General features: G+C 42.3%; 105 protein-coding genes, 6 tRNA genes, 1 other RNA gene and 2 pseudogenes (1 of these 114 only partly in view). 55 read left to right on the forward strand and 59 right to left on the reverse strand.

Going from position 1 to position 115,343, the window contains the following annotated elements; genetic code table 11:
- Both FTU92_RS06400 and FTU92_RS06405 read right to left on the reverse strand, forming a co-directional pair.
- Positions 1-649 carry the 5' portion of a tRNA-dihydrouridine synthase gene (locus FTU92_RS06400; RefSeq protein ID WP_179989204.1) on the reverse strand. It extends 287 nt beyond the left edge of the window, so the window shows 649 of its 936 coding nt (coding positions 1-649); it begins with the start codon at positions 647-649; its stop codon lies beyond the left edge, outside the window.
- A gap of 316 nt (positions 650-965) precedes the next feature.
- Positions 966-1,775: an inner membrane protein YpjD gene (locus FTU92_RS06405; protein WP_004972376.1), complete on the reverse strand. Its 810-nt coding sequence runs from the start codon at positions 1,773-1,775 to the stop codon at positions 966-968.
- A gap of 139 nt (positions 1,776-1,914) precedes the next feature.
- On the opposite strand from FTU92_RS06405, the gene ffh reads away from it, so the two are divergent.
- Positions 1,915-3,324, forward strand: a complete 1,410-nt coding sequence (gene ffh / locus FTU92_RS06410; RefSeq protein WP_096902093.1) for a signal recognition particle protein — start codon at positions 1,915-1,917, stop codon at positions 3,322-3,324.
- A 136-nt stretch (positions 3,325-3,460) separates the two neighbouring features.
- On the opposite strand, the gene FTU92_RS06415 is transcribed toward ffh, so the two are convergent.
- Positions 3,461-4,201: a type III pantothenate kinase gene (locus FTU92_RS06415; RefSeq protein ID WP_004972372.1), complete on the reverse strand. Its 741-nt coding sequence runs from the start codon at positions 4,199-4,201 to the stop codon at positions 3,461-3,463.
- Entirely contained in the window at positions 4,198-4,965 is a 768-nt protein-coding gene (locus FTU92_RS06420) for a biotin--[acetyl-CoA-carboxylase] ligase (protein ID WP_004972369.1), read from the reverse strand. The genes FTU92_RS06415 and FTU92_RS06420 overlap by 4 nt, the downstream gene beginning before the upstream one ends.
- 28 nt (positions 4,966-4,993) lie before the next feature.
- Here FTU92_RS06420 and FTU92_RS06425 point away from each other — a divergent pair, with 28 nt between their 5' ends.
- From FTU92_RS06425 to ligA, 5 genes are all read left to right on the forward strand, one after another.
- Positions 4,994-5,803: a sulfite exporter TauE/SafE family protein gene (locus FTU92_RS06425; protein WP_004972366.1), complete on the forward strand. Its 810-nt coding sequence runs from the start codon at positions 4,994-4,996 to the stop codon at positions 5,801-5,803.
- 219 nt (positions 5,804-6,022) lie between these two features.
- A complete protein-coding gene (locus FTU92_RS06430; RefSeq protein WP_180061016.1) occupies positions 6,023-6,718 on the forward strand; it encodes a GntR family transcriptional regulator in 696 nt (231 codons plus the stop codon).
- A gap of 10 nt (positions 6,719-6,728) precedes the next feature.
- Positions 6,729-10,193 (forward strand): chromosome segregation protein SMC, encoded by a 3,465-nt coding sequence (gene smc, locus FTU92_RS06435; RefSeq protein WP_180095932.1) that lies wholly within the window; start codon positions 6,729-6,731, stop codon positions 10,191-10,193.
- A gap of 1 nt (position 10,194) precedes the next feature.
- Positions 10,195-11,244: a cell division protein ZipA C-terminal FtsZ-binding domain-containing protein gene (locus FTU92_RS06440; protein ID WP_179988528.1), complete on the forward strand. Its 1,050-nt coding sequence runs from the start codon at positions 10,195-10,197 to the stop codon at positions 11,242-11,244.
- Between the two features lie 184 nt (positions 11,245-11,428).
- A complete protein-coding gene (gene ligA, locus FTU92_RS06445) occupies positions 11,429-13,465 on the forward strand; it encodes an NAD-dependent DNA ligase LigA (protein WP_180095935.1) in 2,037 nt (678 codons plus the stop codon).
- Between the two features lie 86 nt (positions 13,466-13,551).
- Here the strand turns inward: ligA and FTU92_RS06450 are convergent, their stop codons facing one another.
- Positions 13,552-14,613, reverse strand: coding sequence for an aldehyde reductase (locus FTU92_RS06450; RefSeq protein ID WP_180095937.1), 1,062 nt, complete (start codon positions 14,611-14,613; stop codon positions 13,552-13,554).
- Between the two features lie 324 nt (positions 14,614-14,937).
- Here FTU92_RS06450 and bfr point away from each other — a divergent pair, with 324 nt between their 5' ends.
- The 6 genes from bfr to bioD all read left to right on the forward strand — a co-directional run bounded on the left by bfr (position 14,938) and on the right by bioD (position 20,324).
- Complete coding sequence (gene bfr / locus FTU92_RS06455) at positions 14,938-15,402, forward strand: bacterioferritin (protein ID WP_004972356.1); 465 nt, start codon at positions 14,938-14,940, stop codon at positions 15,400-15,402.
- Between the two features lie 188 nt (positions 15,403-15,590).
- Positions 15,591-16,322, forward strand: a complete 732-nt coding sequence (locus FTU92_RS06460; protein WP_096902085.1) for an alpha/beta fold hydrolase — start codon at positions 15,591-15,593, stop codon at positions 16,320-16,322.
- A 99-nt stretch (positions 16,323-16,421) separates the two neighbouring features.
- On the forward strand, positions 16,422-17,705 hold the full coding sequence (bioA, locus tag FTU92_RS06465; RefSeq protein ID WP_179990564.1) for an adenosylmethionine--8-amino-7-oxononanoate transaminase: 1,284 nt from the start codon (positions 16,422-16,424) through the stop codon (positions 17,703-17,705).
- The gene (locus tag FTU92_RS06470; protein ID WP_180095939.1) at positions 17,702-18,859 is read left to right on the forward strand and encodes an 8-amino-7-oxononanoate synthase; all 1,158 of its coding nucleotides are present in this window, start codon (positions 17,702-17,704) and stop codon (positions 18,857-18,859) included. Before bioA ends, FTU92_RS06470 begins: the two co-directional genes overlap by 4 nt.
- Positions 18,860-18,867: 8 nt before the next feature.
- Complete coding sequence (gene bioC, locus FTU92_RS06475; RefSeq protein WP_180095941.1) at positions 18,868-19,677, forward strand: malonyl-ACP O-methyltransferase BioC; 810 nt, start codon at positions 18,868-18,870, stop codon at positions 19,675-19,677.
- Positions 19,674-20,324 (forward strand): dethiobiotin synthase, encoded by a 651-nt coding sequence (gene bioD / locus FTU92_RS06480; protein WP_096902081.1) that lies wholly within the window; start codon positions 19,674-19,676, stop codon positions 20,322-20,324. Before bioC ends, bioD begins: the two co-directional genes overlap by 4 nt.
- A 404-nt stretch (positions 20,325-20,728) precedes the next feature.
- Here bioD and rluB read toward each other — a convergent pair.
- The 6 genes and pseudogenes from rluB to FTU92_RS06510 form a co-directional block, all read right to left on the reverse strand.
- A pseudogene (gene rluB, locus FTU92_RS06485) lies at positions 20,729-21,649 on the reverse strand (23S rRNA pseudouridine(2605) synthase RluB); the annotation flags it as partial.
- A gap of 41 nt (positions 21,650-21,690) precedes the next feature.
- Positions 21,691-22,284: an SMC-Scp complex subunit ScpB gene (gene scpB, locus FTU92_RS06490; RefSeq protein ID WP_004972340.1), complete on the reverse strand. Its 594-nt coding sequence runs from the start codon at positions 22,282-22,284 to the stop codon at positions 21,691-21,693.
- A complete protein-coding gene (locus FTU92_RS06495) occupies positions 22,281-23,075 on the reverse strand; it encodes a ScpA family protein (protein WP_096902076.1) in 795 nt (264 codons plus the stop codon). The genes scpB and FTU92_RS06495 overlap by 4 nt, the downstream gene beginning before the upstream one ends.
- A gap of 219 nt (positions 23,076-23,294) precedes the next feature.
- Positions 23,295-23,576 (reverse strand): hypothetical protein, encoded by a 282-nt coding sequence (locus FTU92_RS06500; RefSeq protein WP_131260707.1) that lies wholly within the window; start codon positions 23,574-23,576, stop codon positions 23,295-23,297.
- Between the two features lie 68 nt (positions 23,577-23,644).
- A complete protein-coding gene (locus FTU92_RS06505; RefSeq protein ID WP_004972336.1) occupies positions 23,645-24,262 on the reverse strand; it encodes an L-threonylcarbamoyladenylate synthase in 618 nt (205 codons plus the stop codon).
- A gap of 91 nt (positions 24,263-24,353) precedes the next feature.
- Positions 24,354-25,016 (reverse strand): elongation factor P hydroxylase, encoded by a 663-nt coding sequence (locus FTU92_RS06510; protein WP_096902070.1) that lies wholly within the window; start codon positions 25,014-25,016, stop codon positions 24,354-24,356.
- A gap of 98 nt (positions 25,017-25,114) precedes the next feature.
- On the opposite strand from FTU92_RS06510, the gene FTU92_RS06515 reads away from it, so the two are divergent.
- The 6 genes from FTU92_RS06515 to lysM all read left to right on the forward strand — a co-directional run bounded on the left by FTU92_RS06515 (position 25,115) and on the right by lysM (position 28,898).
- Positions 25,115-25,672: a DUF177 domain-containing protein gene (locus tag FTU92_RS06515; protein ID WP_131260705.1), complete on the forward strand. Its 558-nt coding sequence runs from the start codon at positions 25,115-25,117 to the stop codon at positions 25,670-25,672.
- Between the two features lie 76 nt (positions 25,673-25,748).
- Positions 25,749-25,931: a 50S ribosomal protein L32 gene (gene rpmF / locus FTU92_RS06520; RefSeq protein WP_004972331.1), complete on the forward strand. Its 183-nt coding sequence runs from the start codon at positions 25,749-25,751 to the stop codon at positions 25,929-25,931.
- A gap of 204 nt (positions 25,932-26,135) precedes the next feature.
- The gene (fabD, locus tag FTU92_RS06525; RefSeq protein WP_096902067.1) at positions 26,136-27,122 is read left to right on the forward strand and encodes an ACP S-malonyltransferase; all 987 of its coding nucleotides are present in this window, start codon (positions 26,136-26,138) and stop codon (positions 27,120-27,122) included.
- The gene (fabG, locus tag FTU92_RS06530) at positions 27,119-27,853 is read left to right on the forward strand and encodes a 3-oxoacyl-ACP reductase FabG (RefSeq protein ID WP_004972328.1); all 735 of its coding nucleotides are present in this window, start codon (positions 27,119-27,121) and stop codon (positions 27,851-27,853) included. The genes fabD and fabG overlap by 4 nt, the downstream gene beginning before the upstream one ends.
- A gap of 83 nt (positions 27,854-27,936) precedes the next feature.
- Entirely contained in the window at positions 27,937-28,173 is a 237-nt protein-coding gene (gene acpP / locus FTU92_RS06535; RefSeq protein ID WP_001279871.1) for an acyl carrier protein, read from the forward strand.
- Positions 28,174-28,424: 251 nt separating this feature from the next.
- Positions 28,425-28,898, forward strand: coding sequence for a peptidoglycan-binding protein LysM (gene lysM / locus FTU92_RS06540; protein ID WP_004972325.1), 474 nt, complete (start codon positions 28,425-28,427; stop codon positions 28,896-28,898).
- Positions 28,899-29,224: 326 nt separating this feature from the next.
- On the opposite strand, the gene FTU92_RS06545 is transcribed toward lysM, so the two are convergent.
- The 4 genes from FTU92_RS06545 to FTU92_RS06555 all read right to left on the reverse strand — a co-directional run bounded on the left by FTU92_RS06545 (position 29,225) and on the right by FTU92_RS06555 (position 33,950).
- Positions 29,225-30,508: a ribonucleotide-diphosphate reductase subunit beta gene (locus FTU92_RS06545; protein WP_180051976.1), complete on the reverse strand. Its 1,284-nt coding sequence runs from the start codon at positions 30,506-30,508 to the stop codon at positions 29,225-29,227.
- A gap of 139 nt (positions 30,509-30,647) precedes the next feature.
- On the reverse strand, positions 30,648-30,782 hold the full coding sequence (locus FTU92_RS14090) for a hypothetical protein (RefSeq protein ID WP_004972322.1): 135 nt from the start codon (positions 30,780-30,782) through the stop codon (positions 30,648-30,650).
- 62 nt (positions 30,783-30,844) lie between these two features.
- Positions 30,845-31,039: a hypothetical protein gene (locus tag FTU92_RS06550; RefSeq protein ID WP_179988535.1), complete on the reverse strand. Its 195-nt coding sequence runs from the start codon at positions 31,037-31,039 to the stop codon at positions 30,845-30,847.
- Between the two features lie 88 nt (positions 31,040-31,127).
- Positions 31,128-33,950, reverse strand: coding sequence for a ribonucleoside-diphosphate reductase subunit alpha (locus FTU92_RS06555; protein ID WP_180095943.1), 2,823 nt, complete (start codon positions 33,948-33,950; stop codon positions 31,128-31,130).
- A gap of 589 nt (positions 33,951-34,539) precedes the next feature.
- Here FTU92_RS06555 and bfmR point away from each other — a divergent pair.
- Together bfmR and bfmS are read left to right on the forward strand one after the other, a co-directional pair.
- Positions 34,540-35,256: a response regulator transcription factor BfmR gene (bfmR, locus tag FTU92_RS06560; protein ID WP_096902057.1), complete on the forward strand. Its 717-nt coding sequence runs from the start codon at positions 34,540-34,542 to the stop codon at positions 35,254-35,256.
- A 62-nt stretch (positions 35,257-35,318) separates the two neighbouring features.
- Positions 35,319-36,986, forward strand: a complete 1,668-nt coding sequence (bfmS, locus tag FTU92_RS06565) for a sensor histidine kinase BfmS (protein ID WP_096902056.1) — start codon at positions 35,319-35,321, stop codon at positions 36,984-36,986.
- Positions 36,987-37,085: 99 nt separating this feature from the next.
- Here bfmS and putP read toward each other — a convergent pair whose 3' ends face one another.
- The 5 genes from putP to FTU92_RS06590 all read right to left on the reverse strand — a co-directional run bounded on the left by putP (position 37,086) and on the right by FTU92_RS06590 (position 41,906).
- Entirely contained in the window at positions 37,086-38,576 is a 1,491-nt protein-coding gene (gene putP, locus FTU92_RS06570) for a sodium/proline symporter PutP (RefSeq protein WP_154320988.1), read from the reverse strand.
- A 221-nt stretch (positions 38,577-38,797) separates the two neighbouring features.
- Complete coding sequence (locus FTU92_RS06575) at positions 38,798-39,655, reverse strand: SPFH domain-containing protein (RefSeq protein WP_004972306.1); 858 nt, start codon at positions 39,653-39,655, stop codon at positions 38,798-38,800.
- A gap of 1 nt (position 39,656) precedes the next feature.
- On the reverse strand, positions 39,657-40,142 hold the full coding sequence (locus tag FTU92_RS06580; protein ID WP_131260698.1) for an NfeD family protein: 486 nt from the start codon (positions 40,140-40,142) through the stop codon (positions 39,657-39,659).
- Positions 40,143-40,272: 130 nt separating this feature from the next.
- On the reverse strand, positions 40,273-41,190 hold the full coding sequence (locus FTU92_RS06585) for a patatin-like phospholipase family protein (RefSeq protein ID WP_096902052.1): 918 nt from the start codon (positions 41,188-41,190) through the stop codon (positions 40,273-40,275).
- Positions 41,191-41,252: 62 nt separating this feature from the next.
- The gene (locus tag FTU92_RS06590) at positions 41,253-41,906 is read right to left on the reverse strand and encodes a 1-acyl-sn-glycerol-3-phosphate acyltransferase (protein WP_004972299.1); all 654 of its coding nucleotides are present in this window, start codon (positions 41,904-41,906) and stop codon (positions 41,253-41,255) included.
- A gap of 227 nt (positions 41,907-42,133) precedes the next feature.
- Between FTU92_RS06590 and FTU92_RS06595 the strand changes: the two genes are divergently transcribed.
- Positions 42,134-43,417, forward strand: a complete 1,284-nt coding sequence (locus FTU92_RS06595) for an MFS transporter (RefSeq protein ID WP_180095945.1) — start codon at positions 42,134-42,136, stop codon at positions 43,415-43,417.
- A gap of 270 nt (positions 43,418-43,687) precedes the next feature.
- Here FTU92_RS06595 and FTU92_RS06600 read toward each other — a convergent pair whose 3' ends face one another.
- Positions 43,688-44,365 carry a YetF domain-containing protein gene (locus FTU92_RS06600; protein WP_180095947.1) on the reverse strand — a complete coding sequence of 226 codons (678 nt, stop codon included), beginning with the start codon at positions 44,363-44,365 and terminating at the stop codon, positions 43,688-43,690.
- Positions 44,366-44,514: 149 nt separating this feature from the next.
- On the opposite strand from FTU92_RS06600, the pseudogene FTU92_RS06605 reads away from it, so the two are divergent.
- Together FTU92_RS06605 and FTU92_RS14095 are read left to right on the forward strand one after the other, a co-directional pair.
- Positions 44,515-44,727: pseudogene (locus FTU92_RS06605) on the forward strand (DUF559 domain-containing protein); the annotation flags it as partial.
- Between the two features lie 211 nt (positions 44,728-44,938).
- Entirely contained in the window at positions 44,939-46,054 is a 1,116-nt protein-coding gene (locus FTU92_RS14095) for a hypothetical protein (RefSeq protein WP_257218770.1), read from the forward strand.
- Between the two features lie 48 nt (positions 46,055-46,102).
- On the opposite strand, the gene FTU92_RS06615 is transcribed toward FTU92_RS14095, so the two are convergent.
- Positions 46,103-48,997, reverse strand: a complete 2,895-nt coding sequence (locus FTU92_RS06615) for a valine--tRNA ligase (protein WP_180095950.1) — start codon at positions 48,995-48,997, stop codon at positions 46,103-46,105.
- Positions 48,998-49,248: 251 nt separating this feature from the next.
- Between FTU92_RS06615 and FTU92_RS06620 the strand changes: the two genes are divergently transcribed.
- The 3 genes from FTU92_RS06620 to FTU92_RS06630 all read left to right on the forward strand — a co-directional run bounded on the left by FTU92_RS06620 (position 49,249) and on the right by FTU92_RS06630 (position 51,615).
- Entirely contained in the window at positions 49,249-49,917 is a 669-nt protein-coding gene (locus tag FTU92_RS06620) for a hypothetical protein (RefSeq protein ID WP_004972289.1), read from the forward strand.
- A 42-nt stretch (positions 49,918-49,959) separates the two neighbouring features.
- Entirely contained in the window at positions 49,960-50,766 is an 807-nt protein-coding gene (locus FTU92_RS06625; RefSeq protein ID WP_179996902.1) for an SDR family NAD(P)-dependent oxidoreductase, read from the forward strand.
- A gap of 114 nt (positions 50,767-50,880) precedes the next feature.
- Entirely contained in the window at positions 50,881-51,615 is a 735-nt protein-coding gene (locus FTU92_RS06630; protein WP_096902728.1) for a hypothetical protein, read from the forward strand.
- Positions 51,616-51,642: 27 nt separating this feature from the next.
- Here the strand turns inward: FTU92_RS06630 and FTU92_RS06635 are convergent, their stop codons facing one another.
- From FTU92_RS06635 to sdsA, 8 genes are all read right to left on the reverse strand, one after another.
- Complete coding sequence (locus tag FTU92_RS06635; protein ID WP_131260693.1) at positions 51,643-52,104, reverse strand: YbjQ family protein; 462 nt, start codon at positions 52,102-52,104, stop codon at positions 51,643-51,645.
- 31 nt (positions 52,105-52,135) lie between these two features.
- A complete protein-coding gene (locus FTU92_RS06640; RefSeq protein WP_004972285.1) occupies positions 52,136-52,492 on the reverse strand; it encodes a YbjQ family protein in 357 nt (118 codons plus the stop codon).
- 141 nt (positions 52,493-52,633) lie between these two features.
- A complete protein-coding gene (gene adeK, locus FTU92_RS06645; RefSeq protein ID WP_180096039.1) occupies positions 52,634-54,079 on the reverse strand; it encodes a multidrug efflux RND transporter AdeIJK outer membrane channel subunit AdeK in 1,446 nt (481 codons plus the stop codon).
- Complete coding sequence (locus FTU92_RS06650; RefSeq protein ID WP_004972283.1) at positions 54,079-57,258, reverse strand: efflux RND transporter permease subunit; 3,180 nt, start codon at positions 57,256-57,258, stop codon at positions 54,079-54,081. Before FTU92_RS06650 ends, adeK begins: the two co-directional genes overlap by 1 nt.
- 13 nt (positions 57,259-57,271) lie before the next feature.
- Positions 57,272-58,534 carry an efflux RND transporter periplasmic adaptor subunit gene (locus tag FTU92_RS06655; RefSeq protein ID WP_180095952.1) on the reverse strand — a complete coding sequence of 421 codons (1,263 nt, stop codon included), beginning with the start codon at positions 58,532-58,534 and terminating at the stop codon, positions 57,272-57,274.
- Positions 58,535-58,555: 21 nt separating this feature from the next.
- Positions 58,556-59,173 (reverse strand): phosphatase PAP2 family protein, encoded by a 618-nt coding sequence (locus FTU92_RS06660; RefSeq protein ID WP_004972280.1) that lies wholly within the window; start codon positions 59,171-59,173, stop codon positions 58,556-58,558.
- A gap of 142 nt (positions 59,174-59,315) precedes the next feature.
- Positions 59,316-61,376, reverse strand: coding sequence for a site-specific recombinase (locus FTU92_RS06665; protein ID WP_004972279.1), 2,061 nt, complete (start codon positions 61,374-61,376; stop codon positions 59,316-59,318).
- Between the two features lie 12 nt (positions 61,377-61,388).
- Entirely contained in the window at positions 61,389-62,366 is a 978-nt protein-coding gene (sdsA, locus tag FTU92_RS06670; RefSeq protein WP_104853134.1) for an All-trans-nonaprenyl-diphosphate synthase, read from the reverse strand.
- A 472-nt stretch (positions 62,367-62,838) separates the two neighbouring features.
- On the opposite strand from sdsA, the gene rplU reads away from it, so the two are divergent.
- The 8 genes from rplU (at position 62,839) to FTU92_RS06710 (ending at position 69,439) form a co-directional block, all read left to right on the forward strand.
- The gene (rplU, locus tag FTU92_RS06675; RefSeq protein WP_004972275.1) at positions 62,839-63,150 is read left to right on the forward strand and encodes a 50S ribosomal protein L21; all 312 of its coding nucleotides are present in this window, start codon (positions 62,839-62,841) and stop codon (positions 63,148-63,150) included.
- A 19-nt stretch (positions 63,151-63,169) separates the two neighbouring features.
- Complete coding sequence (rpmA, locus tag FTU92_RS06680) at positions 63,170-63,424, forward strand: 50S ribosomal protein L27 (protein ID WP_004760935.1); 255 nt, start codon at positions 63,170-63,172, stop codon at positions 63,422-63,424.
- Between the two features lie 230 nt (positions 63,425-63,654).
- Positions 63,655-64,353: an outer membrane lipoprotein chaperone LolA gene (lolA, locus tag FTU92_RS06685; RefSeq protein ID WP_180095954.1), complete on the forward strand. Its 699-nt coding sequence runs from the start codon at positions 63,655-63,657 to the stop codon at positions 64,351-64,353.
- A 131-nt stretch (positions 64,354-64,484) separates the two neighbouring features.
- Positions 64,485-64,823: a hypothetical protein gene (locus FTU92_RS06690; protein WP_004972270.1), complete on the forward strand. Its 339-nt coding sequence runs from the start codon at positions 64,485-64,487 to the stop codon at positions 64,821-64,823.
- Positions 64,824-65,243: 420 nt separating this feature from the next.
- Complete coding sequence (locus FTU92_RS06695) at positions 65,244-66,041, forward strand: RsiV family protein (protein ID WP_180095956.1); 798 nt, start codon at positions 65,244-65,246, stop codon at positions 66,039-66,041.
- A gap of 120 nt (positions 66,042-66,161) precedes the next feature.
- On the forward strand, positions 66,162-67,433 hold the full coding sequence (gene serS, locus FTU92_RS06700; protein WP_104853137.1) for a serine--tRNA ligase: 1,272 nt from the start codon (positions 66,162-66,164) through the stop codon (positions 67,431-67,433).
- Between the two features lie 63 nt (positions 67,434-67,496).
- Positions 67,497-68,867 (forward strand): siroheme synthase CysG, encoded by a 1,371-nt coding sequence (gene cysG, locus FTU92_RS06705; RefSeq protein ID WP_004972262.1) that lies wholly within the window; start codon positions 67,497-67,499, stop codon positions 68,865-68,867.
- Between the two features lie 92 nt (positions 68,868-68,959).
- Positions 68,960-69,439, forward strand: a complete 480-nt coding sequence (locus FTU92_RS06710) for a tRNA (cytidine(34)-2'-O)-methyltransferase (protein ID WP_004972260.1) — start codon at positions 68,960-68,962, stop codon at positions 69,437-69,439.
- A gap of 194 nt (positions 69,440-69,633) precedes the next feature.
- On the opposite strand, the gene FTU92_RS06715 is transcribed toward FTU92_RS06710, so the two are convergent.
- From FTU92_RS06715 to rpoD, 6 genes are all read right to left on the reverse strand, one after another.
- On the reverse strand, positions 69,634-71,028 hold the full coding sequence (locus FTU92_RS06715) for an APC family permease (protein WP_178866175.1): 1,395 nt from the start codon (positions 71,026-71,028) through the stop codon (positions 69,634-69,636).
- Positions 71,029-71,295: 267 nt separating this feature from the next.
- A complete protein-coding gene (locus tag FTU92_RS06720; RefSeq protein ID WP_019837059.1) occupies positions 71,296-72,480 on the reverse strand; it encodes an iron-containing alcohol dehydrogenase in 1,185 nt (394 codons plus the stop codon).
- Between the two features lies 1 nt (position 72,481).
- A complete protein-coding gene (locus FTU92_RS06725) occupies positions 72,482-73,015 on the reverse strand; it encodes a hypothetical protein (protein WP_180095958.1) in 534 nt (177 codons plus the stop codon).
- Between the two features lie 75 nt (positions 73,016-73,090).
- The gene (lipB, locus tag FTU92_RS06730; RefSeq protein ID WP_004972253.1) at positions 73,091-73,747 is read right to left on the reverse strand and encodes a lipoyl(octanoyl) transferase LipB; all 657 of its coding nucleotides are present in this window, start codon (positions 73,745-73,747) and stop codon (positions 73,091-73,093) included.
- Between the two features lie 152 nt (positions 73,748-73,899).
- Positions 73,900-74,193 carry a YbeD family protein gene (locus FTU92_RS06735; protein ID WP_019837061.1) on the reverse strand — a complete coding sequence of 98 codons (294 nt, stop codon included), beginning with the start codon at positions 74,191-74,193 and terminating at the stop codon, positions 73,900-73,902.
- Positions 74,194-74,305: 112 nt separating this feature from the next.
- Complete coding sequence (rpoD, locus tag FTU92_RS06740; RefSeq protein WP_180095960.1) at positions 74,306-76,192, reverse strand: RNA polymerase sigma factor RpoD; 1,887 nt, start codon at positions 76,190-76,192, stop codon at positions 74,306-74,308.
- Positions 76,193-76,565: 373 nt separating this feature from the next.
- On the opposite strand from rpoD, the gene FTU92_RS06745 reads away from it, so the two are divergent.
- Positions 76,566-76,775, forward strand: coding sequence for a PA3496 family putative envelope integrity protein (locus tag FTU92_RS06745; RefSeq protein WP_004972246.1), 210 nt, complete (start codon positions 76,566-76,568; stop codon positions 76,773-76,775).
- Positions 76,776-76,843: 68 nt separating this feature from the next.
- Positions 76,844-77,368 (forward strand): YecA family protein, encoded by a 525-nt coding sequence (locus FTU92_RS06750; RefSeq protein WP_004972244.1) that lies wholly within the window; start codon positions 76,844-76,846, stop codon positions 77,366-77,368.
- A 105-nt stretch (positions 77,369-77,473) separates the two neighbouring features.
- Here FTU92_RS06750 and FTU92_RS06755 read toward each other — a convergent pair whose 3' ends face one another.
- From FTU92_RS06755 to FTU92_RS06775, 5 genes are all read right to left on the reverse strand, one after another.
- Entirely contained in the window at positions 77,474-78,016 is a 543-nt protein-coding gene (locus tag FTU92_RS06755) for a hypothetical protein (RefSeq protein WP_131260684.1), read from the reverse strand.
- Positions 78,017-78,241: 225 nt separating this feature from the next.
- Positions 78,242-78,658 (reverse strand): ABZJ_00895 family protein, encoded by a 417-nt coding sequence (locus tag FTU92_RS06760; protein WP_004972241.1) that lies wholly within the window; start codon positions 78,656-78,658, stop codon positions 78,242-78,244.
- 48 nt (positions 78,659-78,706) lie between these two features.
- Positions 78,707-79,321 carry a DedA family protein gene (locus tag FTU92_RS06765; protein ID WP_096901026.1) on the reverse strand — a complete coding sequence of 205 codons (615 nt, stop codon included), beginning with the start codon at positions 79,319-79,321 and terminating at the stop codon, positions 78,707-78,709.
- A 75-nt stretch (positions 79,322-79,396) separates the two neighbouring features.
- Positions 79,397-79,684: a hypothetical protein gene (locus FTU92_RS06770; RefSeq protein WP_096901025.1), complete on the reverse strand. Its 288-nt coding sequence runs from the start codon at positions 79,682-79,684 to the stop codon at positions 79,397-79,399.
- Between the two features lie 342 nt (positions 79,685-80,026).
- Positions 80,027-80,959, reverse strand: a complete 933-nt coding sequence (locus FTU92_RS06775) for a rhodanese-related sulfurtransferase (protein ID WP_004972236.1) — start codon at positions 80,957-80,959, stop codon at positions 80,027-80,029.
- A gap of 218 nt (positions 80,960-81,177) precedes the next feature.
- Between FTU92_RS06775 and FTU92_RS06780 the strand changes: the two genes are divergently transcribed.
- Positions 81,178-81,663 (forward strand): DUF1289 domain-containing protein, encoded by a 486-nt coding sequence (locus FTU92_RS06780; protein ID WP_180005774.1) that lies wholly within the window; start codon positions 81,178-81,180, stop codon positions 81,661-81,663.
- A gap of 96 nt (positions 81,664-81,759) precedes the next feature.
- On the opposite strand, the gene panD is transcribed toward FTU92_RS06780, so the two are convergent.
- The 11 genes from panD to FTU92_RS06835 all read right to left on the reverse strand — a co-directional run bounded on the left by panD (position 81,760) and on the right by FTU92_RS06835 (position 87,859).
- Positions 81,760-82,140, reverse strand: a complete 381-nt coding sequence (gene panD, locus FTU92_RS06785; RefSeq protein WP_004972232.1) for an aspartate 1-decarboxylase — start codon at positions 82,138-82,140, stop codon at positions 81,760-81,762.
- Between the two features lie 146 nt (positions 82,141-82,286).
- Positions 82,287-82,868, reverse strand: coding sequence for an aminoacyl-tRNA hydrolase (gene pth / locus FTU92_RS06790; protein WP_004972230.1), 582 nt, complete (start codon positions 82,866-82,868; stop codon positions 82,287-82,289).
- An 18-nt stretch (positions 82,869-82,886) separates the two neighbouring features.
- The gene (rplY, locus tag FTU92_RS06795) at positions 82,887-83,183 is read right to left on the reverse strand and encodes a 50S ribosomal protein L25 (protein ID WP_004972228.1); all 297 of its coding nucleotides are present in this window, start codon (positions 83,181-83,183) and stop codon (positions 82,887-82,889) included.
- A gap of 101 nt (positions 83,184-83,284) precedes the next feature.
- Complete coding sequence (locus FTU92_RS06800) at positions 83,285-84,238, reverse strand: ribose-phosphate pyrophosphokinase (protein ID WP_004972226.1); 954 nt, start codon at positions 84,236-84,238, stop codon at positions 83,285-83,287.
- Between the two features lie 36 nt (positions 84,239-84,274).
- Positions 84,275-84,349, reverse strand: a tRNA-Gln gene (locus FTU92_RS06805).
- A gap of 93 nt (positions 84,350-84,442) precedes the next feature.
- Positions 84,443-84,517, reverse strand: a tRNA-Gln gene (locus FTU92_RS06810).
- Between the two features lie 19 nt (positions 84,518-84,536).
- A tRNA-Gln gene (locus FTU92_RS06815) sits at positions 84,537-84,611 on the reverse strand.
- 27 nt (positions 84,612-84,638) lie between these two features.
- Positions 84,639-84,713: transfer RNA gene (locus tag FTU92_RS06820), tRNA-Gln, on the reverse strand.
- The gene (gene ispE / locus FTU92_RS06825) at positions 84,712-85,542 is read right to left on the reverse strand and encodes a 4-(cytidine 5'-diphospho)-2-C-methyl-D-erythritol kinase (RefSeq protein ID WP_131260682.1); all 831 of its coding nucleotides are present in this window, start codon (positions 85,540-85,542) and stop codon (positions 84,712-84,714) included. The genes FTU92_RS06820 and ispE overlap by 2 nt, the downstream gene beginning before the upstream one ends.
- A 19-nt stretch (positions 85,543-85,561) precedes the next feature.
- A complete protein-coding gene (gene lolB, locus FTU92_RS06830) occupies positions 85,562-86,140 on the reverse strand; it encodes a lipoprotein insertase outer membrane protein LolB (RefSeq protein WP_004972223.1) in 579 nt (192 codons plus the stop codon).
- A gap of 3 nt (positions 86,141-86,143) precedes the next feature.
- The gene (locus tag FTU92_RS06835; RefSeq protein ID WP_180059955.1) at positions 86,144-87,859 is read right to left on the reverse strand and encodes a tetratricopeptide repeat protein; all 1,716 of its coding nucleotides are present in this window, start codon (positions 87,857-87,859) and stop codon (positions 86,144-86,146) included.
- A 78-nt stretch (positions 87,860-87,937) separates the two neighbouring features.
- Between FTU92_RS06835 and hemA the strand changes: the two genes are divergently transcribed.
- Positions 87,938-89,212, forward strand: coding sequence for a glutamyl-tRNA reductase (hemA, locus tag FTU92_RS06840; protein WP_131260679.1), 1,275 nt, complete (start codon positions 87,938-87,940; stop codon positions 89,210-89,212).
- 63 nt (positions 89,213-89,275) lie between these two features.
- Here hemA and FTU92_RS06845 read toward each other — a convergent pair whose 3' ends face one another.
- Positions 89,276-91,231, reverse strand: a complete 1,956-nt coding sequence (locus tag FTU92_RS06845) for a DNA primase (RefSeq protein WP_026438292.1) — start codon at positions 91,229-91,231, stop codon at positions 89,276-89,278.
- 198 nt (positions 91,232-91,429) lie between these two features.
- Positions 91,430-92,410: an outer membrane protein assembly factor BamD gene (locus FTU92_RS06850; RefSeq protein WP_180061196.1), complete on the reverse strand. Its 981-nt coding sequence runs from the start codon at positions 92,408-92,410 to the stop codon at positions 91,430-91,432.
- Between the two features lie 71 nt (positions 92,411-92,481).
- Here FTU92_RS06850 and rluD point away from each other — a divergent pair, with 71 nt between their 5' ends.
- The 3 genes from rluD to FTU92_RS06865 all read left to right on the forward strand — a co-directional run bounded on the left by rluD (position 92,482) and on the right by FTU92_RS06865 (position 94,958).
- Complete coding sequence (gene rluD / locus FTU92_RS06855) at positions 92,482-93,534, forward strand: 23S rRNA pseudouridine(1911/1915/1917) synthase RluD (protein WP_004972212.1); 1,053 nt, start codon at positions 92,482-92,484, stop codon at positions 93,532-93,534.
- Positions 93,535-93,605: 71 nt separating this feature from the next.
- Complete coding sequence (pgeF, locus tag FTU92_RS06860) at positions 93,606-94,349, forward strand: peptidoglycan editing factor PgeF (RefSeq protein ID WP_167845845.1); 744 nt, start codon at positions 93,606-93,608, stop codon at positions 94,347-94,349.
- 39 nt (positions 94,350-94,388) lie between these two features.
- Positions 94,389-94,958: a flavodoxin family protein gene (locus FTU92_RS06865; protein ID WP_180095962.1), complete on the forward strand. Its 570-nt coding sequence runs from the start codon at positions 94,389-94,391 to the stop codon at positions 94,956-94,958.
- A 78-nt stretch (positions 94,959-95,036) separates the two neighbouring features.
- Here FTU92_RS06865 and smpB read toward each other — a convergent pair whose 3' ends face one another.
- Entirely contained in the window at positions 95,037-95,513 is a 477-nt protein-coding gene (gene smpB, locus FTU92_RS06870; protein ID WP_004972209.1) for an SsrA-binding protein SmpB, read from the reverse strand.
- Positions 95,514-95,692: 179 nt separating this feature from the next.
- Between smpB and coaD the strand changes: the two genes are divergently transcribed.
- The 4 genes from coaD to FTU92_RS06890 all read left to right on the forward strand — a co-directional run bounded on the left by coaD (position 95,693) and on the right by FTU92_RS06890 (position 97,004).
- Positions 95,693-96,184 (forward strand): pantetheine-phosphate adenylyltransferase, encoded by a 492-nt coding sequence (gene coaD / locus FTU92_RS06875; protein WP_004972207.1) that lies wholly within the window; start codon positions 95,693-95,695, stop codon positions 96,182-96,184.
- 1 nt (position 96,185) lies between these two features.
- Positions 96,186-96,449: a YfhL family 4Fe-4S dicluster ferredoxin gene (locus FTU92_RS06880; RefSeq protein WP_004972206.1), complete on the forward strand. Its 264-nt coding sequence runs from the start codon at positions 96,186-96,188 to the stop codon at positions 96,447-96,449.
- 27 nt (positions 96,450-96,476) lie between these two features.
- An RNA gene (gene rnpB / locus FTU92_RS06885) (RNase P RNA component class A) lies at positions 96,477-96,854 on the forward strand.
- 73 nt (positions 96,855-96,927) lie between these two features.
- Positions 96,928-97,004: transfer RNA gene (locus tag FTU92_RS06890), tRNA-Met, on the forward strand.
- A 38-nt stretch (positions 97,005-97,042) separates the two neighbouring features.
- On the opposite strand, the gene FTU92_RS06895 is transcribed toward FTU92_RS06890, so the two are convergent.
- A complete protein-coding gene (locus FTU92_RS06895; protein ID WP_180061193.1) occupies positions 97,043-97,456 on the reverse strand; it encodes a hypothetical protein in 414 nt (137 codons plus the stop codon).
- A 193-nt stretch (positions 97,457-97,649) separates the two neighbouring features.
- On the opposite strand from FTU92_RS06895, the gene FTU92_RS06900 reads away from it, so the two are divergent.
- Positions 97,650-97,726 (forward strand) — tRNA-Met (locus FTU92_RS06900).
- 143 nt (positions 97,727-97,869) lie between these two features.
- Here FTU92_RS06900 and FTU92_RS06905 read toward each other — a convergent pair.
- The 3 genes from FTU92_RS06905 to gltA all read right to left on the reverse strand — a co-directional run bounded on the left by FTU92_RS06905 (position 97,870) and on the right by gltA (position 101,837).
- The gene (locus tag FTU92_RS06905) at positions 97,870-99,495 is read right to left on the reverse strand and encodes an NAD+ synthase (RefSeq protein WP_004972204.1); all 1,626 of its coding nucleotides are present in this window, start codon (positions 99,493-99,495) and stop codon (positions 97,870-97,872) included.
- Positions 99,496-99,850: 355 nt separating this feature from the next.
- On the reverse strand, positions 99,851-100,366 hold the full coding sequence (locus FTU92_RS06910; protein WP_004972203.1) for a hypothetical protein: 516 nt from the start codon (positions 100,364-100,366) through the stop codon (positions 99,851-99,853).
- Positions 100,367-100,562: 196 nt separating this feature from the next.
- Entirely contained in the window at positions 100,563-101,837 is a 1,275-nt protein-coding gene (gene gltA / locus FTU92_RS06915) for a citrate synthase (protein WP_004972202.1), read from the reverse strand.
- A 1,157-nt stretch (positions 101,838-102,994) separates the two neighbouring features.
- Between gltA and sdhC the strand changes: the two genes are divergently transcribed.
- From sdhC to sucD, 9 genes are all read left to right on the forward strand, one after another.
- A complete protein-coding gene (sdhC, locus tag FTU92_RS06920; RefSeq protein WP_026438062.1) occupies positions 102,995-103,393 on the forward strand; it encodes a succinate dehydrogenase, cytochrome b556 subunit in 399 nt (132 codons plus the stop codon).
- Positions 103,393-103,758: a succinate dehydrogenase, hydrophobic membrane anchor protein gene (sdhD, locus tag FTU92_RS06925; protein ID WP_004972200.1), complete on the forward strand. Its 366-nt coding sequence runs from the start codon at positions 103,393-103,395 to the stop codon at positions 103,756-103,758. Before sdhC ends, sdhD begins: the two co-directional genes overlap by 1 nt.
- Positions 103,759-103,770: 12 nt before the next feature.
- On the forward strand, positions 103,771-105,669 hold the full coding sequence (locus tag FTU92_RS06930) for an FAD-binding protein (protein ID WP_004972199.1): 1,899 nt from the start codon (positions 103,771-103,773) through the stop codon (positions 105,667-105,669).
- Positions 105,670-105,683: 14 nt separating this feature from the next.
- A complete protein-coding gene (locus tag FTU92_RS06935; protein ID WP_004972196.1) occupies positions 105,684-106,394 on the forward strand; it encodes a succinate dehydrogenase iron-sulfur subunit in 711 nt (236 codons plus the stop codon).
- 883 nt (positions 106,395-107,277) lie between these two features.
- Entirely contained in the window at positions 107,278-110,100 is a 2,823-nt protein-coding gene (locus FTU92_RS06940; protein ID WP_180096041.1) for a 2-oxoglutarate dehydrogenase E1 component, read from the forward strand.
- A 16-nt stretch (positions 110,101-110,116) separates the two neighbouring features.
- A complete protein-coding gene (odhB, locus tag FTU92_RS06945; protein WP_180095964.1) occupies positions 110,117-111,331 on the forward strand; it encodes a 2-oxoglutarate dehydrogenase complex dihydrolipoyllysine-residue succinyltransferase in 1,215 nt (404 codons plus the stop codon).
- A 60-nt stretch (positions 111,332-111,391) separates the two neighbouring features.
- The gene (gene lpdA / locus FTU92_RS06950) at positions 111,392-112,825 is read left to right on the forward strand and encodes a dihydrolipoyl dehydrogenase (RefSeq protein ID WP_004972188.1); all 1,434 of its coding nucleotides are present in this window, start codon (positions 111,392-111,394) and stop codon (positions 112,823-112,825) included.
- Positions 112,826-112,999: 174 nt separating this feature from the next.
- Positions 113,000-114,166, forward strand: a complete 1,167-nt coding sequence (sucC, locus tag FTU92_RS06955) for an ADP-forming succinate--CoA ligase subunit beta (RefSeq protein ID WP_168418044.1) — start codon at positions 113,000-113,002, stop codon at positions 114,164-114,166.
- An 11-nt stretch (positions 114,167-114,177) separates the two neighbouring features.
- Positions 114,178-115,071 carry a succinate--CoA ligase subunit alpha gene (gene sucD / locus FTU92_RS06960; RefSeq protein ID WP_180095966.1) on the forward strand — a complete coding sequence of 298 codons (894 nt, stop codon included), beginning with the start codon at positions 114,178-114,180 and terminating at the stop codon, positions 115,069-115,071.
- Positions 115,072-115,343 lie beyond the last annotated feature (272 nt).

Below are 115,343 nucleotides of genomic sequence, written 5' to 3' on the forward strand. Positions count from 1 at the left end.
AGCCCGATTCTAACTGGCATTGTTTGGCATCGGCATTGTTCCAAATTTCACCATTGGCAATGACATTAATCTTCAATGCTTCACGAATAGGGCGTAGCTGATCCCAAAATGCAGGAGGGGTATAGCCATCGGCTTTGGTACGTGCATGCACTGTAACCCATGCTGCGCCTGCATCTTCAATGGCATGCGCATTTTCTAGCATGAAGTTCCGATCCATATAGCCTAGACGCATTTTGGCGGAAACTGGAATATGAGCAGGAACGGCATCGCGCACCGCTTTAACCAGTTCATACACCACTTCGGGTTCATCGAGTAAAACTGAACCGCCACGATGCCGATTGACTGTTTTGGCAGGACAGCCAAAGTTCATATCAATTGCAGGTACGCCCATAGCCGCAACTTTGGCTGCATTGGCGGCTAACATTTCAGGATTATTCCCCAAAAACTGAACATGCACAGGCGTACCTGCAGCAGTTTTGCCGTTGGTAAGTAGTTCAGGGCAATAAGTGTGGTAGATATGGTCTGGCAGAATGCTGTCTGTGACCCGAATAAACTCTGTCACGCACCAGTCAAAACTGCCGACAGACGTGAGTACATCACGCATGATGGGGTCGGTTAAGCCTTCCATGGGTGCAAGAATCAGTTTCACAAAATGCTGCCAGTTCAAACAAAAGTGGAGTTATACGTTTTTTTCTGTGGGTTGTCTAGGAAAAGGGTTTTGAATTGAAGTGGTTGTAGCTAAGGTTCTGGTATTTAAGCTGTTTTATTTGACACAGTGATCTGTATCTCAAGTTTTATCTAGTCCATGCAGTTGATGTGCATCCTAGACTAGATCTTTTAATTGAGTTCTTACATCGTTAGAAATCATTTAAATGATTGGCTTAATTTAAACAGCCCATTCCCCCTCGACTATGCTATTAAATAATTGATCATCCTACACTTTGAATGAGCAAAATAAAAACACCTTACTTACTCAAAATCATTTCCAACACAAATTTAGAACCAATAAAACCGAGCGCCAATAAAAAGAAGCCAATAATGGTAAAGCGAATCGCTTTTTGTCCACGCCAGCCAAACTTATAACGCCCAAGTAACAACGACCCATAGACAAACCAAGAAATAATACTAAAGGCAGTTTTATGTGCTAAATGCTGTGCAAAGAAATGTTCTACCGTAAAGAAACCAAAACCTAGTGCGACTGTGAGTAAGGCAAAACCTGCAATCAACATATCAAACAGCAAAGATTCCATATCTTGCAAAGACGGCAGCAAATTTACCCAAACCCGACGTTTTTGTTTGTTTTTCAGTTCGCGGTTTTGAAACCACATGAGCACGGCATGAATGGTCGCCATCAACAATACGGCATAAGCAGACAGCGATAAAATAATATGAATATCTAAACCAATCGAGTTTTGGTTAATAAATAAATTATGTTGGCTGAATGAAAAACCTGCAATTAAACCCACTGCTGCTACAGGAATACCAATCAAATTTAGCGCAATTACAGGTCGGTAACTGCTGAACAGCAAGCTCAATAACAACATTAAACCCGCAGTAAATGACATTAGGTTAAACACGTTGTAGTTGACACCCATCGGCGTCCACATATCGTTATACAACACGGCAGCATGCAGCAATAAGCCCAAACTGAGCAGAGAACGAATAAACCAGTGATTTGGCGCACGTTTAGACATTAAATGTGAAAATAAATACCAAAAAGAACTGGTATAAGCGATTAATGCTAAAATCGTATAAACCAAGGGGAGACTGATCATGTCAAACCTTTTTCAGGATGATGAATATTCATTTATATAAATTCGATGCGAACTACAGTATCCTATAGCATCTTGTGCATAAATTTTCTATTTTAAAGAAACATTTTTTTGCTAATGGCTATTTTAAGCGGAATTTGCAATGTTTGATACCTTAACAGAACGACTCACGCAGAGTTTAAGAAATGTTACTGGCTCAGGGCAGCTAACCGAAGACAATATTAAAGATACGTTACGTGAAGTACGTATGGCACTTCTTGAAGCCGATGTGGCGTTACCTGTAACTCGTGAATTCATCGCGAAAGTTAAGGAAGAGGCATTGGGTCAGGAAGTGATGACTCAGTTATCCCCTGGTCAGGCGTTCGTCAAAATTGTCTATGACGAACTCACAAAAATGATGGGCGAGGCCAATGAAAGCCTTGACCTTGCTGCCAAGCCACCGGTTGTGGTGTTATTGGCAGGTTTGCAGGGTGCGGGTAAAACCACCACTGCAGCAAAATTGGCACGTTTCTTACAAGAACGTCAAAAGAAAAAAGTGGCGATGGTGTCTGCCGACGTTTACCGTCCTGCGGCAATTAAACAGCTACAAACGGTTGCAGGCGAAGTTGGCGCAATTTTCTTTGACTCAAATGCCAATGAAAACCCTGTCGATATTGCCAACCGTGCCATCGAACAGGCAAAAATTCAGTTTGCTGATGTGTTAATTGTCGATACTGCAGGTCGTTTGCACGTCGATGATGACATGATGGATGAAATCAAGGCATTACATTCAGCGATTAAACCGACTGAAACCTTGTTCGTGGTTGATGCCATGACGGGTCAGGATGCGGCAAATACAGCCAAAGCCTTTAATGATGCCTTGCCATTAACAGGTGTAATCCTTACTAAAACTGATGGTGATGCGCGCGGTGGTGCAGCACTTTCAGTTCGTGCGATTACGGGTAAACCAATTAAATTCTTGGGGATGGGTGAAAAACTCGATGCCCTAGAGCCATTCCACCCAGAACGTGTTGCACAACGTATTTTGGGCATGGGTGACGTGCTGTCTTTGGTCGAAGAAGTTGAACGTAAAATCGACAAAGAAAAAGCCGAAAAAATGGCGAAAAAACTGCAAAAAGGCGGCAGCTTCAACTTTGAAGATATGCTGATGCAGTTTGAACAAATGAATAAAATGGGCGGCATGATGGGCTTCTTAGACAAGTTGCCTGGCATGAGCAACTCAGGTATTCAAGATGCAATTGCGCAAGCCAATCCTGAAAAGCAAGTGAAAAAGATGGAAGCGATTATCCAGTCGATGACCATCAAAGAGCGTCGTAACCCAGACCTGATGAATCCAAGCCGTAAAAAACGTATTGCTGCGGGTTGTGGTATGGATGTGTCAGAAGTGAATAAGTTGATCAAGCAACATGCACAAATGGCAAAAATGATGAAAAAATTTGCCAATCCATCGGGCATGGCAAAAATGATGCGTTCACTGGGCGGTTTACAAAAGCAATTCAGTGGCGGCGGTATGGGGCCATTGTTTGGTGGCAACGACCCAACCAAGAAATAATTGTTAAAAACATCTTAGAATCAAAGTGTTAAAAAAGCAGGCGCATAAAAATGCGCCTGCTTTTTTGTTGTTCTTTATTCGTAGATGACAGCTACACCGAAAGATTTATCAGCGTAGATGGAGCAATGTTTGGTTTTTAGTGCACTTCATGGGTTGCATATTGAATATAACGCTGCAAACCTTTGAGCAATAAATCTTGCTCGACTTGCGGTTGATATTGCTGCAAGAATTTGGCAAACAGCGGTGCATCGCCACCCGTTAAAATCAGTTTACGTGGTGACTGTCGAATTACATGCTCAATGGTGCTGAGCAAGCCGAGTAAAATACCATGATGAACAGCATCAATGGTGCTGCGTCCTGGGGTGAGTTCATCAAATGCAGCATCGGGAATTTTAATGCCTTTGGTGTTTTGAATCAGTGCATCACGTTGCAAATATAAGTTCGGTAAAATATAGCCGCCTAAATGCGTCAGTCCATCCGCCAAATCAATAGTCAGCGCCGTACCACAACTAATGACACAATAATTTTCTTGTGGGTCATTTGCCACGGCAAGCACTTGCAGCCAGCGATCTATCCCCAGTTGTTGAATATCATATTCACAATGCAAACCTGCATAATCTGCATGCACTTTGGCATAAATCACAGGCACATTCAGGGTTTTTAAAATCAAGTGAATGCGTTGATTATTCTTCTGATCTTGTACCGATGACACGCCTACTTTATGCACATTCAGACTTTTAAAGTGTTGAATCAAACCCAGCAACAAATCGGCAGGAGATTGCAAATGCAATTCTGCTTCATGTTCGATGATGCGGTCTTGTTCTGTGACCCAATATTTCAGGCGGGTGTTACCAATATCTAGCCATAAATTTTTCATGAAGATGACTCGGCATGATCGATAGGGCGTAAACGTCCCTGATAAAAAACTTCAAGCCCTTGTGCCGTTTCAATTTGCACTGCGCCATCATCCTGAATGCCTAAAAAAGTACCCTGACAAGTACCTTTAAAATGTTCAAATTCAACTTGTTGTTGCATAAATGCGGCATGATGATTGAAGCGAGATGCCAAATTATAGCAATCGTGATTAAACCAGTCGCAGGCTTGTTGAATGGCAAGATAAAGCTCTGCGATCAGGCGCACACGATCAATAGATACCAAACCCAGTTCGGTTAAAGATGTGGTTTTTTGATCAATAACTGCTGAGCTGACAGGTGCAAGATTAAGCCCAACCCCAACAATGACTTGCTGTGCAGAAATTGGCTCAATTAAGATGCCGCCCCATTTGCCTTGCGGGCTGTATAAGTCATTTGGCCATTTTACTTGTAGATTCAGCGCCTGTAGACTCGGCATTTGCAAGATATTTAACGCAATTTCTAAAGCCAAACGCCCATTTACAGGTGTTCGTAAATTTAGCAATGTGCTTAAATAGATGTTCCCTTCGGGTGATACCCATTGCCGTTGACGTTGTCCTCGACCATGCGTTTGTCTGGTACTGCATACCAAGACACTCTGCACACCTTTTTGTGCAATTTCCCGTACATCATCATTGGTGGAAGTGGTAATCGGCTTCAGGATGAGTACTTCTGGAAGCTGTCCTGCTTCTGTGAGTTGTTGTTGCAGTTGTCGGGTTTCTACATCCATACGAATTTACAAATAGTGGAATATATTTATGGAGTTAATCATATATTTATTGATTGGTGCAATTGCTGGATTTGCAGCAGGGCTGTTTGGCGTGGGCGGCGGCTTAATTATTGTGCCAATTTTATATATTGTGTTCACTCAACTCAATTATGACCCATCGGTGTTAATGCACATGGCGGTGGGGACATCATTGGCAACCATTATTGTAACTTCGATCAGCTCAGTTACGGCACACCATAAAAAAGGTGCGGTGATGTGGCCTGTATTTCGTAATCTTGCGCCTGGTTTAATTGTGGGTGCATTTGTTGGTGCAGGTATTGCCGATTTCCTTTCGGGGCAAGGCTTACAATTATTAATTGGCGGTTTTGCACTGTGGGTGGCTTTTAAGATGTTTAGAGGCGCAAATATTGCGGTTGATCCTTCACATCATTTGCCTTCAACTGCAAAGCAAGTCATGGCGGGCGGTGGGATTGGCATTGCCTCTGCAATTTTTGGGATTGGCGGTGGCAGTTTAACAGTGCCGTACTTAAACCGTTACGGCGTGGTCATGCAAAAAGCGGTAGCAACCTCAGCCGCTTGTGGTTTGCCAATTGCGGTGGCGGGCGCATTAGGCTTTATGTGGTTTGGTAAGCAAGCCGAAGTTGCAGTACCCAATACCATTGGTTATATCCACATTTATGCATTTATAGGCATTAGTGTGATGAGCTTTATTACTGCCAAAGTTGGTGCGAAAGTGGCACATTTGTTATCGCCAGCGATGTTGAAAAAATGTTTTGCCTGCTTGCTGACCACCGTTGGCTGTTATTTTGTATATCAGGGTATGCGAGTATTTTTCTAAGTTGAGTCGCTATTTTCTTTGTTTTAAGCCATGTAAAATTGGCTCTAGCGCCATGAAATTGTCGGACAATGTCATGGCGTTGTGATCTGTTTCGCAGTAAAAAGAAAGATGCTTGTATCGGAGCTATGCTTGCAGTCGAAGGATGATCCTGAGATGTCTTAAATGAGAGTAGCTCCGAATTTTCATCACTGCATCTTATAAAAACAAGATAGGAACAGTATGCAACAACAAGAATCAGAAAGTTTATCGGAACAAATTGCCCGACACATCGCAGAACAGATTATTAGCGGTGATTTGGTTGAAGGTGAGCGTATTCAGGAATTGCGCATCGCCAAAGAACTGGACGTGAGTCGTGGTTCGGTACGTGAAGCGCTGTTGTTATTGCAACGTACTCATCTGATTGAAATTTTTCCACGTCGTGGGGCAATGGTGACAGAAATGTCGGCACAGCAAGTCCGAGCTTTGTTTGACAGCAGCAGTTTGTTATTGGGTTATATTGTGCAGCGTATTGCGGACACGTGGCGAATGCATGAAGCCGAAGCCTTACAACAACTTTTGCTGCAACTGGCAGAGCAATGTCGCTTGGGCAATACTGAAAAGTTTTATGATTTAATTTTTCAATATCTGGCACGGCAGCCTGATATGGTGGGAAATTTATATTTAATGAAGTTCTATCAAGAGTTATTGCCATCGTTAAGACGCAGTTACTTTTTGACCTTAAATACTTCGCGTCGGGAGTTACAAGAATCTTTTGAATTATTTAAACTGGTGAGTGATGCAATTTTAAGCAGAAAATCACAACAAGCCACTTTATTTATGGAAGATTTTTGCCGACACTTGCGCAACTTGGTGTTGGAATCTCTGACCCGTATGAAACAGATCGAGCTTGCATGGGCAAGACGTTCACGCCGTTAATTGGGACATTATGCGTTTAAGCAGTTTAAAACTTTCTGGCTTCAAATCTTTTGCCGACAGTACGACCTTACATTTTAAAGCCAACCGTACCGCTGTGGTGGGGCCGAATGGTTGTGGTAAATCCAATGTGATTGACGCCATTCGCTGGGTGATGGGCGAATCTAGTGCGCGCCAGTTGCGTGGCGGCAGTATGCAGGATGTAATTTTCACAGGAACTGCCAAACGCAAACCTGTAGGTGTAGCCAGTGTTGAACTGCGTTTTGACAATACCTATGGCAAATTGGGCGGTGCTTATAACGCCTATAATGAACTGTCGGTACGTCGGCAGGTCAACCGTGATGGTAAGTCTGAATATTTTTTAAATGGAACCAAGTGTCGTCGTCGTGACATCACCGATATTTTTCTGGGTACAGGTTTAGGCCCGCGTTCTTATGCAATTATTGAACAGGGCATGATTAATCGTTTGGTTGATGCTAAACCTGAAGAAATGCGGGTGTTTATTGAAGAAGCGGCAGGCGTGTCACGTTATCAGGCGCGTCGTCGTGAAACCATGCTGCATTTGGATCACACCACGCAGAACTTGGCGCGTTTGGAAGATATTGCTTCAGAACTAAAATCGCAATTAAAAACCTTAAAACGTCAGTCAGAAACAGCAATTCAATACAAAGCGCTTGAGAGCGAAATTCGCACCATTAAAGTCGAAGTGTTGTCTTTTCAGTGTGAACAAAGTGCACGTTTACAGCAAGAATATACCCTGAGTATGAATGAGTTAGGGGAAAGTTTTAAATTGGTGCGCTCTGAGCTGACCACTTTGGAATATGACTTAACTGCGACCAGTGAGTTGTTTCAGCGTTTGATTCAGCAATCGACACCGCTACAGCAAGAATGGCAACAGGCAGAAAAGAAACTGGCTGAACTGAAAATGACTTTGGAACAAAAACAAAGTTTGTTTCAGCAAAATACCGCGACTTTATCGCAGCTTGAACAGCAAAAAGCACAAACCAAAGAGCGTTTGCAGTTGATTGAATTGCAGCTAGAGAGTTTGGTCGATCAGCAAGAAAACCAACAGGCAAATCTACAGCAGCAAGATCATTTGGCGCAGCAGCAGAGCCAGCAATTTCAGGATTTAAAAGCACAGCAACAAACCCAAGCTGCACAATATGCCCAAGTCAAAGCGCAAGTAGAACAGCAACAACAAAAGCATGTGCACATGCAGGCGCAAAGTGAGCAGTTAGCCAAAAATATCAGCCGTATTGAACAGCAAAAACAAACCCTGACACAGCAGTTTGCACAAATTCAGCCGCAAGATCAGCAAGAGGGAATGCAACAACTGCAAGACGAAAAGACCCGCTTGCAGGCTGAAATGCTAACACTAGAACAGAATATTCAAGACAGCACTCAGCAACTCGCCACGTTGCAGACCAACTATAATGAGCACAAAGCACAGTGTGCGACCTTAAAATCTGAGATTCAGATTTTGCAGTCAGAACAGAAAAACCTCAATCAATTGCTCATTAAGCAAAGTCCAAAAGCCCAAACCGATGTGGTGCAGTTGATGCAAGTATTACAACTTGCAGATGTGGCGAAACCACATGCCAATTTAATTGAAAAGTTCTTGGCTAAATGGTTATCTGCGCAGGTGGTAGAAGCAGATATTGAATTTCAGGACAGCCGCGCACGTCAGCTAAAAATTCATTTGGCTGTAGATTCAAAAACATCAAAAATACAGCTTTCGGGGTGTGAGTCGCTCAGTGACTGGATTGCTTCACCGCAAAGTAGCTTGTGGCAAAGTGTCGCAATTACAGAAAGTTTATCGCAGGCTTTGGCATTGCAAGTGCAATTACAAGCAGGGCAGTCTATCCTTAGTTTAGATGGTTATCATGTGGGAGCAGACTGGGTAATCGGGCTGTTTTATGATGAAGCGGCACAGGCAGGGCAAGGGGCATTAAGCCATCGGATTCGCTTGGATGAAATTGAACAGGCGTTGGCGTTGCAACTGCCACAATATGAGCAAGCAGAACAGCAACTGCCTGAATTGCAGCAACAGGTAAAACAGTTGCAGCAGCAATTGCAGCAACAACAGCAACAGCTCAAACAGCAACAACAAGCCTTGCAAACGCTAGATGTGCAAATGGCGAAAGCCGAAAGTGCGGCACAGGCTTTTGCAGTACAGCAACAGCAATTACAGCATCAATTGGCACAATTAGATGAGCAGCTTGAAGAAGATGCCATGCAAAAAGATGATCTGGAAATTGATTTGCATGCTTTGGCTTTTAAACTTGAGCAAGCCTTACCGCAGTATAAAATCTTGCAATTTCAGGTCGAGCAGCTGAATGAGCAGCTGGATAGTTCACAGCAACAGTTTCAGCAGCAGCAACAAGAAGTGGATCTGTTACGTCGTCAAGCGGTACAAACTCAGCAGCAAATTGAACTGTTAGAAAAAGATGCCACTTTCTTAAAAGCACAATATCAACAAATTGTGGCGCAAATGGAACAAGCCAAAAAGTTTGTCGATCCTGTTCAGTTGGACTTGCCTGACTTGGAAACTCAGTTTTCAGAGCAGCAGCAGCAGACTGAAAAGCTGCAAAAAACTTGGCAGGAATGGCAAGTGGAATTGAACAGTGTGCAGTCCAAACAGCAGCAACTGACCGAGCAACGGCAGCAGCAACAGCAGCAAGATGAACAATTACGTGCCAAACTCGAAGAAAAGCGCTTGGCATGGCAATCGGCAAAGTCGGACTATCAGCATTATTCTGAACAGTTAAAAGATTTAAACAGCGAGATCATCACAGGTTTACAGATTGATGTCACTGCGCATCAACAAAAACTGGCGAAAGCACAGCAACAGTTTGATAAATTGGGTGCGGTCAATTTGGCGGCTTCGGAAGAATATGAAGAAGTATCTGCCCGTTTTGCAGAATTAAGCCATCAAATTGAAGACTTGGAAAATACTGTTTCTCAGTTGCAGGCGGCAATGAAAAGTATTGATCAGGAAACTCGTAAACTGTTTATGAACACTTTTGATCAGGTGAATACCGAATTGCAAGAGCTGTTTCCTAAAGTCTTTAATGGCGGTGAAGCGAGTCTGAGCTTGGAAGATGACTGGCAATCTGGGGTGAAATTGATGGCGCGTCCACCGGGTAAGCGCAACAGTTCTTTGGTCTTACTTTCAGGGGGTGAAAAAGCACTGACAGCTTTGGCTTTGGTTTTTGCAATCTTCCGTTTAAACCCAGCGCCATTTTGCGTACTCGATGAAGTTGATGCACCGTTAGATGATGCTAACGTGGGGCGCTTTTGTAATTTAGTAAAAGAACTTTCTGAACAAGTGCAATTCATTTACATTACACATAATAAACTTGCTATGACGATGGCAACCGACCTCTTAGGTGTTACCATGCCTGAACCGGGAACCTCAAAATTAGTAACCGTAAATTTAGAAGAAGCCGCAGAATACGGCCTAGTCGCGGAGGCATAATATGGAAATCACCACAATCGTTGGAATTGTCATCGCTATTGTGATCATGGCGTTTGGTTTGAAAATGATTCTAAAAAAACCTGTAGATTCAGCGCCATCCTTAGATTCGGAACTGCAATTTAATGCAGAAAGCCAAAAACCGATTATTCCACGCCATGTACGTGACCAATTGCAAAGCGACGCTACGCCACCGCGTGTGGAGCCGACTTTAACGGTAGATGAAGTTACGCAAGATGCGCCTGCCAAGTCTGAACCACAGGCTTTAACGGATGATGTCGTGGCTTCTTCAAGCACAGAAACTGACAAAGTTGAACCGAGTTTGCAGGCAAATACAGAAAATTCTGAGCTTGATCCATCCACAACGATATCGAAGTCTGAAGTTGCACAAGACACGCCAAGCCCGACAGCGACAACTTCAGAATATTCATTATCGGATGAAATTCAGCAAGTGATTGTAGAAACTGAACCGAATGCGCAGACTGTCGAGCAAAACAAAGCTTCGACTGAATACAGTCTGAATCAACACATTGAAACTGCCGAAATTTCAGAATTTAATGAAGAAAGCAGCATTTTAGATTCGCATTTGCATGAACAAAAAATCATGGATGAAGAAAGTGCCTTGGCAACCGCTGAATCTTTTATCGCGCTGAATGTCTTCCCTGAACGTCGCATACTTTCGGGTGATAAAGCCTTAAAAGTCTTGATGAAATATGGTTTACGTTTCGGTGAAATGTCATGTTTCCATCGCTATAACGAAGATGGCACTAAATTATTATTTTCAGTTTTACAAATTAATGATGAAGGCGCAGATGGTTTTGATTTAGAAACTTTATCGAGCGAACAAGTTAAAGGTTTAGCGTTCTTCCTCGCTTTGCCGCACAGCGATGTGCAAAATGCCTTTGATACCATGGTCAGCATTTCAGGACTGATTGCACGTGAAATTGATGGAACGGTCTATGACCAAAACCATTTAGAGTTTACTCCACAATTACGTGAACACTGGCGTCATCAGGCGATAGATTATCGTGCTGGTCAGGCAAGTCATGTCTAGAATTGCGATCTCGTACTGGGTATAAGCTACGTCAAGTGTTTGGCAAATGAACTGAGTGCAGTAGGATAAATTGCAACTTTGCAGCCGCATTTTTATAATGTGCGCAGCAATACAAGCTGTAGCATGCGCTACATAGAAAAAATTGAAGGGCGGAACAAGACCGCCCTTTTTTATGGTGGAAAATATGTCTGTAGATTTAACCGTCGTGGCGCAAATGCGTCAATTGATTCAACTGCTTGCCAAGCACAATCATGCCTATTATGTGATGGATCAACCGACAATTGCAGACAGTGAATATGATCAGCTTTTCCATCAACTAAAAGCGTTGGAACAACAGTATCCAGATTTAGTTCAACCCGATACACCGACCAATAAAGTCGGTGGCACACCTTTGGCAAAGTTCACCACGGTTACACATGCTGTGCCAATGTTGTCTTTAGGCAATGTGTTTAATCAGGAAGAATTATTTGCCTTTGCAAGACGTGTCGAAGAGCGTTTGCCCAACCAAAATATTGAATACGATGTCGAACTCAAATTTGATGGTTTGGCGATTTCACTTTGGTATGAACATGGTGTTTTAGTGCGTGGTGTGACCCGTGGTGATGGGGAAACAGGGGAAGACATTACCCACAACGTCAAAACTATCCGCAATTTACCGAAAGTTTTGAGTGCGACAGAAACGGCTATTCCTGAATTTTTGGAAGTGCGTGGTGAAGTGTTGATGCCAAAACTTGGTTTTGAAAAACTCAATGCGGCCAATACAGCCAAAGGTGAAAAAACCTTTGCCAATCCACGCAATGCAGCAGCAGGCAGTTTGCGTCAGTTAGACCCGAATATTGCGGCTTCACGTCCTTTAGCATTCTATGCTTATGGCATTGCGCAATGTGTGCCGCCTCATGGACAAAGCACCATGTCCGACAGTTTGGCATGGTTGGGGCAGTTTGGTTTTGAAATTGGCGAACGTCATTTTGTCTGCAAGAGCATTCAAGATGTTCAGGCGGCCTATGAGCAAATTAACCTTGAGCGTCCGAATTTAAGCGTTGAAATTGATGGCATGGTGGTCAAGGTCAATGACTTGAAACAGCAACAGCAATTGGGCTTTTTAAGTCGTGAGCCGCGCTGGGCGACTGCCTATAAATTCCCTGCAGTTGCCGCTTTAACCACCATTGAAAATATTGATTGGCAAGTGGGGCGCACAGGTACGTTGACGCCTGTGGCACGTTTAAACCCCGTTGCGGTAGGTGGTGTGACGGTATCCAATGTTACTTTGCATAATATTGGTGAAATTCACCGTTTGGATGTGCGTTTAGGCGATACGGTCAGTGTTTACCGTAGTGGTGATGTGATTCCCAAAGTTGAAAAAGTCTGGCCTGAATTTCGCCTTGCCGATGCGCAAGAAGTGCATTTACCTGAAAAATGCCCTGTGTGTGATTCGCCTGTGGTGATGCCTGAAGGTGAGGCTTTGGCGCGTTGTTCAGGCGGTTTGTATTGTGCGGCACAGCGTATTGAAGCGATTCGTCATTTTGTGTCACGTAAAGCCATGGATATTGAAGGTTTGGGTGATCGTTGGGTGGAGTCATTACTGCATCTGAACTTGCTACAAAATGTGGCTGATATTTATCATTTACACGAACACCGCGACACTTTGCTCGGCATTGAAAAAATGGGTGAGAAGTCGGTTCAAAACTTGATTGACTCGATTGAAAACAGCAAAAAAACTACTTTGGCTGCGTTTATTTATGCCTTGGGAATTCGTGGTGTGGGCGAAACCACCGCGCGGATGCTTGCCAATACTTTTCAGACTTTAGAGGCTTTGCGTGAAGCTGATTTAGAAGCGTTAAAGAAAACTCCAGATGTGGGAGATATTACGGCAGAATGGATTTTGGACTTTTTCCAAGCGCCGCATAATTTAGAAGTGTTGGATCGTTTATTAGCTGCAGGCATTCATTGGGATGCTCCGATTGCACCGACACGTCAGCCTTTGAATGGTGAAAGTTGGGTGATTACAGGGACGTTGAGCCAAATGGGACGCGATGAAGCGACTCAGTTGTTGCAGGCTTTGGGTGCACGGGTGAGTGGTAGTGTTTCGGGTAAAACCAAATGTGTCGTGGCGGGTGAGAAAGCTGGCTCAAAGCTGGAAAAAGCCGAGAAGTTGGGTGTGCAGGTCATGAATGAAGCTGAGTTTATTCAGCTGATGCAGGAATATGGTGTGCTTGAATAAGCATCATCCTACATTTTATCCACTAATAGGTACAAAGGCACTTCAACGATGAAGTGCCTTGGTTTTTACTGAGAGAAGTCGAAGGTTTAACGTTTCTTCACAATGCCATCATCAATGAGTTGCTGAAAATGTTCGACTAGACTGGTTTCAATATTGCGGTAGTGCATACCCAATTCACGCTGACTTTTTTCCGCATTAAAATAAATTGGGTAGCCCATATTCAGTTCCACAAATTTACGGGAAAAACCAAGTAGAGGGCCAAAGGCTTTAAAGGCAAATTTAGGTAACTGATTGCGTGGGAAAGGGTATTTACGTCCAAAGTGCTGCACTAAAATTTTGCCCATTTCCAATAAGCTGAGTGTGCCACCGCTAATAATATAGCGACCTTCAGCAGCAGGGTTGAATGCGGCCTGAATGTGAGCATCGGCAACATCACGCACATCGACAATGCCATTCCACATAGCAGGGACACCTGCCAAGGTCATACCGTTGGCAAACTGCAATAACACTTCCACGCTGCCCGATTGGGTGTTTTTGGTCAACGATGGGCCAAGCACCAAAGCAGGGTTGATACAGACCAAATCCCAGCGGTTTTGTGCCTTTGCCATTTCCCAAGCTTTGCGTTCAGCTGCCACTTTTGAATAAGGATAAGGCTGATGCTCAGGGCTGCTGCTGGTATTCCAGTGACTTTCATCAAAGCGATTATTGGCCGTATTTAAAATATCAATCGCATCGCCATAGGTTGCAGCAATACTTGAAGTCACCACTACACGCTTTACCGATGCAGTACGATTAACGCTGTTTAATACATTTTCGGTGCCTATGACGGCAGGTTCAATAATGTCTTTAACTGCATCTTTATAATTGGTGACCACAAAAGGCGAGGCCATGTGCAGCACGATTTCACAACCTTGCATGGCGGCATCAAAAGCACCTTCTTCAAGTAAGTTGGCTTGGAATAATTGTAAGTTGCCTGTGCTTTTTGCCGCGATATCAGTCAGATGTTGAAAACTGTGGGTTTTATTCAGATCACGCACCGTCGCGTGTACGGTATGTCCTTGTTCAAGCAGGTTTTTAATGACCCAACTGGCAATATAGCCTGTTGCGCCTGTGACTAAAATGGGTGCAGATGTATTTAGATTTGTCATTATTTTAAGAAAGTGATGGAACTCGTTACTATCATAAAGCAGCTGGGTTTTAAAATCCGCTTTTTAGGCGTTTTTTACGATACTTGAGCGTCAAAGTATGGTTTCTTTCAATATTTACAAAATGATGCAAAATCATTGTATTGTCATTTTTAAAGCTAAGTTTTGCCAAGCAGTTGTTTTATATATGGGAATTTTTAAGTTATATTGCAAATGCGTATGTTTCTCATTTTAATTTTATAAAAATCATGGGTTTACAATAATTAACTTTTGCAATTTTGCCTGAATGTGTCCATAATGACTGGATTAAGAAAGGGAGTACAGCAAATGCGTGGCAATCCAGAAGTCGTAGACTATTTAAATATGTTGATTGGTGGCGAACTGGCTGCTCGCGATCAATACCTGATTCATTCGCGTATGTATGAAGATTGGGGTTTAAGCAAAATTTTTGAGCGCATTGACCATGAAATGCAGGAAGAAGCGCAGCATGCCGATGCTTTAATTCGTCGTGTATTGTTCCTTGAAGGCACTCCAAATATGCAGCGCGATGACATCGACGTGGGTGAAGATGTGGTGTCTTGCTTAAAAGCCGATTTAAAACTGGAATACGAAGTACGTGAAAAATTGGCGCAAGGCGTAAAATTGTGTGAAGAAAAAGGCGATTATGTCAGCCGTGATATGTTGCGTCAGCAAATGACCGACACAGAAGAAGATCATACGTACTGGTTGGAAAAACAATTACGTTTAATTGAATTGATTGGTTTACAAAACTACATTCAATCGCAAATGTAATCTGATCAAAGCAAAATAGACCAAAACCCGATTTATGATAAGTCGGGTTTTTTTATAGATCGGTTTTTATAGATTGGCTTTTTTATATCAATTGGTTTTTTTAAGGATGTATCTTGGTGCTTTGCAGATGTCGATTGAGCCGATTCAGTATTATACTGAGGTAATTTTCTAACTTGAGAGCAAGCCACGTGCAACAACAGATTTTATTGATTACAGGCTGGGGCGGTGGTACTGCACTCTTAAATCCGTTACAGCAAGCCTTAACTGCACAAGGTTTTCGGGTTGAGCTCATCAATATTTTTAACGCTACTGATGCTCAAGTCATGCAGCAACAGGTTGAATTTGCACGTCAGTTTGATGTAATTATGGGCTGGTCACTGGGTGGGCAATTGGCAACGCTACTGGTCGATGCGATTGCCAGCCAATATGCAGGATATAAAACCTTAATTACCATTGCATCCAATCCGTGTTTTGTTGCACAAGCCGATTGGGATACCGCTATGCCACAAGCCACGTTTGCCCAGTTTAAACAATCTTTTGCACAAGACCCAATTCTGACCCTAAAGCGTTTTGGTTTTATGGTGTGTCAGGGTGTCACTAGTAGTAAAACCGACCTATTACAATTACAAAGTTTGGTTCAGCCACAGCCGCAATCTTTGCTTCAACACGGTTTGGATTTATTGGAAAACTTAAACTTGGTGACTAAGCTTAAAAATTATACAGGTCTGCAGTATCATCTTTTTGCCGAGCAGGATGTTTTAGTTGATTGCAAAGTTGCAGCTAAACTGCAAAATTTAGCTGCAAAGTTTTTAAGCGTAGATGTTTTGCAAGGCTCGCATGGGCTGCCATTGTTCCATGCCGATGAGTTGACTAGCAAAATCTGCCAATATTTACAGAAAAACCCGCCAACAGGTCCATAAGTGACAAATCTCGCAATTTATTTTATCTGTAGACAGGTTTAAGATTTAGCACATCAAGTTTTTTACAAGATCAAGGATGATGGTGGGATGACAGAACAGATGGATTTGGCTTTTGATCGTGAACATCTTTGGCATCCTTACACCTCTATGACTCAGCCCTTAACAACCTTTAAGGTTAAGCGGGCATTTGGCAGCACCATTGAACTTGAAGATGGTCGCCAGTTGATTGACGGCATGTCATCGTGGTGGTGCGCGATTCATGGCTATAACCATCCTAAACTGAACCGTGCTGTGACCGAGCAACTCGACAGTATGGCGCATATCATGTTTGGTGGATTGACCCATCGTCCTGCCATTGAGTTAGGGCGTTTGCTGCTCGAAATTACCCCACCGAGTTTAGATAAAATTTTTTATGCAGATTCAGGTTCAGTTGCCGTTGAAGTGGCGCTGAAAATGGCGGTGCAATACTGGACAGCACAAGGCAAAACCGAGAAAACCAATTTTATTACCACCCGTTCTGGCTATCATGGCGATACATGGAATGCCATGTCGGTCTGTGATCCTGTCACAGGGATGCATCAGGTTTTTGGCTCAAGTTTGGCGCGTCGTTATTTTGTATCTGCACCGAAAACAGCCTTTGATCAAGAATGGAATCCTGCTGATATTGCAGAATTGGCGCAAAGTTTGGCAGAGCATCATCAGCAGGTTGCTGCCATGATTATTGAGCCGATTGTGCAAGGTGCAGGCGGCATGCGCTTTTATCATCCTGAATATTTGCGTCAAGCCAAATTGCTCTGTGAACAATATGATGTGTTGTTAATTTTTGATGAAATTGCCACAGGTTTTGGGCGTACAGGCAAGTTGTTTGCATGGGAACATGCACAGGTCGAACCCGATATTATGTGTATCGGCAAAGGGCTGACAGGCGGTTATATGACCTTGTCTGCCACATTGACCACGAAGCATGTTGCAGAAACGATTTCGCAAGGTGAGGCAGGTGTGTTTATGCATGGCCCGACCTTTATGGCAAATCCACTGGCCTGCGCGGTTGCAGTAAAAAGTACCCAATTATTATTAGAACAAGACTGGCAAGCCAATATTCAACGTATACAACAGCAACTTGAACAGCATTTAACACCATTGGCTAATTTGGCATGGGTGCAGGATGTGCGAGTTTTAGGTGCAATTGGTGTGGTAGAACTTAAACATGCTGTCGATATGCAAAGCCTGCAACAAGAATTTGTGCAACGTGGTATTTGGGTACGTCCTTTTGGTAAATTGGTCTATGTGATGCCGCCGTATGTGATTACAGCAGCAGAACTAAATACTTTATTGCAGCAATTGGCTGAGGTGGTGACAGGTATGCAAGGAGCGAGCGCATGAGTTTACTCGATCACTATGCAGAACAGCTTGATCAGCTTCGCCAACAGGGCAATTTTCGTCAATTTCGCAGCAATCAGCAGCAAGGTAAAACAATTGAAATTCAGCAACAGCAGATGCTGAATTTATCTTCCAATGATTATTTGGGTTTAGCCTCTGATTTGCGCTTACGTGAACAGTTTTTTGATGAAACACCGAATGCACAGCGTTTAATGAGTGCATCTTCATCACGTTTACTGACTGGAAATTTCCCTGCCTATGAACAGCTTGAAGCCACATTAACGCAATTATTTCATGGGCGAGCTGCCTTGCTGTTTAATAGCGGCTATCACATGAATATTGGTATTTTACCTGCATTGGCAGATGCGAAAACCCTAATTTTGGCCGATAAACTGGTACATGCCAGCATGATTGACGGCATTCGTTTGTCATCTGCCAAATATTTGCGTTATCGGCATAATGATTTGGCACATTTGCAGCAATTGCTGATGCAATATCATGCTGATGACAATTATGAACGCATTATTGTGGTGACTGAATCCATTTTTAGTATGGATGGTGATGAAACTGATTTAGCCGCATTGGTCGCGCTGAAACAGCATTTTGCCAAAGTCATGTTATATGTCGATGAAGCACATGCGATTGGCGTACGTGGGCAGCAAGGTTTAGGTTGTGCCGAACAATATGGCGTGATTGATGCCATTGATTTTCTGGTTGGGACGTTTGGCAAAGCCGTTGCTTCAGTTGGGGGATATTTGATCTGTGATCCGATTATCCGTGATTTCCTAATTAATCGGATGCGCCCGCTAATTTTTAGTACCGCACAGCCACCTATTTGTATGGCGTGGACGCAGTTTATGCTGAATCAGATTGTGCACATGCAGGCACAGCGTCAGCATTTGGCGGCCTTGAGCCAATCTATACAGCAGGGGATTCAGGCCAAAGGTTTTGCTTGCCCATCAACTTCGCAAATTGTACCTGTGATTATTGGCGACTCTACTACAACTGTAAGCAAAGCCCGACAGTTACAGACTGCAGGTTTTTATGTGATGCCTGTACGTCCACCGACTGTGCCGCAAGGCAGTTCAAGACTGCGGATTTGTTTAAATACGCAATTTGAAACGGCAGATTTAACACAGTTACTGGATTTGCTTTGAGTGTGCGTATGCGTATAGATAAGGCACAAGTGGCACAGCGTTTTGCCCGCGCTCATCAGAGTTATAAAACGCATGCCGTGGTACAGCAGCAAATTTGTCAGCAGTTAATGGCAAAAATGCAGCAATGTTTTGTGCAGCAAAAGTTGTCAGATCAACCTCAGCCTTGCTTTGAAAACGTCTTGGAAATTGGCTGTGGTTCAGGGAATTTAACCGACTTGCTACTGCGTGAATTTCAAATTCAACAGCTGACTTTAAATGATTTATATGCCGAAGTGTTGCATGTGTATCTGCATCATCCTCAAACAACTAGTACGCAAATTCATGGCTTAATTGGCGATATAGAACAGCTCGATTTTCCGCAGTCTTTGGATTTAATTTGTTCGAGTTCGGCTTTGCAATGGGTGGAAGATTTGGGAGCATTATTGCGCAAGGCGAATCAAGCGTTAAAGCCGCAAGGGTATTTGTGCTTTTCGACGTTTGGCCCTCAAAACTTGACTGAAATTAAGCAATTAACAGGTCAAGGCTTACATTATTTGAGTATGGATGCGTTACAACAACAGCTTAAACAGCAGGGCTTTGAAGTATTACACTGTTCAGAGCAGTTTGAATCATTAAGTTTTGAACATCCCAAACAGATTTTGCAGCATTTAAAAGCCACAGGTGTCACGGGTACAGCACAAGGGCAGCGTTGGAACAAAACGACTTTAACCGAATTTTATCGGGGCTATGAACAGTTTAGTCAGCAGCATAGCTCACAGCAAAAAAGTTATACGCTCACGTATCATCCTATTTATTGTCTTGCACGGAGAATGCCATGACAGCTCAAGTCTATTTTGTGAGTGGTATTGATACAGGGATTGGCAAAACCTATGCCACAGGTTATTTGGCCAAGACCATGAATGAACAGGGTATTCAGACCATTACCCAAAAGCTGATTCAAACGGGCAATCAAGACGTTTCAGAAGATATTGAGCAGCATCGTAAAATTATGGGCAGTGAATGGTTGCCTGAAGATGATGACAAACTCACCATGCCTGAAATTTTTAGCTATCCTGCTTCACCGCATTTGGCTACACAAATTGATGGTCGTGAAATTGACTTTGCTAAAATTGAGGCTGCGACTGCGCAACTGGCGGCAAAGTATGATGCAGTATTATTAGAAGGTGCGGGCGGGCTCATGGTGCCGCTGACCACAGACCTACTCACCATCGACTATATTGAGCAAAAACAATATCCTGTTATTTTGGTGAGTTCTGGGCGTTTGGGCAGTATTAACCACACTTTGCTCAGTTTGGAAGCTTTAAAAACACGTGGTTTGAATTTACATGCATTGGCATATAATTTGAACGATGAATCACAAGACCCTTTAATTTCGCAGGATACTGCCAAATATTTAAAAAATTATTTGTCAAAAAGCTTTCCAAAAGCACAGTGGATTGAAATTCCTGTATTGCCAAATATTTAATTTTTATTATTTTTTGTCCAACCAATTTGCCCAATAAAAAAGCCACACATGAACGTGTGGCTTTTTATCAATTTGGCGTATTTCAGCTTTTAGAATTTTTTAAAGCTTTTATTGCCAAACGGTTTGCGTGGTGCATTTTCGTCACGACGTTCACGGTTGCCGTAGCTGTTGCCATCCTGACGTGGTTCACGGTTGCTGTAGCTGTTACCATCCTGACGTGGTTCGCGGTTGCCATAGCTGTTACCGTCTTGGCGACGCTCACGGTTGCCATAGCTATTGCCGTCTTGGCGACGTTCGCGGTTGCCATAGCTGTTACCATCTTGACGACGCTCACGGTTGCCGTAACTGTTACCGTCTTGGCGTGGTTCGCGGTTGCCGTAACTGTTACCGTCTTGGCGTGGTTCGCGGTTGCCGTAACTGTTACCGTCCTGACGACGTTCACGCGGTGCAAAACCTGTGTTTTGTGCAGCTTCTTCGGTGTCACGACGTTGCTGACGCAAGAAACCACCACGACGTGCTGCCAATGGTTTTTCTTGCATACGCTCATTGCGACGTTTTGCCATGCCGTACAAACCTGTGCCTTGACGTGGTTTTAATTCAACTGCTTTGGCAAGGTTGTCGATGTCATTTTTATCCAATTCCATCCAGCGACCTGTACGCAATTCACGCGGTAAAATTACCGTGCCGTAACGGGTACGCAATAGACGGCTGACTTTCAGACCTTGTGATTCAAAAATACGACGAACTTCGCGGTTACGACCTTCTTTTACCACCACTTGATACCAGCGGTTAATACCATCACCGCCAATTTCAGAGAAAGATTCAAACTTGGCAGGGCCATCATCTAGCACTACGCCGCGCAGCATGTTGTTTTTCAGTTGTGGTGTCACTTCACCCATCACACGAACTGCATATTCACGTTCAATTTCGTTCGATGGGTGCATTAAACGGTTGGCTAATTCACCATCGTTGGTGAATAGCAATAAACCTGTCGAGTTAATGTCCAGACGACCAACCATTACCCAACGATCATTGGCAATTGCAGGCAGGTTATCAAATACAGTTGGGCGCTGTTCTGGGTCGTTGCGTGAGCAAATTTCGCCTTCTGGTTTGTAGTAAATCAGAACGCGACGACGAATTTCATCTTCAATTTGGAACTGAACTTTACGACCATCGATGCGAAGCTCATCACCTGGTTCGATACGTTCACCCACTTGGGCAACTTGGCCGTTGACACTCACACGACCAGCGGCAATGACTTCTTCCATATAACGGCGAGAACCCAAGCCTACTCGTGCGAGTACCTTTTGCAACTTTTCACTCATGACAGCATAACCTTAGAAATGATCATCAACAGTTTACCTATTCAAGACACAGACGCAGATGCATCGAGTGCCATGAAAGCTTCCTTGGCATCCTGTAGGGGAGGCAATTGACTTAAGGAATTCAAGCCAAACGCATTTAAAAATTGAGGCGTTGTAACCAACAACGCAGGTCTTCCTGGGAGTTCTCGGAAACCTGATTCTTTAATCCAGTTCCAATCAAACAATGTGCGTAAAATTTGACTATTGTTTGATACTCCGCGAATTTGTTCAATATCTGCACGGGTCACAGGTTGGTGGTAGGCAATCACCGCCAGTATTTCTAGCAGTGAGGGCGAAAGTCGGGTCGGACGTTCAGGCCACACCTGTGTAATAATTGTACGATACTTTGCCCGCACCTGAAAACGGAAACCTTGTGCGGTTTCGATCAGTTCAATCGAGCGACCATGTTGTAACATGGCCAATTGTTGTAAAAACTGGCGTAATTGCGCTTTGCTATATTTATCTTGAAAAGCTTCTTTCAGACGCGCTAAAGACACAGCACTGTCACTGGCAAAAATAATTGCTTCGAGTTGCATCAGCACTTCATGCTGTTGTTCGCCTTCAGACAAGCTCGAAATTATGGGTTCTGGATTCATGCCTGCGCCCCTTGAATGCTCAATGGTGCTTCAATCCCACTGCTGATAATGCACACTTTTTGCTGGCGAGTCAGTTCTAAAATCGCCATAAAGGTCACAACCATGCCCATGCGTCCCTGACTTGGTTTTAGCAACGCATCAAAACTCAGTACTTCACCCGATGCGAGTTTGGCTTCAATAAATGCAATCCGTTCTTCAAGTAAAACAGGTTCTTGCAAAATTTGATGGGTGACAGGTTCAGGACGATTAAAAATGCAGAACAAGGCATCACGTAATTGATCGGCTGCATAGCCGACATTATTGACTGCGGTATGCCCTAAGCTAACATTGGTAGCAAAAGTATCGCGTTCTAAAACAGGCATTTGCCCCAAGCGTTCAGCTGCTTGTTTGACTCTTAAATAGGTTTCTAAACGGTCAATCAGCTCTTGTTTTGGGTCTTTTTCAATGCTGCTGATACTGGCAGGTTTAGGCAACAATAGGCGGGATTTTAAATCGGCCAGTAATGCCGCCATCACCATATAATCGGCAGTCAGTTCAATATTTAGCGATTTCATGGCATCCATATACGACAGATATTGCGATGCAATCGGGGCAATATCTAACTGAAGTAAATCGAAGCCATTTTTTTGAATCAGGTAAATTAAAAAGTCGAGTGGTCCTTCGAAATGCTCTAACAGAATTTCAAATGCTGCAGGAGGAATATACAAATCCTCAGGAATCGACTCTTGCCACTCATCTAACACACGAATGTGTTGGGCAGGTTCCATCGCATTGTGGAGGGATTGATTCATTACAGTGTTGGGCCACGCGAATTTTCAAAAGCATGCAAATGCTATTTCCGCTTCAGATAAGAAGGAGATGGAGAAATAGCTCAGAATTAATAGCGGTTAGTCTAAAGGATATCGTGATTGAAATAAATCTGTTCTACGACCAAATATCAAAAAAAGCCTAAAATAAATCGGGATTGAGGGAGATTTAAGGCAAGTTGTAAAAATTAACTCATTCAATCTTTAAGTATTTATTTCTGTTTTATTCTGTAATGCGTATTCAATCATTGCCATGCAGCTGTCTTGTAAACACAGATTACGAGTTTGCGATTGCGCTAAAAGTGCTTTACATAGTGCTGCATCTAAAAAGTAAGTATAAGAATCGGGAGGTTCAGGTATTGTTGCTGTGAATGCAGTTTGGGAACACACGATTGCATCGGAATCTAGCGTCCACGGACGTTGCACATAAATGTGCATCTCATCCGAAAACTGCTGCAAATTTAACAATACCTGAAATAAAGTCATGGGTTTAATTCGTGCAAGTAAGGCTTTTAAACCGTAGTGCTGTCAATCGCTTTGCAGGTGGTGAATGCTTATTCAAAAGCACTCACATCTCCCACACCACGACGCACAATTTGCGGGTTGTCGCCCGATAAATCAATAATACTGGTGGTGCTAAGTGTGCCTAAGCCACCATCAATCAGTACATCAATACGTTTGTTGAGTTGTAGATCAATCTCGTATGGATCATCTAAAGGGTCTTCTTGCCCCGGTAAAATCAGGGTGCTGGTCAGTAAAGGTTCGCCTAATTCTTTAAGCAGCATGCGACAAATGGGGTTGCTTGGAATACGCAAACCAATGGTTTTTTTATTGGGATGCATCAAGCGACGCGGAACTTCACTGGTCGCAGGTAAAATAAATGTGGTGACCGCAGGCGTATTGTTTTTCAGCAGACGATACATGGCATTGTCCACTTTGGCGTAGGTGGCAATATCCGATAAATCGGCACAAATAATGGCGTATTGGTGTTTTGCGCCTAAACCACGAATTTGTGAAATGCGCTCCATCGCGTTTTTATTACCAATTTGGCAACCAATCGCATAAGCAGCATCGGTTGGATAGACCACCACATCGCCTGCGCGTATGCGTTCAACCGCTTGGCTGATTAGACGCGGCTGTGGATTTTCAGGATGTACTCTTAAATGCAACATATGAATTCCTCAGTAGCGTAAATGTGACGTTAGGCTCATTATGAAAGGGGATTGATGTCACTTGCAATCATTGCCTTGTGCTTTATTACATTTAATCCAAATTTTTTCGTTCAAACTCTGCAATTTGTAATGTTTTGCCACCTCGGGTGCAGTAACAAATACATTCAATAAAGCGTTTTGCATCGCGTGGTAATTTGGCTTCTCCGTTAAAATAACGCTGCACTTGGGCAAAGACATTGTCTTTAAATGTGCGGCCATCTCCACCTTCACCGGTCAGGTTATCTAAAGATACACGGAATTTTCGTCCAAACGCTTGAGCAAACAGCCATTCAATGGCTTGAGGTTTAATTTCAACCTGTTCAAATAAGGCTTGTTGTTCCTGAGTACGACCATCGGGAGCATACCAATAGCCTAAGTCTGGCAGTAAACGTCGTTGTTCGCCTGCGATGCTCCAATGGCTAATTTCATGTAAAGCGCTATTAAAGAAACCATGTGCAAATTGAATACGTGCAGGCTGTGTTGCCGTGGCAGGAAAGTACTCAGGTTCAAAATCACCTTTGACCAAGTTCACATTTAGGTGGGAAAACCAGTGATTAAAGTGTAAGATGAGCCAGTCCACCTGTTCCGTTTCTGTATTGAGTTTTGCCCAGTCCGAGAGTTGCACTTGGGGGTGCGAAGTGTCAGAATTGGTGGTTGGAAGTGTGCTCACAAGTGATGAAAAATTCACTTCTGTTTGCGGCTGCAACAGATGCATGACTGTGTTACCCAAAATTGGTCTGTCTAAATAAGTACAAAATTGTATCTTAATCTTTGACAGAGTACTGATGAATTTGTAGAATTGCCGCCTTAATTATGTCAGCAAATACCTTTCCGGCACAGATTGAGCCGTTTAAATGGGCTGAACAGGGCTTTACATGGTCAGGTAACCTGCCATTGTCTCGCTTTGCTCGTATCGCCCGTGAAGCTGTTGGATCAATTGATGATCAATTGGTTAACATAGACTGTAAGCTATCAATGGATGCGTATCATCGCATTGTATGGCTAGATGGTCATATTGAAACGAGAGTTCCAATGGAATGCCAACGCTGCTTGGGTTCTGTAGAAATAGACCTCGTTTCAGATTTTCATCTAGCTCTTGTGGATGATGAGTCACTGATAGAGCGCTTGGATGAGGATGCTGATTTCATTGTATTAGGTGAAAGTGAAGCCACCACCAAAGGCGATTATGATTCGCCTGCGACGGCTAATTTACTGTCACTTATAGAAGATGAATTGTTATTGTTGTTGCCTTTATCTCCTAAGCATGACGCTTGCGAGCATAAGCATCAACCTGCCATTCAGAACATTGCCGAAGAAAAACGTGATAATCCGTTTGATGTTTTGGCAAGTTTGAAAGGTAAACTTAACTGAAAATTATGTTATAATTTTTAGTTAAGACAACTCAATTTGTTCTGATCCATTTTTTCGATCTTTGTAAGGAGCCATCATGGCCGTTCAGCAAAACCGTAAAAGTCGCTCTCGCCGTGACATGCGCCGTTCACATGACGCTTTAACCGAGAATGCATTAACTGTAGACCAAGCTACTGGTGAAACTCATCGTCGTCACCACGTAACTAAAGATGGTTTCTACCGTGGTCGTCAATTATTCGCTAAAGCAGATGCTGAATAATTGGTGATGTATTAAGCGTCAAGCTTAGTAGAAAAAATGGGAGCGTAAGCTCCCTTTTTTTGTGCCCGATTTTTGTTGTATTTGGCAATTACTAAAAACAAAATTAAGTGTTAAATTTCCGCTCCATAACTGAGCTTACATGAGAAGGTGTGGGTTGTAGCTGCAAAAAACTACAATTTGTGCATCTTAATTAAAGGATTTTTTATGTCTGCTAAACGACTCGAGCAAGCAGCTCAAGCCACTAAAACTGCATTTGTCTTTCCTGGTCAAGGCTCACAAAAAGCCGGTATGTTGGCTGAGCTTGCAGAACAGTTTAGCGGTGTGCGCGAAACATTTGCAGAAGCCTCTGAAGCGATTGGCTTTGACTTATGGCACATTGCACAAAGTGGTGAAGGTTTAGACCAAACAGAATTTACTCAGCCTGTATTACTCACTGCAAGTATCGCTTTATGGCGTGTGTGGTTAGAGTTGGGTGGTGTTGCACCAAAATATTTGGCAGGACACTCATTGGGCGAATACAGCGCATTAGTAGCTGCAGGCAGCTTGAGCTTGGGCGATGCCGTTAAACTGGTAAACTTGCGCGGCAAATTAATGCAAAACGCTGTGCCACAAGGTCAGGGCGCAATGGCTGCCATTTTAGGCCTTGAAGATGCCAAAGTGCTTGAGCTATGTGAACAAGTGAATGTGCAAGGTCGTGGCTCGGTAGAAGCAGCCAACTACAATGCACAAGGGCAAGTGGTTATTGCAGGCGATAAAACTTTAGTCGAAGCAGTAATGGCATTGGCCAAAGAAAATGGCGGTAAAGCCATTGCCCTGCCTGTATCTGTACCTTCACACTGTTCATTGATGAAACCTGCTGCCGAACAGTTTGCACAAGCTTTGGAACAAACTGCCATTGAGCTACCGCGTATTCCTGTAATACAAAATGTCAACGCTGGAATCGCGGCAGATGTTGCGCAATTAGGTCAGGCACTCACTGCGCAATTGTACCAATCGGTGCAGTGGACACAAACCATGCAATACCTACAAGATCAGGGTATTGAATATATCGTGGAATGTGGCCCAGGCAACGTATTGGCGAATCTTGCGAAGCGTTTACCGAATATCGAAAAAGCATTCCCACTCGACACACAAAGTCGTATGGAAGATGCACTAAATGCCATTTTAGTGGCAGAAGGGAAAATTGCATGACACAAGAACGTAAAGTTGCATTAGTCACAGGTGCAAGCCGAGGGATTGGTGCAGCCATCGCTCAGCAACTCATTCAAGACGGTTTTTTTGTGGTAGGTACTGCCACTTCTGAAGCGGGCGCAGAAAAATTATCGGCAAGTTTTGCAGAAAACGGTGCAGGTAAAGTATTGGATGTCCGTGATGGTGCAGCCATTGATGCATTGGTTTCTGAAATTGAACAAAGCTATGGTTCAGTTTTGGTTTTAGTTAACAATGCGGGCATTACCAAAGATAATTTGTTACTGCGTATGTCAGAAGATGATTGGGATGACATTCTCAACATTCACTTAAAGGCAGTTTACCGTTTATCTAAACGTGTCTTGAAGGGCATGACCAAAGCACGTTTTGGACGCATTATTAATATTAGTTCTGTGGTAGCACATTTTGCGAACCCAGGACAAGCGAACTATTCTGCGGCAAAAGCCGGTATTGAAGCATTCAGCCGTAGCCTTGCCAAAGAAATGGGCAGTCGTCAAATTACAGTAAACTCGGTTGCTCCGGGCTTTATTGCAACTGAAATGACAGATCAGCTAAGTGAAGAAATTCGCAAAAAAATGAGTGAGCAAGTGGCATTAAACCGTTTAGGTGATCCACAAGATATCGCAAATGCAGTGAGTTTCTTGGCTTCTGACAAAGCTGGTTACATCACTGGTACAGTGTTACACGTAAATGGTGGTTTATACATGAGCTAAGCTCAAGTATAAACTTTCAAAATTTTATAGATTCAATTAAACTAACGGCATTAAAAACGCCACAAGCAATGAGGAGAATTCCTGTGAGCGATATCGAACAACGCGTTAAACAAGCGGTTGCAGAACAACTTGGTCTTAAAGCTGAAGAAATCAAAAACGAAGCATCTTTTATGGATGACTTAGGTGCTGACTCTTTAGACTTAGTAGAGCTTGTAATGTCTTTCGAAAACGATTTTGACATCACAATCCCAGACGAAGATTCTAACGAAATCACAACAGTTCAATCAGCAATCGACTACGTAACTAAAAAACTTGGTTAATTGTTGATTTCAGCTCTGCTGAAATGAAAGCCACCGCAAGGTGGCTTTTTTATGCGCTGTCGTTTTTACAATCGAATATGAAAAAGGCGCATTTTGTTAAATGTGTGATGTAGCTTACATTTTGTTACCAGGCTAGTGTCTAATCACAACCGAAGTCGCTTATTTTTTTAGTTATAAATGAATGAGAACAGAAACGTGCTTATGTAAGTGAGCGACGCTTTATAAACAGCAGAAAAAAATAGGAGTACCTCATGGGTCTTTTTGATTTTGTAAAAGGGATTGGTAAGAAAAATACAGCACCTGCAGAGCCACAAGCTGCACCAAGCACACCTGCAGAACCATCAGCACAAGAAATTGCCAATAAACTTTTGGGGCATGTGAAAAGTTTAGGCTTACCTGTGACAGGTTTATCGGTGAGTTATAACGCAACTACTGACTTAGCGACAGTGCGTGGACAGGTCAACAGTCAGGCAGACCGTGAAAAAATTATTCTTGCAGTGGGTAATATTGACCATGTTGCACAAGTAGATGATCAACTCACAGTTGCAACCCCAGAACCAGAAAGCAAGTTCTATACAGTAAAATCAGGCGATACCTTATCTAAAATTTCTAAAGAATTTTATGGGGATGCCAACCAATACAACAAAATCTTTGAAGCTAACCGTCCATTACTAAAAAATGCCGATGACATTTTCCCAGGACAGGTGTTGCGTATTCCTGCATAAATGTGAGCAGCCTGAATAAAGGCGCGTGATGCGCCTTTATTTATTTTGTTTTTTGTCGTTTTTGGGCTGTTGGATTATTGTCCTATTCTCATAATGAACAAAAGAAGTAAAAAAACGGCATTGTTGTATAAATATTTTGTAAGATAACGATTTTTAAAGGTTTATGGAAATTTTAAAAATAAATAAATTAAAAAAATCAAATTGTTAGGTATTTGCACAACCTAGCCATTAAATACTCGATCGTATCTTTAAAAAAACCGCCATGAATGGCGGTTTTCTCAATGACAACTCATGTGTCTCACAACGATATTTTATGTGTCGCGATATTACCAGCTCAATGCACCGCCAGTCTGGTAATCGGTCACACGCGTTTCAAAGAAGTTCTTCTCTTTACGCAAGTCCATCATTTCAGACATCCATTGGAACGGGTTGTTTACGCCAACAAACTGTTCAGGTAAACCGAGCTGACTTAAACGACGGTTACAGATGAATTTCAAATATTCTTCCATCATACCTGCGTTCATGCCCAATACACCACGTGGCATAGTGTCACGTGCATATTCAATTTCAAGCATCGTGCCTTCAAGAATCATTTGAATCACTTCTTGCTGGAATTCTGCAGTCCACAAGTGCGGGTTCTCAATCTTGATTTGGTTAATCATGTCGATACCAAAGTTCAAGTGCATAGATTCATCACGTAAAATGTACTGGAATTGCTCTGCAACACCGTTCATTTTGTTACGACGACCCATCGACAAGATTTGGCTGAAACCGCAGTAGAAGAAAATACCTTCAAGTACACAATAGAATGCGATTAAGTTGCGCAGCAAAATTTGGTCGTTTTCAGGTGTACCTGTTTTGAAAGTAGGATCGCTTAAAGATTGCGTGTACTTCAAGCCCCATGCTGCTTTACGCGCAACCGATGGTACCTCGCGGTACATATTGAAGACTTCACCTTCATCCATACCTAACGATTCGATGCAGTACTGGTAAGCGTGAGTGTGAATCGCTTCTTCAAAGGCTTGACGCAAAATGTACTGGCGGCATTCAGGGTTGGTAATGTGGCGATAAATAGCCAATACCAAGTTATTAGCAACCAATGAGTCTGCAGTAGAGAAGAAACCAAGTGAACGCATTACAATGGTGCGCTCATCTTCAGTTAAACCATTTTCAGACTTCCACAATGCGATGTCGTGGTTCATGTTGACTTCTTGTGGCATCCAGTGGTTTGCACAACCATCTAGATATTTTTGCCATGCCCATTCGTATTTGAACGGTACAAGCTGGTTTAAGTCTGCACGACAGTTGATCATGGCTTTATCATCAACCTGTACGCGCGATGCACCCATTTCCAGTTCTTCAAGACCAGGTGCAACGTCCAATTGATCTAGAGCGTTAGATGCTCTTGCCAACGGATCGGTTGAATCTGTTGCTCCACTTCTAGGGGCTGTAGCGGGTTGTGCAGCTGCCACAGTCTTCTGTGGTTGCTCTGCATGAGATACCATCTGCGTATCATGCGCTTTTTGCGGTTCGACGGGCGCAGACTTGTGTTCAGGAGCAGCCGGTTTTTGCGAATCATCTTCGAAATCGTCCCAACTTAGGATAGACATATCAATTCTCTCTTCGTTGCTTTATATCTTTTATGGACATCCAGCTACGCTGAGATGTCTTAATATACGCTTAATTTGTGAAAGCAAAATTAAGTTTTGCTCATCTTGGTCTGAAAAATGTACATTCCGACCAATTTGCTCACGACTTATTTTGCTTTCGTTGTTGTTTTGCCGCTTGTACCCAAAAGTAAGCAATCGGTGCGTAAAACAACACTACAAAGGAAACCAGCAAGACCGCGAGTCCTAACATATAGTTGTGGGTCATGTGTGGCATGGTGATTTCCTTGGTTATTCAACTGGATTGGTTGCCCTAAGTTTTAAGACAACCAAAAAACCTTATAAATTAAAAGTTGAACTCAATAATTTTGTTACTAACTCATTCTCTAACAGAATATTAATCGCTAGCAAAAGGCTTGATGTTGCTTCTACTAAATTTGCACAACTGTTTAAAATATCAGCTAAAGCTAGTAAAAATGTAATGATTAATAAGCTCACGATAGCTCCATTTATATTGTAAGAAGCTACTTTCATGGCGATGTGCTAGTAAAAACATCTACTAGAGTCACATTATTTGCCACGTAGGTAGCTAATAATGTTTTCTGACTTCTAGTTATTTATTTTACTGACAAGCCTCACAATCAGGATTATCAATACTACATGCCATTGGCACTGGTGCTGCTTGAGCAAAATCTTCATCAACAGCTGCAGACGCTTCTGGTGTAACGGCTGCCACAGGGGCTGCTGTTACTGTTGCAGGTTTTACTGCGTTCAATGCGCCCGTGTTAATGGTCGATTTCTCTGCAGACGTTGCACCCAATGCACGTAGGTAATAAGTCGTTTTCAGACCACGTAACCATGCCATTTTATAAGTCAGGTCAAGTTTCTTACCGTTTGCACCTGCAATATACAAGTTCAACGATTGCGCCTGATCAATCCATTTTTGACGACGTGATGCTGCATCTACAATCCAGCGTGGTTCAACTTCAAACGCAGTCGCAAAAATCGCTTTCAATTCTTCAGGAATACGTGAAATTTTTTGTACTGAACCTTCAAAGTGTTTCAGGTCATTCACCATTACAGAATCCCACAAATCACGCGCTTTCAATGCACGAACGAGGTAAGGATTGATTACTGTAAATTCACCAGACAAGTTCGACTTCACATATAAGTTTTGGAATGTCGGCTCAATAGACTGAGAAACGCCACAAATATTTGAAATGGTTGCAGTCGGTGCAATCGCCATCACGTTTGAATTACGCATACCGTCTTTTTGAACTTTGGCACGTAAGCTGTCCCAATCCAAACGCTGTGTACGGTCTACTTCAAACATACGTTCTGGACGTGATTTCGCCACAATATCTAAAGAGTCAATTGGTAAGATGCCTTGATCCCACAATGAACCTTTAAATGTTTCGTAAGTACCACGCTCAACCGCCAAGTCGCTAGACGTTTGAATCGCGTAGTAGCTGATCACTTCCATAGATTCATCGGCAAATTCAACTGCAGCGTCTGAACCATAAGCCAAGTTCATTTCATAAAGTGCATCTTGGAAGCCCATGATGCCCATACCTACAGGACGATGTTTCAAGTTTGAATTGCGTGCTTGCGGCACTGCGTAGTAGTTAATGTCGATGACGTTATCGAGCATACGCACTGCAGTTTTAATAGTACGTGCCAATTTCTCACGGTCTAACACACCACCTTGAACGTGTTGCACAAGGTTGATAGAACCCAAGTTACAAACCGCGATTTCATCTTGGTTAGTATTGAGGGTAATTTCAGTACACAAGTTAGATGAGTGCACTACGCCAACGTGTTGTTGCGGTGAACGTAGGTTACATACGTCTTTGAATGTGATCCACGGGTGACCTGTTTCAAACAACATTGACAACATTTTGCGCCATAAGTCCTTCGCACGAAGTTTTTTATGCAGCATGTTAGTTTCTTTGGCAATGCTTTCGTAGTACGCATAACGCTCGGCAAAAGCTTCGCCCGTCAAATCGTGTAAATCTGGTGTTTCAGATGGCGTGAACAGTGTCCATTCTGCATCTTCAAAGACGCGTTGCATGAACAAGTCAGGTACCCAGTTGGCTGTGTTCATATCATGGGTACGACGACGGTCATCCCCTGTGTTTTTACGCAGCTCTAGGAATTCTTCGATGTCTAAGTGCCAAGTTTCTAAGTACGCACATACCGCACCTTTACGCTTACCACCTTGGTTGACCGCAACAGCTGTATCGTTAGCAACTTTAAGGAACGGAACAACACCTTGAGATTTACCGTTTGTTCCTTTGATGTATGAGTTCAAAGCACGTACTGGCGTCCAGTCATTGCCTAAACCACCTGCCCATTTAGACAGCATTGCGTTGTCACGCATTGCACCATAAATGTTGTAAAGGTCATCGGAAATTGTAGTTAAGTAACAGCTTGATAACTGTGGACGTAGCGTACCTGAGTTAAACAGGGTAGGCGTAGAAGCCATGTAGTCGAAGCTAGACAATAAGTTATAGAACTCGATTGCACGTGCTTCACGGTCATCTTCATTAAGCGCCAGACCCATTGACACACGCATAAAGAACAATTGTGGAAGTTCAAAGCGTACGCCATCTGAGTGAATGAAATAACGGTCAAATAAAGTTTGCAGACCTAAATAGGTAAACTGGTTTGAGCGTTCAGGCTGAATCGCTGCAGCAAGTTTGGCAAGGTCAAACTCAAGTAAGTCTGCAGAAAGCAAATCAAGTTCTACACCTTTTTTCAGGAAAGTTTCTAATGCTTCGCCTTCAGGTGTATCTGTTGCCAAACCTAAAAATTCTAAGCCTGTTGCTACCAAGTCATTACGCAATAAACGCGCAGTCACATAGGTATAGTTCGGCTCTTGCTCAATACGGGTACGAGTCGCCATCATCATGGTGGTTGAGATGTCAGACTCTTTTACACCGTTGTAGAGGTTTTTCACGGTTTCATCAATGATGGCATCTACATCAATGCCTTCTAAACCTTCTGCCGCTTTATTCACGGTTGCTTTTAACGCACCTAAATCTAGTGGTTTAAGCTGACCGTTTGCATCAGTCACTTGTAAAGTTGGGTGATGGTTTTCACCTGCTTGCTTACGCGCTTCTGAGCGTTGTTCACGGTAGATGACATAAGCACGAGCAACTTTTTGCTCGCCTGTACGCATGAGCGCAAGTTCAACTTGGTCTTGAATTTCTTCAATGTGAATAGTTCCGCCAGACGGTAAACGGCGGTTGAATGTGTTCAACACCATTTCAGTCAGTTGTTCGATCCGATCATGAATGCGGCTTGAATCGGCGCTTTGTTGACCTTCTACAGCCAAAAACGCTTTGCCAATTGCAACTGCAATTTTTTCAGCATCAAAAGCGGCAACATCACCAGTGCGTTTAATCACTTGTAATTGACCAGGGGTTGAGGTGATTACGCTCATGTCAGCATAGCTCCATTGTCATCTATTGTTATGTTTATGGACCATTAAACTGGGCAAAACTTAGGCCGCAGTGATTGAGGGATAAACACAAGACTTAGTGGTTTAAAATTGAATTGAACACAAGATACGGGAAAATTGAGGGTAGATCAATATTGACTTTTTCTTTTAAATTTTGACTATTTTAGGATTCAAATTTATCTCAAAAATACCGAATTTTGTCCTTTCGGCTATAAGCCTTATCAGACAAGGGCATAGCATAGCAAAGCTCGGAAAAACTGCTTATAGATAACCTTGTGGATAACTTGAAAAGTTAGGAGATAATTTTTCCAAAGGCGGCAAAGGCTTGATCTAGTGCAAAAAATACCCATTTTGTAACTTTATGTTTCTTAAATCTGTTTAAAAATCACCAAAACTAGAAAAGTGCTATAAATTCAATGCTTAATAAAAATATAACAAAATAATACGCAGATGTATCAGTTTGGTGAACAGTATCTTGTTTACAATGTAAACGTGTGTATATTGCAAATTATATCAAGACCTATCTCTCAGATTTTAAAAGGATAGGTCGAATCCAATAAAGGGACAGGTTATGAGTCAAGAAGAAAAGTTACCAAAAATTTTAATTGTTGAAGATGATGAACGCCTTGCACGACTTACGCAGGAATACTTAATTCGCAATGGTTTGGAAGTTGGGGTAGAACCAGATGGCAACCGTGCGATTCGCCGTATTATTGCCGAGCAACCTGATCTTGTGGTGCTCGATGTGATGTTACCAGGTGCCGATGGTTTAACCATTTGTCGTGAAGTTCGTCCACATTATCATCAACCAATTTTAATGCTGACTGCGCGTACTGAAGATATGGATCAGGTGCTAGGTCTGGAAATGGGTGCAGATGACTATGTTGCAAAACCTGTGCAGCCGCGTGTGTTGTTGGCGCGTATTCGTGCTTTATTGCGCCGTACCGACAAAGTGACTGAAGATGAAGTGGCACAGCGCATTGAATTTGATGATTTAGTGATTGATAACGGTGGTCGTTCTGTAACTTTAAATGGTGAATTGGTTGATTTCACCAGCGCAGAATATGACTTGTTATGGTTATTGGCTTCAAATGCAGGGCGTATTTTATCTCGTGAAGATATTTTTGAGCGTCTACGCGGCATTGAATATGATGGTCAAGACCGTTCAATTGACGTGCGTATTTCACGTATTCGTCCAAAAATTGGCGATGATCCTGAAAATCCAAAACGTATTAAAACTGTGCGCAGTAAAGGTTATTTGTTCGTTAAAGAAACCAACGGCATGTAATACGCTTTTTTCTGAGTCAAATACTGGCTCACATATAAAATAAGTCACATAGGACGGATTTTGTGCTTAAACACAGTATATTCTTGCGCATATATGCAGGATTGGTGATCTTAGTTGCAGTAGTTGCCATTTTGGCGTACTTATTGGTGCAAATCATCAACTATCAGCGTGCGCAAGAATATCGTGAGTCTTTAACTGATGGTATGGCTTATATTATTAGTGAAGGGATTGCACGACAGCAAAACGAACAGCAAAAGAAAGACTGGATTTCTGATGCATCCGATTTGCTGGAATTGCCCATCTACTATGTGCAGGCAGACAAAGTAGATTTGTCGCGCGCAGAGCTTAGACGGATTAAAGAACGTAAAGCGGCTGTGCGCTATAATGCCGAAAATATGATTGCCTATATTATTTTGGGTATGAAAGATGATCCAAATCATTATTTATATATCAAGGCAGATAAAATTACAGAACGGCAAATGAAAGCTTTGCCGATTTTTGTTTTAGATTATTTGGTGTATTACCCGGGTCAGGAAAAAGAATATCTAGCCAAAATTCAGCAGCACTTTTCTTATCCGGTCAATATTAAAAATATTCAGGAACTGCCACTCGATTCTGAACAGATTGGGCGTTTAAGACTCGATCACAGCATTATTTTATATCGTGACAATGCCACCGTGCGTGGTACAACCATCTCGATTGTGTCACCGATGCCAAATTCACCCTCAGAAGTCTTGGTTTTAGGGCCTGTGCCGTTATTTAACTGGATGCCATTCCAGTTGGCAGCAGGCATTACCTTGCTCAGTATGTTTATGTTGAGCTTGGGGGTTTATGGTTTGATCTTGCCTATGCAACGTAAGATCCGCCAAGTGAACTATGCCTTAAACCGCACCAAATCGGGTGATTTAAACATGCGTTTGCCTGTAGATGGCACAGATGAAATGGCAAGTTTGGCATCTAGTTATAACAGCATGTCCGACCATATTCAGCGTTTGATTGAGGCGCAGCGTGAACTGATGCGCGCTGTATCGCATGAGCTGCGCACGCCTGTGGCACGTATTCGTTTTGGTATGGAAATGCTGGCAGAAGAAGATGATTACGAATATCGCTTACAGCAAGTCGAAATGATTGATAAAGATATTGAGGCTTTAAACACCTTGATTGATGAGATCATGACCTATGCCAAACTTGAACAGGGCATGCCATCTTTAGAAATTGAAAAGATCGTTTTGGTTGAAGTGCTAGAGCAGGTGGCTACGGAAACAGAAGCATTGAAAACCCAAAAAGATATTCAATTGCTTGCCCCACCTGTGACTTTGGAAGTGGAAGCTGAACGCCGTTACTTGCACCGTGTGGTACAGAACTTGGTGGGCAATGCAGTCCGTTACTGTGACCATAAAGTCTTGATCAGTGGCGGTATTAACGAACAAGGCATGGCCTATGTTTGTGTGGAAGATGATGGGCCGGGGATTCCCGAACAAGACCGAGAACGTGTATTTGAAGCCTTTGCTCGTTTAGATGACAGCCGCACCCGTGCTTCAGGTGGTTATGGTTTAGGTTTGTCTATTGTAAGCCGCATTGCTTATTGGTTTGGTGGCAAAATTGAAGTCGATCAGAGTCCGAACTTGGGTGGTGCACGTTTTATGATGGTTTGGCCTGCCAAACGGTTTAGTAAGGCAAGAAAAAAAGTCGCAGCAGAGAAAGAGAAAACTACAGATTCATTGACTTGATTTGAGTGTACTAAAACTTTTCTCAGACATAAAAACCAGTGCAGTTCAAGGCACTGGTTTTTTATCGCTTTTTTATCTCTATGCAGATCAATCTACAGCTTAGTGCGATTCTTTATATTGCTGATCGGCCTGTTCAAAACGGTCTGTCACTTCATGACTTGGCGCTTTACCCAATAAACTCACCACGACAATCGCAATCCAAGAACAGACAAAGCCCGGAATAATTTCATAAATACCCGTATCTGCCCAAAGGTTTTTCCAAAGAATGACCATAAGTGCGCCGACAACCATCCCCGCCAATGCACCATTTAAAGTCATGCGTTTCCAGAACAAAGACAAAATGATTAGTGGACCAAATGCTGCACCGAAGCCTGCCCAAGCATAAGAAACCAATCCCAAGACTTTTGATTCAGGATTACCCGCCATCCAAATAGCAAGCAGCGCAATCATGAGTACCATGCCGCGTCCGACCCACACCAATTCATTTTGTGAGGCATTTTTACGCAGGAACGATTTGTAAAAATCTTCGGTTAAAGTACTTGAACAGACCAAAAGTTGACAGCTTAGGGTACTCATCACAGCAGCTAAAATTGCAGCCAGTACCACACCTGCCACCCACGGATTAAACAGGATTTTGGTCAATTCCATAAATACTGTTTCAGGATTGGCATTGACCACACTTGCCAGTTCAGGATGTTGCTGGAAGTAGGCGATACCAAAAAAGCCCGCAGCCACAGCACCGCCTAAACATAAGGTCATCCATGTCATGCCAATACGACGTGCATTCGGAATAGACTTGACTGAATCAACTGCCATAAAACGCACTAAAATATGTGGCTGTCCAAAATAGCCTAAGCCCCATGCCATGAGGGAAATGATCGCGACCCAGCTTAAATCTCCGACTAAATTCAGCGCCTGCGGACGAGCCGCTTCTAAAGCAAGTGTGACTTGGCTTAGGTCAGAAAAGCTGAGTAGGGTAATGATAGGGGTCAGCAAGAGCGCAAAAATCATCAAGCCAGCCTGAATGGTGTCCGTCCAGCTGACTGCCAAGAAACCACCAATAAACACATAGCTGATGGTGGCAATAGCACTAATCCACAATGCAGTGCTATAAGGCAGATCAAACATACTTTCAAATAAGCGCGCACCTGCAACCATGCCCGAAGCACAATAAATCGCAAAGAAAATTAGAATTACGCAGGCAGATACAATCCTTAAAATTTTTCTTTGATCATTAAAACGGTTAGAAAAATAATCAGGCAAAGTCAGTGCATTGTGCTGTACTTCGGTGTGTACTCGTAAACGACCTGCCACCAAAAGCCAGTTTAGCCATGCGCCAATAATCAGACCAACGGCAATCCACATTTCAGACAAACCTGAAAGATAAATGGCACCGGGCAAGCCCATCAGCAACCAGCCACTCATATCGGATGCGCCTGCAGAAAGTGCAGTGACAAAACTGCCAAGACGACGACCACCTAAAATGTAGTCCGAGAAATTTCGAGTCGCGCGATAAGCCAATAAACCAATGACAATCATGGCGACAATATAAAACAGGAAAGTAATAATGGTGGGGTTGAGTGCGCTCATACAGTATCCATTTGGGTTTTGGACAGTCGACTAAAATACAGACCGCTGCTAGATGTGAGTCACTCAATTTGGTGAGTGCAGACATCTCATCTGCGGTGCTGATTTCATCAAGAAACGCGAAATTTAACCATACATTAAAAAATATTTCAGATTTTTTTCTGAATGGGCATAAAATAGGCAGCTTGAAAGCTGCCTATCATCTTGATGTTTATCTGATTTGCTTATGGATTATTGCGACCCATAACACCACGAATGGTATTCAGGACATCTGCAGGTAAGACCACAGTTTTGGCATTGTTGGATTTCGCCATATCTTGCATGGCTTTTACATATTGCTCACCCAATAAGTACGCCACAGGAATTTCTTTATCACCTACCGCAGAGCTGACCATTTCAATGGCACGTTGAGAAGATTCTGCCAATACAACTTGCGCTTCTGCATCACGACGTGAAGCTTCCAAACGACCATCGGCTTCTAAAATAGCCGCTTGTTTTTCACCATCGGCTTTGGTTACGGTAGCACGACGCTGACGTTCTGCTGCAGCTTGTTCTTCCATAGCTGCCTGCATGGTATGCGATGGTTTAATATCCTGAATTTCTACAGTTTTAAGGGTAATTCCCCAGTCTGAAATATCATCAGAAATGGCTGCTTTGAGTTTGGCTTTGATGTGATCGCGCGAAGACAAGGCATCATCCAAATCCATTTCACCCACAATAGAACGCAATGAGGTTTGAACAAGGTTTTGAATCGCCCAAGTATAGTTTTCAATGCCATACACTGCTTTTTCAGGAGTCGTGAGATTAATGTACGCTACCGCATTCATGAGCAGAACTGCGTTGTCACGGGTAATGACTTCCTGAGATGGAATATCTAATACAATATCTTTGGTGGTGACTTTATAGGCCACTTCATCGACATAAGGAATGACGAAGTTAAGTCCCGGTGCAAGTGTGGTGTGGTATTTACCCAGACGTTGCACAATCCACTTATAACCTTGCGGAACAATTCGCACGCCTTTAAAAATGGTAATTCCAACAAAGGCTAAAATCGCTAAAACAATAATAGATCCACCAGACATTTTAATTTCTCACTTTTTCGTTGTCATGTGCGCTGTGATGCGGCTGCACCACCAAATCATTACCCAAAATATCAATCACGCGAATACGATCTCCCACTTGCACAGGGCTTGCGGTGCGGCAGTTCCATTCGTCTGAACCAAGTACGGGCATCGGGAAACGGACTTTAATTTGATCATGTTCTAAGTTGGTTTGAATGACCATGCCAATTTGTCCAATAGTGGCTTCGCGTGACAAGCCTGCTTTGGTTTTATCGGTAGATAAGGGTTTGATAAATTTAAACCACGCCAAGGTACACAGTACCGACAAGATAATCCACATCACCAATTGGGTAGTGGTACCCATCATGGGGAACATCCAGTATAAAATACCGACCATGACTGCCCCAATGCCAAACCATAAAGCGGCAAACGCAGGCAAGACCAGTTCTGAAAGCATTAACAGAACGCCTAGTACAAACCAGTGCCAAGGTTCAAGAACGAATTCCATACATCTACTCGCGTATTTTTTACGATTGGTTAATTCTAATTGCTTAGAGAAACGCATCGACTTAAAAAGATGCGCTCTCATCACTTTAACAGATCAATAAGTTTATGAATATTAAAAAAATCACTGAATCCTAAAATTTCGGACGCGGTGCAGGTTTCAGCGCGGCAGGTGATTTTTTAAAGTTATTGATGGCTTGCAGAATTGCTTTGACCTGTAATTGTGCGGCTTTTTCACCTTCTAAAATGGTTTGGTTACTGGCTTTTAAATCTAGAGTACCAATATGTCCAACTTTAGGTTGAATCACAATATTGGCCTGCGCCAATTCCTGATTGATGCTTTGCTGCCCCATAATATTGAGGGTTTGATCGAGTAAGCCCCACATGCTGACAGGTTGATTGCCTGTCGGACGTGCAGAAATATCCACTGCAATGACTAAGTCGGCACCCATCGCTTTAGCCGTCTGTACGGGAATTGGGCTGACCAAGCCGCCATCCACATATTGTGTTCCGCCAATGGTGGCAGGTACAAAAACATTCGGAATACTGCAAGAGGCACGTACGGCTTGACCAGCATTGCCTTTAATAAAGTCGGCTTTACGTCCATTATCTAAACGTGTGGCAACGGCAGCAAAACGAATTGGAAATTTTTCAATCGGTTTATTGGCTACGTGTTGATTGACAAAGTCTTGTAACTTTTGACCTGCAATAAAACCCTGACGGTTTAAGGTTAAATCACGAATGTCGGATTCTTTAAAGGTTAGGGCAATATGTTGGAGCTGATAAGGACTTTTACCACTGGCGTATAAACTGCCGACAAAGCTGCCTGCACTGGTGCCTGTGACAATTTTTGGTTTAATCCCGTGAGACTCTAAAACTTTAATGACGCCAATATGTGCAAAACCTTTAGCACCACCGCCACCCAGCGCCAGTGCAATTACAGGTTCACGTGCTTGGATAGGTGTGGTGCTTGGCGGTGTTTTTGTTGTTTTGTCGCAGCCAGCCAAAGTTAGAGCTAGTACGCCCACTAAAGAATAACGAATCAGTTGCATATCAAATCTAAATTTAGATCAAAGAATATTGCGCCCATCTGAACAAAAAATAGAAACTTTGACTAGCCCTTTTTCAAAAGCTTTTGTAACGGTTTTGCCAACCAATGTGGATTTTTAGCCGAAAACTTGCCGTGATATTGCGTATAAATTGCATCTAAATCTTGAGCATAATCGCCCGTAGGATGAAACACGCCCAAAATATGAATGGTTTTGTGTGCATAATCAAAAGAGAACATCACAATTGGGATATTGGCGCCGTAGGCAATATGGTAAAAGCCACTGCGGATATTTTCGGCTTGTTTACGTGTGCCTTCGGGCGCCATACCAATCCAGATTTTTTCTTTTTTTCGTACAATCTCAATAATATCTTGGGTATGTCCTTGAGGAGAATGGCGCACCACAGGAATTACCCCAATCCAGTTTAAAAGTGGCTTGAGTGGGGTTTCAAATAAAGTGTGCTTACCAAAAATAGTAATTTGAATACCTAAACCGAGTAGGGCGGTAAAACCATGCCACGCATCAATATTTGACGTATGCGGTGAGATAATAGCAACTGCTTTGGGCAAGTTGGGAAATTCGCCCACCATTTGCCAGCCTTGCGCCAAAAAAATATTTTTAAATAAAGCACGACTGCTGGCTGTTCCACGTTGTGGAACTTGGTCGGGTAACTGTGGAAATTGCCGTGCACTGCGTGCAAAAGGATTGGTGATTTTCATGAATGCGATGTCATCCTGACGTGCGTGATTAACAACAATAAATACCCAATATCATGACGCATGAATCTAAATCTATTCAAGATATTAGACTTTCGCTTTGTCTGATTCATTGGCAAAATAGTCGAAATCTGAATGTGAAAGTGATGAAAAATAACAATCCATTATTCAAAATTTTAGTGTAGTACTGCGTTTTTTTGATCTTTTGCCCATATCTAAATTGAGATGCTATGCCCAATTTGCGCCAAACTTATTTGTTGTTATTTTCTCTGTATTGGGCGCAGGGCTTGCCTGTTGGTTTTATGACCCATGCCTTGCCTGTGATTTTACGTGCGCAAGGTGTGTCTTTGGCACATATTGGCGGTTTCGGTTTGTTAATGCTGCCATGGTCAATCAAAGTGTTTTGGGCACCTTTGGTGGATCGCTTTGGACATTCATATTTTGGGCATTATCGTAGCTGGATTTTGCCGTGCCAGTGGCTGAGTGTTTTGGTGCTGATTGGGCTGTCCTTTTTACCGATTGAGTCCTTAAATCATCCTATATATTTGTGGGTGTTTTTTGTGGCTTTGCTCGGTATGAACTTGGTCGGTGCAACCCAAGATATTGCCACCGATGGTTTGGCGGTCAATATTTTACAAGCCAAACAGCAACATTGGGGTAATACCTTTCAGGTGGTTGGTTCACGACTGGGCTTTATTGTGGGTGGTGGTGCAATTCTGTGGGCATTGGATTGGCTAGATTGGCAAAAAACTTTCTTAATTTTAGCGGGATTGGTGTTTTTAAATACCTTGCCAATTTTAATGTTTAAAGAGCCACAACATGCTGCTAAACAAGTGCTTGTTCAAGCTCAAAGTAAAATGTCATTTCACGCACGTCTTGCTGCGATTCGTGAATATCTGCGCTATTTTGTGGAAACGCCTGTACTGTACGCATGGCTATGGGTGTTACTCAGCTTTAAAATTGCCGATGGTTTGGCTGGCCCTTTATTAAAACCTTTAATGGTAGATTTAGGCTTAAGCTTTTCTCAAATTGGCATTTATGTGACCATGTTGGGAGCAATGGCCGCTTTGTTGGGTGCAGGCATCGCAGGGTTGATGCTGAAATGGTGGTCTAGAGCGCATGCCCTCATCATTTTTTCTGTGCTTAAAATTTTGAGTTTAGTGGCCTATGCTTATTTGGCTGAATTGTATGAACAGCAAGTTGATGTGGCACACTGGCTGATTTATAGCATTAATGCTGCGGAAGATTTTTGCTCTGCCATGTTACTTGTAGTGATGCTAACCTTGATTATGCAGTACAGTCGTAAACAATATGCAGGGACTGATTTTACATTTCAGGTTGCGATTATGGCGACTGTGAGCGGGGTACTTTATACCCTGAGTGGAATCTTAGGCGATGCTTTAGGCTACGCGAATTATTTACTGTTGATTTGTATTGTTGCGATTCTATGCTTTGTACTGATCTGGAAATGGGCAAAGCTTGCGAAAAGCGTTCAATCATCAGCACTTAAATAAGAAGGTAGATCATCAAGACAGGATGACAGACCTAAACCACGTTAAAAAGTCATTGCGTGGAAAAAATAAAAGCGACCCTTAAAGAGTCGCTGGAGTATAAAAGGTATCCACATTGAAGCAAATACCGATCTGGTTTTTGTATTTTTAAAAATTATTATTTGCGCTTTCAGTGCTTCACTTCGGCAGCGCAGGCAGTATAACTTTAAATTATGACAATCCTGCGACAATTTAAGTCGCATAGAGGTGTGTTGCAGCTAAAATCAACATATTCTAGCTGCGATATGCAGTATTGATTGCCAGTGTCCATTGTTGGTGATTACAACGCGGACAGGCTTCATTGGCGTGTTCAAGTAAACGGACATGCCCACAATACATGCAGGCATAATATGTGTTTGGAGTTGTGCGGTACACGGGTTGGCAAGCTTTAGGAAATAAGGGTAAACCATAGCGTGTGGCACCGTCATGAAAAAATAACATGCTGAATTTGCCATCAGTTTCTAGTAAACCGACACGTACTTGTCCCAAATGCTCCACACCTTGTTGGCGCATTTCGGCAAAGAATTCATCATGCGACATTTTACCGTACTTAATTTTTTCTAAGACCAATTCACCATCTTCTACAATATATAGCGATTTACCTTCAATCAAATCTTCAAAGGGTTGGTATTTCATCATGAGCCATGTGGTCAGGCGATACATCCCAATCACCACTGTCATCACCACCAAGGCATGTACCAAGGGTAAATCTTCAGTGAACATAGGGTCGCCCGCAATAGAACCGAGCGATAAAATAATGGCCAATTCAAAAATGGAAAGCTGGCGTACTCCGCGTTTCCCTGTAAGGCGCAAAAATATAATAATCATGCTAAACATGAGTGCTGCCCGAATCATTAATTCGGCAACAAATGCCCATGTAGTATCGTGAATAAAGATGGTGAACCAATCCATAGATTGTCTATTTTGTTATTTTGATGCTTGATACTATGCTTAAATTGAGTGGGTAAAATAGTGGTTTTGAGTAAAGAACTGCAATTATTTGAGTGGTTTAGAAACATAGAAATTTGTTATATTGCCTAAAAACTATAAATACAAAAATAATGAATAAGAAGATGAATCCGCAACTCTTACAATTTGCCAAAGCTATGCGTCATGTTGCTAGGGATGCTGAAAATTTGCTGTAGCAGCGACTTCGTGCCAAACGCTTTATGGAGCTTAAATTTAGACGTCAGCAGGTCATTGAACCGTATATTGTAGATTTTTACTGTCATGAAATTGGCTTGGTCATTGAGTTGGGAATAAGCAAAATTGGGAAGTTATAAAAGACTTGATTTTTATCTTTTGATTGTTATTATGAAGTATAGGTGTCCACCTTACTTACACACGAGTAAAAAAAGACAAATCAATTCTTATATTGAGTAACCAAATCTTCTTAAATGTTTTCTTTATTTTGTTTCGTTATTAGATTCAAAAGTTTAAACGTGTGTCCAATTTTGATTCTAAGAAACAATTTTAAGGATAAACATGTCTACTATTAGCACATTAGCTTTTGAAATCCAACAAGCTATTAAATCTCATAATATAGAGATTAAACGTTCTCATATAAATGAAATAGTTGCAGCACTTTTTGGTTTTAAAAAATTTAATAGTTTAAAACTAAGTTCTTACCCAATTTATATAGATTCAATAGATGATCAATTGAATGCAGAGTTGTTTGTAGAACGTTGTGGGGAATTAAATATATCACTTACTGTAGCCCCAGTGTTTCAAAAATATATTTCAGATTATCATTTTTTATATTTAACAGCTGAAGAAATTAGTAAGCTTGTTCGAGAAGCCCTAGATGATGAATCAATACGAAATAATGTACTAACCCGCCTAAAAAAAACTTTTATAGAGTTTCCTGAATATTCGATTTATCCATATTTGATTGCACAATTTTATAGTGATTGTGAAAATGATTTTGATGAACAAAATAAAGATATGAACTATCTGTATCATAGATATTTGCAAGGTCAAGAAATTAGTCCAACTTGGAAGCCAGACTTAGATTATTTTATTCAAGAAAAAGAACAGAATGATGAATATAAAGAGAACTATGTAAAGTATTTGAAAATAGCTGCTGATTTAGGAAGTTTTCCTGCTCAGCTAGAACTTTACCAATTTAGAGATAATGATGATTATGAAGACGTTGATGAAGATATAGAGAACTATAGTTATTCAACTTATCCATCAGATATAGAATTGGCATTAGCAAAACGTGGTGATGAAGGATGCCTGAGAGAAATATTCGATCGAATCGTCTGTGATAGCTTTGATGAAATCAAAGAATTAAAAGAGAATAATTTGATTGAAGCATGGAAATGGCAAAAATTTGCTCAGTATCTTGGTTATGATTTAGCAAAAGGTAATTACAAGACAGAAGCAATATATGATCAAGGTAATATTTTCGCAGCTGAAAGTGGTCGCCATGATATACATTTACCTAAATTAAAATTAGAGCAAGAAAATATAGTTAATCAAGAAGTGAACAAGCTAATTCAATTTTATGCAAACTTGGATGAATTTAATTTTACTCGTTATTTATATGATTCTTCTCATATCAATTGGGATGATGAGTTTGATTGGGAAGATGACTAAATAAAAATCCCCTCAATTGAGGGGATTTTAGATCAAACTAACAACACATTAAAGCGCCGCAATCTGCTCCATATTCGCTTTAATTTTCGCTAACTGATCTGCAAATTCAGCAAGTTTCACTTTCTCGCCTTCAACCACAGCCGCAGGGGCTTTAGCTACAAAACCTTCATTGCTAAGTTTAGTGGCAATTTGGTCATGCTGCTTTTGAACCTTGTCTAAGTCTTTTTGTAGGCGCCCCAATTCCGCTTTCGGGTCAATTAAACCCTTCATTGGAACAAATACAGACACATGGCCGACTACAGAAGAAGAAGACAATGGTGGTTGTTCACCATCCGCCAAGAAGGTAATGTTCTCAACTTTTGCCAATGCTTTAAACAACGGCTCAATACGAGAAATTTGTGCTTTTTCTGCTTCAGTCGTGTTCTGTAAAAGTACAGGCAATAAACGTGCATTACCTAGACCCATTTCACCACGAATGTTACGCACCGCACCAATCAAACCTTGTAGCCATTGCATATCTGCTTCGGCTTGTTCGTTGATTTTGGCTTCATCTGCAACAGGGTAGTTTGCCAACATAATGGTTTCGCCACCCAAGCCAATCATTGGTGCAAGGGTTTGCCAAATTTCTTCCGTCAAGTACGGCATGATTGGGTGAGCAAGACGTAACGAAGCTTCCATCACTGCAAGCAATACACGACGAACTTCTGCTTTGCGTTCTTCAGAAACAGATTCATCATTCAGAACAGGTTTGGTCAGCTCTACATACCAGTCACAGTATTCATTCCAGATAAAGTCATAAATCGCTTGCGCAGCCAAGTCTAAACGGTAAGTTGCAAAGGCTTGATGAACGGCTTGCTCTGCCTTTTGTAAACGGCTCACAATCCACTGTTCAGGCAATTCCCAAAGGTCTTGACGTGCTTCTTGACCAACCGTTTGACCTTCAACATTCATCAATACAAAACGAGTTGCATTCCAAATTTTGTTGGCAAAGTTACGATAACCTTCCACACGTTTCATATCAAACTTGATGTCACGACCTGTGTTTGCCAATGCACAGAAGGTAAAACGAACAGCGTCTGTACCGTAAGCCTGAATCCCTTCTGGGAATTCTTTGCGGGTCGATTTTTCAATTTTCGCTGCTTGTTTCGGGTTCATCAAACCTGTCGTACGTTTTTGCACTAAAGTTTCAAGATCTACACCATCAATCAAGTCTAATGGGTCAAGTACGTTGCCCTTAGACTTCGACATCTTCTGACCTTCGCCATCACGTACCAAACCATGTACATACACAGTTTTGAACGGCACTTGTGGCGTACCATCTTCATTTTTCATGAAGTGCATGGTCAGCATGATCATGCGGGCAACCCAGAAAAAGATGATGTCAAAGCCAGTGACCAATACATCTGTTGGATGGAAGGTGTTTAAGAAGTAGTTTTCTGCATCTTTCTTGGCATCACCCGTCCAACCTAAGGTCGAGAATGTCCAAAGTGCAGAGGAGAACCATGTATCCAGTACGTCTTCGTCTTGGTTTAATTGAATATCGGCAGGGATATTGTTTTTCGCACGAACTTCTTCTTCGTTTCGACCTACATAAACATTGTCTTCAGCATCGTACCAAGCAGGAATACGGTGACCCCACCACAATTGACGCGAGATACACCAGTCTTGAATGTTGTTCATCCACGCCATATACATATTGCTGTATTGCTCAGGCACGAACTTGATGCGACCATCTTGCACCGCTTCAATTGCAGGTTGCGCTAACGGTGCAATTTTCACATACCATTGGTCAGTCAATAATGGCTCAACAATTACGCCCGAACGGTCACCGCGAGGTGGTTTCAAGGTGTACGGTTGGATTTGATCTAACCAACCTTCGCTTTCCGCTTGTTCAACTAATTTTTTACGTGCTTCAAAACGCTCTAAACCAATGTAGTCTGCAGGTGCAGGAATGGTTTTAGAAATTTGTTCGCCTGCTTTCGCAATATATTCAAACTCAGCCAATACTTCAGCATTTTTGTTGAAGATATTGATGATTGGCAATTCGCAGCGTTTACCCACTTCATAGTCATTGAAGTCGTGTGCAGGGGTAATTTTTACACAACCTGTACCGAATTCTTTATCGACATACTCATCTTTTACGATTGGAACGGCACGACCTGTAATTGGGAGGATGATGTTTTGACCAACAAGGTGCGAGTAACGCTCATCATCAAGGGCAACCGCAACCGCAGTATCACCCAGCAATGTTTCAGGACGAGTGGTTGCCACTACAATGTGATCTTTACCATCGTGAGTGCGTAGTGATTTATCTTCAAAGAAATATTTGAAGTGCCACAATGAACCTTGTTCTTCTTTATCCGACTCAACTTCTAAGTCAGAAAGGGCAGTTTGTAATTTTGGATCCCAGTTTACAAGGCGTTTGCCGCGGTAAATTAAACCTTCTTCGTGTAGTTTCACGAAAACTTCTTTCACCGCATTCGATAAGCCTTCGTCCATAGTGAAGCGTTCACGTGACCAATCTACCGAAGAACCTAAACGGCGGATTTGACGGGTAATGTTACCGCCAGATTGTTCTTTCCATTCCCAGACTTTTTCGATGAATTTTTCACGACCTAAGTCATGGCGGCTGATATTTTGCGCGCCCAATTGACGCTCTACTACCATTTGTGTGGCAATACCCGCGTGGTCTGTACCCGGTTGCCATAAGGTATTTTTACCCGACATACGGTTAAAGCGCGTGAGGGCATCCATAATGGCGTTGTTAAAACCATGACCCATGTGCAAGCTACCTGTGACGTTTGGCGGCGGAATCATGATACAGAATGATTCGCCTTTTTCAGACGGCTTAAAGTAGCCGTTTTCTTCCCAAGTCTTGTACCATTTTTTCTCGATCTCGGTAGGATCGTAGGTTGTAGCAATATTTTGCGCTGAATCAGTCATAGTAAGAACAGGTTAAAAGTGAATAAAAAATTGCAACTATTGTAGCAAAAAAATTGCCCGCTAAGCGAGATTCAACTCAGCCAAACTTATCGCAATTGGCAGTTGGGCAAACTCATCGTATGATGGGCGACAAGTATGATAAAAACTTCAAGTTCTCCGTTGCCTGTAACACTGTTTTAAACTGGGTTAAAGCAATGGATTTTAAAATAGATGAAAACACATCAATGCGGTCAAAATAGGCAAGTTCAGTTATGACTTATGCTGTATCTTTAAAATTAAAACCAGAAACATATCAAAGATTTCAACACATTCATCAACAACTCAATGCAGGTGAATCGGAAAGTTTATCTAAAGCTTTGGGGGCGGTACTGACCGATATTTCTTGTGAAATTATTGAGCAACTTTTTGGTGAATTGTCACGTTCTAGTCATTCACTGGATGGTGAATCTGAAAAAATTATTCAGCAAGTCATACAAACCATGCAAAAATATATGCCATGGTCGGTGTCGTTTTTTGGCAATGAACGCTTAACGCCTATGGTGAATTATCTGGCAAGCATGATGTATCAGCAGGAAGGGCAAGGTTTTGTGACTTATCCTGTCGATAGTATTGTTATGAAAGAAACGTTGGGTTGTATTGAGCAAATTCGGCAGGGCAACAGTGCATGTATTGCGCCTGCATTTAAAGGGTTTACTCAAATTATTGATCAGGGCGTGGGTTATTTAATTCGTGATCCGAAAAAAATGCTGAAATTTAATTTGGTGGTCGATAAAACTTTAAACGGCGTGATTCATTTGACTACGCAACTGGGGTATAAACGCCTAGAAAAAATGGGTGCGCAATTCGATTTGGAAAGTGCAGAGATATATTTAAACCATTTTCTTGGGTTTTTGCAGCATCCTGCAAAACCTAAGACTTAAATTTTGATGACTTAAATTTTTAAATAACGCGGACAAACGGTTATGGCAAAACGGGAAAACTTGGAACATAAAGTGGTGTGGATTACAGGTGCATCTGCTGGCATTGGTAAGGCATTGGCAAAAGAGTGTGCTTTACAAGGTGCACAAGTGATTTTAACCGCACGTCGTTATGAAGAACTTGAAAAAGTACGCGTGAGTTTGCTGAATCCTGAACGTCATCTTTCTGTATGTGCAGATATTACCAATGAAAGTCAGGTGTTACATGCCTATGAGCAAGTTTTGGCACGTAAAGGACGCATTGACTGGCTAATCAATAATGCAGGTTTAAGTCAGCGTGCTTTAATTACTGATACCACTATGCAAACCGAACGCACCATTATGGAAGTGGACTATTTTTCTCAGGTCTTTCTGACCAAAACCGTTTTGCCGACCTTTTTGCAGCAAAAACATGGCCGCATTATTTTTGTATCTAGTGTTGCAGCATTATTGGGTACGCAATATCGCGCGTCATATTCTGCAGCGAAAAGTGCTATTCACATGTGGGCGAATAGTTTGCGTGCCGAAGTTGCGGAGCAGGGCGTACAGGTTTCAGTTGTTTTCCCAGGATTTGTGAATACCAATGTGTCTTTTAATGCGTTGAATGGTGAAGGCAAACCACAAGGACATCAAGATGAAGCCATTGAAAATGGTTTAGATGCCGATGTTTTTGCTAAAAATACAGTTAAAGCACTCATGGCAGGCGATGAATATATCGTGGTCGGGGGCGCTAAAGAAAAACTGGGCGTGTTGGTGTCGCGTTTATCGCCAAGTACTTTATATAAAATGATTCGTAAAACCAAAGTGAAGTAATTTTTAATCAAAGTGACTTCAAAATAAAATAATAAAAACAAAAAGAAGGATGAGCCATGCGTTTAATAATGAAAGGTTTTTTTTATCAGCACGTGGCTTTTCGCTTTCTTAGGGATGACTCAAACGACATTTGCCAAATTACAAACAAACGATGATTCGTTGTGTAAACAACCTGAATATATTGAAAAGATTTTACGACAGCACACAAATACAACCACAGTGAATGAGGACTTTTTGGCTTGTGCAGATTTCCCCAATGTTACTGAACAAACTTTAATTGCTTATGCTGAAACTCAGACAAAAGATGATCAACCTGTAGATGATTATCAGCTGACTTTTTTAACCGTAAATAGTAAAACGCAAAAGCTTCATTCAATCTATCACGTGAAAGAGCTTTTGCCTTCAGATGCAATTGAACTGCGTTCTATCCATTTAGATTTGGCGCCGTATCAAGTTTCTGAAAGCTTAAGGGCAATTGGTTTAAGAAGGAATTATGCAGGACGTTCAAGTGCCAATCCTTTTTCGGCGCAAGTACTCGATTTATATGATTTACAACATAACAAGAAAATTTTAAACGGCTTAATCGTAGCGCGCTATCAGGCAGAAACCGATACACGTTGTAATGCCAAAGTAATAGAAAGCAAAGCTATTTTAATGATCTTGCGAAATACAACTCGACAATATTTTGATATGCAATTACGTGATCGTATTCAACATTATGAAATGTCGGGCGATTTAGAAAATTGCAAAGAAACTAAACGAGTGTCTACTCAACAGCGTTTCACTTTAAAATTTGATGGTCGGCAATATCAAATTCCTCAGCCTTATCGAGATCAGTATTTATACTAAATTCTTTACAAACGCTGAAAGATGTACTCAGCGTTTTGCAGAGAATTGACTAACGCTATTTTGAACCGCCGTTCCATAAGCAAAGACTTCGACCATGCCGCCTTGCATCCCCAATTCTGTGGTGCTTAAACGCAGCCCCATAATATGATTTGCGCCCATTTTTTCAGCTTCTAATTTTAAACGGACGATGGCTTCACGACGCGCCCGCTCGACAATACTTTCATAACTGGTCAAGCGCCCGCCAAAGAAGTTCTGAATATTGGCAATCACAAACTTAAAATAATCATGAGAAATGACCACATTGCTGTGTATCAATTGCCCAAAATTGGGACTGGTCTGGAAGCGGTTATTATCAAGCTGAATATAACTTAAACGCAGTTCTTGCTCGGCTAAATATTTGAAATGTTTGCGTTCGTTGTGTCGCCCAAAACCAAAGCCTACGGCAAATAAAATCGCAAAGACAACAATTTGCAGAATTAAATTATCCATGTGATGTTATTCCTGTTCAATAATCTTTGCTTTAGTGTGATGCTGGAAATGGGTCTGGAAGTTTAGGAATATCTGCCTCGACCACCACTGCTGTACCATAAACAAACAATTCCGAAGCACCTTGAGCGATATTTGAAGTAGAAAAGCGAATCCCAACAATAGCATTGGCACCTAAACCACGTGCTTTAGCAATCATACGATCCATCGCTTCTTGGCGTGATTCTTCTAGTAATTCGGTATAAGCCGTTAATTCACCACCGACAATATTTTTGAGTCCTGCCAAGAAGTCACGCCCCACATGCTTACTGCGTACGGTGCTGCCATAGACCACATCAATTTGCCGTGAAATACGATGACCTGGTACAGATTCAAGATTACTAAGCAACATAAGATTCTAATATTTAAAAACAAGACGTATTGAAGATATGAAATGTGCTTGCAAAAAGCAATAAAAAAGCCCACCGAAGTGAGCTGATTTAGTCTTTATATCTGAGCTGTTAAGCAGCAAATTTAAGGTAGACGCAAAGACTTATTGCACTTTACGTTCTGCCGATGATGCAGGTTGTGATGTGGCATCTGAAGTGTTGGCTTTCACACCGCCACCCAAAGATTTATACAACTCCACCTGATTGTTCAAATTGGCTTGTTCCAACAACAATAAACCTTGTTCTGCTGCATAAGACGTACGCTGTGCATCCAACACGGTTAAATAGTTGTCAATGCCTGCGCGGAAGCGTGCATTAGATAATTTATAAGTGGTATTGGTCGCATCAACCAAGCGTTTTTGTGCCGCTAAACGATCACCAATATTTTGACGAACTGCCAAAGCATCATTCACTTCACGGAATGCAGACTGAATTGATTTTTCATAGTCAGCCAAAGCAATTTGTTGATCCGTTTCTGAAATTTTGATGTTGGCTTGGCGTGTGCCCCAATCAAAAATTGGCAAGTCGATGCTCGGGCCCACTGCCCAAACAAAACTGCCTGATTTAAACAAATCACTCAAGTCAGTTGATGCATAGCCTGCATTGCCCGTGAGGCTAATGCTTGGGAATAAACGTGCTTTTGCTGCACCAATATTGGCACCCGCAGCCGATAGTCGATACTCTGCAGTACGAATATCAGGACGGTTATTCAGCAAGTCACTTGGTAAACCAGCGTCAATTGCGGTAGTTTTGGTAATGCGCGTCACACGTTGCGTTGGCAATAACGCACTTGGAACTTGTTCGCCCACCAACAAGTTCAGCAAGTTTTGTGCTTGCGCGACTTGGGTTTTGTAGTTGGCGACATCATTACGTGCAGTTTCAACTGAAATTTGTGCCTGACGGACAGGTAATTCACTATCAATGCCGACATCAAAACGCTTTTTGTTGAGGTTATAAGACTCAAGCTGTGTTTTTAAGGTTTGGTCTGCCAGTTTTAAATTGGCATTGGCAAAAGAATAGTTGAGCCATGCTTGCGCCACCTGACCAATCAAGGCAATTTGTGTGGCATCACGCGAGCTTTGAGTTGCCAAGAAGTTATCTAATGCATTGTCTTTTAAGCTGCGTACACGACCCCAAAAATCTAGTTCGTAGGCAGTTACACCTAAACCAACGTTATAGCGTGTGTGTGTGCCTAAAGCAGTACCTTGGTCTTGACGCAGTACGCCACCGCTAGCACCAATGGTAGGTAACTGGTTGTTTTCGGTAATTTGATAGGCTTGTTGGGCACGTTGGATATTCAGCGTCGCTGTGCGTAAATCACGGTTATTGTTCAATGCCATATCCAAAACTTGTAATAAGCGTTGATCGGCAAAGAAATCTTTATAACCTTGTTCAGCCACTGAAGTACCCGATGCAGCAGCAGTATAGCTGCTTGGAATACTTGCCTGAGCGACGGGCTCTGGCCCACGCATACTTTGACAAGCTGTCAAAGCAAGCGCGAGGGCAGAAACCGCAATACCACGGCCTGTATGCGACCATAAGTTTTGCATCACGATACATGCTCCTGATTATTTTGTTGTTTTGGTTTGTATTTAAAGATACTTCTAATCCAGACATAGAATACAGGAATAAAGAAGATCCCTAACAAGGTTGAGCTAATCACACCACCTAACACACCATAACCTACTGAGTGTTGGCTACCTGCACCCGCACCTGATGAAAGTGCAAGCGGCAATACACCAAAACCAAAGGCCAAAGTGGTCATAATGATTGGGCGTAAACGCATTTTTGCAGCATGCAAGGTCGCTTCAAACAGGTCTTCACCTTTTTCTTGTAGCTCTTTGGCAAATTCCACAATCAAAATCGCGTTTTTGGCTGATAAACCAATCACGGCAATAATTGCCACTTGGAAGTAAATGTTGTTGGATAGGTTCGGGTTTTTGAACAAGATCATGCCCCCGAAGGTGAGCAATAATGCTCCGACAATACCCAACGGTACCACCAACAGCACCGAGAATGGAATAGACCAGCTTTCATACAAGGCTGCCAAACACAAGAATACAATCAGTAATGACAGTGCATAGAGGAATGGTGCCTGATCGCCCGATTCACGTTCTTCAAGTGATAAACCTGTCCATTCATAGTCAAAGCCGTTTAAGCCCATAGATGGAAGTTTTGCGACAATTTCTTCCATCGCTTGCATGGCTTCACCAGAGCTGACACCTGGCGCAGGTGCACCCTGAATGTTCTTGGCAGATACGCCGTTATAGCGTTCCAAACGAGGTGAACCATAAGTCCATTCACCTGTTGCAAAGGCAGAGAATGGCACCATTTCACCACGGTTGTTGCGGACATACCACTTGTTCAGGTCTTCAGGCATCATGCGTGAATCAGATTCGGCTTGCACATAGACTTTTTTCACGCGACCACGGTCAATAAAGTCATTGATGTACGAACCACCCCAAGCCATGCCCATGGTGCTGTTGATTTCAGCAATGCTGACACCTGCCGCACCTGCTTGCGCTTGGTCAATAATAATACGGTACTGTGGTGTATCTTCTTGACCATTTGGACGTACGCCCATTAAGCGAGGGTCTTTAGATGCTTCACCCAACACAATATTACGTGCCATGGTGAGTTTTTCATGACCATTGCCCGCAGCATCTTTCAGTTGCAAGTTAAAGCCTGAGCTGACACCTAATTCTGGCATCGCAGGAAGCTGTAATGGCATGATGTAAGTGGCATCTTTCACAATCATGTTCAGTGCCATACCACGCTGGATAATTGCACCAACTTGAGATTCAGGGCTTGTACGCTCACTCCAGTCTTTTAACTTAATGAACGCCATACCTGCGTTTTGACCAACGCCTGAGAAAGAGAAGCCTGAAACACTAAATACCGACTGCACATGCTCTTTTTCATTTTCTCTGAAAAAGTTGGTCATGCTGGTCATGGTGGCGTCAGTACGTTCCAAAGTTGCATTTGGTGGGAGTTGTACCAATGTCATCACCACGCCCTGATCTTCATCAGGCAAGAATGATGATGGTAGTTTTTGGAACACTAGCACAATAATGCCCAGTACCACTGCATATAAAACCCCCGAGAAGATTTTATGATGCGTCATGCGGTTAACACCACCTTGATATTTAACCGAGAGCTTATCGAAACTGCGGTTAAACCAGCGGAAGAAACGCGCAAAAATACCGTTGCTTTCAGGCTTGTTTGGATCGTGTTGTTTAAGAATCGTGGCACATAGGGCAGGGGTAAAGGTCAACGCTACGACCAGTGACAACACCATTGCAGTCACAAGCGTAATTGAGAATTGACGATAAATAACGCCTGTAGTCCCACCAAAGAATGCCATAGGTACGAATACCGCAGACAATACCGAGGTAATCCCGATCAGTGCGCCTGAAATCTGTTTCATCGACTTTTCAGTCGCCGCCACAGGGTCAAGATGTTCTTCGACCATGACACGTTCTACGTTTTCCACCACGACAATTGCGTCATCGACCAATAGACCAATCGCCAGTACCATGGCAAACATGGTCAGGGTGTTAATCGAGAAGCCAAACATGTTGATCACGGCAAAGGTACCCAGTACCACCACAGGTACGGCCATAGTTGGAATAATTGTGGCGCGCCAGTTCTGCAAGAACAGGAACATCACAATAAAGACCAAAATGATCGCTTCAATTAAGGTTTTAACAACACTCTTAATCGAAAGTTCAATAAATGGCGTGGTATCAAAAGCCAACTCATCCTTTAAACCCGCAGGGTAGTTAGGACGTAATTGCTTGAGGCGTTCTTCCACAGCAGCAGCAGTATCTAGGGCGTTAGCACCTGTAGATAATTTAATTGCGACACCGCCCGCAGGCTTGCCGTTGTATTTAGAAATAAACTGATAGTTGTCTGCACCAAGTTCAATTCGTGCCACATCACCCAAGCGCACTTGAGCGCCTGAAGCGGTATTTTTTAGAAAAATATTGCTGAATTGTTCAGGTGTTTGCAGCAAGCTTTGCGCAGTTACTGTAGCATTCAAAGCCTGACCTTGAATTGCAGGTGCGCCGCCCAATTGACCTACCGCAACCTGTGCGTTTTGGGTACGAATCGCTTGAGCAATATCACTTGGTGTGACTTGCAAGCTCGCCATTTTGGCAGGGTCCATCCAAATACGCATCGCGTATGAGCCACCAAAGACTTGTACTTCTCCCACACCTGCAACACGGCTCAGCGGTTCAGAAATGTTAGAGTTAACATAGTCTTTAATATCATCGGCAGACAGGCTTTCATCAGGTGAATAAAAAGCGAGAACCTGTAAGAAGCTCGCTCCTGATTTGGTCACTTTCACGCCTTGACGTTGCACATCATCAGGCAAGAGCGCCGTAGCAGATTGCAATTTGTTCTGTACTTGAACCTGTGCAATATCTGGGTCGATACCTTGTTCAAAGTTTAACGTAATGGATGCAGAACCGTTCCCCGCACTGTTGGATGAAATATAGCGCAGACCATCCAAACCGTTCATTTGTTGTTCAATAATTTGCGTTACTGTGTTTTCCACAGTTTCAGCAGATGCACCCGGATAGGTTGCAGCAATGGTGACCGTTGGCGGTGCAATGGTCGGATATTGGGCAATTGGCATATTGGTGAGGGTAATAATCCCCGCCAACATGATTACCAATGAAATCACCCATGCAAAAATGGGGCGATGAATAAAAAAGTGAGCCATTAACGTCTACTCCTTATGCATTTGAAGTAGCTTTTGGTTCAGTGGCTTGGGCTTCTGAGGCTGGTTGGGCATCACCCGATTTTGCTGGTGCAGCAGGTGCGGCTTGTGGAGCAGCGCCTTGCGGTTGATACGGCTTAGCGACCACTTGCTGTTCAGGTTTTACTTTGGCAATACCTTCGACAATCACTTTATCGCCAGTTTGCAAACCTTCAGTCACAATCCAGTTGCTGCCTTGCGTACCAACTGTGGTCACAGGACGCGGTTCAACAATACCTTTGGCATTCACAATCATTGCCATTGCCTGACCTGTTGGGGTACGGCTAATCGCAGCTTGTGGAATTAAGATTGCGTTAGGAATCACACCTTGCACAATTTGCGCAGTGGCAAACATACCTGGCAATAATAAATGATTTGAATTTGGGAACACGGCGCGTAAAGTCACGGTGCCTGTTTCTGGGTTCACGCTGGCATCAGAAAAAGCCAAACGACCTTCAACAGGGTAGTAGCTGCCATCTTCAAGTTTTAATTTTACTTTGGTGTTGTTGCTGCTATTTAAACTACCTTGACTCAATTGCTGACGTAAACGTAGTAACTCTGCGCTGGACTGATTGATGTCTACATAAATTGGGTCTAAGCGTTGAATCGTCACCAACGGTTCCGCCTGACTCGCAGTAACCAATGCACCTGCAGTCACAATAGAGCGGTTAGTTTGCCCTGAAATTGGGGCACGTACAGTCGAATAGCCTAGGTTAATTTCGGCATTGCGTACTTCTGCTTGAGTCGCAGCAACATCGGCTTCGGCAAGTTTTACCTGTGCCACAATGTCATCATATTCTTGTTTAGAGATTGCATTGCTGCCTACCAACTGACGGTAACGACCTTCTTTAATGCGTAACACATTCAATTGCGCTTGCTGGCGGGTGAGTGCTGCACGGCTACTGTCTAGACTGGCACGGTTGGTACGTGAGTCAATTTCATAAAGCGCCTGACCCTCACGCACGTAGCTGCCTTCGGTAAATAAACGTTTCAGAACCACACCACTGGTTTGTGGGCGAACTTCTGAAATTTCAAAGGCTGTGGTACGTCCAGACAGTTCTACAGACTGTTCCACGCTTTGTGGCTGTGCCACCAGTACGCCAACCTCAGTCGGTGGCATTTGCTGAGCTGCACCTGCTTGCTGTGCATCTTTTGGATCTTTGCTACAACCCACAAGTGCTAAACTTGTGGCTAATGCGCAAGCAGTCAGGGCAGGAGCCCAAAGCTTTGCAGACATCATTCTTTCACCTCTATTAGATTTTTATCTAAACTTATGTATTGGTTTGTCTTGCAGATATTGAGCGCAAAACAGATACCACAATGTGATCCAAATAAAACTTATGCTCCAACCAGAGAGGACATCTGAAGGATAGTGCACTCCCAGATACACACGGGAAATGCCCATCAGCAACATCCATAACCACGCGCACACAGACAAAATTTTATGCGCTGGATGTTGCAAACTCAGGTAAATCACCAAACAACCTAAAGTTGCAGCATAAAAACTATGAGCGCTTGGAAATGATGCGCCAAAAGTTTCCACCAAATGCAATGCTTCAGGCGGGCGGGGTCGCGCGAATAGGTATTTGAGCAGCCATGAAAGCGCAATACTTACGACCAGTCCTACACTGATAAAAACAATTTTTGTGTATTTTTTATACCATGCCAAATAGAAACACCATAGGCAGGTTAAAAATAATACAAATGGCATGCCACCTAATACAGAAAGTGTGATTGCCAATTGATTCAAATGTGCGGTGCGCTGGGTACTTAAAAACTCCACACTGGCAACATCAAATTGTTGCCAACTTGGAATGTTTAGCACTAACACACTGATTATAAATAGTAAACTACCGAGATAAAGCAGTATTTTAGGCATGCTAAAAATCCCTGTAAGTTTAACCGATTTGAGCACGGTTGATGAATGGAATAAAGTGTACTAGTCAGTACACTTTATTTCAAGCCAATGTAAATGAGAAGAATTTCTTTTTTTGTTACTTTGTGCGCAATGTAAATGTGCACTAAATTTTAGCATTTCGTTCAGTATTTGAGGATGAATCGTCATCCACTGTAATTGGTTGTTTCGGTGGCCAAAAGAAATCACTTGGACGGGTTAAGAAGTGAGTCAGCACCAATTTTGCCAAAGGTTTCCACTGTTCAAAACGTACCCGACGCGCACGCAATGCCACAATAATGGTTAAAGTAAAGCTGACAAATAAGTTGGTTAAACCAATTAGCAGTACGCCTAAAAAGGACACAATAATCAGGCCAATTTCAGGTGAGCCATTAATATTCATTAAACCCTGAATAAAGTTGGCAGAAGCGAAGGCAATGTGGCGAATATCAATCGGTAAACCCAAAATATAACCCAGTGTGGCGGTACTGCCGAGCATAATCCCGAACAGGAAATTACCTGCCAAAGCCCCTAAGTTTCGTTCTATATAATTGGCAAATATATTGAGACGTTCTTGCCCGAGTAGCTTTTTTAAATGCAGATGGGCTTTTAGGCGTGGCCCGACTTTACGATACACGGCCATGTTATCGAAATAACCTGCAATCAAACCAGACAGAAATAAAAATACCCCTGCAATGGCGGCATGTGGAATGGCAAGTGAAGTAAACGGATTCAAGTCGTGCAGCATATTGGATGCTTTGGCATGTGACATCAACGGTTCATGCAACATGGCATCCCAACTAAAAGCAATTAAGGCTGCGACTGGAATGGCAATCGAGATATTGCCCAAAATGGCGACGAACTGCGTGCGGATAATATTAATAATTAAGGCAGCAAGTTCGGCAATTTGTGCCATTTTAGAGCCTTTACGATGCTGTACCGTAGAAGCCAATGCTGCAGCAGTCATTGCGGGTTGTTTGGTGGCAACAGTAAAGTGCAAGACATGAATCAGCATAAAACCAAATGAATAAATCATGCTGTTGATGATGGCCTGCATCATCGGAGCGAGCACTAAACGCGAGGCGAGGGTTTTTAAAGTCGCCATCGTGGCAATTAAAACACCTGCACCTGCCGCAGCTTTATACATGCCCCAAAAGCCGTCTTTGTCGGTACTTACATAATGCTCACCCGTTTTACTTGCATTTTCAGTGACTTGTAAGGCAATTAACTCACTGTTTTCTGCAAGCAAGGAGCGTACACTGCGTTCGCTATACAATGCCGCAGTTACATCTACCAGTAATTGTCCTGCCGAAACATAACGGACTTTGTCTTGCGCCACGATTAAATTCAGTAACAGTTCAATCCGCTCTAAACATTGTTCCAGTAAAGACAATAAATAAGTCAGACTGATGCTGACGCCAGTTCGTTTGGTGGCACGACGAATTTTACTGCTGACATCATGACATTGGTCAATCATCACCAAAGCTTGAGAGGCATCGGGTGGTTGAATGGCACTGATTTGATCGTGTTGTTGATCGGCAACTTTATAAAGCTGAATAAACTCGTTGATTTCGCGGTTTTGTGCCAAAAAAGGTGAATCATATTCACTTAGTTCAGGATAGGCACTAATAAATTCAGGATATAAACCAATGCCGCTGACCCGATATGACAGCACTGTTAGAGCTTTAATAATTTCACTGCGAATCAGGCGTTTTTGTGTTTGTCCGCCATGTCCGCGATTCAGTAAAGTAAATAATTGCTGCCATTCGGTATCTTCAATATTGTCGAGCCAGTATTTATCACTACGTAGTGGAAAAACTCGACGGACTAAATCTTGCAGTTGGCTTTCATCATTAATCAGCGGTAAAAAGTGCGCGCCCAAACGCTGAAACAACTGATTCCAAAAACCATCGAGCGATAAAATTCCCGTGTCGGCATATAAACTGGTTTGTTTGTATTGATTGATTAGACGTAAAACAAAATGTTGCAAGGTTGAGCTGGCATCGGGTGTCAGCAGCAAGGCTTGTAAGAAAGCTTGAAACTTTTGATGAGTTTCTTCTAAATCTTGAGTGTCACTTGGACGGATACGATTGACCAGTTCAATCAGCAGATTTTCATCCAGAACAGCTTTTGGTGTATCCAGCTGTTCTTGCATTTTTCTAAATAAATCGTTGAGTTTTATATGCATAAGCTGCTTAAATTATTGAATGCGATGTAAAGCCAATAAGGCTAAATTCTTTAAGGCCTGACGATACTCCGAGTCTGGCAGTGCTTCTAAAGCGGCAATAGCGGCTTCTGTTTCTTCTGTGGCACGTTGGCGGCAATAATCGAGAGCGCCAGAGGACTGCACAATGGCAATAACCTGATCGAGGTCAGAAGTACCACCTGTCGCAATACTGCGACGAATAATTTGATGTTGTTCGCCAGTGGTATTTCTTAATGCAGAGATTAAAGGCAAAGTTGGTTTGCCTTCCATTAAATCATCGCCAATATTTTTACCTAATGTTTCAGCGTCTGATGTGTAATCTAAAATATCATCAATAATTTGGAAGGCATTGCCAAAGTGTCCTGCAAATAAACGCAACGGCTCACGGTACTGTGGCGTGCCTGTTAAAATTGCTGCACCTTCAGTGGCAAGTTCAAATAAACGTGAAGTTTTGCCGTGAATAATGTCTAAATAAATTTGTTCTGTAGTGTCAGGTTGATGCTGTGCCTGTAATTGTAAAACTTCACCTTCGGCAATTTCACAAGTCCCTGTAGAAAAGTCTTTTAGCAATACCAAATCGTTTAAATCGACCAATAAGTCAAAGGCGCGGGAGATTAAAAAGTCACCGACTAAAACCGCTGTTTGGTTATTCCAAGTGGCGTTAGCAGTAGGTCGACCACGACGTAAACCAGACTCATCCACCACATCATCATGCACCAAAGTTGCGGTATGCAGCATTTCAATAATTGCAGCCAGTTTACGTTGACGCTCTAAATCTTCTGCACCACAAGCTTTGGCAGCAAGTAAGCACATAATTGGACGCATGCGCTTACCGCCAGCTTCGACTACATGTTTGCTGACTGCCATCACCAACGCGACTTTAGAGGTAATCCCTTCATTAATAAATGTATCCATCGCGGCAAAATCAGAAGCAACAGGGGCGAGAATGTCTTGCTTAAAGTCGATGGTCATGTGAAGAGAAACCTCAATAATATTGAATGACAACTTAGTTGAATCAGTTGTAACTTATGTTACAGCCAAGAAAACTGCTTAAGTCTGCGAAAATAACGCAATGAATGCAATAGTTAGGCACCTGCCAAATGCTGTAATTGTTAATTCTACTAGAAAACGAAGTCAATAACTTTGTGGGTAAATTCAGTTATTTGCTCAAGTTGGGCATGATTTTAACAAGCACAGCAGTTTACGCCAACACAATCTGTCTGTATTGATTGATCCATTGAATATGGATGAGGCTGCAGAAAGTCATTTACGCGGCTGAGTATTAAATAATCAACCTTGTTGTGCAATAATTGCCGTAAATGGCTTGTTGTTTGTGCGAATATCGCTTAAAATCCTTGCCCTTGAATAACCCCCAGTGGCGTTCGTTTTAAGATCGATATATCCCTTTATCGGCACGACGACACGGGCATGTTTGGAGTACATTATGTACGCAGTAATCCAAAGCGGTGGTAAACAGCACCGTGTTGTTGAGGGTGAAACCCTTAAAGTTGAATTATTGAAAGCTGAAACTGGCGCAACTATTACGTTTGATGACGTATTAATGGTTGTAAACGGTGACAACGTTCAAATCGGTGCTCCAGTTGTTGCTGGCGCTAAAGTAACTGCAGAAGTGGTTGGTCATGGTCGTCACGACAAAATCCGTATTGTTAAAATGCGTCGTCGTAAACACTACCGTAAGCAACAAGGTCACCGTCAATGGTTTACCGAGTTGAAAATTACTGGTATTGCAGGCTAATCACTAGGAGTAAATAGACATGGCAACTAAAAAAGCCGGTGGATCGACTAAGAACGGTCGTGATTCGAATCCTAAGATGTTAGGTGTTAAAGTTTACGGTGGTCAAACTGTAACTGCTGGTAACATCATCGTTCGTCAACGTGGTACAGAATTCCACGCTGGTGCAAACGTAGGTATGGGCCGTGACCATACTTTATTTGCTACTGCTGACGGCGTAGTAAAATTCGAAGTGAAAGGTCAATTTGGCCGTCGCTACGTATCTGTTGAAGCGTAAGCTGAAATAGTGAAAAAACCCACAAGTGATTGTGGGTTTTTTTATGCTTGTATGATGGAAAATTAGGGTCAAAGGATAACTTTTAGTTCTTCATCATGATGGATAAATTTCTACATTTTATATTAATAAGCATACAAAACTTCTTATTTTCTATCATATTAGCGCCAGAAATTGGTTTAAGATGGGACATCCAAAACATTGCGATTGAGCAAATATAAAAAGGTGAATCTATGAATATGCTTCGTAAAACGATGTGTGCTGTGGCATTGGGTGCAACCACTTTAGCGCCAATCATGAGTACTACAGTGTTTGCTGCGCCAGTGGCAGCATCGGAGCAACAAGCGACAGCAAACCTTGTTAAACAATTGAATGGTATTAAAAGTTTTACCGCCAATTTTGAGCAAACCACAAAAGTTAGCAACAATGGCAAGGCTTTGCCAAACCGTGGTTTATCGGCACAGCACATGAACCAGAATTTTAAAGGGGTTATGAAAGTTGAGCGTCCGGGTAAATTCTTTTGGGAAACCACCAGTCCAGCCAAACAAACAATTGTGACTACGAGTAAAACCGTATGGATTTATGATCCAGACTTACAGCAAGCGGTACGCCAAAGCCTAGATGATCAAGTGGCAAATACGCCTGCGTTGTTGCTTTCGGGCAATACCAATCAAATCATGCAGTCGTATCGTGTGACCCAGCCGAATAAATCAAAAACCTATTACACCTTATATCCAAAAAGTGATGATGGCGTATTTCAAAGTTTAACCATTAGTTTTGGTGCACGTAACGCGCCAACCTTAATGATTTTGCAGGATTCATTGGGACAAACCACGCATGTGCGTTTTAACAATGTGAAAGTCAATGCCCAAATTCCTGCATCGACCTTTAACTTCACACCGCCAAAAGGTACGGACATTATTGATCAATAATCGAATGCTTCCCTACGTTGTTTTTTAAGCATAATTTGCTGTCCCTTTCTAGCCTTCTCCCACAGGGAGAAGGCTCTTTTAATCCCAATTTGGTTTATCGCTCATAATTTTTAGCTTATGAAAGGACTCTGATGTCAATTTTACATAATAAAAAGTTTGTAAATCAGCAAAACACCGCGAATGGTGAGGTATCTGGCTCAACAGTTTTTTACTATAAACAAGTAGGGGAAACAATTGAAGCTACTTATTCTGGCGGAAGTATTAGGCAAGGGCATCTGTTGGGAGTCATGACTTCAGTAGATACATTTAGTATGGTTTATCATCATGTCAATCAGTTAGATGAACTACGTATTGGTCAATGCAACTCAACTATCATTTTGGATGAAAACGGAAAAATCAAATTGCTTGAACGTTGGCAATGGTTAAATGGTGATTGTTCAACAGGTGAGTCTGTACTTGTAGAAATTTAATCCGATTATTTAGGTTTTAATCATAGATTTTTAGTTGAAGCATTTTCAATACAGCGGAAATTTATTTGAATATTCTTCCTGAGAAATCCACAATTTCTGTGGATAAATCTCGGGATAATTCATATTTTGCAGTATGCGGGATATAGATTGAGTCATCACAGATCATTATTTTATATTAAGGATTTGTTATCAAAATTTTGATTTATAATGAAAAAATAAAAATAATCATACAAAAATATGAGCATTAATTTTAAGCAACTTTATCCCCCGATTATTCCGTTACACAACTGCTCTAGGATTGAACAGCGAGAGTTATCTATAGTGTTGACTAATTCAATTGAAGCAATTTTATCGCAAGATTTGTGCAGGTTTGCATTTCTAATCATTGGACTTTATGAATCGTGGTAGAAGGGGAATTTAATGCAATATTTAAAATCACAGGTGTTTTTGGGTGCTGTCGCTTTAAGTTCGGTTCTGTTGTTGACTGCATGTCAGCCAAAGAGTGAGGCAACTTCTAAAACCGAAACTGAGCAAGCTGCGCCTGCATCTGTCACAGCCGAGATTCCTGTGATTCAAGCTAAAGTGGTGGCGCTTAAATTGCCACAACAGCAAATTTGTGATGAAGAAGGCTGTACTGCTTACGATATTCAGACAGTAAAAACCAATGTGGCGTGGATTGATGAATATTTTATGCAGCGTTTGCAAAAGGCAGACCCAATTGCATTTTCTGAAGCTGCGGCATCAACTGCAACGCCAAAGGTAGAAGAAACCGATCCTATGCGACTGAGTCAGAGTTCGAGCTATGTGCGTTATATCGGGCAACATGCCAATTTAGCGACGTTTGGTTTGCAAAGCTATAGTTACCCTGCGGGTGCAGCACATGGTATTCATCACCAAGAATTTGTGACTTTTGATTTAAAACAGAAAAAGCGTTTGGCGTTGCAAGATATTATGCTGCCCAATACGGAAGCCAAAATGACAGAAGAATTATTTAACCATAATTATAACTGGCTAGATGAACATGATATTTCCCGTGAAAAGTTTAAACTGAGCGATAATTTTTATTATGGCGCCAATGGTTTGGTCTTTGTCTACCCGTTGTATGAATTGGCATCTTATGCAGAAGGTATGCCTGAGTTGATTCTGCCTTACTACGCGACAGAAAAATTAATAAAGTCTGAATATTTGCCAAGTTTGCCGCAGTATCCTAGCCAATAAAATTGCACAAAAATACGCAGAGATTGCTGTAATAAGGTGCAGCCGTGAATCGGGTTACTGTATTTTTTAACCCGAAGCGCTTACACTATAGCCAGTTTTTTTCTTATTCCAAGATTGGCTATGATTGACCCGAAATTACTCAGAAATAATATTGAGGCTGTAAATTTAGCCTTGGCAAAACGTGGTGTGCAATTAGATGTGGCAGAGTGGGCAGCACTTGAAGCACGTCGTAAAGAATTGCAATCTAAAACCGAAGCATTACAGGCAGAGCGTAATTCGGGCGCAAAACAAGTCGGTCAGATTAAAAAAGCAGGTGGTGATGCTTCTGAAATTATGGCTCGCATGGCTGCTATTGGCGATGAAATCAAAGCCGCTGAAGTGGCTTTGGCAGAGTTACAAGATGAGTTAGAAGCTAAATCATTGTCTATTCCAAACTTGCCAGATGAGTCTGTGCCTGAAGGTAAAGATGAAGCTGATAATGTGGAAGTATTGAAATGGGGCACACCACGCCAGTTTGATTTTGAAATTAAAGATCATACCGACCTTGGCGAAATGATGGGTGGTTTGGAATTTGAAACTGCAACCAAATTAACAGGTTCTCGTTTTAGCGTTCTGAAAGGGCCATTGGCGCGTTTACAACGTGCGATTACACAGTTCATGTTAGATACGCATACTGTTCAAAATGGTTATACCGAAGCGTATGTACCGTATTTGGTCAATGCAGATTCATTGCGTGGTACTGGTCAGCTGCCTAAATTTGAAGAAGATTTGTTCAAGCTACAAGGTGAAAAAGAATACTATCTAATTCCAACTGCCGAAGTTCCAGTAACCAACTTTGTGCGTGATGAAATCATTGATCCTGAACGCTTGCCATTAAAATATGCAGCGCATACCCCTTGTTTCCGCAGCGAAGCAGGTTCTTATGGTCGCGATACTCGTGGTTTAATCCGCCAACACCAATTTGATAAAGTCGAAATGGTGCAGATTGTAAAACCAGAAACCTCAATGCAGGCTTTAGAAGAATTGACTGGACATGCAGAAGGTATTTTGCAGGCACTTGGTTTACCGTACCGTAAAATTATTCTATGTGGTGGCGATATGGGCTTTGGCGCAACCAAAACCTATGACTTAGAAGTTTGGGTGCCAAGTCAAAACACTTACCGTGAAATTTCATCATGCTCAAACATGGGGGATTTCCAAGCGCGTCGTATGAAAGCACGCTACCGTGCCGACCAAAAGAAAACTGAATTTGTGCATACATTAAACGGTTCAGGTTTGGCGGTAGGACGTACTTTATTGGCTGTTATGGAAAACTATCAACGTGCCGATGGTTCGATTGAAATTCCTGCAGTATTACGTCCGTACATGGGCGGTTTAGAGTTTATTGACTAAGTTGAGTGCAGGTCGACTTAGGATGAAATTGCTTACAATCAGATTTAAATATTGAGGTTTAGTGTGGATATTTTTCCAATCTCGTTAAAGTTGCAGCAGCAACCTTGTCTGATTGTGGGCGGTGGGCATATTGCTTATCGCAAAGCGGTGTTACTGGCTAAAGCGGGCGCAAAAGTTGATGTGCTTGCCCCTGAAATTGATGTCAATTTATTGCAACTGGTGCAACAAAGTCAGGGGCAGTATGTACAGGATGTTTTTAGTCCATCTACTGCGTTACGTCACTATCGTTTGGTGATTGCTGCAACGGATAACAATTTGGTCAATCAGCAAGTTTTTGCAGCTTGCGAAGCCGAAAATGTGCTGGTCAATAGTGTTGATGATCCACCACATTGCCGTTTTATGGTGCCTGCCATCATTGACCGTTCGCCTTTGGTGATTTCAGTCGCGAGTAATGGCACATCGCCTGTATTGTCACGTCAAATTCGTACACAACTGGAAAGTACCATTCCGCATGGTATGGGCAAACTGGCAGAGTTTTCAGGTCAGTGGCGTGCCGCAGTAAAACAGAAAATTGTAAATCCAGATGAGCGCCGTATTTTTTGGGAGGAGCTATATGCCAGTCCTCTTAAAGAACAGGTGTTCAACGACAATCTTGACGCTGCAAACCAAAGTATCCAACAGGCTTTAGCGGAATGGCAAACACCGAAAGGCGAGGTGTATTTGGTTGGTGCAGGGCCAGGTGATCCTGAGTTACTGACCTTAAAAGCCTTGCGTTTAATGCAGCAAGCCGATGTGGTGATTTATGATCGTTTGGTGTCTGCACCTATTTTAGAATTGTGTCGCCGTGATGCCGAAAAAGTCTATGTCGGAAAAGCACGTTCTAACCATGCTGTACCGCAAGAAGGCATCAATGCATTATTGGTGAAATATGCACAAGCAGGTAAGCGAGTTTGCCGTTTAAAAGGGGGCGATCCGTTTATTTTTGGGCGTGGCGGTGAAGAAATTCAAGAATTGTATGAAGCAGGTGTGTCATTTCAGGTCGTACCGGGCATCACCGCAGCCTCGGGCTGTTCGGCTTATGCAGGTATTCCACTGACTCATCGAGATTATGCGCAAAGTGTGCGTTTTCTTACTGGACATTTAAAAGAAGGTTCGCCTGAATTGCCGTGGTCAGAATTGGTGTATGAACAGCAAACTTTGGTGCTGTATATGGGCTTGGTTGGCTTAGAAAGCATTTGTGAAAAACTGATTGCACATGGACAACGGGCGGATATGCCTGTCGCCTTAATTTCTAAAGGCACGACCCCTGAACAAAAAGTGGTGGTGGGGACGTTGGCGGATATTGCCAGTAAAGTCGCACAGCACCACATTCAGGCGCCTACCTTGACCATTATTGGTGAAGTGGTCAATTTACGTGAACAGTTGAAATGGTAATGAATCTCCCCCAATCCCTCTTTTAAAAAGAGGGGAGTTCCTACATTTTCTAAAGGGAGCTGGGGAGGGATTGTGAAAAGTAGAGAAAATTTGTGATCCACGTTGTTTTATATGAGCCTGAAATTCCAGCCAATACAGGAAATATCATTCGTTTGTGTGCCAATACAGGTGCGCAATTACATTTGATTAAGCCATTAGGTTTTGAGTTGGATGATAAAAAGCTGAAACGTGCAGGTTTGGATTATCACGAATGGGCACGTATGCAGATTTGGGACAATCTTGAGCAATGCTTGGCTGATTTAGACAGCAAAGGCGTGGGTTTAGATGCGATTTATCCATTAACCACCAAAGGCACAGAAACACCACATACTTCGGATTTAAACCGACCTGTTGCCTTGTTGATGGGGCCTGAAACACGCGGTTTGCCAGAAGCCGTACGCATGTTGTTTCCGCAGCAGCACTGGATTCGTTTACCCATGGCAGAAAACTCACGCAGTTTAAACTTGTCTAATGCAACGGCTGTGATTGTGTATGAGGCATGGCGTCAGCAAGGTTTTAAAGCATTGCTCTAATTTGAGCATCAATTCATTTCAAATTTAATGCGATCTTTAGCATCAATGCGTACAATTGATAGATAAAAAGCTGAGACAAAACTGTACTCAGCTTTTTTGTTTTCGCTATTTTGCTGATTTAACGCTGCAATCCATTTGAGGCATAAGAAAAGGCGCATAAAGCGCCTGATCTTAAAGTTGTGATGCTATTTGTCTTAGCGATCATCAAACTCATTGTGCTGCGGAGCAGGGTGTTTAAAGCCTTTGGTTTTATAACCGAGGTATAAAACCCCAAACATTGCCCACCATAAGCCATACTTCAATGAAGTTTCATCGACTTCGAGCCATAAAGCAAAGACTGCAATAAAGCCGCACAACGGTACGATCACAAAATTGAGAAGGTCTTTAAAGCCTTTGGTACGACCATCACGTAGCGCGTAACGTGAAATCACCGATAAATTCACAAAGCTAAATGCGGTGAGGGCACCAAAACTGATTAATGAAATGACAAAATCCAAGTCCATAAAACCAGCAGTTAACGCTACAGCACCTACAATTAAAATATTGTATGAAGGTGTATAGCTGCGTGGGCTGATATGACCAAAGATTTTTTTGTTGATCACGCCATCACGACCCATCACGTACATTAAACGCGATACGCCCGCATGAGCCGAAATACCCGATGCCATTACCGTTACAATAGCAAAGGCAAGCACATATGACTGGAACAACGAGCCGCCGACCAAGAGCAGAATTTCTGGCTGCGTTTCTGCAATATTTTTAAAGTAGCTGCCCGGTTCATTTGGGAAGAAAATCTGCATGAAATAGGTGCTGACAATAAAAATTACACCCGCAATTAGCGCAGTTAAGAACATTGCCTTCGGTAAGGTTTTTTCAGTGTCTTTGGTTTCTTCTGCAAGTGAGCTGAGTGAGTCAAAACCTGTAAATGAGAAGCAGAGTAGGGTTGCACCTGTAATCAATGCGCCTACCGAAGTAAGTTCATTCCAGAAAGGTTCTAAGCTCCATAACTGATAGCGTTGCTCGGCAGTGATTGGACCATCGGCATTGAAACCTGCCTGAAGTTTGGTGTACATCATCCATGTAAATACGCCAATGACCACCAACTGTACCAAAACGATCATACTGTTAAAGTTGGCGACAAAACGCGCGCCACGCAAGTTGACACCCGTCATAAATGCCGTGAGTACCACCACCCAAATCCAGTGATTCACATCAGGGAATAAGGCTTCCAGATAAATCACCGCCAAGATGATGTTGACCATTGGGGAGAGTAAATAATCTAGCCAAGATGACCAACCCACCATAAAACCAACGTTGGGATGAATCGATTTTTGTGCATAGGTATACGCCGACCCAGAAGAAGGATAACGACGAATCATGTGACCATAACTTAAAGAAGTTAAAAGAATGGCAACCAGTGCAAAAATATAAGATGTGGGTACGTGAAAATGACTTTCTTCCGATACTAAGCCGAAAGTGTCGAATAACGTCATCGGTTGAATGTAGGCTAAACCAATAATAATAATGTGCCAGAGTCCTAGCGTTTTTTGCAGTTTAGCTGCCGATTGAGTCCCAGAGATATTTGTCAACGGCGTTATCCTCTTAATCGTTGATCAAGGATCAGTCATGTTTGTTCAGGATTGTTTGAGACGAACAATCCCCCCTACATAAAAAGTAAAAACGCGCCAATCTACTCCATAATGACGCGCTTTGTCAGTATCTTTGCTTTCTTTTTTAGCAGAAAAAACGCCATATTGATGAAAAAACATCAGACGCAGCAGTCTACCAATGAAAAGCCCGATGTTTAGAAAAACATCAGGCTAGATTTTCGGCTATGTTCGCCTATTTTGTAGGAATTACCAAGCCTTTTTTAAGATGGCTTTGAGTTCTTCTAAATTGGCTTCTTTCGGGTTGTAAATAATGGAACCATCGTTCAGGGCTTTTTCAGCGACTTCATCTAATTGTGCTTCGCTGACTTTACCTGTTTCTTGTAAAGTGCGTGGCAATTTAGTCAGTGCATATAAGCGGTCACGAATGGCTAAGAGTGTCGAAATGGTTTTATCGGCACGTAAATGTGCAGGGGTTTGTGCATAGACGTCTGCGCCAGCCAAAGGTAATAGTAGCTCGGCAATTTTATCGGCATTGACGTCTTTGTTGTATTCCAACACGTATGGCAAGAATAAATTCATGCACAGTCCATGTGGCAAATGTGCCACAGCACCCAAGGCATGACCTAAGGAATGCACCAACCCGACCATAGAGTTTGAAAACGCAATCCCCGCCATAGTCGATGCTTGTGCCAGTTCCAAACGGCCTTGTTCATCGCTTGGGTTGTCTAATACATTGAACAGGTTATTGCTGATTTTTTTAATTGCTGCAGTGGCATAAGCATCAGAAATTGGGTTGGCTGCCATGCAACTATAAGCCTCAATGGCGTGCGTCATGGCATCCATAGCCGTCATTGCTGTTAAATGTGGTGGCAAAGTTTGCGTCATACGCGGGTCTAAAATGGCTGCATGTGGCATTAAGTAATACGATGCAAATGGCATTTTGACGTTCTTTTCTGTGTCGGATACCACCGCAACCATAGTCACTTCTGAACCTGTTCCAGATGTGGTTGGAATCACAAAAAAAGGTTTCAGTGGGCGTGGTAAGTTATGCGCACCTGAATATTGCAATAAGTCATCACCGCCCTCGCTGACTAAAATATTGGTGGCTTTAGAAGTGTCAATGACTGAACCGCCACCCACCGCGATAATGGCATCACAGTTATTTTCACGGTACAACTGTGCCGCACGACGCACTGTCGCCACACTTGAATCTTGCGGGACATCATCAAAAACATAGCCAATCACGGCATCGGTAGATTCAAAAGCCGCTTCAATCGGTGCAAGCAAATTGTTGGAACGCACGCCTTTGTCGGTAATGATCATTGGGCGCTGCGAACCGAGTGTCGCCAATTCAAACGGAATATGTTCAAGCGCTGCATGACCTGCAATGACTTTGACTGGGCAAAAAAATTCGTAATAAGGCTTCGCCATGTTATGCACTCCGTTTGAAATAAGATTGGGCAACTTTTAGATAGATATTGGCTGCACCTGATAGTTTTTCTTTTAAGCTGAGTTCATTCGGATATTGTTTTACCGCCAGTTCTGCCAGTAATTTAGGCAAGATCAGTGCTTCCATTTTGTTTAGGCAACGTACCAAGCGAATTGCATAAGACACATCACCATCGGCAATCATGCGGTCATGCGCAAAGGCCTGTGCGGTACTTTCCTGAAATGAAAACACTAAAAATGCATGATTTAAGTGTTTAAAGGTAATGGTTAAATCGGGTTTTTGTGCCGTATTCTGTAACAGTTCTAATTGATGATCTGCAGTGACTTTGGCAACAAAGGCTGGACCATTCGGAAAAACTTTCATAGACAACACAAAGTTGCTGGGAAATTTGGCAACTTCTTGTTTAATTTCTTCATCGACCTGACTTGCCATGACTAAACCTCTGCCAATCACATCCATCATGAGTTTGACATAGGCCAGTTGCAAAGCGGGTTTCACAGATTTAGTTGAAATCACGCGCTGAATCCCTGTGTTATAAATCATTATTTAGAGTAAATACTCTATTTTATTTCTTATTGAAAAGAAAGCCATTTATACGTGAATGACTTGAACGTCATTAAAGTAACCGCTGTTTTGTAAAGTTTCAATGATATCTGCGCAGAAGTTTTCAAAATGTGGATAGTCATTGACTAAATCCATCACACGTACCATTTCCAAACCTGCATAGCCGCAAGGGTTGATACTTTGAAAACCAGTCAAGTCACAATCAATATTGAGGGCTAAACCGTGATAACTACGGCCTTTACGAATTTTAAAACCAAGTGAGCCAATTTTCCGTTCATTGACATATACCCCCGGTGCATCGGCTTTGGCATAGGCTTCAATGCCGTATTTTTTAAGCAGCTCAATCATCAAGTTTTCAGCATAAGATACCAAAGTACGGACATTCCAGCCTAAACGGTTCAGGTCAAACATGAAGTAGGCGACCAATTGGCCTGGGCCATGCCATGTGACTTGACCACCACGATCAGTCTGTACCACAGGAATATCTGTCGCCATTAAAATATGTTCGGCTTTGCCTGCTTGCCCTTGGGTCAGTACATTCGGATGTTGCAAAATCCAGAGTTGGTCAGGGCTGTCTGCATCACGTTGTTCAGTCCAGTCTTTCATTTCCTGAAAGCGAGCTTGATAGTCAGTCAGGTCATGATATTGACGAATAATCAGGTTTGGCCGTTGTGCAGTATCCACAGTGATGCAGTCCTATCCATAAAAGCAAGAAATTGATTTTATTATACGAAAATGTGGCGGCTGTAGGGGATTTGTGGATTGAATAAGATTTTGGCAGCGCAGAAACAAAAAACACGCCCGAAAGCGTGTTATTTGAAAATCAATCTACAAAATTACAATGCAGTTTTAATCAGTGGGCAAGCTGCCAAATCTGCATAAATGGCATGCACTTGTTCCAATTCTTCAAAACGCAATTGTGCTGTAATTGAATGATACTTGCCTGTGCGTGATGGGGTAATGCTGATGCTTTGTGCATCAAACTCAGGGAAGTGCTTCACTAAAATTTCAACCACAGCAATACGCAGTTCATCACCCGCGTCACCAATGAGTTTAATTGGGTAATCCATTGGAAACACCCAAAGATGCTCTTGTAGTTCACGAGATGGGGTACGGTTGAATAACGTCATAAGGTGTGTCTCTATCTCTATATCAAACGCCTGCATAGGGCAGGCGTTTTTTGTCTTGTTGAATAAATGAGGCTGAATTTAAAAATTTCAATAGCTCATTTATGCAGCAATCTTAGTCATTTTCCAAGAACGAGCGTAAGTGTTCAGAACGAGAAGGGTGACGAAGTTTACGTAAGGCTTTGGCTTCAATCTGACGGATACGTTCACGGGTCACATCAAACTGCTTCCCAACTTCTTCCAAAGTATGATCGGTTGGCATATCAATACCAAAACGCATTTTCAGAACTTTGGCTTCACGTTCAGTCAAGTTTTCAAGCACTTCACGGGTCGCTTCTTTTAAGCCTTCAGAGGTTGCCGCATCAACAGGTGAGGTGATGTTGCTGTCCTCAATGAAGTCACCCAAATGTGAATCTTCATCATCACCAATTGGCGTTTCCATAGAAATCGGCTCTTTGGCAATTTTCAGAACTTTACGAACTTTAACTTCATCCATTTCCAAGCGTTCGCCTAATTCTTCTGGAGTCGGTTCACGACCCATTTCCTGAAGCAATTGACGCGATACACGGTTGATCTTGTTAATGGTTTCGATCATGTGTACTGGAATACGAATGGTACGCGCTTGGTCGGCAATAGAACGGGTAATCGCCTGACGAATCCACCATGTTGCATAAGTCGAGAACTTATAACCACGACGGTATTCGAACTTGTCTACCGCTTTCATCAAGCCGATGTTACCTTCCTGAATCAAGTCTAGGAATTGTAAACCACGGTTGGTGTATTTTTTTGCAATCGAAATAACCAGACGCAAGTTGGCTTCAACCATTTCTTTCTTCGCACGACGGGCTTTGGCTTCGCCTACTGCCATACGCTTAGAAATTTCTTTGATGCCTTTAACATCTAAGCCTAACTCTTTTTCAATGTCGGCAATTTTTTGTTGGAACGCCAAAATATCTGGACGTACTTTTTCCAAATAGCCTTTTTGGTCGGCAGGTGCTTTGGCAATGTGCTCGTCTAACCAAGCAAAGTTAGATTCCTGACCTGGGAATGAGGTACGGAATTGAGTACGATCCATACGACCACGACGCACCGCATAACGCATCACTTCACGTTCAGCAGTACGAATTTGTTCATGTGTACCACGAATCATTTCCGAAATAATATCGAATAAACGTGGCGTAAATTTAAACATCATGAATACAGTCGCTAAAGCTTCTAAAGCCTCTTGAGCTTCGGCACTTTCACGACCATGTTTTTCAATGGCAGCAATTTTTGCAAGATAAGCCTGTTCCAATTCACCAAAACGCATTCTTGCAATTTCTGGGTCTGGACCTGAATCTGCTTCAGATTCTTCTTCGGCTTCAGCTTCTTCTTCCTCATCGTCATCATCAAGTTTGACGTCTTTGGTTGGTTTGTTGCTGGTGTCTTCTTCTTTGTCTAAATCGGCTTCGTCTTCTAAAGCTTCTGGAATTTCTTCATCGGTTTCAGGGTCTAAATAACCTGATAAAATATCGGCAAGGCGACGTTCGCCTGCTTCATAATCTTTATATTCTTGCAGTACCACTTGCACTGCGTTTGGCCAGTAGGCAATCGAGTGAAGTACATCGCGAATCCCTTCTTCAATACGTTTCGCAATGCTAATTTCACCTTCACGCGTTAACAGCTCAACCGTACCCATTTCACGCATATACATACGCACAGGGTCTGTGGTGCGACCAGGCTCATTTTCTACAGAGGCAAGTACCGCTGCAGCTTCTTCTTCAGCAACTTCGTCGGCAGCTTCCGCATTATCCTCGAACATTGCATCATCAGATTCAGGCGCACGTTCATGCACAGGAATACCGACGTCTTGAAGCATTTGAATAATGTCTTCAATCTGCTCGCTTTCTGTGATTGAGTCCGGGAGATGATCGTTAACCTCAGCGTAAGTTAGGTAACCTTGCTCTTTGCCTCGGCTAATCAGAGCCGCTACTTGCGAAGTAGGGGAATTCATATCGCTCATCTTTGCTTACTCTTCGTTGAATCTGTGGCAGTGAAAAACCGTGCATGATAGCACAATTCGCTTTAAATAGGGGGTGAATTGATCAATCAAGCATGATTTTAAAATGATGTTTGAATGAAGAATGTGATAGAAATATGGGGCTTCATTACTGTTTTTCAAGTCAATTTCCTTTTTGCCCGCAAAATATTTTTATGATTGGGGCGAATCTCAAATAATGATACTAACTTGTTCATAAATACACAAATTTGCCGCAATGTTGCAAGCTGTCTATGTTGCAGTTTTTTGAAAAAAATAAATAAAACTTGACAATATTTATAAAGGCAGATAAATAGCGGCTAGACCCTTCACATTTTTTCATTCTGAGGTAGTTTTAGTGTCTTCTACAGATTTTGAACTAGATGATAACTACGGTGATGATGATGTTAATTTCGATGAGGCATCAAACAAAATAAGCGCGAAAGAATCTTTAGAAAAGCGCCGTTTGATTGATGATTTACTCGCACAACGTCGTTTGGAACGTGAGCTCAAAGATTTTGATTATGATTTTGACGATGACGACGATTTTGACGATGAAGATGACTAAAATCAGGTACTGTATCTGGCATTGAAAATGCTATGCTACACCCCTAAATTGACACCGATGGATTTGAAATGACTGCTTTAGATTTAGACCTGTTAAGTGAATATCTAGATGGTGACCAAAACGAGTATGGTCTAGACTTCGCTGCAACGCATGGTTTCTTGTGTGCCATTGCAGTTGGACCTCAATTTGACCCATGGTTAAATGAATTGTTTGAAGGCAACCAAAAGAAAGTGCCTGCTGAAATTATTGCGCAAATTCAGGCTTGGTTAGAAAGCATTCGCCAAAGTTTAGCCAATGAAGAAGGCATTGAGTTTCCATTTGAAATTGAAGAAGCAGAAGTTGATTCAAGTTTGGGTGATTGGAGCGTTGGCTTTGTCGATGCGATGTTCTTAAACGAAGAAGCATGGTTTACGCCTGAATTTGAAGAGCAATTGGTTGATTTAACTTTGCCAATGATGGTGTTTAGCGGCATTGATGAAGAAGATCCACAAATGGAATCTTTCCGTCGCAATGGTCAGTTAATGGACGAAATTGCAGAAGAAATTCCTGAAAACCTGAATGAATTATATTTGATGTACCACACGCCTGATTAATGGCTTGGTTTACATATTGTGTAATATGTAATCCTCATAAAAAAAACGCACTGCGCAAATCGCAGTGCGTTTTTTATTATGGCGCTTCAATGATCATGTTACCAATTAGCGTGTCGCACGATCCCAAGCATCTTTGACAGCAAATTTAGCTTGTTCCCACGTTAAGCGTGAACTGCCTTTAATTTGCCCCCATTTGCTTCTTAGATCGGGCTCAACATCTTCGAAACGTGTGTGCGTATCATAATGTGGGCGGTTTTCATAACCAATGCGATAGGCATTTTGATAGTCACGATCATAATCTAAATCATGATAATGGTTGCGTGTTTCTGTAAAGTAGGTTGTATTTAAGCTATTGGTACGCCAGTAAGCTTCTTCTTCGGTAGGGTTCACAACTTCTGCTGCACCTTTACCTGCCAAACCACCCACTACAGCGCCTACAGCACCACCGACCACAGCACCTACTGGACCACCCAGCGCACCTACTGTTGCACCAGTAGCCGCACCGCCAACAGCACCTAAACCAGTACCGACAGGGTGTGCACCAGGTTCTCCTGTAATTGGATCGGCATTTAAGCGATCACGTTCTTCTTTTGGTAAGTTCTTAACCACATCACGGTCAATTTTTTCATTGCGTTCAAAATCTGACATTCGAATCACCTTTTTATCTTTGTATGCGTTATAGCGTTCCTATATTCATAAATCGCTATGAATAGGCTTAATCTACGCTGCTACAATGTAGGCTTATAGCCTATTCAGAATGCATTTCAGTTACAGCGCATGTCAGACGTAAATTTATGTGTGATATATCAGCCTGATGTTGATTTTAAGTGTTTGATGTTGCGGTTCAGTGTGAAATACGTACTTTAGGTAAGCTTATAAGTACTTTTTTTGATAATAACGGTTCGCATACCAACCATAGGCAACATGAAAAACTGCACCATGAATCGCAATCAAACACAGCATCACCACCGCAGCCAATGCTAGTCCTGCTTTATCTGCAGCTTTTAAAATGGCTTCTGCATTCGGATTCATCAGCACCAAGAAAAACACAAAGAAGCTACCAATAATAATTGCCACCGCACTTGAGCCCCAAACCAGTTGAATTTTTTCATCACTGCTCGGTAAGCGTTGTTCTTTTTTGACAAAATGTCCTGCGCTAATGAATGCTGCGGCAATTAATGCAGGGAGCAAGGTCAAGCCACCTAAGTTCAGACCAAAAATCAATACGGTAATGAGTAAGACCAGCGTAATACTGTAAACCGCAGCAAAAAATAATAAATATGGTTTCATGTCTGATTTTCCCCAAAAAATTGATTCAATTGCGCAGCAACACAAGCATTAGTCACGCATTTTACGGCGATGCCTACGGTATAAAAAAATGGCGATGACTAAGAGCACCAAGCCTATAATGACATGGCTGACCTGACTGAAAATTTGCTGCATCAATTGTTGGTTTTCACCAAAATAATAACCCACGCAAGCTAAAAAAGTGGTCCAAATTATTGTGCCTAAACCACTATAAAACATAAATTTCCAAAATGGCATGTGGCTCATGCCTGCAGGAATACTGATGAGAGAACGAATAGCAGGAATCATGCGCCCAAAAAATACAATCCGATGTCCATATTGTTCAAACCAATGCAGGGAGTTTCGGACGTCTTGTTCTTTAATCCATAGATATTTACCGTAGCGATTGACCCAGTGGTAAATACTTTCATGTTTGCAGCGATAACCTACCCAATATAACACTGCCGCTGCGAACAACGAGCCGATACAGCCTGCAATGATGACACCCAATAGCAGTAATTGCCCTTGCGATGCAGAATAGCCTGCAGAGGGCATAATAATTTCAGAAGGAACGGGTGGAAAAACATTATCCAGAAACATTAACAGGGCAATACCAAGGTAGCCCAGTTGTTCCATAATGGAAATAATCCATTCAGTTAAGTTCATGCAAGTTGTGCTTTAGAAAAGTGCTTCTATCCTAAGCAGTATTGGACGAACAGTAAAGTCTTGCGCAATTTAGACTTAATCAAGCTCTGCATGGGTCAGGGTATAGATATATACACGTCTTAAGCTATATGCCACAAGTATAGGAATGGCACAGAGCAGGGCGTAATTCAAGAAATGCGCTTGTAGATGATAGCCAACAAATGCCGCAATAATACCGCCTAAAATTGCACCTAAAGCCACAATAAAAGTATGAGATTCATGTTCCAAACCATCTTGCATTGTTGCGCTATGCGTAGCAGTCACAGATTTTACAGGCGTAAAACGTAGTGTGTGCATTGAATTTGAAATTGTTGTTTTAGGCATAGCGTCACTCCTGATTGCGGCATATAAATTTAGGAATACATAACGATCCTTGAATTTTGGGTTATGGGAGATGTTGAGTTTGTGCTGAACATCTGCACCAATATAGCCACAGATTTTGTGGCTTATTTTGATTGAATGCTATCACCCAATCTGGGGATATTGCGCAATGCTTGGTAAACAAGCGTTGTATTTTTATGTTCTATGTAATCTTGCGTGAAGCATATATGTAGACATAAAAAATCCCCATACTGGATGAGGACTTTTTCAATATGATTAGAGTGGTCGATACAACATCAACATGGCTTTTGTTAGACCTTGTTGATGTGTATGAGCCTGTACGGATTACAGACGTTTACGTTTAGCTGCGGCAATTTGTGATTGGCGCATACGGAAACCTTCTTTTTGTTTCTCACTGGTTTTATCAATACAGTACACACAAGATACACCGTGTTCATAGCTTGGTAATTCAACTTCTTCAGGCAGTAATGGCCAACCGCAAGCATGACATTTGGTGTTTTGACCTTCTTGCATACCATGTGTCACCGCAGTACGGCCATCAAATACGAAACATTCACCTTCCCATAAGCTTTCATCGGCTGGTGTTTCTTCTAAGTATTTAAGTACGCCACCTTTTAAGTGATAAACCTCGGTAAAACCTTCTTGCAACAATAATGACGTCGATTTTTCACAACGAATCCCGCCTGTGCAGAACATCGCAATTTTTTTATCTTTATGCTGTTCTAGGTTTTGTTTCACATATTCTGGAAATTCACGGAAAGTTTCGGTTTTCGGGTCAATTGCGCCCTTAAACGTTCCTGCTTTGTATTCATAGTCATTACGGGTATCAATCAGAATGACATCGTCACGAGCAATCAGTTCATTCCATTCTTTCGGGTCTAGGTAGTGACCGACTAAATCACGTGGTTTTACTTCTACACCCAAAGTCACAATTTCTTTTTTCAGCTTGATTTTCATTTTACGGAATGGCTTTTCAGAGCTATGTGACTCTTTGTATTCCATTGCGGTAAAGCCTTCATCCAACAGAAATTGGTGAACTTGATCAATCGCGGCACGATCACCCGCTACAGTTCCATTAATGCCTTCACCTGCCACAATGAGAGTACCGCAAAGGTTGATTGAATTTACCAAATCTAATAAGCGTTGTTGAAGATCGGCAGGATCTGCAACTTCTTTGAATTGATAAAGTGCGGCAACAACCCAAGTCGTGGTCGCTGGCTGTTCTACAGGTGCAAGCTGTTCTACAGTAGCGTTCATGGAGTACTCCAATAGATGAAAGACAAAAATTTAAGGCGCATATTCTAACCTGCTTTGTGTGAATATGCGAGAAAACCGAGTGCGGTACATGGTTTTTAAAGCACGACACAACATTTTAAAAATGTAGCAGAACGGGGTATGATGCCACTCGTTTCAAAGAAGAATGTTGTGTTCATGTTGATGCGCCAACAGGTGTTGTTAAATATTGGAGTGTTGTGTTGAGTAAGGATCGTCAAATTGCCACTTTAACCCCGTGTGCAGGTCGTTGTTCTACGGTGTTTGGTGATGCTGTCTGTCGAGGTTGCCGTCGCTTTAACCATGAAGTGATTCGATGGAACAGCTATACGCCTGAACAACACACTGCCGTTTGGCGTCGTTTAGATGCACAGCTCGATCAGATTTTAGTGCCTATGTTGCCGTTTGCCGACCTGCGTCATGTTGAGGGGTTTATCCGCTCTAAGCGTGTGCGTTTACGAGATGATGCTTCAAAAGGGCGTAAGCTGTACCATGCACTGAAAATTTGTGAAAAAAATCGACATTTTACCGATGAAAGTGGCTTGGGCATTCACTACAAAGAAGTGCGACCTTTGTGGCAGGAGTTTGAACGTCGCGTGTTGGCGCTTGCAACCGCAAGTTATGATTTTGCATTTTTAAGGGCTGATGGTATTAGCCATAGCTTATTGCATAGCTTGCAAGATGATTAATTTGTAATTCTTGCGATTAAAGGCTAGAAAGACTTTTATTGAACCATAAAAAAACTCGCAAAATTTGCGAGTTTTTTTATTTTGTACAGGAATGGCTTAAGCCACTTGTACAGGAATACAGTTTGCAGTGTGACTCACGGTATTGTCTGGGTTTGCATAGACCAAACGTGGTTCGTGCGCATTGGCTTCTGCTTCAGTGAAGTCACCAAAGGTTGCAATAATAATAATATCGCCTACATCGGCTTGGTGTGCAGCACCACCATTGACTGAAATGATGCCTGAGTTGTCTTCACCACGAATTGCATAAGTTGTGAAGCGCTTACCATTGGTCACGTTCCATACGTGGATTTCTTCATATTCACGAATGCCAGCCAAATCCATGAGTGTTCCGTCAATTGCACATGAACCTTCGTAGTGAAGTTCTGCATGAGTTACAAAAGCACGGTGGATTTTGCATTTTAATAAACGAGATAGCATGGTGAGCGTCTCCTTAGTGGACCTAAGATTTTATCTTATGGTTGAATTCAAACACTGCTTGCTGGATGTCAGTTCCGAGCAGAAAGCGCATTTTGCTCTGAAAATTGCGACATGGCAAGTGTGATTGTTCAACAATTGTGGATTCATCAGTTCGGTTTATAGGCATTGATTTGATTCATGGCTTGTTGTACTTCGCCATTGACCAGTAACTTGATACGACCTAATGCATGTGCAAGTGCATCATCCATTAAAGTTTGCTCGCTACTTGGTGCTTTGCTCAGTACATGACCAGACACGCGTTCTTTTGAACCCGGATGCCCAATACCAATGCGTAAACGATGGAAGTTTGGACCTGTGTGCGGCACGATGTCACGTAAACCATTATGTCCACCATGACCACCACCCGTTTTTAGGCGAATGATCCCTGGGTTCATATCCAGTTCATCATGAGCAATCAGCATTGCTTCAGGTGCAATTTGATAGAATTTGGCGAAGGGAACAACACTTTGACCAGAACGATTCATAAAGGTTGTGGGTAATAACAGACGAACGTCTTGACCTTCGATATTACCACGTCCGCTGATCCCGTGAAATTTAGGATCGGCTTTTAATGTAATGCCATATTGATCTGCAAGGCGTTCTACAAACCAGAAGCCTGCATTATGGCGGGTTTGGGCATACTCTTTACCAGGGTTGCCCAAACCAACAATCAGTGAAATATTAGCCACTAATTATACCATGAACACTTATGCGCGTTTGAAGTCAGCGTGCATAGGTGTGTTTTTAGCAGGGTGACGTTGTAACGCTTGGATTTTCACGTTTTCAACTTTGTCGCCTACTTTGATTTCTACAACTTCTTCAAAGAAAGCATTGCTTTCTAAAGCTTTTACAAGCTCACGAAGTTCTAAAGTGATTGTTACAGGCTCAGCGTCGCCACCATAAATGATAGCTGGAACTAATGCAGCGTGACGAAGGCGGCGGCTCGCACCTTTCCCTTGGTTAGCTGCTTCACGCGCTTGAGCGTTTAATACGAAGTTTGCCATGATAGACATCCTTATTTTGAGTTTAAATAAACTAGATCTGCGACCAATCTAGTGATAGAAAACCCTGCCAAGTGGCAGGGCTTTGAAAATTTAGCGCTCTATTATAGATAAGAATCGAACATTGCGCTAATAGATTCTTCGTTGTTAATACGGCGAATTGTTTCTGCAACCATACTTGCTACAGATACTTGGCGAATTTTACCAAGTGCTTGAGCTTCTTCTGAAAGAGGAATGGTGTCTGTAACAACCAGTTCATCAATCACAGAATTTTTCAGGTTTTCAATCGCTTTGCCTGAAAGTACAGGGTGGGTAGCATAAGCAACAACGCGGCGAGCACCAAAAGTTTTAAGTGCATCGGCAGCTTTGCATAATGTACCTGCAGTATCCACCATGTCATCTACAATGACACAGTCACGATCTTTTACATCACCAATCAAATGCATCACTTGTGATTCATTCGCTTTTTGACGACGTTTATCGATAATTGCAAGATCGATATCACCCATTTGTTTTGCAACAGCGCGCGCACGAACCACACCACCAACGTCTGGTGAAACTACCATGAGATTGTCGTGTGACTGTTGACGCAGGTCAGCCAATAGCGCAGGCGTACCATAAATGTTGTCTACAGGGATGTCGAAGAAACCTTGAATTTGGTCTGCGTGCAAGTCAATCATCACTACACGGTCAATCCCTACAGTGGTGAGCATATCTGCAACCACTTTAGCGGTAATTGGAACACGTGTAGAACGAGGACGACGGTCTTGGCGGGCATAACCGAAGTAAGGAATAACGGCAGTAATACGACCTGCACTTGCACGACGCAACGCGTCAGCCATCACCAAGATTTCCATGAGGTTGTCATTGGTTGGCGCACAAGTAGGTTGTACGATAAATACGTCTTTACCACGGACATTCTCGGTAATCTCTACAGCAATCTCACCATCAGAGAAGGTAGAAACTGATGCAGCACCTAAAGGAATGTGCAAGTGGCTTACGACTTTTTGAGCGAATTGTGGATGCGCGGTTCCACTAAAAACGACAAGATTGGGCATGAAGCACCCTTGGCGGTTGGTGTATGTAGGAATAGATGGCAGGGGTAGCTGGATTCGAACCAACGGATGCCGATATCAAAAACCGGTGCCTTACCACTTGGCGATACCCCTAATGCGGCAGAACTTTAATATTTTTACTGCGTTCTGTCAAGGTAAATTAACAGGATAGCGGTAATATTGGGGGTTCTGTCTAATGCGAGAAAATGGCAGGGGTAGCTGGATTCGAACCAACGGATGCCGATATCAAAAACCGGTGCCTTACCACTTGGCGATACCCCTAGATTTGATCACTGTAAGATGGCAGGGGTAGCTGGATTCGAACCAACGGATGCCGATATCAAAAACCGGTGCCTTACCACTTGGCGATACCCCTAATACAGTAATCTACAGGTGAAAGAGATGGCAGGGGTAGCTGGATTCGAACCAACGGATGCCGATATCAAAAACCGGTGCCTTACCACTTGGCGATACCCCTATTGTACTGTGAAATGTCGTAATGGAGATTCATCTAAGCTGTTCACAACGTACGCAGTACATGGTGAGTGTGCCAAAATGTCGTCTACATTCATTTCTGCAGTCACTTCAGTAAAGACACAAGCACCTGTACCTGTAAGCTTTGCTTGACCAAATTGGTCTAAATAACGCATTGCTTCATCAACTTCGGGGTATAAATTTCGTGCCACAGGCTCAAAATTATTTCCAAAGTCAGATGGCTTTATCTGATAGCCGCAGAATTTAGTGGGCTTCGTGTTTCTTGTCAATGTTTTTTGTGAAAAAAGTAGTTGAGTGCTGATAAAACAGTCAGGTTTTAACACAATATATTGTTTTGGGGCTAAGTCTATGAATGTTAACTGTTCACCAATGCCTTCTGCCCATGCATTACGACCATGCACAAAGATCGGTACATCTGCTCCGAGCTGTAAACCAAGTTCAGCTAGTTTTTGAGTATCCAAGCCACATTGCCAAAGTTGATTGACTACAATTAAGGTGGTTGCGGCATTGGATGAACCTCCGCCAAGCCCTGCACCCATAGGGATGTGCTTCTCAATTTTAATATTTAAACCTGTGGCTTGTTTCGCGTAGGGTTTTAAAATTTGCGTGGCTTTGTAAATCAGGTTTTGCTCTAAATTGACACTGTTTAAACCCTGAATTTGAATGCTTTGAGTATCATTGACTTCAAATTCTAGCCAGTCGTATAAATCAATCAGTTGAAAAATAGTCTGCAATTCATGGTAGCCGTTGTCACGACGCCCAGTAATGTGCAAAAACAGATTTAATTTGGCAGGTGAGGGTACACGAATCATGGCGAAACTTGGCAAGTGATTAACGATTTTGGATGAGCATTGTAATACGGTTTTCTTGCCCTGATTCAAGTGCTTGTTTCAAAATCAGACGGTTTGGCAAACTGGCACTGTCGTTATAGCTCAAATCGACCGTCCAACCATCTTCAATAAATTGAGTCGGGCGCTGTTGGGGGTCTTTTTGAATTTGGGCATTGACCGTTGCAGGTCGGGCTTGTACCCAATCGACCAAGTGGGTGATGGGCGCTTGCCAACCTGTGGCTTGTTCTAACAGTTCTTCAGGACTTTCGGCATAAATTATCCCTGTTTTGGCACTGTTGAGGGTGACTTGTCCTGGTTGTCCGCTAATTTGCGTTTTACCAACGCCCAAAATGCCGCTCAGTTCAATATCAAACTGCTGTTGCTGCTGTACCCAAGTAAAAAAGGCACTGCCAGATTGCTGCGGAGTGCGCACACCAATTTTGCCTTGTAGGTTAAATTGATTTTCGGCTTCAACTTGCTGTGAAATGTTGGCTGGTTTTTGTACGAAAGGCTGACAACCTGTCAGTACAAGGCTACTGGTGGCAAAAAGGGTTAATCCTAATTTTGAAAATAAACGCATGAATCATTTAACTCTTTTAACTGGCTGCGGTAACAATAGCGAATTTAATTGTTGCAATTGCGGATCATTCGGATGATTTTGTTGTAATTGTTGTAACACTTGGCTGAATTTTTGAATATCGCCTTGCATATACAACGATTTTGCATAACGTGAGCCAATCGCGGCACTATGACTCAGGGCGTAAGCTTTTTCTAAAGCTTGTGCCGAAGCGGTGTAGTCATTTTGCAAATAGCTGACATAACCTAAAGTATCTAAAATAGAGGCCTGTTCAGGTGCAAACTCAAGTGCTTGTTCTACATAGCGACGTGCTTCATCCAAACGGCGATTTTGCAGTGCAAGGGTATAGGCGTAGGCATTTAAATAGGTTGGGCTGTTCGGCTCAATTTCCAGTAACTTGGTGAGCAGTTGATCCAGTTTGTCTTTTTCCTGATGTGCATCCAATAGTAAGACTTCTGAATAGATCAGGTCAGGATCATCGGGCAGGTTTTTGATGGCTTCATCTAACAAACGCAGTGCTGCTTTTTTATTGTCCATGCGTTTTAAAATATCGGCCTGTGCCTGATATAAAAAACTGGCGTGCTGCGGATAGTTGACCCGTTCCTGCGTTAAAAAGCGCAGGGCATCGTTCAGTTTATCTTGCTGGGCAAAAATACTGATCATGTTGCGACGTGAAACCGTATAAAGGCTACCATCGACCAAACGATAATAGGCTTTGGCTGTTTCAAAGTGCTGTTTACGTTCGGCATTGACCGCTAAATAAAAATAGGCTTCGTTTTGATATTGTGCCGAATAGCGTAGCTCTACCAAATACTTTTCGGCTTTTTCGTATTGTTTCAAGTCAATACTGGTCAAACCTGCAATAAATAAGGCTTCATCTTCCGTAGGCCATTTTTTTAAAATAGCTTCTAGCTTTGTTAGCGCCAAAGTTGCTTCATTTTTTTTGACCAAATATTTGGCTTCGGCTAAACGGACTTCAAAATTATTTTTGTGTTTACGGCTGGATTTTGCATACCAAGCTGCCGTTTCTTCTTCATTGCCAAGTACGCTCAACAAATTGGCTTTCATTAAAATATAGCCAGTGACTTTCGGGCGTTTGCGCAACGCTCGGTTAATGGTATCGAGCGCGGCTTGATATTGTCCATTTTGCGCTTTTAAACCTGCAATCAATACCAAAATAGATGGATTGTCTTTGGCTTTGCTGGTGCGCAGGGCTTGAATCAGAAATTCACGGTCTTCTACAGATTCAGGGGAAATTCCCGCCAAAATTTGTTCTAAGTCAGCCGTGGCATCAATATTTAGAATTTTATCTAAGGTTTCTGCAGCCAAGTCATATTCATGCGCTTTGAGTGCAATGTGCGCCAAATAAAACAGTGCAGGGACATCGGATGGTTCTTGTACCACCCAATGTGTTGCAATATCTAATGCGGCACGTAGGTCATTTTGTTCAATGGCAATATTCAGGGCGCGTTGTTTAATGGAAGTCGAATTGTTCTTAATTGCCAAGACCGTGTAGTTGTGTAATGCAGTTGGAATATCGCCATAAGCCAAGGCAAATTCTGCCACCATGGTTTGTTTTACCGCATTATAATTTGAATTTGCATGATAAATTTCTTCAGATGCTCTAAGATGAGCAACTGAAGCCATGCTACCGACCAGTAAGAATGTGGTAGAATATTGCTTAATTGTCGCGCCGTATGGTCGGCTATTTGTTTGACGCAATTTTTCTTGATCCAAGTAATGCTTTTTATGACACCGTTATTGCACAATAGCATAAATTTAGCGAAATGATGATCTGATATGTCTTTCTTTGCATTGGGTGTCAACCATCAAACCGCCTCTGTAGAGTTGCGCGAGCAAATTGCATTTAACCCAGAAAAGTTAAGTGCCTTACTTGCTGAGCAAAGCCAACATCCCGAACTGAATGATTTGGTGGTGGTGTCTACCTGCAACCGTACCGAAGTCTACGCCATGTCTGAACATCCAGAACAGGTGTTGGATTGGCTTGCACACGTCAATGGTATTGATGCGAAGCAATTGAGTCGTCATGTTTATCGTTATGAAAATGCACAGGCGGTGTCGCATTTAATGCGCGTAGCCAGTGGGCTAGATTCACTCATGTTGGGTGAGCCGCAAATTTTAGGTCAGGTCAAAACTGCGCTGTCTTTAGCCAAAGACTCACATACGGTTTCGCAACAACTCAACCGAATTTTTGAATATGCGTTTTATGCTGCCAAACGGGTACGTTCAGAAACTGCCGTAGGCAGCCATGCTGTGTCGATGGGTTATGCGGTAGCGCAACTGGCGTTACAAGTATTTAGCCATCCTGAAAAACTAACAGTGATGGTGGTGGCTGCAGGCGAAATGAATAGCCTTGTGGCGAAGCATTTGGCCGAGATGGGCGTCGCTAAAATTTTAATTTGTAACCGTACCCGCGCTCGTGCCGAAGCTTTGGCACAAGAAATTGCGCATCGGGTTGAAGTTGAAATTATTGAATTTGATCAGTTAGCGGCCAATTTACACCGCGCTGATGTAATTTCAAGCTGTACGGGTAGTTTGCATCAGGTGATTGCTTATCCTGAAGTAAAAGCAGCGTTAAAGAAACGTCGCTATCAGCAAATGTTGTTGGTCGATTTGGCCGTACCACGTGATATTGATCCTAAAATTGAAAATTTGGATGGCGTGTATTTGTACGGGGTCGATGACCTGCAAAGCGTGATTGATGAAAACTTGGCGCAGCGTCGTCAGGCGGCTGTGGAAGCAGAGCTAATGGTCAATCAGCTTGTGACTGAGTTGGTGACCCATCAAAAAGTTCAGCAAGCAGGTGCGACCATTCATGCTTACCGTGAACATGGCGAAAGCTTGCGTCAGGAAGAATTAAATTTGGCGATGGCGCGTATTGCCAAAGGTGAAGATGCTGCACAGGTTCTGCAGGAATTTTCCTATCGTTTAACCCAAAAACTGCTGCATCCAACTTCTATTTTATTGCGTGAAGCAGCCAAAGGTGATGAGCCTGAATGTTTTGAGTTTATGCAGGAAAATTTAGCAGCGACTGCCAAACATCGTCGCAAATAAGCAAGATTAACGTGATTCACAAAAAAGATTTTTGATGATACAAACTTAATCTAATCAGATCGCTTATTCCTCTAACAAGGTCAGCGATCTTTTTTTATCAATTTCATAAATTTGATGTTTCAAGCGCTTCATTTCTTCAATGCTGCTGAATTTTTTGGAGCGAATTTTTTGCTGTAAGCAGTCGTATTGCAATTTGGTTGAAAAATCCTGCGCCAACTTATCAACATGCTCAGGAGAAGTCGTGTAATCACTGACATTGGCTTGTTGTAAAATGCGCTGTAATTCATAGTGATACGCTGAGCATGCACCCAAAATATAATATTTGGCTTGTTCAGGATCATCGGGTAGATCATCAAAAATAGTATTTAAAATATTTAAGATTTGGTGTAGCAGATGATCATTTGGAATCAGCGCACGTAACGGTTCAAAGTGAATATACAAATACGGGTGATTGATTAGAATCGCAATCACATATTCTTCGGCATCGACTTTGGTGCTAAAACTCAAAGATGCATCGTTATTGGTCTGTGCCTGCCATTTACGGTTAAAGCCTAACTTTTCACGGAAAAACTGTTGCAGCAAATAGCGATAAGAACCCGTTTTGGGCAAAAGTTCGGTCAACTGCCGCAGTTCACCCATGACCTGACTTTTGCCTTCAGGGGTACTGATATTATGGTTTTGGGTGAGATGCGCAAAGACAAAATCTGATAGCAAAGGTGCTTGATCTAATAAACGTCGGAAATTTTCGATGCCTTCACGACGAATAAGTGAGTCAGGGTCGTGCTCATTGGGTAAAACAAAGAACTTCAGTTCACGTCCATCATTGAGCAAAGGCAGTGCAATTTCCAGTGTACGACGTGCGGCTTTTTGACCTGCGGCATCGCCATCAAACGCGATGGTAATGCGGTTGTTTTGGCGGAATAGAATGTTTAAATGATCGGTATTACTGGCTGTACCGAGTGTCGCTACAGCACCATGAATGCCGTATTGCTGCAAGGCAATCACATCCATATAGCCTTCGACCATTAAATAATCTTGGGCTTTTTGTTTGCGTCCTTCATATAAACCATAGAGCAATTGGTTTTTATGAAACACTTCCGAATCGGGCGAGTTGATGTATTTGGGTTTGATTTCATCATTAAGTGCGCGACCACCAAAGCCGACCACACGTCCTTTGCTGTCACGGATTGGAAAAATCACCCGATCACGTAATAAATCGAAGTCACGTCCCTTGTCACTGGTACGAATTAAGCCTAGCAGTTTTAAACCTGCAATGTCTTGCGGAAAGGCTTTTTCTAAATGCTGCCAATCTTCGGGTGCGTAACCCAAGCGCCAAAACTGCAAGGTTTGTGCGGTTAAACCACGTTTTTGAAAATACTGTTGCGCGGCAGGGCTGTGCGGCAATTGCTGCTCATAATATTGCGCTATATTTTCTAGCAAGTCGTATAAGTTGCCTTCTTGTGCAGGTGTGTCCTGCATGGTGTCCCATTGCTCAAAACCTGCAAACGGGTCGGCATTGTTTTGAAATTCCGAGTTTGCGTATTCAGTACTTTGAAACTCGGCAAAAGGATCAAAGTCGATGCCTGTAGCATCAAAAGCATGTTCGCTTGATGTGGTTTGAACTGCAGAAGTTTCATTCTGGTCTTTTGCTGTTGGCTTGGGTTGAGCTATCGATGTTGGCTTTTTGGCTTCACGTTTATAAGAGAGTTTTTTATTGTCGTGCTGATCTTTTGGGAGTTCGATGCCTGTTTGACTGGCCAAGTCTTTCATGACATCTACAAAATTGCGGTTATCAATATCCATTAAAAAACGGATGGCGTTACCATTTGCCTGACAGCCAAAGCAATGATAATACTGCTTGTCACGGTAAACGTGAAAAGACGGGGTTTTTTCCTGATGGAACGGGCAGCAGCCCGAATAGGTACGACCAGTTTTTTTTAATTTCACGCGCTGACTAATCAGATCGACAATATCAGTGCGATCTAAAATTTGATCAATCGTGTGCTGTGGAATGGCCATACGGTTTTGTCTGTTATCTCTTGGTAGTGAAAGGTTCGCCGAACAGGTTGAATACATCAGACTGTGCTGATTGACTCAATGAGTATTCTCTTTTGTATCTTTTTCTAGGACAGGAAACAAGCCCATAAAAGAACAAAGGGCAAGTATCATAACTTGCCCTTTGCATTTTTCAAAACTGAAAAATCAGTCGGAATGGTTTTATTCAGTGCTGTCGTTTTGAGATTTTGGACGATCGAGCAAGCCAAAACTCAAACGGTTGGTGAGGCTGCGTGATGGCTCTGCTTGTGCTTTAGTATCTGACTGTTGTGTTTCAGTGCTGCTTTGCGCTTCACGTCCGAAAATACCCAAAGTTGCACGGTTAATCCAGCTTGCGTCATGACGGGCAGCACGTAAATTCACGCTACCATCTGCTTTAACCAAATTTGGATAGTTCAGTTTCAACACATCAATATATTGCTGAGCTGTGGCTTGATCGCCCAGTTTGCCATAACCATAAGCCACCGTTGCCAATGCTTCTGGAATTTGTGGAGTTTGCGGATAATGCTCAACTACCCACAATGAACGCTCTACTGCAGCCACCCATGCTTTACGTTTAATGTTATAACGTGCTGCATTCATTTCGGCTTCTGCCAGTTCCTGACCAATAAACTGCATACGCTGTGCAGCATCTACCGCATAAGTGCTCGATGGATAGCGACGGATAAAATCGACAAAGTTTTGATACGCTAGTTTTAAATAGCTGACATCACGGTGCGCTTGCTTGAGCGAGGTATAACGCAACAAACCATCATAGTTTTGTTCCATATTCGCTACGCCACGTACATAGTAGGCATAATCGGCTTTAGGATGCTGCGGGTTCATGCGGATAAAACGATCTGCAACAGCAATTGCGCCTTCATAATCTTTTTGCTGGAATTTTGCATACAACAATTCAAGCTGCGCTTGCTGCGCATAATCACCCGTTGGATAATAGGTTTCTAAAGCTTCAAGATGCTTAACGGCATCGGTGTATTGACCACGATCCAGTGCTTTTTCTGCTTTTTCAATATAAACCTGTTCGCTAGATTGCGGACCAGTATCGACCACTTCTTTTTTTGGATTGCTGCTACAGCCCACAATTGCAGACGCAACGCCGAGTGAAAGAGCAAGCATTGTTATTTTATAACGTGGTAGCGACATAAAAATTCCTCTGTTAATACGGGCAATGAGCTACAATTGCGCTATTAAACCACTTTTGTCTGAATGAGCAAATGAGTCAAGCACAATCTACCCATTCCAATTTACCTGAAACTGAGTTCAATTTACTTGAAGATGCTGAGGATGCAGATAACCATACTTCAGACTCAACTGCAACACGTTTATCGTTGCAATTTCAATTGGATGACAGCCACTTAGGACTACGCATCGACCAAGTTGCAGCCATCATTTGGAGTGAATTTTCACGTGAAAAGCTAAAACAGTGGCTCAAAGACGGTCATTTGTTGGTAAATGGTAACACGGTCAAACCTAAATATAAGTGTGAAGGTGATGAGCTTCTTACCCTAGAAGTCGAGCTTGAAGCGCAAACCCGCAGCCTGCCTGAAGATATTCCACTGGATATTATTTATGAAGATGATGACATCATGGTGATTAATAAACCTGTGGGCATGGTGGTGCATCCGGGGGCGGGAAATAGCTCTGGAACTCTGGTAAATGCCTTGCTGCATCATTATCCAAAATCGGCAGAGTTAACTCGTGCAGGTTTGGTGCATCGTATTGATAAAGATACTTCGGGTTTGCTGGTGGTTGCCAAAAATCTGGAAGCACAGTTTGCCTTGACCAAGCAACTGGCGAAAAAGTCAGTTTATCGTTTATACGACTTGGTGGTGTACGGCAACATGATTGCGGGAGGCACTGTCGATGAGCCGATTAAACGCCATCCTGTAGATCGAGTGAAAATGGCTGTTTTGCCGGGCGGCAAAGACGCCGTCACACATTACAATGTTAAAGAACGCTTTCAGCATTTCACTCGTGTTCAGGCGCGTTTGGAAACTGGACGTACTCATCAAATTCGTGTGCATCTAAGTTATATTGGTTATGGTTTGGTTGGCGATCCTGTTTATACGCCACGTGTACGTGTGCCAGCAGGCGCATCGGCATTATTAAACGATACCTTGCGTAACTTTAAACGTCAGGCCTTACATGCCGTCAAACTCGGTTTGGTGCATCCACGTACTCAAGAAGAAATGATGTTTGAAGCGCCGTGGCCTGAAGACTTTAAACAATTGGTAGACGTGTTACGCAGTGAAAATGCTGCCTATTAATTGTTGCATAGACAGCATTAACAAGATCAACTCAGATACGGCAATGCCAGAAAACGACTAAGGATAGATTTATGCAATTTGTTCAAGGATTACCTGCAGGTGTGTATGTTGGGCAAACCCGCATACAACATGTGCAAGCTTTAGCGACAGACTGTGCCGATGTATCTGGTTTTAATCTGGCGCTGCATGTGCAGGATGATGCATGGCGTGTGCAGCAGCATCGTATGAGTTTACTGGCAGAGTTTGCTGAATATGGGGTCGATAAAATGACGTGGATGACGCAAACACATAGCGTGTTGTGTCAGACCATTAATGAGCAAATCACTTGTGAAGCTTTAGAAGGCGATGGTTTGGTCACTCAGCGTAAAGCGCATGCTTTAATGATGATGACCGCAGACTGTTTACCTGTGGTTTTGGGCAATGCCGAAGGCACTGAGGTTGCGAATCTGCATGCAGGCTGGCGTGGTCTTGCCAACGGTATTATCGAAAACACCATCGTCGAAATGCAAAGTGCTCCAACATGGGCGTGGTTGGGTGCGGCTATTAGTCAGCCGTGTTTTGAAGTTGGGGCTGAGGTGAAACAGGCATTTTGCGATAAATATCCTGAATTAGACACGGCTTTTATTGCAGGGCAGCAGCAAGGTAAATATCTTGCTGACTTGTATGCGATCGCGCGTTTTATTTTGCAGCAGCATGGTGTTACAACGGTCTTGGGCGGTGATCAGTGCTCGTATCAACAAGCCGATGATTACTATTCTTACCGCCGTCAAGCACGTACAGGACGTATGGCAACATTCGTGTTTATGCAGGCTTAGTGTTAAACTTGACTTAATTATTTGGTTTTAAACATTCTCATGTCAGTGACTCATTCAACATCTTCTTGCGCTGCTATTCGTGTGGCGGTGGTTTATCACAGTCCTTATGGTCATACTGCTAAGGTGGCACAGCATATTGCACAAGGTGCTGCGCAAATGGATGCTCAGGTGACTTTGATGGATGTGGCTGAAATTGAATGGGATAGCCTAGATCAAGCCGATATTATCATTATGGGCTGTCCAACTTATATGGGCAGCATTACTTCGGCTTTAAAACAGTTTATGGAGCAATCGTCTAAGCGTTGGTTGGCCAGAACTTGGCAGGGCAAACTGGCGGCAGGTTTTACCAATGGCGGTGGTTTAAGTGGCGATAAACTGGCGGTGCTGCAACAAATTAATTTATTTGCGATGCAGCATGGCATGTTGTGGTCAGGTTTACCGTTTATGCCGACAGGGCGTAGTCCACACGATATTAACCGCATGTCGAGCTTTTTGGGTTTAATGACGCAGTCTGATAATGCCAGTGTTGAAGTTACGCCACCCGAAGGTGATTTGGAAACTGCAGTCAAATTTGGTAAATATTTGGTGGAATTAAAACTTAAATACTAAGCATTTTTAGTTTTAAAACTTCCATAAAAAATGCTCGAGATCAACATCGAGCATTTTTTATGGGCGGAATGTGCAAAATTATTTGTGCATCAAACGTGCTTTATCACGCTGCCAATCGCGGTCTTTTTCAGAAGCGCGTTTATCGTGCAATTGTTTACCTTTCACCAAAGCAATTTCAAGCTTCGCTAAAGGGCCTTTCCAATAACATGCTAAAGGTACGCAAGAATAACCTTTTTGATTGACTGCACCCATCAACTTTTCAATTTCACGTCGTGAAAGTAAGAGTTTGCGGGTACGGGTCGCTTCAGGCACTACATGCGTTGAAGCCGACAAGAGTGGTTGAATTTGTGCACCAAATAAAAAGGCTTCATTGTCACGAAACAGGATATAACTTTCGGTAATAGTCATACGTCCTGCGCGCAAAGATTTGACTTCCCAACCTTGCAAAGAAAGTCCTGCTTCAAATTTTTCTTCAATAAAATAATCGTGGCGTGCACGTTTATTCTGTGCAATTGTTCCGCCCGTATTTTTTTTAACTACAGTTAGCTTCGCCATATTCAATTACTTCCAAACTTATGACTATTGTGCCTCAAACCAAGGCTTGCTGACAAATCAAAATCATCACAACTGTTGGCTAAACTGCTTTGATATTTCATAATTTGGTAGACTTTAGTTCACTAAAATTTTTTGTATTTGTTAAACTAACTTTGACAAAACCAACTAGAGCATAATGGATGTCTAAAACTCGCGTAATTTATCCGGGCACCTTTGACCCGATTACTAATGGTCATATTGACTTGGTGACACGTGCTGCAAAAATGTTTGATGAAGTCGTGGTCGCAATTGCCATTGGACATCATAAAAATCCAATTTTTACTTTGGAAGAACGTGTGGAATTGGCACAGGCATCTTTAAAGCATTTGCCTAATGTTGAATTTGTCGGATTTGATGGTTTATTGGTTAATTTTTTCCGTGAGCAAAATGCGACTGCAGTTTTGCGTGGTTTGCGTGCTGTTTCAGATTTTGAATACGAATTTCAGTTGGCAAATATGAACCGTCAATTAGATGCGAAATATGAAGCGGTATTTCTGACTCCTTCAGAGCAATATTCATTTATTTCTTCTACATTAGTTCGTGAAATTGCACGCTTAAAAGGTGATGTGACTAAATTTGTTGCACCTGTTGTGGTCGAAGCCTTTGAGCGTAAATTACGACAAGGTTGGTAGCGTGTCTTTATATATTACCGATGAATGTATTAACTGTGATGTCTGTGAACCTGTATGCCCAAATGAGGCAATTTATATGGGTGAGCTGATTTATGAGATTAATCCAGCATTATGTACTGAATGTGTAGGACATCACGAGCAGCCGCAGTGTCAGTTATTTTGCCCAGTCGATTGTATTCCGCTCGATCCAGAGCATGTAGAAACACAGGAACAATTGCTGGAAAAATATAAAAAACTGATTGCTCAAAAAAGCGCAAGCAATTAACTTATAATTTTGCTAAGATGCGCCTTCGAAGTGAACCAGACGATCGCTGCTGTGGAGGTCTCCGTGACTGAAACAGGGGAGGAAAGTCCGGGCTTCATAGGGCAGGGTGCCAGGTAACGCCTGGGCGGCGTGAGCCGACGGAAAGTGCAGCAGAGAGTAGACCGCCTTCGTATGGTTTCTTTTTCGGAAGAAATTGAAGGTAAGGGTGAAAGGGTGCGGTAAGAGCGCACCGCATGGCTGGTAACAGTTCATGGCATGGTAAACCCCACCAGAAGCAAGACCAAATAGGAATCCTGAGGTACGGCCCGTACTGGATTCGGGTAGGTCGCTTGAGCATATGAGTGATTGTACGCCTAGAGGAATGATCGTTCTCGACAGAACCCGGCTTATCGGTTCACTTCACCAAATTTTAAGCAATTGATGCGTGATAAGGCTTGACGTTACCTAGATTACAGCAGATAATGCGCGCACAGTTTTTGGCTATGTAGCTCAGTTGGTTAGAGCACCGCACTCATAATGCGGGGGTCACAGGTTCAAGTCCCGTCATAGCCACCATTTTTCAGACCACGTTCACTAACGTGGTCTTTTTTTGTTTAAAATTTGTCTGTGCAATCTATTTGAGCTGTATCCAGTTGAATCTGCATTTGTAGGTTTTGAATCTGTTGCCAATTGGCTTGTTGATCAGAGTGAGCAAAAATTTTGGCATCGACCTGATTTAATTTTTTTAGCGAAATGTGTTGTGATGCACAATAACGCCCTACAGCACGCTCATAAGCCAGTTGTTGCTGCGCTGCAGCATTCAGTTGATGCGCCGTTAAAATCTTTTGCTGTCCTTTGGCATAAGCAACCAAAACACGTCGGTCTGCGATGCTATAACTCATTTTAGAATTGATAAATTGCGCAACATCACGCCGTACGCCGTTGTAATCTACAAAAACAGGTGAAACCAAAGCGCAGGAACTTAAGCCAACAACAAGGCTACTCAGTATTATAGACTTCAAGATCATGGTTGAATTTATTCTCTTTTTTCTGTGTGACTTGATATAGATTTTGCTGCAAATATTTAAGAATCTCCGTAAGAAAATAGTAATTTGATTAAAATTAAACAAATTGCACTGTTTTTGCTTAAACTGTGAGCGTTTGTAAATTAAAATACTTGACGATGCAGGGCTAAGTTTAGATAATGCGCACACAGTTTATGGCTATGTAGCTCAGTTGGTTAGAGCACCGCACTCATAATGCGGGGGTCACAGGTTCAAGTCCCGTCATAGCCACCATTTTTATAGACTAAGCTCTCAGCTTGGTCTTTTTTTATGTCAAAATTTTAGGCTACTTTTTGCAGCATTGGTTTAATGGCAGGTACAAAAAAACCAAGCCGTAGCTTGGTTTTTTATATCTTTGTTTAAGCAATGCTTTAGCGTTAAATCCCTGCTTTCCAACCATTGACGAGCGGATAGCGACGTTCACGACCAAAAGCGCGTGAACTAATACGTGGTCCTAATGCACCTTGGCGACGCTTGTACTCGTTGCGATCAACCAATTGAATGACTTTCTCGACCATCGCGCGTTCAAAGCCTTTGCTAATGATGTCTTCTTGGCTCTGATCTTCTTCAATATACGCATACAAAATCGCATCGAGCACTTCGTATGGTGGTAAAGAATCTTGGTCTTTTTGGTCAGGACGTAATTCTGCTGAAGGTGGGCGCGTGATCACACGCTCAGGAATCACAGGAGTATCGGCAATACTGTTACGGTATTTAGCCAGTTCAAACACAATGGTTTTGTACACATCTTTGAGTACCGCATAACCACCGACCATATCGCCATAAAGCGTGCAATAGCCAACTGCTAACTCAGATTTGTTACCTGTAGAAAGCACGAGGTTACCAAACTTATTCGACAGACCCATTAAGATTGTGCCGCGGGCACGGGCTTGTAGATTTTCTTCTGTGGTATCGCTAGGGCTGTTACCAAAGAAAGGATACAGCGTTTGCATAAAGCTATTTACGATCGGGTGAATTTCGGCAATACCAAAAGTCACGCCTAAAGTTTTGGCTTGCTCTGCAGCATCTTCCACACTAATTTGCGCGGTATAAGTGTACGGCATCATTACCGCTTGTACCTTATCTGCACCAATTGCATCAACCGCAATAGCAAGAGTGAGCGCTGAATCAATTCCGCCCGACAAGCCAAGAATTACACCAGGGAAGCCAGAGCGTTGCACGTAGTCACGGGTTGCGAGCACTAAACCTTGATAGATTTCTGCAAGGGTGTCTAAAGCTGGGCTAATTTCGGCAGTTTTAAAGTGCTTCTGTGCAGCGTCATATTCTGCGTAGAATAAACCTTCTTGGTAGGTTGGGGCTTGTAATGCAACATTGCCTGCTTGGTTAATCACAAAGCTCGTACCATCGAAGATTAAATCATCTTGACCGCCAACTTGGTTTACATACACCACATTGAGATGTAATTGTTTTGCCAGTTCGGTCATGGTCTGTACACGATGCTGCGGTTTACCCACTTCATAAGGCGATGCGTTCAAGACCAATGCAGTTTCTACATTCAACTGTGCCAATTGCTGCACGGTTGGCAAAGACCATAAATCTTCGCAAATCAAAACGCCAAATTTATGACCAAGGTATTCAAAAACTAAGTGTTGATGACCTTCATCAAAATAGCGTTTTTCATCAAATACAGCATAATTTGGTAAATTTTGCTTGTTGTAAATACCTAAGATGTTGCCATCTTTCATGACGGCAGCCGAGTTAAAGCGCTGACCATCTTCAGTTTCATTGACAAAGCCGAAAACTAAAACAATATCTTTAATTTCACGTAATTGTTCAAATGCTTGTTGTGTGCGTTGATTCAAGCTTGGGCGCAGTAATAAATCTTCTGCAGGGTAGCCCAAAATTGAAAGTTCAGGAAAAATAATCAAATCTGCATGTTGTTTTTTCGCTTCATTTGCTTGTTCAAGCATTTTTTGCGCGTTTGCTTCGAGATTGCCAATGTGTGGAGAGAACTGTGCAAGGGCAATTTTAAAAGATTTCATTTAAATTAAGTCCTATTCCTATAGGTGTAGAATACACGTAAGTGGCTGATGATTATTGTTATAAAAATTTCAGCGTAGTGTATTGTGGATTAAACGACTGCCGAAAGGCACAAATAAAAACCATTTATTATCTAACAGATAAAGATCTTATTTTGCAGTGCAAAAATGGAGACTTTTGCTATTTTATCTTAATTTAGAATAGATGCTAGCATCGAATACACTTTATTGTCTTGTCTGCAAGAATATCATTGAAATGTGACAGAATTTTTATGCTATTTATTTGAAAAGCATTATATTTTTAGGTTGTATGATGCATGTGTTTTTCGTGAAATAAGCATGTACCAAGATGAGTGAGCTAAGTCGAGCGGTGCGGGCTGTTTAAAATAATATTGTCTATTTTTTTAAGAAAAATATCTTTGGCAATTTCACCTTGTTGCTCAATGTTGTAAGCAAAAAAAGGTTTCGCTTCAATTAAGCGATAATGATATGGATTGTAACGCTTAAAACTCAAAAAATACGCGGTTTGCAATACCGCACCACGCAGTAAGACATTGATGTGATGTTGATGCTGTAAAATGTGCGCCATCTCATGAATAAAGATCGCTTGATAGCCACGGTGTGCTTGGCTGTAGTCGGCTAGATAATGCCGATTACGCACATGAATATAGCCACAGGGGGCCATAAAAATGTGCTGTGGCTGCCAAGGCAAATAAGGATGGTTCATGACTTTGACTTGGCTGTAGTCAATCAGATTGCCAAACACAGATTGGCACAACTGTATTTCCATTGCAGTTAGGCTTCGACATCTAAACTGATCTAGTTTGAGCAGTCGCATCAATAAGCTGAGAATGAATAAATGCAGTTGTAGCATGGAAATGAGTCGTAAGTGGCAGACATCAAAAATATAGCCTAAATCCGCAATGATCTAAATTTTATTTTACGTTTTGGTTGTGGTTTAGGACAAACCAAACAGAAATGAGTTTGGTGAGCTAAATAAAAGCAATAAAAAAACCACCCGAAGGTGGTTTTTTTGTCGTGTCGTTTTACACGCTACAACGCAGACCGAATTAACGGTTGATGTCGCGTTGAGTGTGGCCAGTGTAAAGCTGACGAGGACGACCGATTTTGTAAGGACCGCTGTGCATTTCTAACCAGTGGCTGATCCAACCAACTGTACGTGCAAGTGCGAAAATTACAGTAAACATTTCTGTTGGGATACCAATCGCTTTAAGGATGATACCTGAGTAGAAGTCTACGTTAGGGTATAAGTTACGCTTGATGAAGTATTCATCAGATAACGCAATACGCTCAAGTTCCATTGCAAGAGCGAGTTGTGGATCGTTGATACCTAAGTCGTTAAGTACTTCGTCACAAGTTTGCTTCATTACAGTTGCACGTGGGTCATGGTTTTTATAAACGCGGTGACCAAAGCCCATAAGCTTCACTTCTTTAGTCTTCACTTTTTCCATGAACTCAGCAACGTGTTCTACAGAGCCGATTTCATCAAGCATCTTAAGAACAGCTTCGTTCGCACCACCGTGAGCAGGACCCCAAAGTGCAGAAATACCTGCAGAGATACATGCGTATGGGTTAGCGCCAGTAGAACCAGCTAAACGTACAGTTGAAGTAGACGCGTTTTGTTCGTGGTCAGCGTGAAGCGTGAAAATACGATCCATTGCGCGAGCGTGAACAGGGTTTACTTTGTAATCACGGTCTGCTGGTGTAGCAAACATCATGTACAAGAAGTTTTCTGCGTAGCTTAAGTCGTTACGTGGGTAAACAAATGGTTGACCAACAGTGTACTTGTAGCTCCAAGCCGCTAAAGTAGGAATCTTCGCGATTAAACGAATCGCTGTGATTTCACGGTGGTTAACATCTTCGATGTCTAAGTTGTTGTGATAGAACGCAGATAACGCACCAACAACACCTACCATGATTGCCATAGGGTGAGCGTCACGACGGAAACCGTTATAGAAACGTTTTACTTGGTCGTGAACCATAGTGTGGTTACGAACTTTAGCGTCAAAATCAGCTTTTTGTTCTGCAGTTGGAAGCTCGCCATTTAATAATAAGTAGCAAGTTTCTAAGTAGTCAGCTTTAGTCGCTAATTGGTCAATTGGGTAACCACGGTGTAAAAGAATACCTTTGTTACCATCAATGAACGTAATTTTAGACTCGCAAGACGCTGTTGCCATAAAACCAGGATCAAAAGTAAAGTGACCTGCCGCCAACACATCCTTAACGTCAATTACATCTGGGCCTAATGTGCCGCTGTAAATTGGTAATTCAATTTCTTTTCCATCAAGCTGTAATACGGCTTTTTTGCCAGTTGCTTCAGACATTCAATAGATCTCCTGTCCTGGTGAATGTTGATCTGACTCGAAGTATCAATCTTTTAATGCGCAAGTCAGACGGATTAAAAATTAGCTCTAAGATTAGAGAGTACTGAAATTTTGTCAATTATACTTATGGATTAAGCAGACGACTGTTTATAGAAAAAGTCGAAAAAATTCCAGTAAAAAAATCAATAAAATCACAGCACAGCCGCCGTATCATAAGTCAAAATTTGTCGGATGTGCAGAAAAAAATCATCAATACGGATTAATTGTAAGCAATTTTAAATGCTGGTTTTGGTGTGCTATTTCTTTGGCAGGATTCAGTCCAATACTTAAATTTATCTAATTCTCATAACTTACACGTTTTTATATACACGGTAGGGTAGTCAGATTAGTTGGAATAGGCAGTGAGTCTGGTATTTAAATTCGATATTGATTGATCAAAAAATGACTGATTAAACTCCTGAAAATAGCCATAACCCATCATATTTTGATTAAGAAATGACGAAATCTTTGTTAATAAAGTGTGGTTTTGTGCCCATACAGATACAGAAAATACTGGATAAGTCATTCATTCGCATGATGATTGTCATTTTTAATATTTATTTGGGTGTTGTGTTTAAAGTAAATATAAGTTGTATAAATAGATTGAGGTATGTGCCGTCATTAAAGTTTAATCCATGATCAGGTGTACCTTGACCAAAGCAAAGTGATGGGCTGTCTGGATCTAAGAGTCTTGTGTTGTGGTTGTAAATTGCTGCAACGAAGTAGAGTGCATACATATATAGCGCTACATACTTATATATAAGTATGTGAAAACCCAAAGAACATCAGAAAAACAAAGTACAAATTTATCTTTAGTCTAAATATTCTAAAGCTGTTTATTGTGTCATTAAGAATTTTTATTTTAATAATTGATTGAAAAAACATGGGTTTATGTTTGCTTGTGTGGCTATTGATGGCGAGTGGTTTGCTTTTATACTTGTTAATGATTCTTATTTAAAGGGTTTTTAGCCAAAAAGCCGAGTAGAGTTGTTTGTATTTTAACAGTTGACGTTTTATAATTCAGTGTCGTTTTAAGGTTAGGCATGAATTTGCCTAACAATGCCAGCTTTCCTTCGAATTTATTCCAACAAACTCCGGATGGAGTTTTTACTTACAGGATGCCCGCTGTGAAAAGCAACAGACCTGTCAATTTGTCCATGGGTCAAGTTTTAGAAGTAAACTTAAAATCGCCCGTGGCTATTGCATCAATTCTACACCGTCTTTCTGGTGTCATCGTATTTTTACTCGTACCGGTACTTTTATGGTTGTTAGACAAGTCTTTGTCTTCACCTGAAGGTTTTGCTCAAGTTCAAGAAATTTTTAACGGTTTCTTTGTGCGCTTTATCGTATGGGTATTTGTAGCCGGCTTAATCTATCACTTCATTGCTGGTGTTAAGCACTTACTTGCTGACCTTGGTTTTGCAGAAGAACTGCAAAGTGGTCGCATTGCAGCTACTATTTCATTGATCTTGTCTGCTATCGGTATCGTTGCAGCATTTGTATGGATTGTAATCTAATGAAAAGTGCTACAGGTTTAACGGGTTCAGGTTCTCGCGATTGGTTTATCCAACGTATTAGTGCTGTTGTTCTTGCTGTTTATACCGTTGTGGTATTTGGTTGGATTCTTCTTAACGGTGGATTCAACTTTGAACAGTGGTACGGCTTTATGATGACATTACCAATGAAGATTATGTCTTTATTGGCAGTCTTATCTCTTGTTGCACATGCTTGGATCGGTATGTGGCAAGTATTCACTGACTATGTGACTACTCGTCAAATGGGTCCTTCAGCTTCAGGTTTACGCCTAGTGCTGACTTCAGCAGTGATTATTGCTGTTTTTGCATACGCAATCTGGGCAATCCAGATTTTCTGGGCGAATTGATAGGAAAATATCATGGGCGCGATTAACCCTAAAGAAGATTATACAAATATTCCACACCAATTCTTTGACGCAGTCATCGTTGGTGGTGGTGGTTCAGGTATGCGTGCATCTTACCAACTTGCTCAAGCAGGTTTGAAAGTTGCGGTATTGACTAAAGTATTCCCTACACGTTCACACACTGTTGCAGCGCAGGGTGGTATTGGTGCATCTCTTGGTAACATGCAAGAAGATAACTGGCACTACCACTTTTACGACACGGTAAAAGGTTCTGACTGGTTGGGCGACCAAGACGCGATTGAATTCATGACGCGTGAAGCGCCACAAGTGGTTTATGAATTAGAACACTTGGGTATGCCATTTGACCGTAACGCAGACGGTACAATTTACCAACGTCCATTCGGTGGTCACTCTGCAAACTACGGTGAAAAAGCGGTTCCACGTGCATGTGCTGCAGCTGACCGTACAGGTCACGCACTTCTTCACACGCTTTATCAAAGCAACGTGAAAATGGGTACTCAATTCTTCGTAGAATGGATTGCTCTTGATTTGATCCGTAACGAAGCTGGCGATGTACTAGGTGTGACTGCAATTGACCAAGAAACAGGTAAAATTGCAGTATTCCAAGCGAAAGCGACATTGTTTGCTACAGGTGGTGCAGGTCGTGTGTACCGTGCATCTACAAACGCATATATCAATACTGGTGACGGTCTTGGTATGGCTGCGCGTGCAGGTATTCCATTACAAGATATGGAATTCTGGCAGTTCCACCCAACAGGTGTTGCGGGCGCGGGCGTATTGTTAACGGAAGGCTGTCGTGGTGAGGGTGGTATCCTTCGTAACGATTCAGGCGAGCCGTTCATGGAGCGTTATGCACCAACTTTGAAAGACTTGGCGCCACGTGACTTCGTATCACGTTCTATGGACCAAGAAATTAAAGAAGGTCGTGGTTGTGGTCCAAACAAAGACTACATCTTGCTTGATATGACGCACTTAGGTGCAGACACAATCATGAAGCGTCTTCCATCTGTATTTGAGATTGGTAAGAAATTCGCGAACGTTGACTGTACTAAAGAGCCAATTCCTGTTGTTCCTACAATCCATTACCAAATGGGTGGTATTCCAACCAATATTCATGGTCAAGTGGTTGTTCCAGAAAGCCGTGAAACTCAAGAGTTGGTTGCGAACTACAACGCAGAAACTGATACATATACAACCAACGCGGGTGACCGTGACTTTGCTAAACCAGTAAAAGGTTTCTATGCAATTGGTGAGTGTTCATGTGTATCTGTACACGGTGCAAACCGTTTAGGTACAAACTCATTGCTTGACTTGGTTGTATTTGGTAAAGCTGCGGGTCAACACATCATTGAGTATGTGACTAAGCAACACGATGGTGAGTACGAACCACTTCCAACAACTGTACTTGAAAACACTGTGAACCGTATTCGTAAACTTGACGAATCGACTTCAGGTGAAAACGCTCAAGAAGTTGCTGATGCAATTCGTAACATCGTTCAAGACCACGCAGGTGTATTCCGTACTTCAGCATTGCTTGATGAAGGTGTGAAACAAATTCTTGCGCTTGAGCCACGTGTTCGCAACATTCATTTGAAAGACAAATCTAAAGTATTCAACACTGCACGTGTAGAAGCATTAGAAGTTGAAAACTTGTATGAAGTTGCTAAAGCGACACTAATCTCAGCTGCTGCACGTAAAGAATGTCGTGGTGCGCATACGGTTGTAGACTTTGAGTTACCACCAGATCACCCAACTTATTCTTATGGTCGTCGTGATGATGAGTGGATGAAGCATACTTTATGGTTCTCTACAGATAACCGTCTTGAGTACAAACCAGTACGTTACAAGCCGCTTACTGTAGCTGCTATTCCACCTAAACCACGTACATTCTAATTGGGAGAAGTAAGATGAGTAGAGGTACTCGTACATTTAATATCTACCGCTACGATCCTGATAAGGATAAAGCACCGTACATGCAAACTTTTAAGCTTGAATTGACTGATAAGCACCGTATGTTGCTTGATGCACTTCTTGAATTGAAGGTACAAGACGAATCTTTGACATTCCGTCGTTCATGTCGTGAAGGTATTTGTGGTTCTGATGGTGTAAACATCAATGGTAAAAATGGTTTAGCGTGTCTTTGGAACCTAAACGATTTACCAGAAGTGATCACAATTCGTCCGCTTCCAGGTCTTCCTGTAATTAAAGACTTGGTTGTAGACATGAATCAGTTCTACGATCAGTATAACAAGATTCATCCGTTCTTGATCAACAACCAACCTGCGCCACCAAAAGAGCGTTTACAATCTCAAGAAGAGCGTGAGCATCTTGATGGTTTGTATGAATGTATTCTTTGTGCATGTTGTTCAACTTCATGCCCATCATTCTGGTGGAACCCAGACAAGTTCTTGGGTCCTTCAGCGTTGTTGAATGCATATCGTTTCATTATCGATTCGCGTGATACTGCAACTCAAGAGCGTTTGGCTCGTCTTGACGATCCATTCTCTTTGTTCCGTTGTAAAGGTATTATGAACTGTGTATCTGTATGTCCTAAAGGCTTGAATCCAACTAAAGCAATCGGTCACATCCGTAACATGCTTTTAGATATGGCTGGCTAATAGACTGCGTGATCAGTTGAAAAAAGCACACCTAGGTGTGCTTTTTTTTGTGCCAAAATTACGATAAAAGTCGTGTGATAAGTTGCTTGTTTTTGATGAGTACATAAATGAAAAATGTTGCATGCAAAGAAGTGATTAAAAAGTGAGTATTTGATATTTTTTAGGTATAACTGTTGGATAAATAGACAAAAACAGCATTTAGCCGACTAAAGTTGCACACAATTGTAATTCAGTGCTGCTATTTTGTTGTAAAGCATGGGCAAATGCCAAGTTTAGCTGCAATATTTATTTTTAGATGTTATCATGTAACGTGTAAGTGAGAGGGCAGATTGAGAGATGTGCTCTCTTTTATTTTATCTGAAATAGCGGTGTTGGACTTTGGTCTAAATTGCATCTGTTTTTTAAATAAAGCACCATATGTTAGATGAAAATAGAATCAGTGTATTTCGCCAATTTATAGGAGGTATGTGTCAAAAAAATCAATTGCATTTCTGAGATCATGTTACGATTAACAAATGACTATATCTGAAAAATGTTGAATTTTTGTACATTTTATCAACATTTTAAGTGCAAATGATGTGTTATTAAATCAGGACTATTGCAGAAAAGTCGTATTAGAAAAGCTAAGACTGAGCACTTATTTTTTCTAAAACGATTTTGCAAAAAATTGCTCGGCTTGGGTCGAGTATATAAATGAGTGATGATGCCAATGAGGGCGTTATGATTCATAAATGACATTGGGTTTTCCTAATGTAGTGATAACGCCTCATGACATATGTCAACTGGGGACTAATGTCATGTTACCAATTTGACATTATCAATCATGGGTTTTGCTTAAAAAGCATCCTGGAAAATGTTTTTGCAATAGGAAATGGGTCCACAAATGCAAGAAGTTGCTGACGCACTGCGTCTTGACACTGAACTTTCCGCTGATAGTGCAGCGTATATTGAAGAACTTTACGAGCATTATTTGACGTCACCGGAATCAGTCGGTGCTGATTGGCGCGAATATTTCGATAAATTCCCGAAGGGTGATCAACCACACAGTAATGTACGTGAGCAATTCCTTTTATTAGGTCGTAATTCAAATCGCGTTCAAGCCATTGTTCAAGGTTCAGTGAGTTCTGAACATGAACAACGTCAAATTGGCGTGTTGCAACTGATTGCTGCTTACCGTAACCGTGGTCACCAAAAAGCAAAATTAGATCCACTAGGTTTGGCAAAACGTGAAGACGTGCCAGATCTTGATCTTGCTGCACATGGTTTAACCAAGTCTGATTTAGATACTGTTTTCCATACAGGTAATTTGGAAATTGGTAAGTCTGAAGCAACACTAGGCGAAATGGTTGATGCCATGCAGGCGATCTACTGCGGTTCAATTGGTGCAGAATACATGCACATTGTTGATACCAAAGAAAGACGCTGGATTCAACAACGCTTAGAAAGCGCACGTGGTAAGTTCACATTTACTGCAGATCAAAAGAAACACGTTCTTGAACGCTTAACAGCAGCTGAGGGTCTAGAAAAATATCTAGGTAATAAATACGTTGGTGCGAAACGCTTTGGTGTAGAAGGCGGTGAATCATTTATCCCGATGGTGAATGAAATCATTCAACGTGCGGGTGCTGTTGGCTGTAAAGAAGTCGTGATTGGCATGCCACACCGTGGTCGTTTGAACCTGCTTGTGAACATCATGGGTAAAAACCCTGCAGACCTATTTGGTGAGTTCGAAGGTAAGAGCTTGCATAAAAAAGGTTCTGGCGACGTAAAATATCACCAAGGTTTCTCATCTAACGTGATGACTCCGGGTGGTGAAGTGCACTTGGCACTTGCGTTTAACCCATCGCACTTAGAAATTGTTGGACCTGTGGTTGAAGGTTCTGTACGTGCGCGCCAAGTACGTCGTAAAGACATTGGTGGTGATGATGTATTGCCATTAATCGTTCACGGTGATGCCGCATTTGCAGGTCAAGGTGTTAACCAAGAAACCTTCCAAATGTCACAAACTCGCGGTTATACCGTAGGTGGTACAGTTCACATTGTGATTAACAACCAAGTTGGTTTCACAACATCTGACCCACGTGACGCACGTTCTACTGAATACTGTACTGACATTGCAAAAATGATTCAGGCGCCAATTTTCCACGTGAATGGCGATGATCCTGAAGCGGTGATTTTTGTATCTCAATTGGCACACGATTTCCGTCATACATTCCGTAAAGACGTTGTGATTGATTTGTTCTGCTACCGTCGTCGTGGTCACAACGAAGCTGACGAGCCAGCAGCAACTCAGCCAATGATGTATCAAGTGATCAACAAAAAGACTACAACACGTACTTTATATGCTGACCAATTGGTGCAAGAAGGTGTGTTGGATCGTGCTGCGGCAGATCAAATGGTTGAAGACTACCGTTCTGATTTAGAAGCGGGTAATCACGTTGCGAATGCGTTGGTACTTGAGCCAAATACCAAAATGTTTGTAGATTGGTCTCCGTACTTAGGTCACGATTATACAGACGTTTGGGATACGACTTTCCCTGTTGAGCGTTTGAAAGAACTTGGTCAAACCATGCGTAAACTTCCAGAAGGTTTCGTGATGCAGCGCCAAGTTGCCAAAGTGATTGACGATCGCTTGAAAATGCAAACAGGTGAAATGCCACTGAACTGGGGTGCAGCTGAAACTTTAGCTTATGCAACTTTGTTGGATGAAGGCTATTTAGTTCGTTTGACTGGTGAAGACGTAGGTCGTGGTACTTTCTCACACCGTCATGCGAAATTGCACAACCAAGTCGATGGTAAAACTTATATTCCGTTATGCCATATCAAAGAGAACCAACCACGTGTTGCAATCTACGACTCTTTATTGTCTGAAATGGCAGTATTGGCATTCGAATATGGTTATGCAACGACCCTTCCAAAGAGCTTGATCATTTGGGAAGCACAATTTGGTGACTTCGCAAACTGTGCTCAAGTGGTGATTGACCAGTTCATCTCATCTGGCGAAACCAAATGGGAGCGTGTATGTGGTTTAACGATGCTTCTTCCACACGGTTTTGAAGGTCAAGGTCCTGAGCACTCATCTGCACGTTTAGAGCGTTTCTTACAGCTTTGTGCGGAAGAAAACATGCAAGTGATGACACCAACAACACCTGCACAGATTTTCCACGCTTTACGTCGTCAGGCGATTCGTCCAATCCGTAAGCCAATGATCATCATGTCGCCGAAGTCTTTACTTCGTCACAAGTTAGCAGTGTCTAACCTTGATGAGCTTGCAACTGGTACATTCCAGACTGTGATTGATGAAGTTGACAACATCAACAAATCAGACGTGACGCGTTTGGTATTGTGTGGTGGTAAAGTGTATTACGACTTGCTTGAAAAGCGTCGTGAATTAGAATTGAACAATACTGCAATTGTTCGTATTGAACAGTTGTACCCATATCCAGAACAACGTCTTGCTGAAGTTCTTGCTTCTTATCCAAACGTAAAAGAATTAGTTTGGACTCAAGAAGAGCCGAAGAACCAAGGTGCTTGGTTATTCATCGCGCCACGTTTATATGATGACGTAATGAAAACTGGTAAACAGATTCGCATTAGTTATGCGGGTCGTGAAGCATCTGCAGCACCAGCGTGTGGTTCACCATATTTGCATGCAAAACAACAAGCTCAGCTCATCAATGACGCGCTTGCGATCGTAGCTGAATAACAGGAGATTCGAAGTAATGGCAACCGAAATTAAAGCACCGGTATTTCCAGAGTCAGTTGCAGACGGTACGATTGCAACTTGGCACAAACAACCAGGTGAAGCAGTTTCACGTGATGAGGTGATCTGTGATATTGAAACCGATAAAGTTGTTTTGGAAGTAGTCGCTCCTGCTGATGGCACAATCTCTGCAATCATCAAAAACGAAGGCGATACAGTTCTTTCTGACGAAGTAATTGCTCAATTTGAAGCGGGTGCTGTTTCTGGCGCTGCTCAAACTCAAGCAGTTCAGTCTGAAGCACAAGTAGAGCAAGCTGCGGCGAAAACTGAAGCAGGCGCTGCGCCAGTTGTTGAGCGTGCACAACCAGTTGCTGACCAAGCACCAGCAGTACGTAAAGCGTTGACTGAAACAGGTATCAATGCTGCAGACGTTTCTGGTACAGGTCGTGGTGGTCGTATCACTAAAGAAGATGTTGCAAATCATCAAGCTAAACCTGCTGCTGCAGCTGCGCCATTAAGCGTTGCGGTAGGTGAGCGTATTGAAAAACGTGTTCCTATGACACGTTTACGTAAGCGTGTCGCTGAGCGTTTACTTGCTGCGACTCAAGAAACTGCAATGTTGACTACGTTTAACGAAGTAAACATGAAGCCAATCATGGAAATGCGTGCACAATACAAAGATGCGTTTGAAAAACGTCATGGTGCACGTTTAGGCTTTATGTCTTTCTTTGTGAAAGCTGCAACTGAAGCACTTAAGCGTTATCCTGCTGTTAACGCTTCAATTGATGGCGATGATATCGTGTATCACGGTTACTACGACATCGGTGTAGCTGTATCTTCTGACCGTGGTCTAGTGGTTCCTGTATTACGTGATACAGACCGTATGAACTATGCTGAAGTAGAAAACGGTATCCGTGACTATGCTTACAAAGCACGTGACGGTAAGTTGGGTATTGAAGACATGACTGGCGGTACATTCACCATTACTAACGGTGGTACTTTCGGTTCATTGTTATCTACTCCAATTCTAAATACGCCACAAACTGCAATTTTGGGTATGCACAAAATCCAAGAGCGTCCTATGGCGGTTAATGGCCAAGTAGAAATCTTGCCAATGATGTATTTAGCGCTTTCTTATGACCACCGTTTAATTGATGGTAAAGAAGCTGTGGGTTTCCTTGTAACAATCAAAGAATTGTTAGAAGAACCAGCTAAACTCATCCTTGACCTTTAATTCTAAAGAATAAATCAGTGGGCTTGGAGCGATCCTCTAAGCCCATTTTTGGAGATAAAAATGTCTCAACAATTTGATCTTGTTGTTATTGGCGGTGGCCCAGGTGGTTATGAAGCGGCAATTCGTGCGGCTCAACTTGGCTTTAAAGTTGCGTGTATCGAAAAACGTATTCACAAAGGTAAACCATCTTTGGGTGGTACATGCTTAAACGTGGGCTGTATCCCATCTAAAGCATTACTTGATTCTTCACATCGTTATGAAGATACGGTTCATCACTTGGCTGATCATGGTATCACTACAGGTGAAGTACAGTTTGACCTTGCGAAGCTATTAGCACGTAAAGACAAAATCGTTGACCAATTAACTGGCGGTATTGATCAGTTATTAAAAGGTAACGGTGTTGAGTGGTTAAAAGGTACGGGTAAATTGCTTGCAGGTAAAAAAGTTGAGTTCGTTTCTCATGAAGGCGAAACTCAAGTTTTAGAGCCTAAGTATGTGATTCTTGCGACTGGTTCAGTTCCTGTAAATATTCCTGTTGCTCCTGTAGATCAAGACATTATTGTTGATTCTACTGGTGCATTAGAATTCCCAGAAGTGCCTAAGCGTTTAGGTGTGATTGGTGCAGGCGTAATTGGTCTTGAACTTGGTTCAGTATGGCGTCGTCTAGGTGCAGAAGTTGTTGTATTTGAAGCAATGGATGCATTCTTACCAATGGCTGACAAAGCTTTGGCAAAAGACTACCAAAAACTATTGACCAAGCAAGGTATGGATATCCGTATCGGTGCGAAAGTTTCAGGTACTGAAGTTAATGGTCGTGAAGTGACTGTTAAATATACCCAAGGCGGCGAAGACAAAGAACAAACTTTCGATAAATTGATCGTTTGTGTAGGTCGTCGTGCTTATGCTGAAGGTTTATTGGCAGATGACTGCGGTATTAAACTGACTGAACGTGGTTTGGTTGAAGTAAACGATTGGTGTGCAACTTCTGTTGAAGGTGTATATGCAATTGGTGACTTGGTACGTGGTCCAATGCTTGCACACAAAGCAATGGAAGAAGGCGTAATGGCAGTTGAGCGTATTCACGGTCATGCTGCACAAGTCAACTACGACACAATCATTTCAGTAATCTACACACACCCTGAAGCGGCGTGGGTTGGTTTAACTGAAGAGCAAGCGAAAGAAAAAGGCCACGAAGTGAAAACTGGTCAATTCGGTTTCGCGGTAAATGGTCGTGCTTTAGCTGCAGGCGAAGGTGCTGGTTTCGTGAAGTTTGTTGCAGATGCAAAAACAGATCGTTTATTGGGTATGCACGTGATTGGCCCTGCTGCGTCTGACATCGTTCACCAAGGTATGATTGCACTTGAATTTGTATCTTCAGTTGAAGATTTACAATTAATGACATTTGGTCATCCAACTTTCTCTGAAGTAGTGCATGAAGCTGCTTTAGCGGTGGATGGGCGTGCGATTCACGCGATTCAGCGTAAACGCAAATAACACTAAAAAGAGCGGCTTAGGCCGCTCTTTTTACATTTGATGGTTGTGTTTGTGGGAATAATCATCTAAAAATAAAGAGCATAGAAAATAGCACCACCATGGAAGACCAAGATCAAACCCAGATTTGATGCGGGTGGTGAGAACTGAATAAAAGAAGTAGTAAAAGGTTAGTCAATGAATTTACATGAGTATCAAGCGAAAGCGCTATTAAAAAAATATGGCATGCCAGTACAAGAAGGCATTTTGGCAACTACAGCCGTAGAAGCTGTGCAAGCTTTTGAGCAACTGGGCGGAAAATTTGCCGTAATGAAGGCGCAAGTACATGCGGGTGGCCGTGGTAAAGCGGGTGGTGTAAAAGTGGTGAAATCTGCACAGGAAGCTGCAGACTATGCCAATGAAATTATTGGTACACGCTTGGTCACTTATCAAACTGATGCTTATGGTCAGCCGGTAAACAGTATTTTGGTTGCAGAAGATGTCTATCCTGTAGAACGCGAATTGTACTTAGGTGCTGTGGTAGATCGTTCAAGCCGTCGTGTCACCTTTATGGCATCTACCGAAGGTGGGGTTGAAATTGAAAAAGTCGCAGAAGAAACCCCTGAAAAAATTATTAAAGTAGAAGTTGATCCATTGGTGGGGTTATTGCCATTTCAGGCGCGAGAAGTTGCTTTCGCCTTAAAACTAAAAGATAGCCAAATCACTCAGTTTGTAAAAATTATGACTGCGGCTTATCAGGCATTTATTGATAATGATTTTGCATTGTTTGAAATTAATCCACTTTCAGTGCGCGAAAATGGTGAGATTTTATGTGTCGATGCTAAAGTCGGAATTGACTCTAATGCGTTGTACCGTTTACCTGAGGTATTGGCGCTGCGAGATAAGTCACAAGAAAATGAGCGTGAATTGCGTGCATCAGAATTTGACCTGAACTATGTTGCTTTAGAAGGCAATATTGGTTGTATGGTGAATGGTGCAGGTTTGGCGATGGCAACCATGGATATTATTAAACTCTATGGTGGTCAGCCTGCGAACTTCTTGGATGTAGGTGGTGGTGCAACCAAAGAACGCGTAATTGAAGCCTTTAAAATTATTTTGGCAGATCACTCGGTTAAAGGCGTACTGATTAATATTTTTGGTGGAATTGTACGTTGTGACATGATTGCGGAAGCAATTATTGCAGCGGTTCAGGAAGTAAATGTGACAGTACCTGTAGTGGTTCGCCTAGAAGGGAACAACTCGGAACTTGGTGCAAAATTACTCGATGAATCAGGATTAAAACTTATTTCTGCAAACGGCTTGTCTGATGCCGCAGAAAAAATTGTTGCTGCAGTGAAAGCTTAAGGAGAATCAGGATGAGCGTATTAATTAATAAAGACACCAAAGTATTGGTACAAGGTTTCACTGGTAAAAATGGTACTTTTCACTCAGCACAAGCACTTGATTATGGAACTAAAGTGGTGGGTGGGGTAACGCCAGGAAAAGGTGGTCAAACCCATTTGGAATTACCTGTATTTAACACCATGAAAGAAGCTGTACGTGAAACAGGTGCAGATGCATCGGTGATTTATGTGCCTGCACCGTTTGTTTTAGATTCGATTGTAGAAGCAGTCGATTCTGGAGTAGGTTTGATTGTGGTGATTACGGAAGGTGTGCCAACCATCGACATGCTCAAAGCCAAGCGTTATTTAGAAACCAATGGCAATGGTACACGTTTGGTGGGACCAAACTGCCCAGGTGTGATTACACCAGGTGAATGTAAAATTGGCATCATGCCAGGGCATATTCATCAACCAGGACGAATTGGCATTATTTCACGTTCAGGTACTTTGACCTATGAAGCTGTGGCACAAACCACCAAATTAGGTTTAGGGCAATCGACCTGTATCGGGATTGGTGGTGACCCAATTCCAGGTATGAACCAAATTGATGCTTTAAAATTGTTCCAAGACGACCCAGACACCGATGCGATTGTTATGATTGGTGAAATTGGTGGTACGGCAGAAGAAGAAGCTGCGGAATATATCCAGTCGAATGTTAGCAAACCTGTGGTGGGTTATATTGCAGGAGTGACAGCACCTAAAGGTAAGCGTATGGGACATGCGGGTGCAATTATTTCAGGCGGTAAAGGCACTGCGGAAGAAAAATTTGCAGCCTTTGAGCGTGCTGGAATTGCTTATACGCGTAGCCCTGCTGAATTGGGTTCTACCATGTGGCAAGTCTTAAAAGATCAGGATTTGCTTAAATAAGTCAAATTTTGAAGAGCTTGATTTTATTCTGCGCTCAATCCCCAATATTGGGGATTTTTTTATGCTGAAAAATTAGCCATACTTAAAAGATAAAGTATTTGTTATGAGTTGATTTGGTATAAATTGTGTGAGCAGGTAACATTTTGCCAAAAGTGTTGCTATCAAAGATGGGCATAATATTGCGAAATATTTCACATTAATTACATTTTGTGTGCGGAGTAGCGCGTGTTAACAAGAAGAAAGAAATTTTCAATCTATTATGTGTCTGCATT

Source organism: Acinetobacter sp. YH12205, assembly GCF_013418125.1.
Taxonomy (GTDB): Bacteria; Pseudomonadota; Gammaproteobacteria; order Pseudomonadales; family Moraxellaceae; genus Acinetobacter; species Acinetobacter towneri.

Coding starts and splice junctions, on each gene's coding strand:
- FTU92_RS06775 (WP_004972236.1), bottom strand. CDS start 80,959: ATGAACGCTACTGTAGAACAGCTTGCACCTGTAGAACAGCCAGCGACC.
- FTU92_RS06865 (WP_180095962.1), top strand. CDS start 94,389: ATGTCAGTGACTCATTCAACATCTTCTTGCGCTGCTATTCGTGTGGCG.
- FTU92_RS06500 (WP_131260707.1), bottom strand. CDS start 23,576: ATGACTTTATTTCAGGTATTGTTAAATTTGCAGCAGTTTTCGGATGAG.
- lolB (WP_004972223.1), bottom strand. CDS start 86,140: ATGCGTTTATTTTCAAAATTAGGATTAACCCTTTTTGCCACCAGTAGC.
- FTU92_RS06930 (WP_004972199.1), top strand. CDS start 103,771: ATGGGCGCGATTAACCCTAAAGAAGATTATACAAATATTCCACACCAA.
- bfr (WP_004972356.1), top strand. CDS start 14,938: ATGCGTGGCAATCCAGAAGTCGTAGACTATTTAAATATGTTGATTGGT.
- FTU92_RS06510 (WP_096902070.1), bottom strand. CDS start 25,016: ATGCATCTGTTGCAGCCGCAAACAGAAGTGAATTTTTCATCACTTGTG.
- FTU92_RS06425 (WP_004972366.1), top strand. CDS start 4,994: ATGGAGTTAATCATATATTTATTGATTGGTGCAATTGCTGGATTTGCA.
- sdhC (WP_026438062.1), top strand. CDS start 102,995: ATGCCCGCTGTGAAAAGCAACAGACCTGTCAATTTGTCCATGGGTCAA.
- sdsA (WP_104853134.1), bottom strand. CDS start 62,366: ATGACCATCGACTTTAAGCAAGACATTCTCGCCCCTGTTGCTTCTGAT.
- FTU92_RS06415 (WP_004972372.1), bottom strand. CDS start 4,201: ATGAAAAATTTATGGCTAGATATTGGTAACACCCGCCTGAAATATTGG.
- FTU92_RS06555 (WP_180095943.1), bottom strand. CDS start 33,950: ATGAGCGTAATCACCTCAACCCCTGGTCAATTACAAGTGATTAAACGC.
- FTU92_RS06770 (WP_096901025.1), bottom strand. CDS start 79,684: ATGCCTAAAACAACAATTTCAAATTCAATGCACACACTACGTTTTACG.
- FTU92_RS06905 (WP_004972204.1), bottom strand. CDS start 99,495: ATGAAATCTTTTAAAATTGCCCTTGCACAGTTCTCTCCACACATTGGC.
- FTU92_RS06600 (WP_180095947.1), bottom strand. CDS start 44,365: ATGGATTGGTTCACCATCTTTATTCACGATACTACATGGGCATTTGTT.
- putP (WP_154320988.1), bottom strand. CDS start 38,576: ATGAGCGCACTCAACCCCACCATTATTACTTTCCTGTTTTATATTGTC.
- FTU92_RS06765 (WP_096901026.1), bottom strand. CDS start 79,321: ATGAACTTAACTGAATGGATTATTTCCATTATGGAACAACTGGGCTAC.
- FTU92_RS06665 (WP_004972279.1), bottom strand. CDS start 61,376: ATGCATATAAAACTCAACGATTTATTTAGAAAAATGCAAGAACAGCTG.
- FTU92_RS06625 (WP_179996902.1), top strand. CDS start 49,960: ATGGCAAAACGGGAAAACTTGGAACATAAAGTGGTGTGGATTACAGGT.
- rplU (WP_004972275.1), top strand. CDS start 62,839: ATGTACGCAGTAATCCAAAGCGGTGGTAAACAGCACCGTGTTGTTGAG.
- FTU92_RS06850 (WP_180061196.1), bottom strand. CDS start 92,410: ATGTCGCTACCACGTTATAAAATAACAATGCTTGCTCTTTCACTCGGC.
- panD (WP_004972232.1), bottom strand. CDS start 82,140: ATGCTATCTCGTTTATTAAAATGCAAAATCCACCGTGCTTTTGTAACT.
- coaD (WP_004972207.1), top strand. CDS start 95,693: ATGTCTAAAACTCGCGTAATTTATCCGGGCACCTTTGACCCGATTACT.
- FTU92_RS06585 (WP_096902052.1), bottom strand. CDS start 41,190: ATGCAACTGATTCGTTATTCTTTAGTGGGCGTACTAGCTCTAACTTTG.
- bioD (WP_096902081.1), top strand. CDS start 19,674: ATGACAGCTCAAGTCTATTTTGTGAGTGGTATTGATACAGGGATTGGC.
- FTU92_RS06590 (WP_004972299.1), bottom strand. CDS start 41,906: ATGAAAATCACCAATCCTTTTGCACGCAGTGCACGGCAATTTCCACAG.
- FTU92_RS06470 (WP_180095939.1), top strand. CDS start 17,702: ATGAGTTTACTCGATCACTATGCAGAACAGCTTGATCAGCTTCGCCAA.
- FTU92_RS06620 (WP_004972289.1), top strand. CDS start 49,249: ATGACTTATGCTGTATCTTTAAAATTAAAACCAGAAACATATCAAAGA.
- FTU92_RS06845 (WP_026438292.1), bottom strand. CDS start 91,231: ATGGCCATTCCACAGCACACGATTGATCAAATTTTAGATCGCACTGAT.
- gltA (WP_004972202.1), bottom strand. CDS start 101,837: ATGTCTGAAGCAACTGGCAAAAAAGCCGTATTACAGCTTGATGGAAAA.
- FTU92_RS06440 (WP_179988528.1), top strand. CDS start 10,195: ATGGAAATCACCACAATCGTTGGAATTGTCATCGCTATTGTGATCATG.
- FTU92_RS06760 (WP_004972241.1), bottom strand. CDS start 78,658: ATGAAACCATATTTATTATTTTTTGCTGCGGTTTACAGTATTACGCTG.
- bioA (WP_179990564.1), top strand. CDS start 16,422: ATGGATTTGGCTTTTGATCGTGAACATCTTTGGCATCCTTACACCTCT.
- sucD (WP_180095966.1), top strand. CDS start 114,178: ATGAGCGTATTAATTAATAAAGACACCAAAGTATTGGTACAAGGTTTC.
- rplY (WP_004972228.1), bottom strand. CDS start 83,183: ATGGCAAACTTCGTATTAAACGCTCAAGCGCGTGAAGCAGCTAACCAA.
- FTU92_RS06650 (WP_004972283.1), bottom strand. CDS start 57,258: ATGGCTCACTTTTTTATTCATCGCCCCATTTTTGCATGGGTGATTTCA.
- FTU92_RS06720 (WP_019837059.1), bottom strand. CDS start 72,480: ATGGCGAAGCCTTATTACGAATTTTTTTGCCCAGTCAAAGTCATTGCA.
- serS (WP_104853137.1), top strand. CDS start 66,162: ATGATTGACCCGAAATTACTCAGAAATAATATTGAGGCTGTAAATTTA.
- FTU92_RS06695 (WP_180095956.1), top strand. CDS start 65,244: ATGCAATATTTAAAATCACAGGTGTTTTTGGGTGCTGTCGCTTTAAGT.
- FTU92_RS06940 (WP_180096041.1), top strand. CDS start 107,278: ATGCAAGAAGTTGCTGACGCACTGCGTCTTGACACTGAACTTTCCGCT.
- FTU92_RS06615 (WP_180095950.1), bottom strand. CDS start 48,997: ATGACTGATTCAGCGCAAAATATTGCTACAACCTACGATCCTACCGAG.
- bfmR (WP_096902057.1), top strand. CDS start 34,540: ATGAGTCAAGAAGAAAAGTTACCAAAAATTTTAATTGTTGAAGATGAT.
- FTU92_RS06580 (WP_131260698.1), bottom strand. CDS start 40,142: ATGGAATTCGTTCTTGAACCTTGGCACTGGTTTGTACTAGGCGTTCTG.
- FTU92_RS06595 (WP_180095945.1), top strand. CDS start 42,134: ATGCCCAATTTGCGCCAAACTTATTTGTTGTTATTTTCTCTGTATTGG.
- ffh (WP_096902093.1), top strand. CDS start 1,915: ATGTTTGATACCTTAACAGAACGACTCACGCAGAGTTTAAGAAATGTT.
- FTU92_RS06660 (WP_004972280.1), bottom strand. CDS start 59,173: ATGCCTAAAATACTGCTTTATCTCGGTAGTTTACTATTTATAATCAGT.
- FTU92_RS06420 (WP_004972369.1), bottom strand. CDS start 4,965: ATGGATGTAGAAACCCGACAACTGCAACAACAACTCACAGAAGCAGGA.
- FTU92_RS06450 (WP_180095937.1), bottom strand. CDS start 14,613: ATGACAAATCTAAATACATCTGCACCCATTTTAGTCACAGGCGCAACA.
- lpdA (WP_004972188.1), top strand. CDS start 111,392: ATGTCTCAACAATTTGATCTTGTTGTTATTGGCGGTGGCCCAGGTGGT.
- FTU92_RS06550 (WP_179988535.1), bottom strand. CDS start 31,039: ATGAAAGTAGCTTCTTACAATATAAATGGAGCTATCGTGAGCTTATTA.
- bioC (WP_180095941.1), top strand. CDS start 18,868: ATGCGTATAGATAAGGCACAAGTGGCACAGCGTTTTGCCCGCGCTCAT.
- adeK (WP_180096039.1), bottom strand. CDS start 54,079: ATGCAAAACTTATGGTCGCATACAGGCCGTGGTATTGCGGTTTCTGCC.
- FTU92_RS06545 (WP_180051976.1), bottom strand. CDS start 30,508: ATGTCTATCCTAAGTTGGGACGATTTCGAAGATGATTCGCAAAAACCG.
- FTU92_RS06430 (WP_180061016.1), top strand. CDS start 6,023: ATGCAACAACAAGAATCAGAAAGTTTATCGGAACAAATTGCCCGACAC.
- rpoD (WP_180095960.1), bottom strand. CDS start 76,192: ATGAGCGATATGAATTCCCCTACTTCGCAAGTAGCGGCTCTGATTAGC.
- hemA (WP_131260679.1), top strand. CDS start 87,938: ATGTCTTTCTTTGCATTGGGTGTCAACCATCAAACCGCCTCTGTAGAG.
- FTU92_RS06910 (WP_004972203.1), bottom strand. CDS start 100,366: ATGCTACAACTGCATTTATTCATTCTCAGCTTATTGATGCGACTGCTC.
- FTU92_RS06635 (WP_131260693.1), bottom strand. CDS start 52,104: ATGGATAATTTAATTCTGCAAATTGTTGTCTTTGCGATTTTATTTGCC.
- scpB (WP_004972340.1), bottom strand. CDS start 22,284: ATGAATCCAGAACCCATAATTTCGAGCTTGTCTGAAGGCGAACAACAG.
- lolA (WP_180095954.1), top strand. CDS start 63,655: ATGAATATGCTTCGTAAAACGATGTGTGCTGTGGCATTGGGTGCAACC.
- rpmA (WP_004760935.1), top strand. CDS start 63,170: ATGGCAACTAAAAAAGCCGGTGGATCGACTAAGAACGGTCGTGATTCG.
- sdhD (WP_004972200.1), top strand. CDS start 103,393: ATGAAAAGTGCTACAGGTTTAACGGGTTCAGGTTCTCGCGATTGGTTT.
- FTU92_RS06755 (WP_131260684.1), bottom strand. CDS start 78,016: ATGTCAGATTTTGAACGCAATGAAAAAATTGACCGTGATGTGGTTAAG.
- FTU92_RS06735 (WP_019837061.1), bottom strand. CDS start 74,193: ATGACGTTATTCAACCGTACCCCATCTCGTGAACTACAAGAGCATCTT.
- rluD (WP_004972212.1), top strand. CDS start 92,482: ATGAGTCAAGCACAATCTACCCATTCCAATTTACCTGAAACTGAGTTC.
- ispE (WP_131260682.1), bottom strand. CDS start 85,542: ATGATTCGTGTACCCTCACCTGCCAAATTAAATCTGTTTTTGCACATT.
- FTU92_RS14090 (WP_004972322.1), bottom strand. CDS start 30,782: ATGCCACACATGACCCACAACTATATGTTAGGACTCGCGGTCTTGCTG.
- fabG (WP_004972328.1), top strand. CDS start 27,119: ATGACACAAGAACGTAAAGTTGCATTAGTCACAGGTGCAAGCCGAGGG.
- ligA (WP_180095935.1), top strand. CDS start 11,429: ATGTCTGTAGATTTAACCGTCGTGGCGCAAATGCGTCAATTGATTCAA.
- odhB (WP_180095964.1), top strand. CDS start 110,117: ATGGCAACCGAAATTAAAGCACCGGTATTTCCAGAGTCAGTTGCAGAC.
- FTU92_RS06505 (WP_004972336.1), bottom strand. CDS start 24,262: ATGTTGCATTTAAGAGTACATCCTGAAAATCCACAGCCGCGTCTAATC.
- FTU92_RS06630 (WP_096902728.1), top strand. CDS start 50,881: ATGACTCAAACGACATTTGCCAAATTACAAACAAACGATGATTCGTTG.
- smpB (WP_004972209.1), bottom strand. CDS start 95,513: ATGGCGAAGCTAACTGTAGTTAAAAAAAATACGGGCGGAACAATTGCA.
- pgeF (WP_167845845.1), top strand. CDS start 93,606: ATGCAATTTGTTCAAGGATTACCTGCAGGTGTGTATGTTGGGCAAACC.
- FTU92_RS06750 (WP_004972244.1), top strand. CDS start 76,844: ATGACTGCTTTAGATTTAGACCTGTTAAGTGAATATCTAGATGGTGAC.
- FTU92_RS06655 (WP_180095952.1), bottom strand. CDS start 58,534: ATGATGTCTGCAAAGCTTTGGGCTCCTGCCCTGACTGCTTGCGCATTA.
- rpmF (WP_004972331.1), top strand. CDS start 25,749: ATGGCCGTTCAGCAAAACCGTAAAAGTCGCTCTCGCCGTGACATGCGC.
- FTU92_RS06935 (WP_004972196.1), top strand. CDS start 105,684: ATGAGTAGAGGTACTCGTACATTTAATATCTACCGCTACGATCCTGAT.
- FTU92_RS06800 (WP_004972226.1), bottom strand. CDS start 84,238: ATGCCCAATCTTGTCGTTTTTAGTGGAACCGCGCATCCACAATTCGCT.
- fabD (WP_096902067.1), top strand. CDS start 26,136: ATGTCTGCTAAACGACTCGAGCAAGCAGCTCAAGCCACTAAAACTGCA.
- sucC (WP_168418044.1), top strand. CDS start 113,000: ATGAATTTACATGAGTATCAAGCGAAAGCGCTATTAAAAAAATATGGC.
- smc (WP_180095932.1), top strand. CDS start 6,729: ATGCGTTTAAGCAGTTTAAAACTTTCTGGCTTCAAATCTTTTGCCGAC.
- FTU92_RS06895 (WP_180061193.1), bottom strand. CDS start 97,456: ATGATCTTGAAGTCTATAATACTGAGTAGCCTTGTTGTTGGCTTAAGT.
- lysM (WP_004972325.1), top strand. CDS start 28,425: ATGGGTCTTTTTGATTTTGTAAAAGGGATTGGTAAGAAAAATACAGCA.
- FTU92_RS14095 (WP_257218770.1), top strand. CDS start 44,939: ATGTCTACTATTAGCACATTAGCTTTTGAAATCCAACAAGCTATTAAA.
- FTU92_RS06640 (WP_004972285.1), bottom strand. CDS start 52,492: ATGTTGCTTAGTAATCTTGAATCTGTACCAGGTCATCGTATTTCACGG.
- FTU92_RS06690 (WP_004972270.1), top strand. CDS start 64,485: ATGTCAATTTTACATAATAAAAAGTTTGTAAATCAGCAAAACACCGCG.
- FTU92_RS06575 (WP_004972306.1), bottom strand. CDS start 39,655: ATGTCTGGTGGATCTATTATTGTTTTAGCGATTTTAGCCTTTGTTGGA.
- FTU92_RS06405 (WP_004972376.1), bottom strand. CDS start 1,775: ATGATCAGTCTCCCCTTGGTTTATACGATTTTAGCATTAATCGCTTAT.
- FTU92_RS06495 (WP_096902076.1), bottom strand. CDS start 23,075: ATGAATCAATCCCTCCACAATGCGATGGAACCTGCCCAACACATTCGT.
- FTU92_RS06515 (WP_131260705.1), top strand. CDS start 25,115: ATGTCAGCAAATACCTTTCCGGCACAGATTGAGCCGTTTAAATGGGCT.